Origin of the sequence: Pseudoalteromonas sp. NJ631, assembly GCF_000276645.1 — a bacterium.
GTDB classification, from domain to species: Bacteria; Pseudomonadota; Gammaproteobacteria; order Enterobacterales; family Alteromonadaceae; genus Pseudoalteromonas; species Pseudoalteromonas piscicida.
This window is the reverse complement of sequence record NZ_AKXJ01000013.1, coordinates 1-115,343: the sequence shown is the minus strand read 5'-3', so window position 1 is coordinate 115,343 and position 115,343 is coordinate 1. Positions and strand designations below refer to the sequence as shown.

Annotated in this window: 96 protein-coding genes (1 of these 96 running past the window's edge); 53 read left to right on the top strand and 43 right to left on the bottom strand. The window is 43.0% G+C overall.

The genetic code is table 11. The features are described from left to right. Positions 1-438, top strand: partial view of a GNAT family N-acetyltransferase gene (locus tag A587_RS0118535; protein ID WP_017218800.1) — the 3' portion only. It extends 39 nt beyond the left edge of the window; only the last 438 of its 477 coding nucleotides appear in the window; its start codon lies beyond the left edge, outside the window; its stop codon occupies positions 436-438. 58 nt (positions 439-496) lie between these two features. On the opposite strand, the gene A587_RS0118530 is transcribed toward A587_RS0118535, so the two are convergent. The 4 genes from A587_RS0118530 to A587_RS0118515 all read right to left on the bottom strand — a co-directional run bounded on the left by A587_RS0118530 (position 497) and on the right by A587_RS0118515 (position 7,022). Beyond that, complete coding sequence (locus tag A587_RS0118530) at positions 497-772, bottom strand: SelT/SelW/SelH family protein (protein WP_017218799.1); 276 nt, start codon at positions 770-772, stop codon at positions 497-499. Positions 773-975: 203 nt separating this feature from the next. Next, positions 976-2,136: an aspartyl/asparaginyl beta-hydroxylase domain-containing protein gene (locus A587_RS0118525; RefSeq protein ID WP_017218798.1), complete on the bottom strand. Its 1,161-nt coding sequence runs from the start codon at positions 2,134-2,136 to the stop codon at positions 976-978. A gap of 17 nt (positions 2,137-2,153) precedes the next feature. Further along, positions 2,154-3,953, bottom strand: coding sequence for a 2OG-Fe(II) oxygenase family protein (locus tag A587_RS0118520; protein ID WP_017218797.1), 1,800 nt, complete (start codon positions 3,951-3,953; stop codon positions 2,154-2,156). Between the two features lie 225 nt (positions 3,954-4,178). Then, positions 4,179-7,022, bottom strand: a complete 2,844-nt coding sequence (locus A587_RS0118515) for a TonB-dependent receptor plug domain-containing protein (protein WP_017218796.1) — start codon at positions 7,020-7,022, stop codon at positions 4,179-4,181. Between the two features lie 280 nt (positions 7,023-7,302). Here A587_RS0118515 and A587_RS0118510 point away from each other — a divergent pair, with 280 nt between their 5' ends. Further along, positions 7,303-8,013, top strand: a complete 711-nt coding sequence (locus A587_RS0118510) for a LytR/AlgR family response regulator transcription factor (protein ID WP_017218795.1) — start codon at positions 7,303-7,305, stop codon at positions 8,011-8,013. Positions 8,014-8,026: 13 nt separating this feature from the next. Here A587_RS0118510 and nhaR read toward each other — a convergent pair whose 3' ends face one another. Further along, on the bottom strand, positions 8,027-8,917 hold the full coding sequence (gene nhaR / locus A587_RS0118505) for a transcriptional activator NhaR (RefSeq protein ID WP_017218794.1): 891 nt from the start codon (positions 8,915-8,917) through the stop codon (positions 8,027-8,029). Between the two features lie 238 nt (positions 8,918-9,155). Between nhaR and A587_RS0118500 the strand changes: the two genes are divergently transcribed. Together A587_RS0118500 and A587_RS0118495 are read left to right on the top strand one after the other, a co-directional pair. After that, complete coding sequence (locus tag A587_RS0118500) at positions 9,156-9,407, top strand: hypothetical protein (protein WP_232288093.1); 252 nt, start codon at positions 9,156-9,158, stop codon at positions 9,405-9,407. 125 nt (positions 9,408-9,532) lie between these two features. Further along, the gene (locus A587_RS0118495) at positions 9,533-9,958 is read left to right on the top strand and encodes a hypothetical protein (RefSeq protein ID WP_017218792.1); all 426 of its coding nucleotides are present in this window, start codon (positions 9,533-9,535) and stop codon (positions 9,956-9,958) included. Here A587_RS0118495 and A587_RS0118490 read toward each other — a convergent pair. Next, on the bottom strand, positions 9,950-10,849 hold the full coding sequence (locus tag A587_RS0118490; RefSeq protein ID WP_017218791.1) for a response regulator: 900 nt from the start codon (positions 10,847-10,849) through the stop codon (positions 9,950-9,952). The two genes, A587_RS0118495 and A587_RS0118490, sit on opposite strands and share 9 nt — an antisense overlap. Before the next feature lie 92 nt (positions 10,850-10,941). On the opposite strand from A587_RS0118490, the gene A587_RS0118485 reads away from it, so the two are divergent. The 6 genes from A587_RS0118485 (at position 10,942) to arfB (ending at position 17,019) form a co-directional block, all read left to right on the top strand. Next, positions 10,942-11,745 (top strand): hypothetical protein, encoded by an 804-nt coding sequence (locus A587_RS0118485; RefSeq protein WP_017218790.1) that lies wholly within the window; start codon positions 10,942-10,944, stop codon positions 11,743-11,745. Between the two features lie 246 nt (positions 11,746-11,991). Next, positions 11,992-13,263, top strand: coding sequence for an efflux RND transporter periplasmic adaptor subunit (locus A587_RS0118480; protein WP_017218789.1), 1,272 nt, complete (start codon positions 11,992-11,994; stop codon positions 13,261-13,263). Between the two features lie 12 nt (positions 13,264-13,275). Next, a complete protein-coding gene (locus A587_RS0118475; RefSeq protein WP_017218788.1) occupies positions 13,276-13,965 on the top strand; it encodes an ABC transporter ATP-binding protein in 690 nt (229 codons plus the stop codon). A 9-nt stretch (positions 13,966-13,974) separates the two neighbouring features. Continuing rightward, on the top strand, positions 13,975-15,306 hold the full coding sequence (locus A587_RS0118470; RefSeq protein ID WP_017218787.1) for an ABC transporter permease: 1,332 nt from the start codon (positions 13,975-13,977) through the stop codon (positions 15,304-15,306). Positions 15,307-15,316: 10 nt separating this feature from the next. Further along, positions 15,317-16,525 (top strand): ABC transporter permease, encoded by a 1,209-nt coding sequence (locus A587_RS0118465; RefSeq protein ID WP_017218786.1) that lies wholly within the window; start codon positions 15,317-15,319, stop codon positions 16,523-16,525. Positions 16,526-16,605: 80 nt separating this feature from the next. Then, complete coding sequence (gene arfB / locus A587_RS0118460; protein WP_010375624.1) at positions 16,606-17,019, top strand: alternative ribosome rescue aminoacyl-tRNA hydrolase ArfB; 414 nt, start codon at positions 16,606-16,608, stop codon at positions 17,017-17,019. 117 nt (positions 17,020-17,136) lie between these two features. Here arfB and A587_RS0118455 read toward each other — a convergent pair whose 3' ends face one another. Beyond that, on the bottom strand, positions 17,137-17,955 hold the full coding sequence (locus A587_RS0118455) for a hypothetical protein (protein WP_157234678.1): 819 nt from the start codon (positions 17,953-17,955) through the stop codon (positions 17,137-17,139). Between the two features lie 548 nt (positions 17,956-18,503). Here A587_RS0118455 and A587_RS0118450 point away from each other — a divergent pair. The 9 genes from A587_RS0118450 (at position 18,504) to A587_RS0118410 (ending at position 31,522) form a co-directional block, all read left to right on the top strand. Then, positions 18,504-21,722, top strand: coding sequence for a TonB-dependent receptor (locus A587_RS0118450; protein ID WP_017218784.1), 3,219 nt, complete (start codon positions 18,504-18,506; stop codon positions 21,720-21,722). A 106-nt stretch (positions 21,723-21,828) separates the two neighbouring features. Continuing rightward, positions 21,829-23,055, top strand: coding sequence for an amino acid deaminase (locus A587_RS0118445; RefSeq protein WP_017218783.1), 1,227 nt, complete (start codon positions 21,829-21,831; stop codon positions 23,053-23,055). A 13-nt stretch (positions 23,056-23,068) separates the two neighbouring features. After that, positions 23,069-23,941, top strand: coding sequence for a MurR/RpiR family transcriptional regulator (locus A587_RS0118440; RefSeq protein ID WP_017218782.1), 873 nt, complete (start codon positions 23,069-23,071; stop codon positions 23,939-23,941). Continuing rightward, positions 23,941-25,407 (top strand): N-acyl-D-amino-acid deacylase family protein, encoded by a 1,467-nt coding sequence (locus A587_RS0118435; protein WP_017218781.1) that lies wholly within the window; start codon positions 23,941-23,943, stop codon positions 25,405-25,407. Before A587_RS0118440 ends, A587_RS0118435 begins: the two co-directional genes overlap by 1 nt. 29 nt (positions 25,408-25,436) lie before the next feature. Next, complete coding sequence (locus tag A587_RS0118430) at positions 25,437-25,823, top strand: RidA family protein (RefSeq protein ID WP_010375634.1); 387 nt, start codon at positions 25,437-25,439, stop codon at positions 25,821-25,823. A 37-nt stretch (positions 25,824-25,860) separates the two neighbouring features. Beyond that, positions 25,861-27,291: a sodium:solute symporter family protein gene (locus A587_RS0118425; protein ID WP_017218780.1), complete on the top strand. Its 1,431-nt coding sequence runs from the start codon at positions 25,861-25,863 to the stop codon at positions 27,289-27,291. Then, the gene (locus tag A587_RS0118420) at positions 27,288-28,241 is read left to right on the top strand and encodes a sugar kinase (protein WP_017218779.1); all 954 of its coding nucleotides are present in this window, start codon (positions 27,288-27,290) and stop codon (positions 28,239-28,241) included. Before A587_RS0118425 ends, A587_RS0118420 begins: the two co-directional genes overlap by 4 nt. A 7-nt stretch (positions 28,242-28,248) precedes the next feature. Then, a complete protein-coding gene (locus A587_RS0118415) occupies positions 28,249-30,615 on the top strand; it encodes a family 20 glycosylhydrolase (RefSeq protein ID WP_232288092.1) in 2,367 nt (788 codons plus the stop codon). A gap of 7 nt (positions 30,616-30,622) precedes the next feature. Next, the gene (locus A587_RS0118410) at positions 30,623-31,522 is read left to right on the top strand and encodes an SMP-30/gluconolactonase/LRE family protein (RefSeq protein ID WP_017218777.1); all 900 of its coding nucleotides are present in this window, start codon (positions 30,623-30,625) and stop codon (positions 31,520-31,522) included. 83 nt (positions 31,523-31,605) lie between these two features. Here the strand turns inward: A587_RS0118410 and A587_RS0118405 are convergent, their stop codons facing one another. From A587_RS0118405 to A587_RS0118380, 6 genes are all read right to left on the bottom strand, one after another. Then, positions 31,606-32,547 carry a PD40 domain-containing protein gene (locus tag A587_RS0118405; protein ID WP_017218776.1) on the bottom strand — a complete coding sequence of 314 codons (942 nt, stop codon included), beginning with the start codon at positions 32,545-32,547 and terminating at the stop codon, positions 31,606-31,608. A gap of 237 nt (positions 32,548-32,784) precedes the next feature. Then, positions 32,785-33,744 carry a DUF3137 domain-containing protein gene (locus A587_RS0118400; protein ID WP_017218775.1) on the bottom strand — a complete coding sequence of 320 codons (960 nt, stop codon included), beginning with the start codon at positions 33,742-33,744 and terminating at the stop codon, positions 32,785-32,787. A gap of 120 nt (positions 33,745-33,864) precedes the next feature. Then, complete coding sequence (locus A587_RS0118395; protein ID WP_017218774.1) at positions 33,865-35,100, bottom strand: ATP-binding protein; 1,236 nt, start codon at positions 35,098-35,100, stop codon at positions 33,865-33,867. 7 nt (positions 35,101-35,107) lie between these two features. After that, on the bottom strand, positions 35,108-35,797 hold the full coding sequence (locus A587_RS0118390; RefSeq protein ID WP_010375648.1) for a response regulator: 690 nt from the start codon (positions 35,795-35,797) through the stop codon (positions 35,108-35,110). After that, positions 35,797-36,186, bottom strand: a complete 390-nt coding sequence (locus A587_RS0118385; RefSeq protein WP_010375649.1) for a DUF3019 domain-containing protein — start codon at positions 36,184-36,186, stop codon at positions 35,797-35,799. The genes A587_RS0118390 and A587_RS0118385 overlap by 1 nt, the downstream gene beginning before the upstream one ends. Beyond that, positions 36,176-37,051 (bottom strand): MipA/OmpV family protein, encoded by an 876-nt coding sequence (locus A587_RS0118380; protein WP_232288091.1) that lies wholly within the window; start codon positions 37,049-37,051, stop codon positions 36,176-36,178. The genes A587_RS0118385 and A587_RS0118380 overlap by 11 nt, the downstream gene beginning before the upstream one ends. Positions 37,052-37,261: 210 nt before the next feature. On the opposite strand from A587_RS0118380, the gene A587_RS0118375 reads away from it, so the two are divergent. Beyond that, complete coding sequence (locus A587_RS0118375; protein WP_017218772.1) at positions 37,262-39,265, top strand: beta-propeller domain-containing protein; 2,004 nt, start codon at positions 37,262-37,264, stop codon at positions 39,263-39,265. 91 nt (positions 39,266-39,356) lie between these two features. Here the strand turns inward: A587_RS0118375 and A587_RS0118370 are convergent, their stop codons facing one another. Genes A587_RS0118370 through A587_RS0118355 form a run of 4 tightly spaced genes read right to left on the bottom strand, consistent with a single transcriptional unit; the run spans position 39,357 to position 42,484 of the window. Next, positions 39,357-40,610: a sensor histidine kinase gene (locus tag A587_RS0118370; RefSeq protein ID WP_017218771.1), complete on the bottom strand. Its 1,254-nt coding sequence runs from the start codon at positions 40,608-40,610 to the stop codon at positions 39,357-39,359. Continuing rightward, positions 40,610-41,302 (bottom strand): response regulator transcription factor, encoded by a 693-nt coding sequence (locus tag A587_RS0118365; RefSeq protein WP_017218770.1) that lies wholly within the window; start codon positions 41,300-41,302, stop codon positions 40,610-40,612. Before A587_RS0118365 ends, A587_RS0118370 begins: the two co-directional genes overlap by 1 nt. Positions 41,303-41,310: 8 nt before the next feature. After that, positions 41,311-41,682 carry a DUF3019 domain-containing protein gene (locus A587_RS0118360; RefSeq protein WP_017218769.1) on the bottom strand — a complete coding sequence of 124 codons (372 nt, stop codon included), beginning with the start codon at positions 41,680-41,682 and terminating at the stop codon, positions 41,311-41,313. A gap of 10 nt (positions 41,683-41,692) precedes the next feature. After that, positions 41,693-42,484, bottom strand: coding sequence for a MipA/OmpV family protein (locus tag A587_RS0118355; protein WP_017218768.1), 792 nt, complete (start codon positions 42,482-42,484; stop codon positions 41,693-41,695). A 246-nt stretch (positions 42,485-42,730) separates the two neighbouring features. Between A587_RS0118355 and A587_RS0118350 the strand changes: the two genes are divergently transcribed. Continuing rightward, positions 42,731-43,888, top strand: coding sequence for a serine hydrolase domain-containing protein (locus tag A587_RS0118350; RefSeq protein ID WP_017218767.1), 1,158 nt, complete (start codon positions 42,731-42,733; stop codon positions 43,886-43,888). A gap of 46 nt (positions 43,889-43,934) precedes the next feature. Here A587_RS0118350 and A587_RS0118345 read toward each other — a convergent pair whose 3' ends face one another. Beyond that, positions 43,935-46,970 (bottom strand): TonB-dependent receptor domain-containing protein, encoded by a 3,036-nt coding sequence (locus A587_RS0118345; protein ID WP_017218766.1) that lies wholly within the window; start codon positions 46,968-46,970, stop codon positions 43,935-43,937. A gap of 338 nt (positions 46,971-47,308) precedes the next feature. Between A587_RS0118345 and A587_RS0118340 the strand changes: the two genes are divergently transcribed. The 3 genes from A587_RS0118340 to A587_RS0118325 all read left to right on the top strand — a co-directional run bounded on the left by A587_RS0118340 (position 47,309) and on the right by A587_RS0118325 (position 50,966). Further along, the gene (locus A587_RS0118340) at positions 47,309-49,378 is read left to right on the top strand and encodes a winged helix-turn-helix domain-containing protein (protein ID WP_017218765.1); all 2,070 of its coding nucleotides are present in this window, start codon (positions 47,309-47,311) and stop codon (positions 49,376-49,378) included. A 126-nt stretch (positions 49,379-49,504) separates the two neighbouring features. Next, entirely contained in the window at positions 49,505-49,978 is a 474-nt protein-coding gene (locus A587_RS0118335) for a peroxiredoxin (RefSeq protein ID WP_017218764.1), read from the top strand. A 238-nt stretch (positions 49,979-50,216) separates the two neighbouring features. Continuing rightward, positions 50,217-50,966 carry a phytanoyl-CoA dioxygenase family protein gene (locus A587_RS0118325; protein WP_017218762.1) on the top strand — a complete coding sequence of 250 codons (750 nt, stop codon included), beginning with the start codon at positions 50,217-50,219 and terminating at the stop codon, positions 50,964-50,966. A gap of 63 nt (positions 50,967-51,029) precedes the next feature. On the opposite strand, the gene A587_RS0118320 is transcribed toward A587_RS0118325, so the two are convergent. After that, positions 51,030-51,470: a GNAT family N-acetyltransferase gene (locus tag A587_RS0118320; RefSeq protein WP_017218761.1), complete on the bottom strand. Its 441-nt coding sequence runs from the start codon at positions 51,468-51,470 to the stop codon at positions 51,030-51,032. Positions 51,471-51,631: 161 nt separating this feature from the next. Then, complete coding sequence (locus tag A587_RS0118315) at positions 51,632-54,376, bottom strand: methyl-accepting chemotaxis protein (RefSeq protein WP_017218760.1); 2,745 nt, start codon at positions 54,374-54,376, stop codon at positions 51,632-51,634. A 197-nt stretch (positions 54,377-54,573) separates the two neighbouring features. Between A587_RS0118315 and A587_RS0118310 the strand changes: the two genes are divergently transcribed. Beyond that, a complete protein-coding gene (locus A587_RS0118310; RefSeq protein WP_010375669.1) occupies positions 54,574-55,299 on the top strand; it encodes a YebC/PmpR family DNA-binding transcriptional regulator in 726 nt (241 codons plus the stop codon). A 60-nt stretch (positions 55,300-55,359) separates the two neighbouring features. Here the strand turns inward: A587_RS0118310 and A587_RS0118305 are convergent, their stop codons facing one another. Beyond that, a complete protein-coding gene (locus A587_RS0118305) occupies positions 55,360-56,178 on the bottom strand; it encodes a hypothetical protein (protein WP_232288090.1) in 819 nt (272 codons plus the stop codon). Between the two features lie 172 nt (positions 56,179-56,350). On the opposite strand from A587_RS0118305, the gene A587_RS0118300 reads away from it, so the two are divergent. From A587_RS0118300 to A587_RS0118260, 9 genes are all read left to right on the top strand, one after another. Then, on the top strand, positions 56,351-57,277 hold the full coding sequence (locus A587_RS0118300; protein ID WP_017218758.1) for a hypothetical protein: 927 nt from the start codon (positions 56,351-56,353) through the stop codon (positions 57,275-57,277). Positions 57,278-57,295: 18 nt separating this feature from the next. Next, positions 57,296-57,667 (top strand): SH3 domain-containing protein, encoded by a 372-nt coding sequence (locus tag A587_RS0118295; RefSeq protein WP_017218757.1) that lies wholly within the window; start codon positions 57,296-57,298, stop codon positions 57,665-57,667. Positions 57,668-58,240: 573 nt separating this feature from the next. After that, on the top strand, positions 58,241-58,462 hold the full coding sequence (locus A587_RS0118290) for a calmodulin (RefSeq protein WP_017218756.1): 222 nt from the start codon (positions 58,241-58,243) through the stop codon (positions 58,460-58,462). A gap of 60 nt (positions 58,463-58,522) precedes the next feature. Next, positions 58,523-58,744 (top strand): calmodulin, encoded by a 222-nt coding sequence (locus A587_RS0118285; protein ID WP_017218755.1) that lies wholly within the window; start codon positions 58,523-58,525, stop codon positions 58,742-58,744. Between the two features lie 87 nt (positions 58,745-58,831). Further along, on the top strand, positions 58,832-59,053 hold the full coding sequence (locus tag A587_RS0118280; protein ID WP_017218754.1) for an EF-hand domain-containing protein: 222 nt from the start codon (positions 58,832-58,834) through the stop codon (positions 59,051-59,053). 68 nt (positions 59,054-59,121) lie between these two features. Continuing rightward, entirely contained in the window at positions 59,122-59,343 is a 222-nt protein-coding gene (locus tag A587_RS0118275) for a calmodulin (RefSeq protein ID WP_017218753.1), read from the top strand. Between the two features lie 50 nt (positions 59,344-59,393). Beyond that, positions 59,394-59,615: an EF-hand domain-containing protein gene (locus tag A587_RS0118270; RefSeq protein ID WP_017218752.1), complete on the top strand. Its 222-nt coding sequence runs from the start codon at positions 59,394-59,396 to the stop codon at positions 59,613-59,615. Positions 59,616-59,664: 49 nt separating this feature from the next. Continuing rightward, positions 59,665-59,886: a crotonobetainyl-CoA--carnitine CoA-transferase gene (locus A587_RS0118265; protein WP_010375684.1), complete on the top strand. Its 222-nt coding sequence runs from the start codon at positions 59,665-59,667 to the stop codon at positions 59,884-59,886. Positions 59,887-59,895: 9 nt separating this feature from the next. Further along, a complete protein-coding gene (locus tag A587_RS0118260; RefSeq protein ID WP_010375685.1) occupies positions 59,896-60,102 on the top strand; it encodes an EF-hand domain-containing protein in 207 nt (68 codons plus the stop codon). Between the two features lie 103 nt (positions 60,103-60,205). Here the strand turns inward: A587_RS0118260 and A587_RS0118255 are convergent, their stop codons facing one another. Both A587_RS0118255 and A587_RS0118250 read right to left on the bottom strand, forming a co-directional pair. Then, the gene (locus tag A587_RS0118255; RefSeq protein WP_017218751.1) at positions 60,206-60,721 is read right to left on the bottom strand and encodes a hypothetical protein; all 516 of its coding nucleotides are present in this window, start codon (positions 60,719-60,721) and stop codon (positions 60,206-60,208) included. 87 nt (positions 60,722-60,808) lie between these two features. Further along, positions 60,809-61,252, bottom strand: coding sequence for a GNAT family N-acetyltransferase (locus tag A587_RS0118250; RefSeq protein ID WP_017218750.1), 444 nt, complete (start codon positions 61,250-61,252; stop codon positions 60,809-60,811). Positions 61,253-61,395: 143 nt separating this feature from the next. Between A587_RS0118250 and A587_RS0118245 the strand changes: the two genes are divergently transcribed. The 5 genes from A587_RS0118245 (at position 61,396) to A587_RS0118225 (ending at position 66,323) form a co-directional block, all read left to right on the top strand. Continuing rightward, a complete protein-coding gene (locus A587_RS0118245) occupies positions 61,396-62,451 on the top strand; it encodes an NAD(P)H-dependent flavin oxidoreductase (RefSeq protein WP_269744848.1) in 1,056 nt (351 codons plus the stop codon). Between the two features lie 357 nt (positions 62,452-62,808). Then, positions 62,809-63,771 (top strand): LNS2 domain-containing protein, encoded by a 963-nt coding sequence (locus tag A587_RS0118240; RefSeq protein ID WP_017218748.1) that lies wholly within the window; start codon positions 62,809-62,811, stop codon positions 63,769-63,771. A 219-nt stretch (positions 63,772-63,990) separates the two neighbouring features. Next, a complete protein-coding gene (locus tag A587_RS0118235; protein ID WP_017218747.1) occupies positions 63,991-64,908 on the top strand; it encodes an esterase/lipase family protein in 918 nt (305 codons plus the stop codon). Further along, positions 64,905-65,753 (top strand): lipase secretion chaperone, encoded by an 849-nt coding sequence (locus A587_RS0118230; protein ID WP_017218746.1) that lies wholly within the window; start codon positions 64,905-64,907, stop codon positions 65,751-65,753. Before A587_RS0118235 ends, A587_RS0118230 begins: the two co-directional genes overlap by 4 nt. A gap of 111 nt (positions 65,754-65,864) precedes the next feature. Next, positions 65,865-66,323, top strand: a complete 459-nt coding sequence (locus A587_RS0118225; protein WP_017218745.1) for a hypothetical protein — start codon at positions 65,865-65,867, stop codon at positions 66,321-66,323. Between the two features lie 67 nt (positions 66,324-66,390). On the opposite strand, the gene A587_RS0118220 is transcribed toward A587_RS0118225, so the two are convergent. Then, on the bottom strand, positions 66,391-67,323 hold the full coding sequence (locus A587_RS0118220; RefSeq protein ID WP_017218744.1) for a LysR family transcriptional regulator: 933 nt from the start codon (positions 67,321-67,323) through the stop codon (positions 66,391-66,393). Positions 67,324-67,434: 111 nt separating this feature from the next. Here A587_RS0118220 and A587_RS0118215 point away from each other — a divergent pair, with 111 nt between their 5' ends. Continuing rightward, the gene (locus tag A587_RS0118215) at positions 67,435-68,547 is read left to right on the top strand and encodes a VarG family subclass B1-like metallo-beta-lactamase (RefSeq protein ID WP_017218743.1); all 1,113 of its coding nucleotides are present in this window, start codon (positions 67,435-67,437) and stop codon (positions 68,545-68,547) included. Between the two features lie 232 nt (positions 68,548-68,779). Here the strand turns inward: A587_RS0118215 and A587_RS0118210 are convergent, their stop codons facing one another. The 9 genes from A587_RS0118210 to A587_RS0118170 form a co-directional block, all read right to left on the bottom strand. Further along, positions 68,780-69,193 carry a hypothetical protein gene (locus A587_RS0118210; protein ID WP_017218742.1) on the bottom strand — a complete coding sequence of 138 codons (414 nt, stop codon included), beginning with the start codon at positions 69,191-69,193 and terminating at the stop codon, positions 68,780-68,782. Positions 69,194-69,426: 233 nt separating this feature from the next. Further along, positions 69,427-71,649 carry a catalase/peroxidase HPI gene (gene katG, locus A587_RS0118205; protein WP_026001050.1) on the bottom strand — a complete coding sequence of 741 codons (2,223 nt, stop codon included), beginning with the start codon at positions 71,647-71,649 and terminating at the stop codon, positions 69,427-69,429. A 334-nt stretch (positions 71,650-71,983) separates the two neighbouring features. Beyond that, the gene (locus tag A587_RS0118200; protein ID WP_017218740.1) at positions 71,984-72,757 is read right to left on the bottom strand and encodes a class I SAM-dependent methyltransferase; all 774 of its coding nucleotides are present in this window, start codon (positions 72,755-72,757) and stop codon (positions 71,984-71,986) included. 71 nt (positions 72,758-72,828) lie between these two features. Further along, positions 72,829-74,298 (bottom strand): amidase, encoded by a 1,470-nt coding sequence (locus A587_RS0118195; RefSeq protein WP_017218739.1) that lies wholly within the window; start codon positions 74,296-74,298, stop codon positions 72,829-72,831. Between the two features lie 4 nt (positions 74,299-74,302). Continuing rightward, positions 74,303-76,078, bottom strand: a complete 1,776-nt coding sequence (locus A587_RS0118190) for an NAD(P)/FAD-dependent oxidoreductase (RefSeq protein ID WP_017218738.1) — start codon at positions 76,076-76,078, stop codon at positions 74,303-74,305. 30 nt (positions 76,079-76,108) lie between these two features. Then, positions 76,109-77,737, bottom strand: a complete 1,629-nt coding sequence (locus tag A587_RS24210; RefSeq protein WP_017218737.1) for an FAD-binding oxidoreductase — start codon at positions 77,735-77,737, stop codon at positions 76,109-76,111. A 1-nt stretch (position 77,738) separates the two neighbouring features. Beyond that, the gene (locus A587_RS0118180; RefSeq protein WP_017218736.1) at positions 77,739-78,599 is read right to left on the bottom strand and encodes a class I SAM-dependent methyltransferase; all 861 of its coding nucleotides are present in this window, start codon (positions 78,597-78,599) and stop codon (positions 77,739-77,741) included. A 2-nt stretch (positions 78,600-78,601) separates the two neighbouring features. Further along, the gene (locus tag A587_RS0118175) at positions 78,602-79,495 is read right to left on the bottom strand and encodes an N-acyl amino acid synthase FeeM domain-containing protein (protein WP_017218735.1); all 894 of its coding nucleotides are present in this window, start codon (positions 79,493-79,495) and stop codon (positions 78,602-78,604) included. Positions 79,496-79,521: 26 nt separating this feature from the next. Next, positions 79,522-80,295, bottom strand: coding sequence for a HEAT repeat domain-containing protein (locus tag A587_RS0118170; RefSeq protein WP_017218734.1), 774 nt, complete (start codon positions 80,293-80,295; stop codon positions 79,522-79,524). Between the two features lie 323 nt (positions 80,296-80,618). On the opposite strand from A587_RS0118170, the gene A587_RS0118165 reads away from it, so the two are divergent. Both A587_RS0118165 and A587_RS0118160 read left to right on the top strand, forming a co-directional pair. Next, a complete protein-coding gene (locus A587_RS0118165; RefSeq protein WP_017218733.1) occupies positions 80,619-81,143 on the top strand; it encodes a MarR family winged helix-turn-helix transcriptional regulator in 525 nt (174 codons plus the stop codon). A gap of 3 nt (positions 81,144-81,146) precedes the next feature. Beyond that, on the top strand, positions 81,147-81,770 hold the full coding sequence (locus A587_RS0118160) for an FMN-dependent NADH-azoreductase (protein WP_017218732.1): 624 nt from the start codon (positions 81,147-81,149) through the stop codon (positions 81,768-81,770). A 181-nt stretch (positions 81,771-81,951) separates the two neighbouring features. Here the strand turns inward: A587_RS0118160 and A587_RS0118155 are convergent, their stop codons facing one another. Then, positions 81,952-83,970, bottom strand: a complete 2,019-nt coding sequence (locus A587_RS0118155; RefSeq protein WP_017218731.1) for a S9 family peptidase — start codon at positions 83,968-83,970, stop codon at positions 81,952-81,954. A gap of 166 nt (positions 83,971-84,136) precedes the next feature. Here A587_RS0118155 and A587_RS0118150 point away from each other — a divergent pair, with 166 nt between their 5' ends. Next, positions 84,137-84,550, top strand: coding sequence for a VOC family protein (locus tag A587_RS0118150; RefSeq protein ID WP_017218730.1), 414 nt, complete (start codon positions 84,137-84,139; stop codon positions 84,548-84,550). Between the two features lie 43 nt (positions 84,551-84,593). Here the strand turns inward: A587_RS0118150 and A587_RS0118145 are convergent, their stop codons facing one another. From A587_RS0118145 to A587_RS0118120, 6 genes are all read right to left on the bottom strand, one after another. Then, the gene (locus tag A587_RS0118145) at positions 84,594-87,305 is read right to left on the bottom strand and encodes an Ig-like domain-containing protein (protein ID WP_017218729.1); all 2,712 of its coding nucleotides are present in this window, start codon (positions 87,303-87,305) and stop codon (positions 84,594-84,596) included. Between the two features lie 108 nt (positions 87,306-87,413). Next, complete coding sequence (locus tag A587_RS0118140; RefSeq protein ID WP_017218728.1) at positions 87,414-87,950, bottom strand: GNAT family N-acetyltransferase; 537 nt, start codon at positions 87,948-87,950, stop codon at positions 87,414-87,416. Next, entirely contained in the window at positions 87,947-88,480 is a 534-nt protein-coding gene (locus A587_RS0118135; RefSeq protein ID WP_017218727.1) for a GNAT family N-acetyltransferase, read from the bottom strand. The genes A587_RS0118140 and A587_RS0118135 overlap by 4 nt, the downstream gene beginning before the upstream one ends. 62 nt (positions 88,481-88,542) lie before the next feature. Continuing rightward, the gene (locus A587_RS0118130) at positions 88,543-89,271 is read right to left on the bottom strand and encodes a 5-oxoprolinase subunit PxpA (RefSeq protein ID WP_017218726.1); all 729 of its coding nucleotides are present in this window, start codon (positions 89,269-89,271) and stop codon (positions 88,543-88,545) included. A gap of 9 nt (positions 89,272-89,280) precedes the next feature. After that, complete coding sequence (locus A587_RS0118125) at positions 89,281-90,081, bottom strand: D-glutamate cyclase family protein (RefSeq protein ID WP_017218725.1); 801 nt, start codon at positions 90,079-90,081, stop codon at positions 89,281-89,283. Positions 90,082-90,093: 12 nt separating this feature from the next. Next, positions 90,094-91,890 carry a glycoside hydrolase family 3 protein gene (locus A587_RS0118120; RefSeq protein WP_017218724.1) on the bottom strand — a complete coding sequence of 599 codons (1,797 nt, stop codon included), beginning with the start codon at positions 91,888-91,890 and terminating at the stop codon, positions 90,094-90,096. Between the two features lie 168 nt (positions 91,891-92,058). Here A587_RS0118120 and A587_RS0118115 point away from each other — a divergent pair, with 168 nt between their 5' ends. Further along, the gene (locus A587_RS0118115) at positions 92,059-92,403 is read left to right on the top strand and encodes a VOC family protein (RefSeq protein WP_017218723.1); all 345 of its coding nucleotides are present in this window, start codon (positions 92,059-92,061) and stop codon (positions 92,401-92,403) included. 348 nt (positions 92,404-92,751) lie between these two features. Beyond that, the gene (locus A587_RS0118110) at positions 92,752-94,977 is read left to right on the top strand and encodes an EAL domain-containing protein (RefSeq protein WP_232288089.1); all 2,226 of its coding nucleotides are present in this window, start codon (positions 92,752-92,754) and stop codon (positions 94,975-94,977) included. Between the two features lie 113 nt (positions 94,978-95,090). Here the strand turns inward: A587_RS0118110 and A587_RS0118105 are convergent, their stop codons facing one another. Further along, on the bottom strand, positions 95,091-95,672 hold the full coding sequence (locus A587_RS0118105; RefSeq protein WP_017218721.1) for a hypothetical protein: 582 nt from the start codon (positions 95,670-95,672) through the stop codon (positions 95,091-95,093). Between the two features lie 685 nt (positions 95,673-96,357). On the opposite strand from A587_RS0118105, the gene A587_RS0118095 reads away from it, so the two are divergent. The 8 genes from A587_RS0118095 (at position 96,358) to ltrA (ending at position 111,732) form a co-directional block, all read left to right on the top strand. Next, positions 96,358-98,886 carry a TonB-dependent receptor domain-containing protein gene (locus tag A587_RS0118095; RefSeq protein WP_017218719.1) on the top strand — a complete coding sequence of 843 codons (2,529 nt, stop codon included), beginning with the start codon at positions 96,358-96,360 and terminating at the stop codon, positions 98,884-98,886. Between the two features lie 346 nt (positions 98,887-99,232). After that, positions 99,233-101,518, top strand: coding sequence for a beta-N-acetylhexosaminidase (locus A587_RS0118090; RefSeq protein WP_017218718.1), 2,286 nt, complete (start codon positions 99,233-99,235; stop codon positions 101,516-101,518). A 142-nt stretch (positions 101,519-101,660) separates the two neighbouring features. Further along, complete coding sequence (locus A587_RS0118085) at positions 101,661-104,405, top strand: family 20 glycosylhydrolase (RefSeq protein ID WP_017218717.1); 2,745 nt, start codon at positions 101,661-101,663, stop codon at positions 104,403-104,405. A gap of 97 nt (positions 104,406-104,502) precedes the next feature. Then, positions 104,503-105,078 carry an RNA polymerase sigma factor gene (locus tag A587_RS0118080; protein ID WP_017218716.1) on the top strand — a complete coding sequence of 192 codons (576 nt, stop codon included), beginning with the start codon at positions 104,503-104,505 and terminating at the stop codon, positions 105,076-105,078. 23 nt (positions 105,079-105,101) lie between these two features. Further along, positions 105,102-106,145 carry a FecR family protein gene (locus tag A587_RS0118075; protein WP_017218715.1) on the top strand — a complete coding sequence of 348 codons (1,044 nt, stop codon included), beginning with the start codon at positions 105,102-105,104 and terminating at the stop codon, positions 106,143-106,145. Between the two features lie 74 nt (positions 106,146-106,219). Beyond that, positions 106,220-108,892 (top strand): TonB-dependent receptor, encoded by a 2,673-nt coding sequence (locus A587_RS0118070; protein ID WP_017218714.1) that lies wholly within the window; start codon positions 106,220-106,222, stop codon positions 108,890-108,892. 109 nt (positions 108,893-109,001) lie between these two features. Beyond that, on the top strand, positions 109,002-109,517 hold the full coding sequence (locus A587_RS0118065; protein ID WP_026001049.1) for a hypothetical protein: 516 nt from the start codon (positions 109,002-109,004) through the stop codon (positions 109,515-109,517). 877 nt (positions 109,518-110,394) lie between these two features. Continuing rightward, positions 110,395-111,732 carry a group II intron reverse transcriptase/maturase gene (ltrA, locus tag A587_RS0118060; RefSeq protein WP_017218712.1) on the top strand — a complete coding sequence of 446 codons (1,338 nt, stop codon included), beginning with the start codon at positions 110,395-110,397 and terminating at the stop codon, positions 111,730-111,732. 87 nt (positions 111,733-111,819) lie between these two features. Here the strand turns inward: ltrA and A587_RS0118055 are convergent, their stop codons facing one another. After that, on the bottom strand, positions 111,820-112,194 hold the full coding sequence (locus A587_RS0118055; protein WP_017218711.1) for a hypothetical protein: 375 nt from the start codon (positions 112,192-112,194) through the stop codon (positions 111,820-111,822). Positions 112,195-112,315: 121 nt separating this feature from the next. Continuing rightward, positions 112,316-112,579, bottom strand: a complete 264-nt coding sequence (locus A587_RS25075; protein ID WP_157234676.1) for a hypothetical protein — start codon at positions 112,577-112,579, stop codon at positions 112,316-112,318. Between the last annotated feature and the right edge of the window lie 2,764 nt (positions 112,580-115,343).

Here is a 115,343-nt window from a genome sequence, read left to right as displayed (position 1 = left end):
GCGACAATACTGCATTTTATCAACGAACTTGCAATTTATGAGAAAGAGCCAGATGCCGTGCTAAATACCGTGGAAGAAATAGAACAGAAGTTGTTCGGTAAAGAAGCCAGAGCGCACAGCGTTATTTGTGAATTAGATGGTGAAGCAATTGGGTTCGCAGTATATTTCTTTAATTATTCTACTTGGCTTGGCAAGTACGGGCTGTATCTTGAAGACTTATATGTGTCACAAGACAAACGCGGTGTTGGTGCAGGTAAAGGGATCATGAAATACCTCGCAAGGCTAGCACTACAAAAGGACTGCGGTCGTTTTGAGTGGGTGGTACTGGACTGGAACAAGCCATCAATCGATTTTTATGAAAGTATCGGTGCTAAAGCACAAAACGAGTGGATTATTTATCGCCTAACAGGACAAGAGCTCATCGATTTTGCTGAGTAAGTATAGTGGATTGAGAGGGCTATTTAGCCCGCTCAATCTCATGTTTTTCAAGTTATGGTTACTTATCTACATGGCCTAAATCACGTTCAGGGTCTAATAAATCTCTCACTCTTCTTTTGAGCACCTTGGCTTCAGGAAAGCCACCATCGGCTTTTCGGCACCAAATTAACGTATCGTTGTAGTAGATTTCGAATATGCCTTTACTTGCTGGTGCAAGTGCAACTTGTTTTAAATCGTCAGAGAAAGTTGAAAGCAATTCTTGTGCAAGCCAAGAAGCTCGCAGCATCCATTGGCAAAGCACGCAATAATGAATTGTAATGATCGGTTTTTGCATGAATTTACATTAACTTGAAGATTGTGATTGAATTTTAGCACTGTGATTTATGATGTGGCTAGTATGAAAAAAACGGGGGTTACCCCCCGAAATTATCCAGGGAGACCTCAATCATAAGGTCAAACTTTAAGTTACGGGTTATTCACATAGTAACAACCCCTTTTGTGGTAAGTTGGGGGGGAGGCGTGACGAAAATTAGGATTCTAGTGATCGTTTCTATATTGATCCAAAGCTGCGTTCAAATTATCAATCCAGTGTTGTCTATTTTTAAATTCTGATTGGATTGCTTGGCGTTGAGTCGATGTTAGATCAGGATGCCAAATTGAGAATATAAGTACAATTCGGTCACGGTCGCTGCCATTATGTGCCATATGCAAATAGGAGTCATCGAAGATGGTGAGTTGATGCTGTTGCCATGAAACACGCTCGCCATTGACGTCTAGGTAACAGTCATGGGGAATATCTATGGCTAAATGCACTGTTAAGCTGTGGTTCGAAAGGCCGTAATGTGGAGTGATGGTTTGGCCTTTGGCTAATTTAGAGTAAAACACTTCGTATGGAGATGCTGTTAAGCCATAACAAGGTACTTTCTCTAAGGCTTTTTTAAGTATAGGAAAGTGCTTTGACACTGAAACGTTTTCCACTCCCTCTTTAAAAAGGGACAACGCTTGCCAGTTGTTACTGTTTGCGAGCATTGGAAATGCGCTTTCATACTCTTTACCCGACAAATAAGGCGTAAGGTGTGAAGATGCGGTATTAAACGTAGTGTGAAATTCTTTGATGATGTCGGGGATCGTAGCGTTAAAGCTTTCATACCATGCAAATTGTTCCGCAGGCCAGATAGGGTGAGCACTTAGATTCGCAACGTAAAAAAGGTGTGGTGCTTGGGTTGTTTCGAAGGGTTTACTACTATATTGCACCCAGCGACCGGACTCAATGCTTGGTGCTGTACCAAGGTTCTTTTCCATACACTGCCAAGCTTTTTGGAATCGCTCAAGTGTTTGAGGGGCGGTGCTATTGGCGAGTTGAAGGCGCTTAAAGCTACCTGTGAGTGCTTCACATAGGGTGTAACATACGAGTGCTGTACTGTCTTCTCCCTTCTTCTCTAATAAATGTCCAAGGTAGAGATACACTAAGTAGTTTTTAGGTGCCAGAGTAAGGCAGTGAAAGTAGGCCTTTTCACTTTCAGGTAACGCGCCAATTTGCTCTAAAATTACAGCAACCCGATAGCTTAGTTCAGCACTTTGAGGATAACTATCGATTAGCTTCGATAATAGTAATGGCCAACTATTTTGTGGCTCGCATTCGAGAATTGGCTGTAAAAGTGAGTCTATATTTAGTGGTTGTGTCTCTTCGTTTGTCATTAAAGTGGTTTCTCTTTCTATTTATTTAGAACGCCAATATCGAGTGGCAAAGTCATTCGATAGCTATTACCGGTAGGGTTAAATGGCTGTGTTCCATGCCAAAAATAAGAGGGGAAGATCACGATTTGCCCTCGTTGAGGTTTTACGGTTTTGAATGGTGGAAAATCGTAGGGTGGTGCCAGTGGTGGCCGCCCAAACTCAATGACACCATTGTTGCTATCGTCATTTGGCGTGTTGATATATAGAACTACACTAATCCAACCTGCGGGGTGAATATGGCTTACGTGGAAACCTTGCTCCGTCAGTTTGACAGACCATGAGCCTGTAATACATTTCTCTTTGCGTAAATGAGCTAAAAAGGGATGTTCTGGATCTAAATCTAACTTATTAAGGCATTTATCTATATCTCGCAGCAGTTGAACTCGAGCTTTGGAGATGATTTCGATATCTCTATTAAGCAAGCCTCCTGAAATTTGTGAGCCATTAACTAAGGTCTGTTCACTTGGAGCTTGTTTGCCTTGATGAAGTGTTAGTAAGCATGACTCCAACGCTTTAAGAAAGTCTTCAGTGTCTTGATAGCCGCTCGGAGCACCTAAGGTTGTGGTCAGAATAAAATCAGGGTTGCATAGAGCGTGGTGCTTTTTTTTATCGGTAGCTTGATATACTGCGCTTAGCCAAGCTAAAGCAAGTTGTGAGTTGGGCTGTGCTTGCAACACTTTTTCGAGCAGGGATTGTGCGGTACTGAACTTTCCAAGCTGGATTGCAAATTTTGCTTGCTCACATATCCTGTCGTAATTAACGACTATCTTATTGGCATTATCGAAATGCTCAAAGGCTGCATTTAGCTCATTGTTTGTGGCCGCTAGACGTCCTCTTAACGCGAGTAATGTTGCTGAAGTATCTGCGTAACCCGACGCCTGTATACATTCCTCACATAACCTGTACTGATTGGTATTCCAGTACAGTTCAGCTAGGCACTCTATGAGTTCTAGGCGGTTATTTGCTGACTCCATCACGGTTAGTAAACTGGTAGCAAAAAGCTGATGCTGCCCACTTTGCCAATAAAGCTCGTTAATTGCTTTATGTATGATTGGATTGTATGGGGCTTGCTTCAATGCCAGATTGTAGGCTTGTTGTGCTTGTTCAAATTGACCATTAGCAAAAAAGCAGTCACCGAGGTTGTAAAGCGGTTCATAGTGCTCAGGTGCTTTTTGATGTACAAATTTAAAGCATTGAATTGCTTGGTCAAATTTAGCCTGTAACTTATAGCAAAGGCCTAAATTGTGTATTGCCCGAAAGACAACCGGAGAGTGTTGGGGAACTTGTTGATAGTAACTGATCGCCTCACTAAGGTTTCCTCTTGTTTTTTCAACGTCCCCGAGTATTTTGGTGAGTTGTCCAGAATCATCTAGAGATTGTCCTTTGAGTGCCCATTGACTTGCCATGTCGAGCCGGTTTTGTTCAAGATACAGCAGCGACAAGTTTTTAAGTAAATCTAGATTTTTGGGCTCAGCTTCATACAGCGCAAGGTAATGGGCTTCTGCTTGGTGTAAATCACCCGATAGCCAGTAACATTTGGCTAGATGAGTTAAGATTTCAGTTTTAAGTGGGGCGAGTTTCGCGGCATCACTTAATGAAGTTATTGCGCTTTGCCACTCGGCTAGTGATTTATAGCAAATTCCCAAAAGGTAATGCAGATCGGGGTGAGGCGAGTCAATAAAAGGCTGTAGCTTAGTTAACGCTTGTTGATATTGTTTTTGTTGGATCAATTTAAAAGCATCTTGAACTGCAATAGTAATTTCGGGCGCTTGCTTCATATTATTTTTTCTTAAACGGACAATTTGACTGAGCTGCATACTTTTTATTTTAGCCAAACTCGACTTAGTTGCGAGTAGGGTGTTGTTATTTTTAAGTTTTGTTGGTTTTGATCAATTTTTTAGTAAACGCGATGAAAAACTTAGTAACTTACTGTAGATTAAGGGACTTATACAGCAACAACAGAAAAGGGAGCCGAAGCTCCCTAGTCTTTCAGTATCAACTGATTAGAACGTGTACACAGCACTCACGAAGTAACGTGGGCCAATTACGTCATACAACTCTGGGAATGTATTTGCTTGTTGCTGAGCATCACCTAGAGCTGTTGGTTCGGTGTCTAGCGCATTTTTAACACCGAATGTTGCTTGTACATGGTCTGTGAAGTGATAGCTTGCGCTAAGATCAAGGTACCATACAGCTTTAGATGTAGGCACAATTTCGTTTTCGCCAGTGTCATCATCAACTTCGCTCATATATCGCACTAGTGCTGACACGCTTAAGTCACCTGAAGTCCAAGTGAAGCGGTTATTACTCTGAAACTCTGGTCGAGGGGTAAGACATGTGTTACCGAATTTACCTTCACAGTAATTAGTTTCTGTAAAGCCAACACTTGCTGTTTTAAAGTACTCATCAAGAATGGTGTTCTTTGAATTAATACTCAATGTTGATCCATTCTCGCCGATACCAAAGTCAAGCTCAGTCCTCCAATTGAAGTTAACGTCATAACCCTTAGTACCTAGTTCAGCTATGTTAGCATTGAGTGCCGTCACAAGGTCTACGTTGCCATCAGGACGACGAGTAATCGCTTGACAGAACTCAGAGCTTGGATCTTTAAGCTGGTTGTAACAAATATCTAGAATATTGTTTACGCCACCACCTAGTACATCGATTGCATCATCAATTTGAATATCGAAGTAATCGATAGTCACATCAAAGTTTTCTGTAGGTGTAATAACAAGACCTAGCGTGACCGTTTCCGATGTTTCTTCCTTCAGCTCTGGGTTTCCGCCAAAGCTCCCCTCGATTTGCGCGTTTGCTTGCTCGAATACACCGACTTGAGAAGATGCAACACCGTGAGCTTCACAAAGTGATCTATCTGTTTTTCCTTCTACGAAACCATCAACGCTACATGGATCGGTTGCGCTTGGGAAGCCATTTGCTGCGCCTTGGAATAGTTCTGAGATGTTAGGCGCACGTACAGATTCTTGATAACCTGCGCGGAACGAAACGTATTCATTCACTTTCCAGTTTAGCGTTGTTGCAAATGAAGAGACGTTACCAATGTTTGAATAGTCAGAAAGACGCCCTGCAAACCATAGTGTAATGTCTTCAGCAAATGCCGCATCTGTCACTAATGGAATGTCGATTTCTGTGAAGATTTCATCAACACTATAGCTACCAACGGTTGGCTCACCAGCGTTAAAGCCCAAAACATCACCAGATGCTAAGAATTCATCAGGACGGAAGCTCGAATCATCAAAGCGGCTTTCGTAGCCAATTACGAAACCTACCGGCAAATCAGCAGATGGCACGGTAAATGGTAATTCACCAGCAAAATCGACGTGGAAGATCTCTTGCTTGATATTTGTTACGTTAGATGCACCAACGTTGATAAAATCAATCGCCGCTTGCGAAATATTACCTTCACCGAATATGTTCAATGGTGCACAACCGCCAGATGTATCTTGACATGCGCTACCGTCATCAGTAACTAAGATAGCTTGTCTGAAGCGTGTTTCAGAAACGTCATTATTAAGTAGATTAGAGCGGTCTAGTTCAGAACGACTGTAGTATGCGTTGTAAGCCCAATCACCAATAAAACCATCAACACCTACTAACACTCGCATAGCGTTACGTGTATCAATCGATTGGCGTGGACCATTTTCAACCATACGGCGACCAATAAACGGTAAAACATAATTTCCGTCTGCATTAAGTGCACTGATCATATTGCCTGTAGGCTCACCGTCCGCGTCAAGTTCTGGTACCAGCGCATTCATTGCGGCTTGAACATCAGCACCAAAGAATGGACTATTGGGGTTGACTTCTAGGCTGCCCACAAATGCAGGAGTTGGAGCTAGCTGCGACGGCACTTCGTTGCGGATGAAAGATAACTCACTATATAAGCGAGTATCGTCATTGATATAGTAGTGAGCAAAAGAGTTAAGCGTTAGACGCTCTTGTGGTAGTTGCAGGTAGTTATCAGGGGCATAGTTAAATGCATCGGCTGATGTATACGGTAAGCCTTCACCATTAGGACCAAAGCGGCCTAGAGTTGTACCGTTAGGAAGTGTAGGACCTGAGAATACTCGGGTACCAGGAATACCTGATGAGCCACCAGGCACTAAACCTGTATCGCCTTCCGTGAGTGTTACGTTAGTAAAGTCTCTATCACCCTGAAAGATTGACTCACGTTTGGCGTAACCAATATAAACAGTAGCATTACCTTTACCGTCGGCAAAGTTTCCACCTAAGGTAAGGTCAGTGTTGAACTTTTCGCCATCGCCCTCTTCTGTGATGTCGTATAACGCAGAAATTTCTGCACCTTCAAAGTCATCTTTCAAACGGAAGTTTACAACACCAGCCAGAGCATCAGAACCGTATACCGCACCTGCACCACCAGTAATGATGTCTACGCCTTCAATAAGAGACGCAGGGATAGTGTTTAAGTCGACAACACCTGTTTGTGTTGCTGGGACCCAGCGACGACCATTAACAAGAACAAGAGTACGCTCATCGTTTAAACCGCGTAAGTCAACACGAGCAGTACCATCACCCGGGTTATTTGAGCTTGGGCCAAAAGAAGGAACTGTCAATGGTAGCTCGGCAAGCTTTTGCTCAACGTTTAAGTTACCCGACATGGCAAATTCAGAACCGTCTAGTTCGATAACTGGTGTTTTAGCAGTTAAAGCAACACGTTGAATACGAGAACCTGTAATAGAAATTCTTTCGACTTCTTCATTAGCACCATCAGCTGCTTCTTCGGCTGATGCTTGGATGCTTAAACTTCCGCCGATTAGGCACGCAGAAGTGATAAGCATACTTAACTTAGAACGCTTGAATTGTTTCATGATATCCCCTGATAGGTTTGTTTTAGATACCCTCGGCAAGTTTAATAACTCATCACAAAGGCTTATTAGTATCACGACGAAGTTATGACGGAAGCTTGGAATATGCCAGTTGAGATACGTAAGGCGATGGGAATCAGTGACGACAGGCGAGAAAAAAAAGATCAAATTTAATTTGCAGATTACATAGTGACAATCTATAACAATAATATGTTAACTATTGTGAAATAGGATACAAAGTATTAGTATCCTTGTTAACCTGTTGATGTGTTTAAGGTGATGAATGAAAAGAGTGACGATCTCTATTCCTAGCTATTTGTCTGAGCTTGGCGTCGAAATAAGTACAAAATTAAAAGAAGTCGCAGTTTGTTCCCAGTTTGTATATTATCAAAATATTGTTGATGTTTTAGAAACTATTAAAGTGGGTGAAATCGACTGTTTGTTAATTGATATTTCACATGATATTGACCTGAGACAGCAAGAATTAATCACAAGAAATTTTGACTCTGTGCCAACTATTAAAATAACGACAGATGTTAAATTAAATGCTTCTACAACAATGAGTGTTGATGGTAAAGATACAGAAGGTGCTCTGATCACCAATATTCTTCAGCTGGTATTCTCGCATTCTAAAGAAGCTTCATCAGAGTATGTCCCGAATCAAAGATTGATTGTAAAAGACTCGGGGCACATTCATGTGATAAAAGTGGAAGACTTAGCCTGGGTTGGTGGTGCGGGAAACTATGTCGAACTTCATATGATCAATCGGCAGCGCTCAATCTTGCATAGGGACACGATGTCAGCAATGGAAAAAAGTCTTAAAACCTTTGGCTTTTCTAGGATCCATAAGTCTTCACTCGTTAATTTGAATGCTATCAGTGAACTGAAGACAAGAGATAATGGAGATTACGACGTTATTCTAGAAAACGGAGATTCACTCCACCTATCAAGACGTTATAAACAAAACTTGTCTTCTCTTTTACAGCCAACATAAGCTGACTATAGTGTCAGCTCACTCCTTTGGCAAAATTCACGAACTCGCTGAAGATAGAGTCTTTAATTAGTCTGTCAGGTGTGAAGGCGTAATAGTTTTGATACGTACTTTCGATAGTGCCAATGAGGCAGACATCATAGTGCCGTTGTAATTCTGATTTTATCGAAAGTGGGGCAGGAAAAATGCCAAATCCCTGCTGACCTAATGCTTTCATCAAGGCACTGTCATCCACATGACCTGCGACTTTGATTTCTATATTTTGCTCTTGCAGCCAAAATTGAATCGAGTTTGTTACTGGGCTGTGTTTCGCGGGAAGAATGATTGGTTGTGCTTGTAATGACTTTGGGTAGTTTGCCCTAAGTTCTTCACAACTAGAAATTGAACCATAAAAGCCAATCAGGCTCTTTCCTATTTCGTGACAAAATACTTTAAATGGCAGATTACTATCAAGTGGTTTGTCCGCTAGTACGATATCGAGTTTATGCATCGCCATCTGAGCCAATAATTCAGACTGCTGACCATCAATACAGTGCAAGTTGGCAACTTGCTCATTTTCTATCAAAGGCGCAAGCCATTTTGATACTAACGATTTTGGAATGGCATCTGAGATACCTACTTTTAATGTGCGATGTATGGCTGTTGCACCATCTTGTGTTGTTTCTAACCATTCTTTGGCAATCGAAAACATATCGTCCGCATATTGCTTTGTTAAAATGCCGAAGTCAGTCAACCTGAGTCCTCTGCCTTCTCTTATAAATAAAGGTTTCCCTAGCCGATCTTCTAAGCTTGATAGCTGCGCGCTGATGGTTTGAGGCGTCAAATGAAGGACTTTACTTGCACCTGCGATGCTGCCTTCATTGCTTACTTGCCAAAAATAGTAAAGGTGATTGAAGTTTATGTTCATATTGTTCGTAAAAATCTTGCTTTTAGTTAGATATAATCAGCTTTTATCTTTTCTTGAACATTAGTAGATTTGATCTCATGGCGCAAGTAAAAGTTGAGAGAATGTCCCGGATAGCGTAAGCGTTTTTAATTCGAGTCATTCTAAGTTTTCAGCAAAGTTATATGTGATGCGATTGTCTGAGGTAATGATGAAATTGAACCTTGTTGATGTAAATGAGCCGATAGCGGTGTCAAGTAAAGTGGCTTTTGCTAAAACAATAAATGAAGCGTTGTGCGGCTATGCAAACAATATTCGAAAAATAAATGTACGAATTGAAAAACAGGTGGACAAGCAGATTGGCAAGTTTACCTTATGCCAAGTTGAGCTTTTATTACCCGGATTACCAACATTAAAGGTCAAGGCAAAAGGTAAAACTTTGTTGCAGGCATTAAATCGGGCATTAAGCAACTGCAAGCAAATCTTAAAACAGAATTATTTTAAACTCGGTTAGTTTTCAGTACCGAGTGATTCCATTCCCAAGCACTTGCAGCGGCAAGGAAGCCGCGCAATTTTTCTTAAAGATCCTCGATAAATTACCGATATGTAGGTCAAAGGAAATCATATTGGCCAAAGAAAATGAACGTGAACTTTTTAATTCACTCACCAGCTAAATCAACCACGAGTAAGATGGAGCAGAAAACCAAGGTTGAAGAAGCGACAGAATCTAAACCACTCAGACTATCAGAAAAAGATATGTCTAAGTTATCTGGAGAAGAGGTGAGAGAGGAGCAAGAAGAAGCAGCACTACCACTTCACATTCAAAAAATGGTTGAAAAGCTAGAAGAGCTCAGAGAGAAAATAAAGGAAGAGCAAAAATTACTCGAAGAGCTAAAAGCAAATGACGCTTATTCAGATGAAATGAAAGCGGAGCTAGTTACACAAAAGCTTGAATATATTTTACGTATGCAGAATCAAGTTATTGAATTAACCCAAAATATCCAAAAAGCTTTAAAAGAAGCTGGGATAACTGATCCAGGGATCTTGCTTAAAGCGTTAGCTTAAAAACCCAACCAACAATATTTTACCTTGTGCCATATTTGGACGTTGGCAACATAAATCTATGCGCATGTTTGCGGCGGACTTATACAAGCGTTTTAACTTAGGAAAAGGCTTAGTGACCAACTGTAGGGTTTTTACTCTAAGGCTCCTTCTGGTTATGCCGTCTAGAAATGCATAAGACGTAGAGTTTAGTGCTGAGTGGCAGGCGCTTAACATGTCGTCTGTTATCTGATGTTGATGAATCGCTTCAAACCCAGCTTGATCAGTTAAATTCCCTGTGGATGCGGCAAGCACACAGACAGAGTACACATCAAATATTCCGATTGCGCGAACTTTCTGGCTGCTCGGATCTTCGTATGCGACCATGACGCACGGAAGGTTATCGGGATCATATTCCATTTGATGCACCTGATAGAGTCTCAGCTCTGTATCAATATGTTTGTTCATTAATTTTTCAAGTTGGCCAACTTGAGGCAAGGGCACGCCTTTATGTAGCGTATGAATTTCTCTCGTTTTGCTGCTTTCTTCTGCGGATTTGACCAGCGGCATGATTTTGTTATGAAGGTCGTCGTCAGCAAACGGCTTTGACAGTACAAACGCGGCACCATAGTCAAGGGCGAGCTTAATTTGCTCACGATCGTCGACAGTCGTTACCATCGCCATGGTGACATCAAGCTGTTTTTGTTTGATTGCTTTGACGAGAGCGAGTCCTGAAATATCGGGCATATGCCAGTCGGTCAATACAATATCTGGATGCCAAGAACCAATAATCTTTAGTGCTTCTTTTGCACTTTGTGCCTTCTTTATCAACAGCTTACGATATCTAAAACGTACTAAACCGCGACGAATAATCTCAAGTGTTGCCGCACTGTCATCCACGAGCAATATCTTCACACATTACCACTTTATTGAAAAATATAGATTTATTATAGGCATGATTTTTAACCAATACTAAAATGAAAGTAAGAAAATAATGAGTGCGTAATATGTTTCTAGGCAAACTACCAGTCGATGTATTTATCTATATGGCGGTGAATATCGGGCTACTGATATTAGTTTTTTGGTTTTATATTTTGTTGTTAATCCTTCGAGAATTTAGATTGTTTGCAAAGGCTGCTGGTGGAGCTGGGACATCCAGCGCAGAGCAACAGTATCTGCTTCAGCATTGTCGCGATGCAATTAACAAGTCAATGAAGTTTGTCGAAGATAACCAACACACCATTCAAGAATTGGCTAACTTACAAGTTCACTTAGAACAGCAATTAGCTGAGGTTAAACGCTCAACACAGGATCATATTTCGCCAGAAGAGCAAACTCGCATGGATGATTTAAACAGTAAGTTGCTTAAATCGCATCGGCTAATAAAAAAACTTCGAGGAGATTTGTCGAAAAGTTTAGAGCGACTTAAGCAAACGAGAAGAAAGCTATATGACCAATATGAGTCTACAGAGGAACTACAAAAAGAAAATGACACATTAAAGCAGCAACTAGAAGCCTCTAAGTCTGTGGGAGGTACATCCGAGCAAGAGCTAGAGCAACTGGTCGCAACCTTTGAAAAAGAGCGCCAAGATATGTCTCAAACTATCAATGAATACAAAAGACAAATTGCCGAACAAAGCCAGGCGCTGCAACAGCTAATGGTTCAAGAACAAGAGGTTGAAGATGGTCCAAAGTTGCAAGCTATTCAAAAAGAGTTGGAGCAAACCCGAGATGCACTTGAGCACTTGTCCAAAGAGAAGAAGTTTATAGAAAGCCGATATTTGGAGGTCGTCAAGAATCAAACCAAATAGTTAACAAAGTGTTTTATTTCTCGTGACATTAGTCTTGAGTTTGTGTAAGGTTTAGGCACTTACATTACCTGTTTTGCTTTTTATCTTTTGAGATTTTCTTCACTTGAAAAGTGACGAAAAAGATACATTCACTCGATTTCAAACTCTATCAAGTGACGTAAGCGCTAGTTGAGTGAATGGCTGTGAAAAGCACTTGTAAAGTGCATCTTTCTCAATAACAAAGGCAGTTGTAAAAAGGATTATTTCATGGCCTATATTCCAGATACGAGTGCTCAAGACTCGGTGGTTGAAAGACCTAAAAAAAATAAAGTATTTATAGCGGTAGCAAGTATTCTCATAGTTATTACTATTTTGTTTTTTGCACCAATTGTCGGGCAGTGGATAAGTGGTCAAACAGCTGTTTCAAGCGATAAAATTCATATCTCGGCAGTTAAACAAGGTGACTTTGTTCGCGATATTTCTGTTCAGGGAAAAGTCGTCGCAGCACGGCGTCCGACAATATATAGCCCTGCTCAAGGGACTGTGACCTATTTGGTCGAGTCGGGAGATAGCGTGATTGAAGGTCAAACCCTTGCCGTAATAGATAGTCCTGAATTAAAAAGCGAGTTTGCACAGCATCAAGCTAAGCTAAATCAGTTAGATACTGAACTTCAGCGACAAATCATTCAAGCTAAAAAACAGGACTTAGCACAGGAAAACTATTTAGGTAAGGCTACCGTTGTATTGAATGCTGCTAAGCGTGAAATGCGTCGCTCTGAAGACGGTTTAAAAACTCAAGTTGTCAGCGATATTGATTATCAAAAAGCCAAAGATGACTTGGAAAATGCGCTGCGGGAATATCGCTTAGCAATTAAAGAAGTTGAATTGCAAAAAGAAAGTCAGAAGTTTGAGATTCGGACCAAAGAGCTTGAACTTGAGGCACAAAAAGTCAAAGTAGCAGAGCTTGAAAGGCAAGTCGATGCACTTAAAGTTGTCTCACCAGTAGGGGGACTCGTTGGTAATTTAGTAGTCGAGCAAAAAAACTCAGTGGCTAAAAATCAGCCACTATTAAGCGTGGTCGATCTCTCCAAATACGAGATAGAGGTACAAATACCTGAGAGCTATTCAGATGATTTAGCTTTAGGAATGTTAGCCGAGGTGAACCTCAATGGTGACGTTTATAGTGGCGAAATCGTTGCAATTTCGCCTGAAATTGAAAATGGCCGTGTTGCCGGAAAAATCCGATTTAGAGACGACACAATTCAGGGACTAAGGCAAAACCAAAGGTTAACTAGTCGAATTGTACTCGAACAAAAAGAAAATATTGCCTACCTACCACATGGTCAATACTTGGAAACATACAATGGACAGTTTGCTTATGTAGTAAAGGAAGGCACGGCTGTCAAAACGCCAATAAAGATTGGATTGAGAAGTATTGGACAAGTAGAAGTACTATCAGGGCTTAATATCGGCGATCAGGTTATCACCTCTGACGCGCGGATCTTTAAAGATGCCCCCAGTGTGAAAATAATTCAATAAAGGAGCTGTAACATGCTATCCATGCGTCACCTATCAAAAGCTTATTATACAGACACAATAAAAACTCAAGCTTTGCAGCCATTTGACTTACGTATTGAGCAAGGCGAGTTTGTTTCTGTGGTGGGGCCGTCTGGCTCTGGAAAAACAACGTTTCTAAATATTACAGGCCTGTTGGAAGATTTTTGCGACGGTAGCTACGAATTGGATGGCTTCAATGTTGAAAAGCTAAGTGATAAGGCTAAGTCAAAGCTACGTAACGAAAAAGTGGGATTTATATTTCAAAGCTTTCATTTAATTCCTGAGCTAAACCTATACGATAATGTTGATATGCCACTTCGCTATCGCAAATTATCTTCAAAAGAGCGCCATGAAAGGATCATGGATGCGTTGAATAAAGTTGGCCTTGCATCACGCAAAGATCATTATCCATCACAGCTATCTGGTGGTCAACAACAACGAGTGGCGATTGCTCGTGCAATAGCCGGTAAGCCTTCATTTTTGCTTGCAGACGAGCCGACGGGTAACTTAGATAGCAAAATGGCAGATAGTATTATGGAGTTGCTCATGGATATTAACGCGCAAGGAACGAGTATCGTGATGGTAACGCATGATACGCAACAAGCAGAGAAAGCACATCGCATTATTGAAATTCGTGATGGCGTGATAATTGAGCGAAAACATTGTAACAAAGCGATTGCTTAAGGATAAGTTATGCTTAGCTACTATCTTAAATTAGCGCTTATTTCATTGCGGAAAACGCCATTTTTGTCATTTTTAATGGTTGCCACAATAGCTGTAGGTATTGGTGCTGCTATGACGACTTACACAGTGAGTTATCTGCTACAAAAAGATCCGATCCCAACAAAAAGTGACCGCTTGTTCAATGTTCGATTGAATAGCTATGGTCCAGACAAGCCGTTCAATATTTCCCAAGGGAAAGAAGTTCCACCTTTTATTCTTACCTACCAAGATGCAATAAATCTACAAAATGCGAAACAGGGCGTTAATCAAACGCCTCTTGGTAGTTTTAAAATAATGACTCGCACCACAGAGCAGTCAATTACTGAAGCAAAAATGACCCCAATCCGAAGTGCATACCGTGACATGTTCAACATGTTTGAGGTGCCGTTTAAGTTTGGTGGTGCATGGGATGAAATTGCCGATCAGGATGGGCTACAAGTTGCGGTGATCAGTAGCGAGCTGAATGATAAGTTATTTGGTGGAGAAAACTCCGTCGGTAAGTCATTGCTCTTAGGGGATTTACAGTACCGAGTGGTTGGTGTTACCGACGATTGGTATCCCATCCCCAAGTTTTTTGATTACAGAACTCGTGCTTTCAACAAACCTAGAGATGTTATTGTCCCATTCCAAGCGCAAATCAATAACGGGCTATGGACTGGCTCCGACGTGTCTTATCAGTGCTGGAAAGAACCCGAGGATGACTCATTTTCGGCGATTTTAGCGTCTGAATGCGTATGGGTTTCATATTGGGTTGAACTAAACTCTGCGGCGGAGCGCAATAATTACATGGACTTTTTGATTAGTTACTCAATGGAACAAAGAGAGTATGGTCGCTTTTTACGAGAGCCTTTACATCAATTATTTAATGTAAAGGAGCAATTAATTGAAAGAAAAATTATTAAAGATGATGGCAATGTAGCAGTGTGGCTTGCATTCGCATTTCTTGTGGTTTGTCTGCTTAACTGTATGGCTATGATGGTCGCAAAATTTCATGGTAAAGCTGGTGAAGTTGGGCTTCGTAGAGCGGTTGGAGCTTCTAAACAAGACATTATCACTCAGTTTACTGTTGAGACCTGTATTATTGGGCTCTTGGGAGGGATACTTGGGCTATTACTTGCGCAAATTGGCTTGAGTGTCACAGCGCAATTATACAGCCATCTTTATGCTGAGATGCTTGAGATGACCGCAGGTATAGTCATCATGACGATTGTATTGGCTGTGGTGAGTGCTGTAACTTTTGGTTTGCTACCGACTTTACATGCGGCAAAAGTACAACCATCTAGTCAGCTGAAAAGCCTGTAGGAGCATGACCATGAGAGATTTATTGCCAATTTTAAAAACCTTAAACAAAAATAAGGCTTCTCCGCTACTACTGATATTGCAAATTGCGCTGACATTTACAATTTTGGTTAATGCCATTTATATGATGATACTTAAAGAGCAAGAATTGGTGCAACCGACAGGATTAGCCGAGAGCCAGTTGTTCAGCTTTAGAACTCATTTTGAAGGCAGCGATGAAGAAAAAAATGCAGCTCTTGATACAGACCTTGTCGATATCCGTGCACTAGCCAGTGTTGAGAGTGTAAGTACGATCACTAGTATGCCGCTTACTAACTGGGGTCGCTCACTAGATGTTGGTTTAACCCCTGAGGAAGATGAAAGGATAACTCACGCAGGCTACTATGGTTCGGATGACACCATTGTAGATACGCTTGGACTACGAGTGGTTGCGGGTAGAAACTTACAACATAATGATGTAATACACACCTATTTTGATGGCCATACGGAATCAGCCAGCGTGTTAATTTCGCAGGACTTGGCACATAAAATTCGTCCTAACGATTGGCGCAGTGTGATTGGAGAAACTATTTATGTTGAATCGGTACCGCAAAAGGTTGTGGGTATCGTTGAAACTATGAAATCTCCTTGGCGGTTTTGGTACGCTTATGATATGACCGTAATAAGTTCGGTTAGAGAACATTATGAAGAAAGCATCATAGTAGTAAAAGCAAAGCCTGGTCAAAGAGAAATTGCAATGGATGAAGTTCAAGCCTTAATGCTTAAAAAGCCTGGCCGTCAACTTGATGCCTTTAAATCCTTCGAGCAAATAAAAACGGAAAATTTACAAGCTGATTATGCGGTGAGCCAAACGCTAAAAGCGGTGATCGCAGCTTTAGCGTGTGTAACTATGCTAGGGATCTTTGGTCAGGCAAGATATACAGTCTATAAACGTCGTAAGCAAATTGGTACTCGTCGTGCTCTTGGGGCGACTCAGGCCGACATTCTACGTTACTTTATGATTGAAAATGCGGTGGTGTCTTTATTTGGCATTACACTGGGCATAATCATCGCAATCACTGCGAATATTTATTTAGTTAATTACTTTGGGCTTACCAGTGTACCCGGTGATTATTTGATTGCAGGTGCGATAGTAATGTTGCTTGCAGGTCAGTTGGCGGTTACTTACCCTGCTATAATTGCTGCAAGAGTGCCTCCAGCTATCGCAACTCGAACAGCATAGCTACACGCTCCGCACTGATCGCTGCTATTTCAAGCCTTCCGTTACTTTGTTAAAATAGTAAGTGGAGGCTTGAAATTACTATGCTTAAAATCTCAAATAATGTCACTCTAGCAGAGTGGGAAATCGATATTTCCGCTATTCGTGCCCAAGGTGCGGGTGGACAAAACGTCAATAAAGTCTCCAGTGCCATTCATCTTAGGTTTGATATCAACCGCTCGACACTGCCTGACTTTTACAAAGCGCGCCTGCTTGCACTTAAAGACTCTAGAGTGACCAAAGAGGGTGTCATTGTGCTTAAAGCACAGAGTTTTCGCACCCAAGAGCAAAATAAGGAAGATGCCTTGGAGCGGCTAAAAACACTGATCCTAGAAGCCACTAAAGTTGAAAAAGCACGCAGAGCAACCAAGCCAACAAAAAGCTCGCAAAAGAAACGTCTGAATCAAAAGACCAAACGTGGCCAAACCAAATCACTGAGGGGCTCGGTGAATTGGTAGTGAGCTAAATTATTTACAATCGTTAACCTTGCCTGGTTGGTGGAAAATATTATAAAGCAGACTAAACTTATGACTTGTAATGTATTTATTAGCTCAGTATTCTTCTTTTAATTTATTCTATAAGCTTAATTTATCTTCTATTTTTTTAGTGTTGGATTTAATAGATTTTATATCGTCTTCAAGGTGTTTGGCGGCGATGTGTATTGCTGGTGTTTCTTCATTATATAATTCTGGTTCTTTTTCAAGTTTTTTTATTAACAATCTTAATTTATTTTCTTCCGTTGTCTTTAGTTGATTGTCAAAGAATAACCCTATTGTAGTATAAGATCCTTTTCCTAACGTAGTTTCAGATAACACAAGTTTAAACTCTTTTACATGACCGTGGAATTTTGAATAAAAATCAATTTCTCTTTTTATTTTAGAAAAAAAAGAAGGGGAACTAATCTTGAGCTTTTTTGTTTGAAAGTCAGTTTCTCTAAATGCTTCATTAAAATCAGAAAAGTCATTTTCAAGCTGCATAAGATAACGTTTGGTAACATCTTCCTTTCTTTTATATTCTAGTAGAGCATCTACCTCATCATTATATTTATTTTTTTTCTCATTGTGGTTTAGTGGGCGCAGTTTTATTTCTCTTTTAATGTGTATAAAGCTGAGCAGGCAACGAGAAAGTATAATTATATAAGAGTCATGCAGTCTAGGGGATAGCTCAATTGCGAGTTTGAGCCGTTCTTCTGCAGCTTCAATTTTTCTATTATTATAAAACTCGAACATTATATAGGGTAATACTGCTAAAGCTAAAACGCCACTGACCCAGCTTCCTAAGGCACCCATTCTTTCAAGTATATGGAACGTGTGTGATCTTATGGCAACTTCTATACCTAGATATACAAGAATAAAAATAAATGCGGATATTAGGTGGAATATATATTTTTTCATTTTTATATATTTTATGATTTTTTTGATTCTGAAATCATATTCCATAAAGTACGATAGTGTAAAGTGGTTACGCTCAATAGTTATAATTCAGAGCTGTTATATGAATGGCGAGCGAAAATTTCTTGTCTTAGTAGGTATTAAAACTTGTCACTAAGACATATGCAGCTCCATGTAGCTTAGTTTTTCTTTGGCAATGAATTTTTAGTTTCAAGATTCAGATCAAAATCGGTCATGAGATGGGCCATTGGAGACCATTCGCTGTATTATAATTTGCTATCTTGCTTAAATATGTACAATGCTATTGATTTTAATTCCTTATATTTCAAAAGCATAGTCCAAACATCCAAATTTTCGCAAAAAAGTGTTTGCTTTTTAGTATGTAATGTTAAAAAGTAACATTGTAATCTTGGTTTTTTGTTAGTAAGTAACATGTGATGTGTTGGGGCGTTTAGAGCACATCACTGTGCGGTAGGTTTTTGGGCTGTGGTGCTAGTGATGGCATTGCCGGCTTTTTCACTGGTTTTTAAAAAGAAGAAAGGAACAACAAAATGTCAAAACTAGTCACCGATATTGGTAAACATAACCCTAAACGAAGCAAACTGAGCCTTGCGGTTTCGTCAGTACTTCTTGGGCTTTCTCCACTTTGGGTTGCCGCTGAAACTTTGGGTCAAAATGACAGCGATGTCAAATCTGCTACTGAGAATGAAGCGGTTGAAGTCATTGAAGTTCGTGGGATCCGAGGCAGTATCAATAGCGCCCAAAACATTAAGCGCTTCGCTGATACGGTCAAAGACGTAATTACGGCGTCAGATATCGGGGCATTACCAGACAAATCGGTGACTGAAGCGCTACAGCGTGTACCGGGTGTTACGATTGAGCGATTTGCATCATCCGATGACCCTAAACATTATGCCGATGAAGGTACCGGCGTGCTGGTTCGTGGCCTAGACAGGGTTCGCTCTGAGGTGAATGGCAGAGACGCTTTTAGTGCAAATCCGTCAGGCGGTTTGAGCTATGAAGACTTTCCTGCTGAATTGCTAGGCGCAGTGGAAGTGGTTAAAAACCAGACTGCGGATCTTATTTCAGGCGGTATATCCGGCACGGTAAACCTCATCACCCGCAAACCATTTGACTCTGATGAGCGGCTTATCTCTTTCAATGCAAAGGCCAATTATGGCGACTTTAGAGAAGAAGTGACGCCTTCGTTTTCAGCGCTGTTTTCCGACAGTTGGCAAACCAGTGCAGGTAAGTTCGGATTTTTAATTGCAGTTTCTTCATCAGAATATCAAACTAGAGGAGATGGTGTTGGCCTTGGCAATTTCCACTCTCGAGGCGATTCCTTTATTCCTACCTTGGATCAATGGGGTGGCATAACAGGTGTTGATCCATCATCGCCTGTGGATGGCCCCGCTTTACCAGAGCAACCAGCTGGCAGTGTATGGCATGTGCCTGTCGCTATCCATATGAGCACGGCAACCAATGATCGTGAACGTACCGGCTTAACCTCTTCACTGCAGTGGGCAAATGCCGATGAGACCATAGTTGCGACATTAGAGCACATTCGCTCAGAAGCGTCTCTTGAGTGGAACGAGCGCCAAATAGGGCAAGCAGCTCAAGGCTTTAAAGGTTTTATGGGGTCTTCACAAAATTGGACTGAAAGTACGGAAAGTGGCCATCCACTAACTACAGATGATGGTTTTGTGACTTCCGGTATCGCTCTTGGCGTGAGCCCAGAAACACCGTTCTTTTATCGTAGCCGCTGGAATTACAACGAAAATACCGTGAAGGACACTTCATTTAAGCTAACGTTAAAACCAATAGATAGGTTGACTGTCGATTTTGATTACCAGCGGATCGACTCCGACAAAGAAGTGCAAAACTACAGTATGTCGGGTCAAACACGGGGAAACCATGTCCACGTTGTCTCGCCTTATTTCCTCGATATGCGTGGCTCAAGGCCGACAGTAGAGTTTCTCAGTGACAATATTCTAACGGCAGGTTGGTCACCCAATGAAGATTGGAATGGACCTGTACCTAACCTGTTTTTGGGCAGCGGTATGGAGCAGGTTGAGCGCAATACGGCAGAATCAGACAGCGTTAAACTGGATTTTAAGTATGAGCTAGACGGCCATTTCACGAGTGTTAGTTCCGGTTTTTATATGTCAGATAAAGACCTAACCGTACGAGATACGGCTTACGAGGGTTGGTCTGCAATTGGCACCCCATGGATCCAAGATGACCGAAATGCCGCCGCGGCGGTAAATCGTCCAGAATTATTTGAGCGCGTTGATTTTTCAGATTATTACAATGGTCAAGTGTTACAGGGGCCGGTCAATAACTTTTTGTTCCCAAGTATGGAATTGGTGAAAAACTACGCCGAGTCTTTGCGCCAAGGTTGTCGTGATGGTTGGCACAATGCTACCAACAGTGCGGCAAACAACGGCACATGCTCTGGCACTTATGTACCTTATGAAGACAAACCCAATCGCGTTGAAGGCCCATTCGCTGCGCACAATATAAGTTCGACTAACGAGAAGCGTACTGAATTTTACATTCGCGGTGATTTTGACTTCGAGTTTCAAGACATTCCTGTGGTGGGCAACGTTGGTCTGCGCTACGTAAACTATCAACTTGAGTCTACGGGCGCTTTGGTGCAACCCGCTCTCATCAAACGTGGTGAAGAGGGGACATCACTCAATAATGTGATGCAGCAGGCAGAATATAAGCGATATTACGACATTGCAGGGGGAGAGTCCGAACTCAGTACCGTTGATGGCACAGATTATAGCACTTTGCTTCCGAGCTTAAATTTGAGTTTTGGTGTATCAGAAGACGTAGTGGTGCGATTTGGTGCATCAAAAGCGCTGTATTACCCAAGCTTAGTTGATGCCAGAAATATCAGTATTCTTAACTTGGATTACACTCGCGTGCTACAAACTCCCGGCGCTGATTACGACGAGGCAACTAACCCTGTTGTTGGGCTAGACGATATCAGTCTAACCGCGCTTTCTGGGAACCCATATTTAGAGCCTGAAGAAGCAATCAATACCGATTTAACTACCGAATGGTATTTCGCGTCCGCAGGTTATGTGACGGTAGGGCTATTCCACAAAAAGTTAGATAATATAATCCGTAGCCGCGCCTTTGATCTTGATGTGTCTTATGGCGGCGAAGATTATGATGTCTCTGCTTACGGCCCCGCTAACACGGGCTCTGGCACCATTCGTGGAATGGAGTTTTCCTACTCACAATTCTACGACATGTTACCGGGTGCATGGAGCGGTTTAGGTTTGCAACTTAACTTTACCTATATCGATCAAGATGGACTTGAAGATCCAAATGAAGTCTCTAAAGGCACGCTTGGTTTCGATGAAAATGGTAACCCGCTGAGCGATAATCGTAATACCTTCCGAGTATTTGGAGGTTTGCCGCTACAAGGTTACTCTGACCAAAACTTTAATGTCATTGGTATGTATGAGTACGAGGATATTTCTTTTCGCCTTGCATACACTTGGCGCTCTGAGTATTTGCTCACACTTAGGGAATCTGAAGAGTATGTCCCTGCCTATGCAGAGGCTTCAGGTATGATGGATGCAAGCTTGTATTACACCATCAACGACCATTGGAAAGTGGGTTTTGAAGCCAGCAATTTATTGGATACGGAAACCAAAACCAAGTATCAGATGGACCAAGCTGGGACAAAAACGCAGGCACTCAACTTTACCACGGATAGACGTTTTGCATTGAGCGTCCGTGCGACTTTTTAATGTCAGCAAAGGCCAAGTGCAGCTTGGCCTGATACCAATCGCAGTGAGTCAATGTGCTATTTTGACGTGGGGAACTAATGTTTAAACTCAAGGATTTGAATAAACAATGGCAATATTAGCGAAAGGCACTGGCGACCCAGAGCAACTAGAAGATGGCGGCTGGGATATTCTCGCAGAGCAGGTAAGTTTGCCAGTTGCAGTGATAAAGCAAGACGCCATCAGCCACAACGCGAATTGGATGGCGAATTTTGCAAAGGAAAGCCAAGTGTTATTGGCACCCCACGGCAAGACGACGATGTCACCAGCGCTATTTAAACTACAGCTTGAACATGGCGCATGGGCCGTCACGGTAGCGACTGTGCCACAAGTTTCCGTGGCCATAGTCGCGGGCGCAAAACGAGTGATCTTAGCGAATCAACTTGTTGGCGAATATCATATGAAGCAAGTTGCAAACATGCTTACTGATACTGACGTTGAGCTCTATTGTTTTGTTGACTCTATTGCAAATGCCCATGCCTTAGGCACATTTTTTACTCAGTATTCGCTGCGTATTTCTATTTTACTCGAGGTGGGGGTTGAAGGTGGTCGCGCTGGTTGGCGCAATCTTGCAACGTTAGTGCAGCTAGTCAATGTATGCCAACAGTATGCTAGCTTAGAGGTAGCAGGCATTGGATTTTATGAGGGCGTGATCCACGGTGATAATGCCGAACAAAGGATAGCCACATTTGTTAGCTCAGTAATAAAAACCGCGGCAGACTTACTACAAAAAGACACATTTTCAAAGACCTTACCTATTATCACGGGGGCGGGTTCCGCTTGGTACGATGTTGTGACAAAGACACTAAACAAAAGTGAACAGGCTCAGCAATTTCGTTTTGTGATCCGTCCCGGCTGCTACCTTATTCACGATACCGGGATCTATCAGGATGCGCAGCACGCGGTGTTATCACGGAGCAACCTCGCTTGCGATTTGGGGGAAAGCTTGGTGTCGAGCTTAAGCATATGGGCTTACGTGCTTTCGACTCCAGAGCCGGGCGTCGCGATAGTTGGTATGGGTAAAAGGGATGTCGCATTTGATGCTGGCATGCCCACACCAGAGCTGATCTACTCTCCGACGTCAAAGCAGCTGTGCTCATTAGGCTGCGCGGCAAAGGTCGAAACAATCATGGATCAACATGCTATGGTAAGTATTGCATCTGGGTGCGAGGTACAGGTTGGCGATATGATCTGCTTTTCGACTTCTCATCCTTGCCTGACCTTTGATAAGTGGCGACAAATTGGTGTTGTCGAGCAAGATTGGGTGATCACCCAAACCATTTCTACCTATTTTTAATTGAGGCGAAGCTGTGGACATTATTAGCAAAATTAAGGAAGGTTTGGGGCACTTTAGCCCAGCAGAAGAAAAAGTCGCTCGGCTTATTTTGGCCGAGCTTAACTTTGCTGCAAGCGCATCTATTAGCGAGCTAGCTGAAAAAGCGCAGGTCAGTCACGCCAGCATTACGCGATTAGCGCGTAGCTTAGGCTGCACCAATGTACGTGACCTTAAGTTTCAGCTAACACAATCAGCCGCAATTGGTGAGCGTTTTACAAATCCTGAGCCAATTGAAAAAGAAAAGATTTCTCATGTTTATACCTCTATTAAGGAGATCCTCACGCTCAATGCGGGATTAATCGATGAAGCTGTGGTGGAGCAGGCGAGTGAAGTGATTTGTGCCACACGTCATTGCTTAATTTTTGGGGTTGGTGGTGGTAGCAGCCTGATGGCACAAGAATGCCAAAATCGCTTATTTCGCTTGGACGTACTTAGTAATGCTCACTCCGATCCCATGATGATGCGCATGGTTGCCGCGACGGTGAATAAAGGGGATGTGGTGATTTGTCTCTCGCTTAGTGGTGTTTCTCCTGATGTGAAAGCGGCGGCGCTTATCGCCAAAGAGTATGGTGCAGAGGTTATTGCTATTTGCCCAGTGAGCGACTTGGCGGACATTGCCGATCACCACTTACCTATCAAAACTCAAGAAAGTGATTACATCTTTAAGCCCAGCGCTGCACGCTATGCCATGATGGCGGCGGTGGATATCTTATCGAGCGAAGTTGCCATCCGTAATCAAAAGCGCTCAAGAGAAAAACTCAGACGTCTTAAAACCCAGTTAGATCAGCATCGAGATAAAAACAGCAATATGCCACCTGCCGATAAACGCTTTCCGCTGGGGGATTAATGCTGAGCTCATCTCTTTATGTTGATACCCTCATTCAAGGCGCGACGGTGTATTTTGAACCAGGCTCTGAAGCGCAAGTGGTGGATGTTGCGATTAACAAAGACAAAATTGTTGCGCTTGGTAACTGCAACCACTTGCAAGCACGGCAATGCATCGATGCCACGGGCTTAGTGCTCGCGCCGGGTTTTATCGACGTACATACCCATGATGACCTTGAAGTGCTGCGAGGCCCACATATGCTGAGCAAAGTGAGCCAAGGTGTCACCACCGTCATTGCCGGTAATTGTGGCATTAGCGCAGTGCCTTATTGTACAAATCAAGCGCCGCTCGACCCCATTAACTTACTCGGGGAGCAATCAGAATTCGCCTATCGTGAACTACAGGATTATCAACATGCCTTTAGTAACGCCGCTCCGAGTGTAAATTTAGCCATGTTAGTTGGTCATACAACGCTCAGAGCGCAGGTCATGACGGATTTATCTCGAGCCGCCAATACGCAAGAACTTGAACAGATGAAAACCTTGCTGCATCGAGCGATGGTGCAGGGGGCGATAGGATTTAGTACAGGTCTTGCTTATTACAATGCTAAGGGGGCAAGTCAAGCTGAAGTGAATGCGTTGGCCGAGGTTGTTACACCATTTGATGGTATCTATACCACGCATTTGCGCACGGAATTTCAAGGAGTCATCCGAGCCATGGACGAAGCCTTTGCAACGGCAGAGCATGCCAAACTGCCGCTGGTTATTTCACATATAAAATGTGCAGGTAGAGAGAATTGGGGCAGAGCGCCTGAGGTATTAGCGCATTTTGAACAGCATAGGCAAACACATCCAGTGAGCTGCGATTGCTACCCTTACACCGCGAGTTCAAGCACCTTAGATCTTAATCAGGTAACCGAGGAGACGGATATTTTTATTACTTGGTCGGAGTCTCATCCAGAACTTGCACAGCAAAGCTTGGCAAACATTGCCACGCAATGGCAAGTGCCTCAGCTCGAAGCGGCAAAGCGCTTGCAGCCAGCGGGTGCTGTGTATCACTGTATGCTGGAAGATGATGTGCAGCGGTTTTTAAGTTATGAACACAGCATGGTAGGGTCTGATGGTTTGCCGTGCGATCCGCATCCGCACCCGAGACTGTGGGGGACATTTCCACGGGTGCTTGGGCATTACTGTAGAGAACAACAATCGCTGCCGTTGGCATTGGCTATCCACAAAATGACAGCGCTGCCAGCGGCGCGCTTTAAGCTGCGGCAACGTGGCAATATTCAAATTGGTTATTTCGCCGATCTGGTGTTATTCGACCCCAATCGGGTTCTAGACCAAGCAAGTTACAGCAATCCAAAACAACTTGCCTCAGGCATTGTCAAGGTTTGGGTGAATGGCAAGCTCAGCTACGTTGAGGGCGCGAATGCAGACACCATTGTCGATTTCGGCCGAGCAGGACGATTTCTAACGCGTCAAAACTAATAAAAATCAAAAATCATCAAGAGGTTAACATGACAATAAGAAGAATAGGTGCTGAGGGCGGCACGGGCACTGGTGGACAACACTTACCCTTTGCGCGAGCAGTTGAAGCTGGCGGTTGGTTAAAGGTCTCGGGGCAAACGCCAATGCGAGATGGTGAAGTGGTTGAGGGCGGCATTGTTGAGCAGTCGCGTCTGGCCATCGAAAATTGCATCGCGATTATGACCGAGGCGGGTTATGGCCTTGAGCATGTTATGCATGTCTCTGTGGTATTAACTGACGCAAGATATTTTCAGTCCTTTAATAAGGTTTTTGCAGAGTATTTTTCAGCGCATCCTCCTGCGCGAATTTGTATGGTGGCCGACTTAGTCGTGGACTGTAAAGTTGAGGTTGATGTCACCTGTTACAAAGGCGAATAGACGTTATACGAACAACAATGTTCATAGGAGGAGAAGCATGACGGATAGTCAGCAAATGTATTTGCTTATTTTTCTGTTGTATTTGTCTGCCATGATAATCGTGAGTTGGCTGGCATCTCGGTGGCAGCGGTCTAATTGCGACTATTTATTAGCTGGGCGAAAAGTACCGCTGATGCTGACGTTAGGCACCACCGTTGCCACTATGGTTGGCACCGGCTCGTCGATGGGGGCGGTAGGTTTTGCTTATCAACACGGTTGGGCGGGCACGCTTTATGGTATCGGCGGCGCGCTAGGTATTTTATTGCTGGCTTGGTTGTTTGCGCCGGTTAGGGCTGAGCGCTTTGCGACGATGAGTGAAGAGTTAGCGAGCTATGTTGGCAGTCATCAAGTCGTTAAAAAGCTCTTAGCGATATTGATTTACGCGGCAAGTGTCGGCTGGCTAGGCGCACATTTGATTGGCGGGGGCATGTATTTAGCTTGGCTCACTGGTCTAGATGAGACCAGTGCAAAACTGGTTATTGGATTGGGGCTTGCGGTATACGTGACCTTAGGCGGATATTCGGCGGTAGTCTGGACGGATGCAATTCAGGCCGTTATTTTGTTTTCGGGTTTTTTGTTGATGACCTACTTTGTAGTCGAGGTGATTGGTGGTTGGCAAACGCTAACCAGTGCTTCGGTTGCAGCGGGAGCGGGGCTCTTTTCATATCATAATATTGGTTTGTTGCCTGCTATTTCAATGGCGCTGGCGGTGCTGGTGGGCGTATTGGCAACACCATCCTTTAGGCAGCGGATCTACTCCGCCAAAAGCATAAGCAGTATTCGTACTTCGTTTATTATCTCGGGATTACTTTATTTAGGGTTTTCATGTATTCCTGCGGTGATTGGTATCGGTGCTTATGCAGTTAACTCGAGTTTAGACAACCCTTCATTTGCTTTTCCCTATTTGGCGTTAACGGCGATGCCAGTGTTGATTGGCGGCTTTATTTTATTGGCGGGTATTTCCGCAACGCTTTCTAGTGCCAGCTCCGACGCCATTGCTGGAGTGAGTGTGTTGGTTGCTGATATTTATCTGACTTGGTGTAAGGGAAATATTGCGCCACACAATCCGCTTTTGGTCTCTCGTATTGCCATGTTGACTACCGTATCGCTGGCATTATTTATGGCGGTGTTGTCGAGCGATATTATCAGCTATATCACCAAAATGATTTCCGTTGTATTAGCGGGGCTTTGTGTTATGGGGTTATTGGGGCGCTTTTGGCAAGGTTATACTTGGCAAGGCAGTTTAGTCACCTTGATGGCAGGTTCCTTTGCTGCCCTACTCGTTGGTATGCACGACGATTGGCTGGCTTATTTTGGTAACCCGATTATTCCTGCGCTGCTCAGTGCTTTGGTGTTTGGCGTATTGACGAGTGTGGTGACAAAATCCAATGAAACCGCATCGTCTGAAAAAACGGAAGTGGCATCATGAAAAGCGCAATAAAACAGTTGGTGTGCTTTGGTGAGTGCATGGTGGAGCATAGAGCAGACGGGACTAGCTCGTTTGGCGGTGATACTTTTAACACGGCTTGGTACTTGGCTCAGTTACTCAAGCAAAGCAACGATAACCACATAACACTCAGTTTTGCTAGCGCCATTGGTACGGACAAGGCCAGTACAAACTTGCTTGATATGTTGTCAAACACGAATATCGAACAAGACTATATTGTGCTTGAACCACATAGCGCACTTGGCGAGTACTGGACTACGCTCGATGAGAAAGGAGAGCGACGCTTTACCTTTGCTCGTGAACATAGCCCCGTAAGGCAGTATTTTAACCGTGATGAAACCTTAACTCAGGCACTTCACAACAAGGAGATTGATGCAATTTATCTCTCTGGAATAAGCCTTGCCATCCTAGATGAGTCGCAGAGAAAGCACTTATTTGAGGCGTTAGCTGCGTTTAAAAACCGAGGTGGGCTCATCTTTTTTGATAACAACTATCGCCAAACCCTTTGGCGTAGTGATAACCCAAAATTGAGTTATCAGGCTGTAATGGCGCTAGCAGACATCGCATTTTTAACCGACGAGGACGAATATGCAGTGTATGGCACCGCAAATGTGGACGAAATAATCGCAGAGCATCAAAAGCACTGCTCACAACTTTTAGTTATTCGCCAAGGCGCTCAGCCATGCGTGCTCGTGTCACCTGATAATTATTCACCCATTTATATCGCGGCGCAAAACATAGCGCCGCAGCTTATCTTAGATACCTGTGGTGCAGGAGATGCGTTTGCGGCAGGGTTTTTAGCGCATTGGCTGAAAGGTTGTGATTTGCAAACGGCTGCTTGCTTTGCACACCAAGTTGCCGCCGAGGTGATCCAGCATCACGGCGCGATTATATCCGCCGATTTTCTGCCAAAGCTTGTTACTCAGGAATAGTGCCATTATGAGAATGTACTTTAGTCTTTTTTTATTCATCGTGTTGTTGCCGATTTTAGCTGCAAAGGCCACGCCACTGTCGCTTATGCCTATGCCACAACATGTGAGTATGGCCGAGGGCTCGCTGGTGTTTGATAACGAAATCAAGGTTTCGATGCACGGCTTTAGTGCGCAAAGGCAGGCTTTTCTGCTCGCCAGAACGCAGCAATACATTGAGCGCATTACTGGAAAACCTATCCCTTTACGGGTAGTAAAAGATGGCAAAGCGGACTTAATCATTCGCGTGGAAAATATCGAAACCGAGTTACAGTTTCCTCAGCTGAATATGCCAGAAGACTACCAGCTTCAAATTGAAAAGGGTGGAATAGTGCTTAGCGCAACCTCCGTTTTCGGCGCGCAGCATGGTCTTGCTAGCCTGTTACAACTAGCTCAGAGCAAAGTCTTGGGTCAGTTAACATTCCCTTACACGGCTATCAGCGATAGTCCCCGTTTCCCTTGGCGTGGGCTACTTATTGATAGTGTTCGCCATTTTATGCCAATCGCGACAATAAAGCGCCAACTCGATGGTATGGCTGCGGCAAAGCTAAACGTTTTGCACTGGCACTTAACTGATGACCAAGGCTGGCGAATGGAAAGTAAGGTGTTTCCTAAGCTGACTCAACTGGCCTCAGACGGATTGTATTATCGTCAATCAGAAGTGAAAGAAGTGATTGAGTATGCAAGCTTTTTAGGGATCCGCGTGGTGCCTGAATTTGGTATGCCGGGGCATGCAAGCGCGATTGCCGTCGCTTACCCAGAGCTGATGACTAAAGCGCAACCTTATGAGATGGAGCGCCATTGGGGAGTATTTAAGCCCCTGCTCAATATCGCAAGTCCTGATGTGTACACCTTTATCGACGATTTACTGGCTGAGATGACGAGTTTATTTCCAGATGGCTACCTGCATATTGGTGGTGACGAGGTAGAGCCTGAGCATTGGTTGGCAAACTCTGAAATACAGGAACTAATGGCAAAACATGCGTTGAAAGACGGTCATGACCTGCAAAATTACTTTAATACTCGTGTACAAAAGATTATCGCTAAGCACCAACGTGTGATGATGGGGTGGGATGAAATTTTTCATCCGGCGTTGCCTAAAGATACTGTCGTGCAGTCTTGGCGTGGTCATGATTCGTTAAATGCAATTGCAGAAGCAGGTTATCAAGGCATTTTATCAACCGGGTTTTATATTGATCAGCCGCAGTATTCATCATTTCATTACCGTAACGACCCACATCCGGTGCTACCGACAGTGGATCTCACTCAACCGCGAGTATTAAGTTTAGCCTTTACGATCCCACGCCTAAAAGGTAGCGCAGTCAAAGGGGAGCTTGTGGTGTTGGGTGAACAAGTACTTATAAAGCTTAATAACAACCGCCATCAGCTAGCACAAACAGATAAGCCAATTACTAACAAGACTCAGCAATTTACCGCTACCATGGATAGTTGGAAGGGACCGTTACAGTTTGAGTTTGATACAGCGCAGCAACAAGGCGCGGTAATGATTGGTAATAGCCGTTATCCGCTCACACTTGAGGCGCTTGAAAAACCACAGCCTGTCGAGGTTTCAACACCGTTGATCCAAGTAAACGACGGACGTATTTTAGGTGGCGAGGCGACCATTTGGAGCGAAATGGTCACCGAACATAATCTTGATGTCAGAATATGGCCGCGACTTTTTGTGATTGCTGAGCGTTTATGGTCCGCTAAAACGCTTACGGATAGCAAGCAGATGTACGCGCGGTTGGATCATATTAGCGATTTTGCACATAACGTGATTGGCTTAGGTCATAAAACGCAGCAACAAGTGGGTTTTAATAGGCTTATCAGCACAACCTTAGACGGGCCAAAGCGCAAGGCTACGCTTGCATTACTCACTCATCTTGCTGAGCTTATAGAGCCAAGTCACTATTACACGCGTCACCATATTAAGTTCTTAAACGACGAGTACCACCAGTTTGCAGCGCTTGATAAATTTGTCGACTATGTTGCGGTTGAAAGCCGTCAGGTGAGGCTGCTTGAGGAGCGAGTCGCAAGCTATATCGCTGGTGATAACACTGTCTTAGCGTACATTGGCGCGATATTGCAACGCTGGCAAGCGGGGCTTGAGGCGTTAACACTGTTACAGCAAAGTCCCAAACTTACAGAAGCACACTCAACGGCGTTAAAGGTGACGCAGTTTATTGCATTGAGTCAGCAAGTGCTTGAGGTTTGTAAAGGGGCTTTACAGGCTCCGCACCTCGATAGCCAACTGCTAGCGCTGCAAAATTTAACGGATGAAGTGGTCATAACAGGAATATATCCAGTTCGAGCGCTTTTCCTTCATTGTAAATAGGAAACTCATGAGAAAGGTCATACTCAGTTTATTTTTGCTACAGAGCAGTGGTTATGTAGCTGCCAACACGGTTGTAGATACACAAGATTGGATAACGGATGGTGTTTTCACGCAAGGTATTGAGGGACCTGCGGTGGACGATGCAGGCGTGCTATATGCGGTTAACCATCAGCAGCAAGGCACTATTGGTAAAGTGACTGCACAAGGTAAAACCGAAACCCTGCTGACGTTAAAAAATGGCTCTATTGGTAACGGTATTCGCTTTGATAAGCAAGGAAATATGTATATAGCCGATTACGTCAATCATAACGTGCTTAAAGTCACCAAAGCGGCACTTGCTCAAGGTGGTGATTTGTCACAATCCGTGACGGTGTTTGCTCACGATAATCGCATGGATCAGCCTAATGACCTTGCGATAATGGATAACGGAATTCTTTTCGCCAGCGATCCTAATTGGCAAGCCAGCAGCGGTAACCTTTGGCGTATAAATACAAGTGGAGAGGTAACCCTATTGGAAGCGGATATGGGCACTACCAATGGCATAGAAGTTAGCCCTGACAATAAAACGCTTTATGTGAATGAAAGCGTGCAACGTAAAGTATGGCGCTATGAGCTAGATGAACAAGGCAATATTAGTAACAAACAATTATTTATCTCGTTTACCGATTTTGGCTTAGATGGCATGCGCACGGACAACCAAGGCAATCTTTATATCGCCCGTTATGGCGCTGGTGTTGTCGCTGTGGTTTCACCTCAGGGCAAGTTAATTAAAGAAATTAAGCTTAAAGGCAAGTACCCGACCAACGTGGCTTTTGACGGAGAGGAGGGTAAACGCTTATTTATTACCTTGCAAAAACGCGGCGCTATCGAGATGGCTGAGGTGGAGTTTGCAGGACGAGAAAAATAGTTCGGCTCAGTGTAAATTAGCCATCAGCAATTAAAGATAGGTAGCTGGCAGCTCTAAGCTGAGCTGCCACATCTAACACGTTGCTAAATCTGCTTAGTCGACTTTCCTGCAAAATAAGCTTCTTTTAGCCGGGTAATGACCTCGGTGCTTACCCAATAAATGTTTGATATATCACCGGGTTCATTATATCTGCCAAAAAACAGGTATTTACCATCGGGTGTAACTCTTGGGACGGTTTCTGAATAAGGGGTATTGACCCCTTCACCTAAATTTATAGGGCTCGACCAAGTGCCATCCAGCTCCTTAAAATAGACATATAGATCGTTATCTTTTCGACTTTTATCGCCTCTGTGACGACTATTAACCAATAGGTAATCGTTAGCGGGCGAAATAAAACCATGAAATCCAAACTCAATATCAATGGCTTTGGGAGTCGTAAGCGCGCCGTTTTTATTTTCAGCGGTATACATTTTGCGTTCTGACATATTTGAAAAAACAGTGTCGCCATTTGCGCTTTGGTTGAAGTCTGAAAACTTTCCCGTATTTATTGCTGAATCGAACCTTTTAGCCTCACTCCAGCCACCTTTGCTACGAGTAACGTACCAAATTCCGGACGCTTTGGGATCATCTGAACGCGCGGTAAAGTAAATCCGGTTGTCGTTCAGGCTTACATGGGGGACCAGTTCATAACTCATTCTTCCATCAGTAAAATTTGCTGCTTGAGGTTGAGTCCACTGTGCATTTTCTATTTTTGAATACATGATCCGTGGGCTTGAATCCACATTTTCTTGCTCTTCAAAGGCAGTGAAATACACTTCTGTAAGGTCGGGAGAGAACGACACGCCGAATTCATAACGGCCATCAATCGAGATGATATCGGGGGCAAAAAGCTGCGCGGTTAACCCTGGTGGTGTCTGGCCAAGCCAAGGTCCTTTTAGCCTAGGAAAGGCTTCGTTAGCATGGACATGATTGGTGAGCATGACGGCTGCAAAAAGTAAGGGGGTGGCGGGCTTTATAATATTCATGTTGTTCTCCTTAAGCGCTAGATAAACCTGCTTACAGTAGCAGGGGGTAAGCGATTTACATTATTATTTTGAACAGAGAACACTGTATCATCTTTGAACTAATTCCGTGTCTAACCTTGTGTAAAAAATAGCTAAGTTGGTTTAAGGACCTCAGAGCTTTTTTGCAATGGTTATAACAGTCATTGTGTTTGTCGTTAGATTATTGCATTTTCAACCATAAACTATCTAAGTCCAGCATCAGTGCACCAGACTTTTTGCTAGATTTTCAATCAGTAAAAATTGTTTTGCGATATCTTCAGCCCAGCTGGGATCGTATTCCTTTGCCAATTTTTTTGGGCTGAATAAGTTGGCTCCATAGTCAAGAGAGATCAGTATATCGCTACCCTCTATAAACATTTGGGCTTTTACTTCGGGGATTTTTAACCCTTTTGGTAGGTTATCAGATGAGAAGAACGTTTTTACTTGCGACAATTTCGCCATATATTCTGGCGTGAGTACTTCGCGGCAAGTTTCTTCGTCTTTAGCATAGACTTGATACTCTTTTTCAAAGTCTTCTTTTTCAAATTTAACTCGCTGTAATCCTTTTAGAGATTGACGTCGACTTATCAGCATGTTCCAAAGTCCCGCATCTTGTAATACCACGATTGGAGTATCTACAGGTTCAGGCATACTCAATTTTATAACTGCACCATTAAACAAACGTTTACTGTCATTGTTCTGATGAAGCGTGCGTATATGCACTTCAGTAAAGTAAAAATGAATGCCATTTACTTCGCCGTTAAATCCATCTTCAGCTACTGCTCGTCCTCCTTTGGTTAATATACCTGCACTGATTGCTTCCTCGCAGATAAGTAAATTACCGCCGACTGAATATTCTAAGTTAAGCGCCGAAGCAATTGGCGCCATCATATAAGCTCGAGTTAACACTCCCTTAGTGAAAGACTTAAGAGAGTGTTTTAACAAAAAGTAGATAGGAATTATTGAGATTAGGAGAAAAGGCGCAAGAAATAGTAAGGGGATTGCAATACCAATCGCCCACCATTTATAGCGTTCAAGTGGCTTCAATTTATTGTCAAGATCGCTATCAAAACTGGATGTGGTTTTATCTAAATTGTAATAGGCCTCTTTTAATTGCATCTCAACACCAGCTAGGCGTGGATCAATATGATGGAGAGACCTTTGATCTAATAAAGCCATAAACTTTCCTTGTAAGTCATGTTTAAATACAACTGGTATAAAAATTTTACTCAAATAAAATGGTAAAGGTAAAATCTTTGTTTTATGCGGCATCCACCGCTATACATACTTCTAGATAAACTACTTTGCCAGTGGCAAAGTCAGAGTGAACTTAGCGCCGCCAAGTTCGGAGAACCCAACATGGCAACTGCCGCGATGCCAAGTGGCGATTTTACGCACGATAGCCAACCCAAGGCCATAACCACCGTTATCTTTGCTGCGACTTTCATCTAAGCGTGAGAAGGGAATAAAAACCGACTCCCACTGAGATTTAGGAATTCCATCACCGTCATCCTCAATATGGATATAGGCATTGCTTTTGTCACACTCAATATTAATCGCTATGGTTGAGCGACCATATTTATCAGCGTTTTGTACAATATTTTGCAAAGCCCGAGAAAGATAATGTAGGTTGCCAGAGATGATGACTGTATTACTCATTTTCTTGAACGTTATTTTTTTAACGGTAAGCTTATTGAGTTTGCTTATCTGATCGCTGACAAGTTCACAAAGGTCAATTGGCGTTATCTCAAGTTTCTCTACTTCAAATTCAAGCCGTGCGTAAGCTAGCATTTCATCAATCATTGCCTCCATTTCGACCACATCGTCCGCCATATCACTTGCTTGCTCACGACTTTGCTCCGGCAGCATAGCTAAAGCAAATTTAAGTCGAGCAAGTGGAGTGCGCAGGTCGTGAGAAACCGCATTAACGAGTAGTTTTTGGTTTTCAATGAGCCTTGCAACTTGAGATGCTAAGTCGCGGATCTGCTCGGTTAAATTTGAAATGGCAGAAAATCGGGAATGTCGGGTCGCTTTAGGTAGTTGACCTTGAGTGAGGTTTTCGGTGATATATCTCAGTTGCAATAAATCAAGCCACAAGGGTCTTATCCACAGCATCAGTAAAAACGCGAGCACGGCATAAGAAAGCAACTTGATGATCCATTGTTTGTTGGCGGCAGAAGCCGCCGGTGCTAATGGCCCTAATTGCAGCAGCAACGTTGAATCAGGTACTTTGAAAGTCAGCCAAGCGCGGCCTTCATCGTCAAAACTCGTTAAAATCCCCCCTTGAACTAAAGTGCTGGCTTGCTCAGGCAGCCAAGCGACATCATCCATGTTGAGTATTTTGAGCGTTTCTGACTCTTGGGGTAGCTGGTCTGAGGAAATCGTGGATTTCAGTGTGTTGGCAACTGCTTTTGCATGTCGCAACTCATCGGGCGCGGAGTGCACCCAATGAGACCAAATGGCTTCGCTCACTTGGTTGATGACGACAATACTGGTAAACACAGCCAAATAGAGGCTGAGTAATAGTTTTAGCACAAATACACTAGCCCCAAGCAGACTTAGAGCAGAGGTAGCCCTTACCCCACACGGTAATAAGCCTCGCGGGTTGCTCTAGATTGTCGCCAAGCTTTTTACGCAAACGGCTAATACGTACGTCAACGCTTCTATCTAATCCGTCATATTCGCGGCCAACAACATGTTTATAGATATAGTCTCGACTCAGCGTTTCGCCCGCATGGCCTGCCAATGTCTTTAGCAAATCAAATTCATAGCTTGTGAGCTCAACCTCATCTCCAGCCAAATAGACCTTACGGTCCGATTTATCTATTTGTAATTCGCCTAAGGTAATGGAATCAGACTGAACTTCATCATTTTGTGTACGTCTTAATAGCGCATTCAAACGGGCAAGTAGTACGTATGGCTCAACAGGCTTGATAATGTAATCATCAGCACCGATTTCAAGCCCTTTTACATGGTCGAAGTCGCTGTCTTTGGCGGTAAGAAATAAAACCGGCCCTTTAAACTCACCGCGCGCAGCTTTGCAAATAGAAAAACCATCAAGTCCCGGTAGCATAATATCTAAAATGAGAATGTCAGGTTTTTCTGCTTCAATCGCTTTAATGGCGTTAATACCATTGTGTAATTGAACGACTTCAAAGCCATTATGGATTAAGAACTTTGCGGTTAACTCCGCTAGTTTTACATCATCTTCGACAAGTAATACCTTGGCCATTAAAACACACTCCAATCGCTTCTGAGTTTGCGTCTATATTGTTGGTTGACGCTTGTGTGTACTTCAATATTTTGTTTTGCAACAACGTTATTTTTAGCATCTTTTAGGGTAAAGAGCATGGACTTTGAGAGTTGGATAATTTGTGTTGATTTTGCCTCCTTGGCCTGCTCCCAGCATTGTAATTTTTGTTTTTCCTGAAATAAACATAGGTTCATTTTAGAGGGCGATTGCCAAGCAATTTTTGCCGTCATTTCGCAGCGTTGCCCTGCTTGTTTCACCATACAGGTAATCGGTTTTATTTCTAAATTAATGCCATTGTTGGGTTTGGTTAAAGCTCTACTTGGTGCGCTGAAAATTATAATTATGATTAAGTACAACCTAAAATTCATATTTTCCCCCGACAAAAACCGTCGCGGTATAGCTATCCTCGACTATCGGGCTATCTGTCATTGTGCTATCAAGTTGCTGATATTTGGCGTTAAATTTAAAGGTCCAAGACTCGCTTACGGGATAAGAATAAGCAAAGCTAACATAAGGTTGGAAGCTTGAACTGCCTTTATACCATAGCTCACTATTCGGTGTATCCGCTTTGTCTATGCCGTAGTAATAGTCCACCAGTTGTCGACTTTTCCATTTTAGCCCCGCTTTAATAAACACATAAGTGTTAGGTGAACTATCGAATCTAAAACGATAGCTGACTCCAACATCAGCATTGTAACCTTGATAAGTGTTGGTGATATCGGTGAGCCATGATGCGCTGATTTTTACGCTATCACTCATTATCCAGTGGGCTAAAACGCCGCCATCTATGGCCCATTTTCTCGACTCGATATCATCCAAAGAAATTGCGGTTTGCTCTGCGGCAAATTCACCGCCAGGCAGCTCATTGCTGGCATCAAACCCCATTTTTTGCACGAATATATTACTTGGGTGAAATTTCTCGAAATAGGCCTGCTCGGTATTAAATGTGCCGATCAAGCTAAGATCAAATTTATCAGTGTAGTGAAAGGTATAGCCCAAAGTCCCATTATCGAGAAAGAGGTGTTCACCGTAATAACTAATATAGGGCACAACAACCAAGGGAATATTTTCACCGTCATGGAGTGGGTTGGAGATCACACCGCCGCCAAGGGCAATGCCAAATCGCCATTCATCGACTGGCGTACACTCGCTGTCATTGGCGTCACATGGCACCGCCGTGGCATTTACCTGAGTGGTAATCAGCAAGGTTAAGGCCATTAATAACTTATTCAACTTGGAACTCCAGTTCTGAATTTGGGCTTTGCACTGGCTTTTTAGAGGTGTCAATCAAAGCGCATTATTACTACCAGTGTAATTTACCAGTCGCTGTACAAATTACCAGAAAGGGTAACATTAAATAACAAAACAAGTAGCGAAGATAACAGAAATTTTAGTGTGAAAGTTTAGGCTTACGTTGGCACTTAACTTACAAGGAAACATATCATGAGATGCAAAATTTGGCTCAGTCTTCCGCTTGCCGCTAGCCTTTGCGCATGTGGTGGTAGTAACGACAATGATGAAGATAAATTACCAGAACTTAACGCACTTAATAATAGCTCTGCGCCTTTGAAGTCAGCTTCATCAGCTCAGTTTAGTCAGTTTATCAAAAACGGTATTTTCGTTGCCAGCGGTGGATTGAATAATGGCGATGATTTGGAAAACCCATCAGCAACCACAGATAATGCACCTTACTCAGGCACCAATCAACTGGTTGAAGGGGTATCAGAAAGTGACCGGATTAAATTCGATGGCCGTTACTTATTTATCGGCGGCTCGACCAGCGTTGCATATGCGGATACTGACAGCAAAACCTTCGTTAGGATCTTAGATACAGAAGCTACGGATGTCCCTACACAAGTTAATGAATTAGCGGTATCAGATTCAGAGTTTGCAAGCCAAAATCTTTACCTTAAAAACAATCAACTCATCAGCGTATTAATGGACTATGAGTATGATTTTGCTGATGATATGTCATCGCAAGAGGTGCAATCTGAGATCAATTATCAAGGCGTGATTGAGCTTGCCTTTAGTAACGTATCCCTACCCGCACAGGCTGAGGTCGAAAAACGCTTTCAAATTGATGGTTCACTAGTTGGCAGTAGACTAATCGGTGACAAACTCTATGTTATCGCCGACCACACTTTACGCTACAGTGGTTTTAATAGCGCTGACAAAGTAGCAAGCTACAATCGCTTAATGGACACTAACATTAACGATTTATTACCCCAATTTAGAAATTTAAAGCAAGGAAGTGTAGCGCCACTGGTTACCGCAGATGGCTGTTATTTGCCAGCAGATGCTACCGCGCAAGATGGATATAATGGCTTAACAACAGTGACTGAGATTGACATTCGTAATCCTGATGAGGTGAAAACAACTTGCGTCAGTACGCGCACCTTTGGCTTTTATATGTCTGCAACAGCAGTGTATCTTTACAATTACTCCTTTAATGACAGTGATGGTGATGTCAACACATCAATCTGGGATCCATCAGGCATAGTATTACATAAGTTATTGTTAACGGATGAAGGGGTGACATACCAAGCAACTGGTGAGGTGGAAGGTCAACTTGCTCGTGTCAGCGATACGATGGCTGCGACTCGATTTGATGAAAAAGATGGCGTTCTGCGCGTAGTAACGAGTCAGTATGATACAGATATCGGTAATAGTCATAAGTTGTATATGCTCAAACCACAAGGGAATGAACTCAACACCGTGGCGACGCTACCAAATAGCCAAAATCCAACTCCTATTGGCAAAATTAATCCGGATACGGGGCTTGTGGATGAAGATATTTATGCGGTTAGATATTTTAACGATACTGCCTATATCGTGACCTTTAGACAAATAGACCCTCTCTACGTTCTGGATTTATCTGACACATCACAGCCTAAAATTGCGGGAAGTTTAGAGATCCCCGGTTTCTCTTCTTATCTGCACCCTGTTGGTGACGGTTTGCTTCTTGGGGTAGGTCAGCACCTTGGAGACCCTGATGGAAACGTGCTGCCTGGCACCAAAGTGAGCTTGTTTGATGTGGCAGATCCTGCTGAACCCAAGCTATTAAAAGATCATACGTTTGTAGGGGGATTTACACCGCTGGAATATGATTATCGCGCTTTGGCCATGCTAAAAGACAATGCCTCAGTAACCCGGTTCACTTTGCCGATTGTTTACTGGAATACAGAGCAAGTGAATGAAAGTAGTTATAACTGGTATAGCCAAAACGATCTCGCCGCATTTGAAATTATCCACGGTGTGGACTCAACGCTCACTTATCGCGGGAGTAGCCGTGCCGAGCTAGCAACGCCCATAGCGAGTGATAAAGCACTCGGGTATACCGAAGCAGATAGAGGGCTTATTCAGTCTGATAAACTGCTTTATATCCATGGTAACTACGTGTGGCAGAGCAATTGGCAAACGCCTGCTGACAACAGCGGACCACATTAACCTAACTCCCTTTGAATAGTAGGTTGTTGTACATTGTTTCGTTGCCAAGCGGTGAACTGTAGCACTGCTTACCACAGCTTCAGAGTTAACGTTACTTTTGCTGAGTCTGTATCAGCGAAACAGTGATTTTGGCCCCGCCCAGCGCGGGGCTTTTTTGAATTACAATAGTACCGCCAAAACGAGTGACTATACGCTGCACAAAGGCCAAGCCAATACCATACCCTGATTGCGATTGAGAATCGTCGCGATAAAACGGTAGTAGCACTTTGTCTCGAACCTCGTTACTTATACCTATCCCGTCGTCTTCAATGATAAGCTTAACCTTGTCATTATCGACTCGGGTTTCTAGTGATATTTTACCGTTGGCATATTTTATCGCGTTAGATAATAAGTTATTGATTAGCATGCGTAAGTACTGACCATCACCAATGACCCAGCAAGGTTTTGACGAAAGTTTTAGTGTTAAGTCATGATGGTGGGCGTTATTGGCTAACTGGTGAGCCATCGCATTCAAGTCAACAGGCTGAAGTTCCACGTCTTCAAGGCGGTGCTGCAATCTTGCGTAATCTAAAATAGCATCAATCACTTGCTCCATTTCATCAAGGTTTTGGTTGATCCTATTTTCGTACTGTGCCCGCAGCTCATCATCATGAGTTTCAGCCAGTGTATCTAACCCCATTCTCACCCTTGCAAGAGGCGTACGTAATTCATGAGAAAGTCCGCTGCTTAATAGCTTCATGTCAGTCATTAACCCGGCTATTTGTCGTGCCATTTGATTAAATGCTTGCTCAATATCCTTTAAGTACCATACCGTACCGACTTGCACGCGGGCGTTGAGTTCGCCCTTACCCAGCTGATGTGCGGCATTTTTGAGCTTTAACAGCCTAGCAATAAATGGGGTTAAAAAGGCGACGACAACAACGATAACGATAGCGTAAAATAACAAGGTCATGAGCAGGCCATATTTAGTCTGCAATTGCTTCTGCATTGTCAAAACATAGACATTTTCTTGGCTTGTAAGTATGCAAGCGCTTACTGATGATTCGCTTTCGAGGTAAATAAACCGCTGCTGAGAGAGTTTGCGGCTTAAGCTCACAGGAAGTGGATAGTCGGCTCTTGGTACAAGTTGAGCGGTTAGTGTTTGGTGCAGTGGGATCGCAATAATTTGTGATTCTGGTATGTTGTCTTTAGCCATTGTGGCAATAATTGGTGCGGTTGTGCTCAGTGGATCGTAGTGGGCTTCATTATTCTCTGAGGATGAGGCGATAAGCGAGTCAAATATCAGCCCTGTGATAACGCTTGCGAGCGTTAAGATGGTAAGCAAAGCAAACACGAAGCGCCACATTACCATACTTCCTTCGCCAACTGATATCCTTTACCCCATACTGTCTTTATTCTAAATGGGTTTTGGCCATCATCACCAAGCTTCTTTCTCAGTCGCGAAACACGCAAATCTATAGAGCGGTCAAACCCATCATAATCAAATCCTCTGAGTGCTTTAGTAAGCTCATCTCGGGTAACAATTTTTCCGGCTTTACTGGCAAGTACCCAAAGCGCATCAAACTCATTGCTGGATAAGTTAACGGGCTGCCCTGCAAGAGTAACGCTTCTGTCTTCTTTATTGATATAGAGATCGCCAAACTCAAGTGTTTGTTTGGGAACGGTATCTTGAGGATGATGGCGCCTTAATAGCGCTTTTATGCGAGTTTCTAATAACCTGCCTCTTACTGGCTTTTTGAGATAGTCGTCAGCACCCATCTCTAAGCCGATAATTTCATCAATTTCCTCATCCCTTGCTGTTAGCATTAATATTGGGATGCTTAGCGACTGACGAAGTTGCTTGCAGACTTCAAAGCCATCTAAACTTGGCAGCATGCCATCTAAAATCACCAAATTGGGAGGAGAGGCTAAAACGTGCTCCAGCCCGTCTTGACCATCATGATATAGCCGCACTGAAAATCCCTTGGTAGAGAGGTAATCACTCAGCCACTGGGCTAATTCTTTATCGTCTTCTATTAGGACTAACTCGGCTACCACAACTACTCCTAGAAAAGTCGCCAACGCACGGCGTTACTTTTTTGTTGTTTAAACACCCAAGCATATTGCAGCGCATAGCTTGCGAGAATATCCTTGTGATCTTCTAGGGTAATGAGCAAATCTTTCTCAACTAAAATCTCGCCTTGCCAACTTGCGGTTTTTTGCTGCTGCCAACAAACCAGCTCTTTTTCATCGGCATGGAGACAAAAGTTACCGGCCACAGAGGTTTGCCAGGTCACTGAGAGGTCGATAAAACATTGCTGACCTTGTTCGAGCGCAACACATTGCCCTGGTTTTACGGTCCATACGGGGACGTTAATTTCTTCTTTCGCTTGAGTTTGCATTGCCAGTAGGGCTAAGCCAAATAGTCGTTTTTTCATATTTAGCTCCTCAAAAAACGTAGCTAAGTGACAAGCCAATGCTTTCACCATGCTCAATTCTATCGTTAAAACTGACAATTGCTTTGGTGATAGGACTATCCATAATACCTGATGCATATTTGGTGTAGCTGACGTGGCCATCGACTATCCAATTTTCTGTTAAAGCGCGTGAAAACCCGAGCTTTACCCCAAGATTAGCCCCGCCTTTGGCATCGTAATCTTTAAATGGAGCACCACCGTAGTAATAATCTAACATGGCCGAGTTTCGGTATTGTGCACCGACTGCGCTATAAAAGTGCCAGTTTTTGTATTGCCAAGGTTTAGAGATCCATAATGAAGCGTATCTACCATCTGAATAATCTGAGTTAATCACTTTTGGTGCAACAATAGTTCTAATTTGTAAGCCAAATACATTCCCTGTAGCTCTTACCCCAAGATAAGACGAAGTGTTTAGCTCATAGCGAGTACCGCCAAAACGGTAATTTATTCGCCCATGAGCGGTTGAAAGTAGGGCATCAAATTCCCAATTTTCTGTTTTATAAAACTGATAACCGAGTGCAAGTGCTGGATCAAACTTCTCAGCGCGGCCTGGAAACTCGACAAATAGACCATTACTAAAATAGTAGGCACCATGTACAGTGGGCGAAAGCGAGGTCTCGGCATTATTGTAAATATCGCTGTTGTAATTTATCCCGTAACCAATGGCCAAATAGCCGTGACCTTCTTTTTTTGCGTCAGTGCTTTTGGCCTGCGCTGCACTTGCGGCCATAAGCACGGCTGCAATCAATAAATGTGTTTTCATAGCAATTTCTATTAGTTATTAATTTGCTAGTTACTGTAGTGAGTGTAAGCGAGTATAGCTGTATCGACTTTCTGCAAGTTGTATCGAATTGTATCCAGCTTGTTCTGGCTTTCCATAATGGTCTGACATTATGCATGAAAATAAAGGAAGTCGTTACTGTTTGATACATTTTGAAAAAGTCAGAGACAGCATGGCATGCATACCTTAGTTATTGTTTTATCACTTAAACTAAACGAGGTATTTCTCATGAGAACACTAAAACTGGTCACATTATTGTGTGGTGGACTGTCGTTATTTGGCTGTAATGATAGTCAGCCGACGTCGAATGATAACCCGAACCCTGTCTCTCCTCCCGTAGCCGAAGTTGATTTTCAAGCGATGCTCGAACAAAGTGTTGCAGTCGGTATTCCAGGTATTGTGCTCTATATTGACTCGCCTACGCTTCAATTTTATGGTGCTGCAGGGTTAGCAGATAAAGAAAACACGATACCCATGACCACGGACGCTAGGATCCCAAATGGCAGTGCGGGGAAAAAAGTAACAGCGCTCTTAATGGCGATGTTGCATGAACAACAGTTATTAGATCTAGATGCACCGATAAGTGATTATTTGTCTGACGAACTTTTACAACAGATAGAAAACAGTGACGAAATGTATGTTCGGCAGTTACTGAATCATACGGCTGGATTATATGATTATCTCAATGATGCTAACGGTGAATTTTTTGCTGCAGTATTACAGCAGCCAGACTTAATAAAAACGGACAGCTTTGCACTGCAGTTTGCCCTTAATCAAGACGCCAATTTCAAACCCGGAGCTGCGTGGAAATATTCTAATACCGGGTATTTATTGGCGGGTCTAATTATGGATAAAGTTTTGGGGGAGCATCACTCAAAGGCGATGCGTGAGTATATCTTTGAACCATTTGGCTTAAGTAGTATGAGTTATGGAGGGATCGAAAAGGCGTTTGGTGAAATTGCATCAGGGTACTTTGTTGATGATGAGGGCAATGAAATTAATACGCAGCCTTACTATGCCAATATCGGTGTGGCTGATGCACCGATTGTATCGACGGCTAAGGATCTTGGTGACTTATTTAAAATCATGATAACGAGCCCAGATATTCCCGCGAAGGTGCGTGAGCAATTGCTAGGGGACTCTGTATGGGTGGATACTGATGTCACCGGACAGCAATACAGCATGGGTATCTTTAGTGAGCACGTCGGAAATGAACCTGTTTATCATCATAACGGTGCTGAGATTGGGTACGCGACGTTAAATTGGTATCTGCCGTCAAAAAACATGGTTATGAGTGCAATTATTAATTGCCAAGGCTACAACCAATGCAATACAGAGATTGACAAAATCTCAGATAAATTACGCGATACACTTTTTGGTTTGTAAAGATAAGGGGCTACTTAGTGGTAGCCCCTCAAGTCAATGCAGAAGTCTAAAACTGGTATTTCGCCCCAATAAATGCAAAACGTCCTACACCCGAGCCATAGGCACTATCAAAGTTACCAGTGCCGCCGACGATAAACGGACCTTTTTCATCAAATAGGTTATTCACACCGCCATAAACAGAGAGAGTGCTGTTATCGCCTAGCTCCATACTGTAGTTTACCGTTAAGCTATGAGTCGTTACTGATGGCAGTGCACCTTGCCATAGGGGCTCTGGATTGGCTATACAGGTTGTTTCGCCTGTTGCACAGCGTTCATTATTCTTCTCGATAGCAGCTTGCCAGTCTTCATATCTCGAACGGCTGGCTTCCACTGCACCTTTATATTTTGTGCTAAAGCGTACACGCCAGTCATTCTTATACCAAGTTAGTGAAATAGCGCCTTTGTCTTCAAATATATCGGTGTTGAGGTAGCCTTCATAAAGGTCTTCGTATTGCCCATCAGGACCCGTACTGGTGATTGAGTATTCGATCACGTGTGTCCAATCGGCTTTCACCTTCAAGCTACCATAATCGCTAGCGTCATACACATATTCTAGTGCGATATCGTAACCTTTAGTACGGATCTCATCCGTGTTGATGACACGTTGATTGACTTCATAAATCTGCCCTTCTTCATCGCGTTTAATATCACGACAAAACTCGTTACTGTCACCGAATTCCATAGACGAAGCGTAACAGAACTTAATGATGTCTTCGTTAGCAAGTGAGCTTACCGCATCATCAATTTGAATATCGTAGTAATCTAGCGCAATTCTAAAATCCGGTGCAAAGGAAGGCGCTAAAGATAAACCAAAGGTGATGGTATCTGCGGTTTCCTCAAACAGCTCGCTATTTCCTGAGTTGGGTGAGTAGCCGTTATTTTCGTCTTCAAAAGTACCTTCAGCGGCGATAGCGGCTTGTATTCCCGCATCTTTACGGCAATTGTCGTGGCCTGCATCTGTTGACGTCGCGGTAACACCATCACAGATATCATCAAAGCTATCATAGTCGCCACGAGGTGGTGACATAAGTTCGGTGATTGTCGGTGCTCTCATGGCTCGAGCCCAGTTTGCACGAATGGAATAACCTTCGATTGGCTCATAAATAAAGCCAGCCTTGTAACTTTGGATTAATCCCGTATTTGCCCAGCTGTAATCTGCAATACGAGCAGAGACCTCGGCGCTAAGCGATTTTGCCATTGGTGCGTCTTTTAATAGCGGTAACGATAATTCCCCGAAGATTTCACGAACACTTACATCGCCTTCAAATGTTGGCACATAGTTAAACGTTACGCCACCATTTGGCACGTTGGTCGATACGCTCTGTGTATCTTTTCTGTATTCAAAACCAAAAGCTGAAGCAACGGCGCCTGCCGGGAGTTCAAATAAATCACCAGTAACAAATCCAGATACCGTTACCTGATCAATATCCGTTGTAATGGAAGGATTGGCGCGAATATAGTCTGCCGCTTCAGATGTGATTGAACCTTCACCGAATAAATTAATTGGTACACAGCCTTGGCTACGTGCTTGCTCATCTTTACACTGAATCGTACCATCAGCAAGGCGCTCAGCATTTAGCGCTTGTTTAACTCGAGCAACGTAAATTTCGTTACTGCGGGTTTGTTCTTGCTTAAATTTGCCGTAGCCAACAGAAACATCCCACTCCCAGTCATCCCAAATATAACCGCGTAGACCACCCCATGTTCTGATTGTTGTTCTTTCATTGCTGTTGACGATATTACCAACTTCAGAAAACAGCCTATCCCATTTTACGCCTTTTGAGCTTGCCTCAGCTCGAATTGCTTCTGGCATATATGGATTATCATAAGGGATACGGCCCATGCAGTCGGAGCCAAATTGATTACTGTTTGGGTCATAGGTCACAATCGCATCGCACTCATCCTCACTTTCTGGCGATTTAACATTCCGCGAGGTATTACGGCTATATTGCAGTTGGAAGTATGCTTCTATAGCAGAATCAAATTCGTACTCTGTTTTAACTGCCGCTGAGAGATCTTTGTCAGGCACCTTTAACATTGTAAATTGGTTGAAATCGATACCGTGAAGTTCTTCTTGCCAATCGTCACGTAAGGTGGTGCCGTCGTACCAAAAGCCGGAGTTAGGTTTGGCACTGCTTGATTCATCAAATACACCACCGGGAATTGAGTCGCTTAAACTTGTCCACTGTGATTTATCAATATCTCTCATGCAGTGATAGGCACTTTTTGTATCAGGGTCGTAGTTGGCAGTGAGCATCACGTTGCACATACGGTCGGTATCGTAGTCCCAGCTATCTTGCTGCTGAGCACGCTTTCTATCCCAGTAGCTTAGTCCCTTTTCTTCGTCGTAAGTGGCACTGACAAATAAGTAGCCTCTACCATTATCGTAAGTCGTACCGTAATCAGCATTTACCGTATATTCACGAGCGCCGCCTTCGGTACTTTCACCACCTCGAGCACTAAATGTAGCCCCTTCTTGATCTTGCTGAGTAATGATGTTCACAACACCTGCAACTGCATCGGAGCCATAAGCCGCTGACGCACCACCGGTAATGATTTCAACTCGCTCAACCATACCTTTGGGGATGGTTGATAGGCTTACATAGTTGCCTGAATAACTGTTAGAAACTACTCGTCTACCATCAATCAAAGTTAGCGTCCTACTGACACCGAGTTCGCGTAAGTCGATAGTTGAAAGCCCGGTATTTTGAACACTGCTTTGCGAGTTACCATTGCCTGTGCCTTCACTGACCTGAGGCATTTCTTCAAAAAGAATATCTGAAAGCGAACCGAAGCCTGCATCATTGAGAGACTCAGCCCCCATAGTGGCGATAGGAGTAGGTACCGAAAAGCTATCACGCTTGATACGAGAACCGGTGATTACGATTTTTTCTAGTGCTTTATCTTCACCTTGCGTTTTAACTACCGAACTACTTTGTTCAACTTGTTGGCGGTCGATTTGTTGCTCTTCTGCAGTTGCTGTATTGCTACATGCGAGCGCAATAGACAGGGCGAGTAATTTAATATTATTGTTAGGTGACACGGGAGTCCCTCTTTTAATTTCTGATTGTTGTTTATTTATTAGATAGTTAGGGCTTGTTGAAAGAAGTACATACCTCATTGTTTTGACTAAGCAAAAAAGCACTGCACCTCATTTTAGCCATTGTGACTGTCACTATGATTCATGCAACGAATTGGACATCTATTCTTTGACGTTTTTAACTCTATTTAATATCTATTATAAAATAAGTATACAATTCAATTTGTTAGGTCTTATTTCTTGAGGTGTTGCATTGTTGCCATGATGTTTGTCGCGTTACTTTTGTCTTTTGGTCGCTAATTTAGGTATGATTTACAACGTATTTACTCATGGTTATAAAAATGCAGCACAGTGCGACTTATCAGTTATTAGATGTCAATATTGATCCGGTTGGGCATATTTTGTCCAGTGCCGGGCAGGAGTGTTGTGTCCAGCCTAAATTTATCGAAGTGTTGACAGTATTGGCGCTTGCTTACCCAAGCGTGGTTACTCGAGAAGAAATCATTGAGCAGGTTTGGGGGGGGAACCTATTTGTTGGAGAGAAAGCGCTAACTAATGCAATTTGGCATCTTCGCAAAACTTTTAAAACCCTACTTGCAGGCAACGAAGAAGAAAGCAGCACCGCTGATTTTGAGGTGATCGAAACCATAAGAAAGTCTGGATATAGACTAAAAATACAGCCAACCTTCATCGATATCCAGGCTACTCCCAGTAAGCCTGACGAGCAAAATTTACCTTTCAAGCTCAAAGTGGCAGGGGTGGTAACCACATTATTCATTCTACTGAGTGTTTTTATATACTTCTTAGTTGAACAGTCAAGCCATCAACTCGAAAGTGTGACGGATTACCCTGGACGTGAGCTTTTTCCTAGTGTTTCCCCGAATGAGCAGTACCTAGCGTTTGCTTGGCGAAAGTTTGGCAGTCATGCAGGACTATATTTAAAAAATCTAAAACGTCCTGATGAACCTCTTGAAGTATTAGTCGATGGCCCTGGAAATGTCTCTGTATCTGTGTGGGGGCGAGACAATCGTACGCTCTTTTATATAGAGAAGCGCTCAGAAGCATGTACGATTAAGTCACTGGATATAGTGACCAAAACACAATCAGATATAGCTAGCTGTATTGCAGATACTACCACTACCTTAAGCTATTCAGCTGAAAAAAACCTCCTTGGATTTATCGCAAAGCAAAGCCCTATGGATCCTCCAAAAGTAACCTTGCTAAATTTAAACGATAAAACAGCGACAGAGTTAGGCTGTGAGCTAGATTGTGACGGGAGTGGGCTTGAAAGTATTGCGCTTTCTCCCGATGCCAAGCAAATCGCGATTAGTCGCAACTTGCCGAACGGACTTGAAAATCTCTATTTGAAAAATCTGGATACCGGGAAGGAAGTTAAAATATTAAGTGGACATGATGATCTGCGAGGCGTGAGTTGGCATCCCAATGATGATTATTTGGTTGTATCGATGATTGAACATGGCGCACGTCGCGCGTATAAACTTTCACTTGAAGGTAAAGTATTGGGGACATTGCCGTTTGATGGGTTAAGTTACCCAAGTTTTAGTCAATCAGGGCGTTTATATTTTCATGACTGGAACATTAATACTTCTATTATGAAACTTGACCTAAACGCGCAGGTCACCAGTTCACCCTTTCCATTACTACAATCACAAACTAGCTTTCGTTATCCCAGTTATTCACCTGTGTCGGAGCGTTTACTCTTTGTGTCTAACCAATCAGGGTTTGATGAAGTTTGGGTGTCTAATTTGGAAGGTGATCAACGAATACAACTGACAGAGCTTGGGTTACAAGCAATGCACCCTACATGGTCACCTGATGGCACTAAAGTGATTTTTACCACAAAGTCACATCAAGGAAGCCAACTTCAACTTTTGGATATGGCCACTAAACAAGTAACGCAACTAAAAACTGGGCTAAAGTATCACGGTAAACCCAGTTGGTCCCAAGACGGTAGCTCAATTTATATTTCTGATGACAATAATGTATTTCGCATTTTTCTTGATTCAAAAAGCGCTCCAGTGAAGTTAACTACTGGCACCACCGCACTTGAACATGAAGGGATGTTGTACGTATATAAAAGCGAGACACAAGAAATGTGGCGTATCGATCTGGCAACTGGGGTCAACACGCTGTTATTTGAAAATGCACACTTGGCTTCGAGCGCAAGCTGGTCAGTGTCCGATGCGGGACTTTACTATTTGTATGTTCGTCGTGGAGACTTCCGCATTAGTTATTTTGACTTTGCCAGTAAAGCGCATAAAGATATTATCCGAGTTCCAGAACGTAGCTTTAGCCGAAGTCGCGGGCTTGTATATATAGCAGAAAAACAGTGGCTGCTATTTACCGGTTACGAAATCCCACAAGTAGATATAAAACGAATCGAAATGTAGTCATGAGTCACAATTACTCGACTATCATAACCACAGGTTTGGATAAGAAATTAGCTATTAGCTATCCCAAGCTCAGGTTATATAACAAACTCAAGGCAATTAGCCCTTAGATGAAGGATTTAAACAATGATTGAAGTTGGACAAAAATTACCACAAGCCGAGTTGAGCGAACTTACCGCTGACGGCATGGTTAATCACGAAGTAACGGCGTTGTTCGCTGGTAAGAAAGTAGTGCTTTTTGCGGTTCCTGGTGCCTTTACACCAACTTGCTCAGCATCTCATTTACCCAGTTTTGTCGTGAATGCAGATAAACTTGCTCAAAAAGGTGTTGATATCATCGCATGTGTATCGGTAAACGATGCTTTTGTAATGAAAGCTTGGGGTGATGCACAAAACGCAGAAACAATTATGATGCTTGGAGACGGTGATGCGAGCTTTACCAAAGCGCTAGGACTTGAAATGGATACCGGTTCATTTGGCGGTGTACGTTCGCAGCGTTACGCTATGATTATTAAAGATGGCATCGTGACAACACTCAATGTAGAACAACCTAAGCAATTTGAAGTCAGTAAAGCTGAAGTTATTTTAGATGCTCTATGACTGTAAAACTAAATGATCTGAAGTTCGGGTAAATAATACCAGTTCGCTTTATATGGCCTAAAAGTGCTCTTGTCTGAGCGAATTGGTATGAAAAAGAACGACTATTTATATTAAGTCACTGATAAGAGGTGATAAGTATGCACTCTGGTTGGGCTGAATGCCTATTCGCTTTTATAAGGCTGTATGGGGTTAATTTATTTACTGAAATTTTTACGGCAATGTCAGAGGTCAATATGTGATGGTAAAATCAGCCCATGATTTTGACGAGTGTGGCTACGTTATAAAACACAGTTTTATAACGTCTGGCGAACTTAACAAAATAAAGCAAGTCGTTTTAGCGTTTCATCATGCGTGGCGGGCTGACAATAATGACTTTTATCAAAACAGAGCAGTAAATTCTGCCTACCTTACTGCATCAAAGTACTTAGGCGAACAGCAAAGGCTTGTCCTTTTTCAATTCATTGCCTCTACTTCTCTGGTGTCTCTAGCCGCATCCATATTCTCGGGTGAGTTTAGGTTTATGAATACTCAGCTATTTTTTAACCCAGTGAACATCACTCAACTCAATTACTGGCACCGAGATCCGCAATACCATTTAACCATCGAAGAGCAAAAACAAGCGTTGTTGTTGGGGCCTGAAGTGTTTCATTTTCGGTTAGCACTGGAAGATGAGCCCGGAATAGAATTGATACCGGGTACCCACAAGCGTTGGGACACCGTTCAAGAGTTAAATGTGAGGTTAGAGCAATCAGGGCATCATAATCATGAAAGTCTGTCAGAAGGTAAAACTATTCCACTGAAAGCGGGTGATCTTCTCGCTTTCTCAGCCAATATGATACATCGCGGTATTTATGGCAAAAATAGGTTGGCACTTGATATATTATTTTGTGAGAGTGACCCCAAACTCACTCAGTATATTAATCAAGAGTGTTTACCTGAGAGAGAAATGCTGACGTTACTTGACGCAACACATGTTTTTCACCATTAAGTAGTTTATTTCGAGGTAAGTAAAGCTCAACACGATTAGCTCCTGTTGAGCTTAAAATATGAATTAATTAGATTCTATAAGTCGCATTCGCAGGATTGGAAAAGGCTTTCCCATATCGTCAGTTGGTGAGCGTTCATATACCTTAAAACCTTTTGCTTCATAAAAGCCGACGGCTTCTGGGTTTTGCTCATTGACATCAACAAACTGCACATTTTGTGTTTCAAGTGCAAAGTTAAGCAGCTCAGTTCCGACACCTTGTCCTCTGCTTTTCGCGAGTACAAACAACATCTCGATTTTTTGGTCATTTACACCAATAAAACCGACAATATACGCGTCGCTATTTTTTACGCAGTGCAGCGTAACGTTTGGAAACGCCTGTTCAATAATAATAGGTTTAAAATAAGCGATATCCGCCTCAGTGATAAAATCATGAGTGGCTCGCACAGAGTCTTCCCAAACAGCCAGTAATTCCTGGTAATCGCTTGGTGTAACTGGACTTATCATCATTTTTCCTTTTGCCTAATAAAACAGTCCAAATGGGGTAAAACGATAAACAAAAGGAAGATTAGCCAGCCGGACGAGCATAACATACCCGATGCATTAAAGGTACAACGGGTATTGCGGTAAATTACTTGTATGTGGTTGTATAGATTGTGCGTCCTTAACTATTCATCTAGTTGAAAAAATGCAACTTGATCGGTAAGTAGTTTGGCTTGATTTTCCATATTTCTACCTGAACGAGATGTTGTTTCAACAAGAGTAACGTTCTGCTGAGTAATATTATCCATTTGCGCGATGGTGGTGGAAACCGCAGCTATCCCTTCAGCTTGCTCTTTCCCCGCGTTATCTATGTCTGCCACCATTTTGCTCACCTCGGCAATTGATTGCATTAGCTCATCGAAAGTCGTGCCAGACTCGTATACAAGCTTGCTACCTTGCGCCACTGCATCAACGCTATTTTTGATCAGTGCTTTGATTTCACGTGCCGCTGATGCACTACGTTGAGCAAGGTTTCTCACCTCTCCGGCAACCACGGCAAATCCGCGTCCAGCCTCACCAGCCCGCGCTGCTTCAACAGAAGCATTGAGGGCTAAGAGGTTGGTTTGGAAAGCGATTTCGTCAATGACGCTGATAATGTCAGAGATTTTCGTGCTGTAAGATTCGATTTTACCTACTGCGGTAATGGCATCATCAATCGATGCTTTACCTGAGTGTGCTTTTTCTCTAACAATAGTCGCTTTCTCTGCGGCATTGCTCGCGCTACTCGCATTCTTTTTAACCGTAGCGGTAAGCTCTTCCATAGTGGCGGCGGTTTCTTCTAAGCTCGCCGCTTGATTTTCAATGCGGCTATTGAGTTCTTCGTTGTTATTCGCTATTTGTTTAGCCACATCAAACACTTGCTCTGCACCGCTGTTTATGGTGTTAACTAAGTCGCTTAATTTATCGAATAGTCCGTTCATCGCTTGTTGCAGCACCGAGAACTCGCCACCTATGTGGTGGGTGATCCTATGTCTTAAATCACCTTGTTCCATTGCCAAGATAGCACCTTTAATATGTTCAACCGCTTGTTTTTGTTCTGTGATATCCGTTGCATATTTAACGACTTTAAAGGGACGGCCTTGTTGATCGAGGATAGGGTTATAAGACGCTTGGATCCATACCTCTCGACCTTGTTTTGCCAATCTTAAGTATTGCCCTGAGTCGAACTCACCTCGATTGAGTTTTTGCCAAAATTGCTGGTATTCAGAACTAGTGGCTTGTTCGTGTGTAGCAAAAATACGGTGATGTTTACCTTTGATTTCGTCAAGTGAGTACCCCATCGTATCTAGGAATGACTCATTGGCCCATAAAATAGTACCGTCCATTGCAAACTCAATGACGGCTTGTGATTTACGAATGGCTTGAAGCTGACCATCAGAATCAGCAGCAATGGCCTTTTGCTCGGTAATGTCCGTTGCGAACTTAACAACTTTTATCGGCTTGCCTTGCTCGTCTAAAATTGGGTTGTAGGTGGCACTAATCCAGATTGCTTTGCCACCTTTCCCTAAACGGTGAAACTCTCCGGATTCAAATTGGCCCTGTTTTAAACGCTGCCAGAATGTTTTGTATTCACTGCTTTGCGCGTAAAAGCTGTCGACGAACATGCTGTGATGCTTGCCAATGATTTCTTCTTTCTTGTAGCCCATGACAGACAGAAAGTTTTCATTTGCTTTTAAAATATTACCTTGCAAATCAAACTCGATAACGGCTTGCGAGCGGTTGATGGCTTTGAGTTGTCCGGCAAAGTCGAAAGACGCCAGTTTTGCTTGAGTAATATCCGAGGCATATTTGACGATTTTGCCTAACTGGCCATTTTCGTCATAGATGGGAGTATAGGTTGCTTGGATCCACAGAGTGTTTCCTGATTTGGTTAGGCGTTTAAACTCACCTGATTGATGCTTACCTTGTCGTAAAGCATGCCAAAAGTCTTGATATTCGCTGCTCTCAGCGTCTTCTTGTGCCACAAATAGTCGATGGTGTTGGCCTTGTATTTCACTTAATGTGTAACCAACCGCATTTAAAAATAGCGTGTTTGCAGTCTTTATGTTGCCGTAAGGGTCAAACTCAATAACGGCTTGAGTTTGTTTGATGGCATCAACTTGCCCTTGAAAATCAGCAGCTTTTGATTTTTGTGCGGTGATATCTGAGGCATATTTTACGACTTTAATGGGCCTATTCTGTTCGTCAAAAATAGGATTGTAAGTGGCTTGGATCCATATCGTTTTGCCTGATTTTGTTTGCCTTGCGAATTCACCTTCAAAAAATTCGCCATTGTTTAGGCGTTGCCAAAATGCTTGATACTCCTCACTGGCTGCGTAGTCATCCTTAACAAACAGACTGTGATGCTTGCCTTGTATTTCCTCTAAGCTGTAACCCATAACGGACAAAAAGTTGTCATTCGCGCTCAGCACTTTACCGTGCATGTCGAATTCGATAATCGCAAAGGACGCTGATAAAGCTTGTAAATTTGCACTCATGTTGGCAATGGTTGTGAGGTAATCACTGATGTCAGTCGCAATAACTAAAATTCTGCCTTCTTGAGTACGTGATAGCTCCAGTAACAACTTCTTCGGTTTGTGGTCATTTGCAGTATTGAGAGAGAGCGCTATCTTTACATGTGCTTGGTGCTCAAGTTGAGCGAGCCCACGCTTAAGTGCGGCGGCATCGGTTGAGGTGTGACATATAAAAGCGAGAGATTTCAACTCGTGGGTAACTGGGTATCCGAGTAAGCGGGTAAAGGCCGGACTAACTTGACAAATATCTGTTTGATAATCGACTTCCAAGTAAGGGGTTTTTGCCTTAAAGAGTTGAAATAACGCTGTATCTTGTCCATCTTGCTTTTTTGCTTTTCCCAAGCCAAACGTGATCATATATAAGCCACCTGTAGCGGTAAATTTTAACAATATTAACTATAGTAAAGTTGCTTAGGTCCGCCACAAAATAGCCGCAAAACAAACATATAATTGTGCGACTTAAAGCAAATTACCATCACGGATAATAAGGGTATAGCCGTAACTCAAATGTCTTGGTAAAATCTTCGCCAATTTTTATAAAAACGAGCATTAAGATGGGCAGAGCATTTGAAGTCCGCAAAAACGCCATGGCAAAAACGGCGGCGGCAAAAACAAAAGTAAACTCAAAATACGGAAAAGAGATTTACGTTGTTGCTAAAAATGGCGGCGCAGATCCTGAAACGAACTTGTCACTACGTCGTTTAATCGACAAGGCAAAGAAAGATCAAGTTCCTGCACACGTTATTGATAAAGCAATCGAAAAAGCGGCAGGCGGTGCAGGTGAAGATTACACGCCAGCGCGTTATGAGGGTTACGGTCCAGGTAACAGCATGATCATCGTTGACTGTTTAACAGACAACATGAACCGTACTATCAAAGATGTTCGCTTACCGTTTACCAAAACTGGTTCAAACTTAGGTAACCCAGGTTGTGTGGCGCATATGTTTGACCACTTTGCAATCTTAGGATTTGCAGGTGATGACGACGAGTCAGTTTTGGAAGCGCTAATGATGGCTGATGTTGATGTTACTGACGTAGAAGTTGAAGACGGCCAAGTTTCTGTTTTCGCACCTCACACTGAATACTTCAAGGCGAAAACAGCACTGACAGAAGCGTTTGAGGGGATCACGTTTGAGGTAGACGAAATCACTTGGGTGCCGCAAACTCACGTAGAAATCGAAGATCCAGAAGCAATCGAGACATTCGAAAAGCTAATCAATATGCTTGAAGATGTGGATGACGTACAAAACGTTTACCATAATGCGATTGTCAAAAGATAAGTTGCTTATCGATATAGCGCACAAATAGTTAAGGCCGACATCGTTCGGCCTTTTTATTGTCTATGCCTTGGGTGTAGCAACATTAGTTTTTATCATGGCAATAGGAAACAATAATAGTAGCGTTTGCGAGCCAATATAGATGACCCAATTAACGTGCCTTGCAATAGGAAAGTAGCCATCCCCTTGGTTTGCGAACAGCCAAAATTGACCGATAATAGCATCCGCTAGCATTGCTAGAATAAAGCCGCTGGCAACTGCGTAGTTGGTTTTTTCGTTGAGTTTAAGGTTTTGAATCATAAGCCAAAAACCAAAAACACCGAGCAAGGTCACTAATAAGCTATAACTTGCGCTCAACAGCAGGGAGTATTGGCTTATCGTGGGTAGGTACATCATTTGATAGCTAAGCGACGATAACGCAATAGACACCACAACCAATACGGTCGCGGTTGCTAATGTTAATGCAAATTCTCGCCTTAAAAACCGAATAAGCAGTCCGAGTAAAAGCCCATAACCAAAGGCAAAAAACCAAATAGAGTCGATCAAGTAGTCATGCTTTATGGTTTGATCTTGACGATGATAAAGCTCAAAGAGATTGAAGTTGACGATATCTCCGCCAGTACATAAGAGCAGTGCTATCCAACAGAGTTTTATGTCTTTGTGTAAAGTACTGGGACTAGTAGCCAAGCTGGTTTTACGAACATGCCACCCTAATCGCAACACAAGAAGTAGTGAGACTGATGGTAAAACCCATTGAAATAAGGCTTGGTGACTTTGCCAAAGTAGGCTGCTGCCAAGCAAAGACGTCACGGTCGCAATGCCAAGCAAAAGCAATGTGATAGGTTTATAGTGGACGGTTTGCAGTATATTATTCACAGTCATTCCTTGTTGGCAATTATGGCAAGCTGTTTAGAGGCTCGTTTTTTCACCTTATGCAAAGTGTAATAATTATCTGCGTAATTGCCTCTTGCTGTATCAATTTACAGTACAATCATTTACAGTATTTGTCTTGCAGATCTATTACATTGCTACTTTTTATAAGGGTAACTCGTTCATGTCTAATCTTAAACTCAATATAGCGCTTTCATGCTCAGTTCTTGCATTGGCTTTTTCTGGGTTTAATGTCATTCAAACCAAATTAGCAACCTCTCCTGTGGCAATGCACGTGTATCAGAGTCCTACTCAACAGCCTCACTATAATGCAACTCAGTATACGCAGAGCACTCAGATTTCAACTGACGAGTCTGAACAAGTTGCTAAGTTAATGGCTCGGATCAATAAACTTGAAACGAGGTTACAGGCATTGTCGATGGAAAAGTCTGATTTACTTTCTGAGCAAGCGCCGGATGAGTTTGAGTCTTTAATCTTCTCCTTGATAGAAAAGCGTGAGCAGCAGAAAATTGACGAGATGAAAGCAGAAAACCCCATTTATGGCTTTTATGAAGACTTACCCGAAGACTACGAAATGCGGATTAAAACTGATCCTGAGTACGCAAGTCAAATCAGCAACGATTTAAAACAGAAAATTCTAAATAACAGTTTGCCGGCGGCAGAACGTTTAGCTGCAATGAGTCAGCTGCAAATGAACATGTTTATGCTAAATCGCAATGAATTAGAGCAATATGATTATCAAGCTGTAGAATCTATCCTCAATATGACGCATAACATGAGTGATGAAAAGTTGAGGCTACAGGCGCTTGAGCTTGTGTCGCGTACACCTATCGTTGATGAGCGTTTGTCACAGTCGTTTGTGAAAATGTTAGAGCAAGAGCCTAATGATTACGTGAAAAGTCTCGCAGCAGAAGGATTGATGTCACAGTACTTCCAGTCAGGTGCCGATCCAAAGCAGCAACAAAGGATCGCACAAGATTTGCTGTCTCTCTATGAAAATGCATCGGACCCTAAGGTTAAAGCCATCCTCAAAAACTTGATGGGCGATGAGCGTATGCTGGAAGAGCTAAAACGCCAGTCTAATGGTTGATGTACATGGAGTTAAAACTTGGAAAATAAGCAGTTAGATATCGAATATCGAGTAATCAAGGAACATATCAATGAGTTTCCGACCCCCATCACGTTTAAACAAGGCGCCAGATTGAACGTTGGTGAAGAATATGAAGGCGAAGAGGGGTGGGACAATTGGTTTTTCTGTGAAACTGAGGAGCAAGTGTCTGGTTGGGTACCTGCTCAAGTGTTTCGCTTAGTCAATCCCAAACAAGGTGTTGCATTAATGGACTATACCGCTCAGGAACTATCGGTAGTTCAAGGTGAACACTTATTGGGGCATAACCAACTCAATGGTTGGGTGTGGTGCTCAAGTAAAAAGTTAGAGCTGCAAGGTTGGGTACCGCTTCGTAATCTAACACAAATCTAGCGTGTGTTGCTTTTTAGCAACACTCCTCTCTTTTCTCTACTACTTTTTTAAAATACTTGTGTTTTTTGTCAGTTTTCCGCTCACTCTGTCACTTTTATAGCAATTACTTCAAGATGGATGTGAGCTTTAATTTATTGATTTTTAATTGTTTTTATTTGTTTTCTGGTTTCTTAGAAAATATAAGAAAAAATTTTCGATATTTTTATAAAAATTTTTTCTGGCGGCTCTGCTCAATACCGAATGTGAATGATTGTCGCATGAAACTTAACCGCTTTGGGCTGCACTCAAATCCTAATTTTTTATGGTGTTGCTTTTATGCGACACCTTAACTTATTGAAAATAAATATATTTTTATTTTATCTCGAAGTCACCTGTTGCTAAATGGCAACAATCTCACTGAATCCATCCTTAATGAAAATCCATTGTTGATTTTAACTCGTTGATTCTTAATTACTTTTAAACTTTGGCATCAAAGTTGGAATAGTTATCTCGAAAGCAAAAAACATTCGCTTCAACACAATTCAACGTAGAGAAGCAGAAACGACAAGTTTAGAAATATGAGAGGAACTGATTATGAAAACTTTAGCAATCGCACTATCAGCAGCTGTACTTTCTTTCGCATCAGTAGGTGCTCACGCAGACTCTGAGTTTGATAAATACGATGTTGATGGAGATGGTTACATCTCACTAGGTGAATCAAAAGCGAATCCAAATTTAATGGCGCAGTTTAAAGATCTTGACGCCGACCAAGACGGCCAATTAAGCCAGTCTGAGTTTGATAACTTTGAAGGCTAATCACAAGCCGACGGCATAATAGCAAAGTTTTAAATATATCCCCAATTTAAGGAAAAGATTATGAAAAACGTATTAGCAGCACTATCAATCGCAGGTTTATCAATGGTTTCAGCGTCAGCACTCGCTGGTGATGACTTCGCAAAATTGGATACTGATGGCAATGGTTCAATCAGTGTAACTGAAGCGAGTGTAAGCGCGTCATTGAGCGAGCAGTTCGAGGATTTAGACGCTAATGCCGATGGCGAACTAAGCAAGTCTGAATACGCAAATTACGAAGGCTAATTTGGCACTGGATTTAATAATGAGTTAAAGAGCTGGGCCGCATGCCTAGCTCATCAGAACAAAATGACACAATTGAAGGATTTGATTATGAAAAACGTACTAGCAGCACTATCTATCGCAGGTTTATCAATGGTTTCAGCATCAGCATTTGCTGGTGGCGATTTCGAAAAACTAGATACTGATGGCAACGGTTCAATCAGCGTTACTGAAGCAAGCGTAAGCACTTCGTTAACTGAGCAGTTTGCAGACTTAGACGCGAACGCCGATGGCGAGCTAAGCAAATCTGAGTACGCGAACTACGAAGGTTAATCGCTAGGTGGGCATAGCGCCCACTGCCTTTAACACCATTACGAAAACGACAGAAGGATTGGACTATCATGAAAAACGTATTAGCAGCACTTTCAATTGCAGGTTTAACATTCGCTTCAGCTTCTGCATTAGCTGGTGAAGATTTCACTAAATATGATACTGACGGTAACGGCACCATCAGCATGACTGAGGCAAAAGTAAATCAGTCGCTTGCAGAGCAATTTACGCAACTAGACAGCAATGCCGACGGTGAGTTGAGCGAGTCTGAATTCGCAAATTACCAAGGCTAATCAAGCCGTCCAAAAGCAAATCATATTTAGGAAATTTTAGGAGCAAAATGATGAAAAATGTACTTATCGCACTATCAATCACAGGTCAAACATTGGCTTCAGCAAATACTATTGCTGGTGAAGATTTCGCAAGCTATGACACAGATGGCAACGGTGCTATTAGCATGAGCGAAGCAAAAGTAAATACAGCGCTTATTGAGCAGTTTAAAGACTTAGATGTAAACGCTGACGGAGAACTAAACGAAACTGAGTTCTCTAACTTTAAAGGTTAATTTGCGACTAGAGCCGCAATGAGAGACGGGCATAGTGAGGAGAATGGCTATGAAACTTAGAACGGTATGTGCAACGACCATAGGTGTATTGGTGAGTACGATGGCACTGGCAGCAACCTTGTCATTTCAAGATGTAGACAAGGATAAAGACGGGCAGATCAGCCAGCAAGAAGCATCAGTATCATCAACACTACTTGGTCAGTTCGAGAAGCTAGATGCAGACAAAAATGGTCAGCTAAGCGCTTCTGAATTCTCTAACTTTAAAGGCTAGGAGGTCACAATGAAAAAGTTAGCAACAGCAATTACAGCCGCCACAGTACTTTTTGCCGGCTCAGCAATGGCAGCAGAATTTAACGATTTTGATTTAGACAAAGACGGTTTTATCTCTAAAAGTGAAGCGTCACTGTCAGAATCTCTTGCTTCAATCTTTGATAAGCTAGACAGCGACGGAGATGGCAAACTGTCTGAGAAAGAATTTAATCAGTAAGCAAGTGGCAATCCAAAGCGCCACGCCTCCCCAAGCTCGACTTTGTAGTCGGGCTTTTTTATTTCGAGCTACTAGACAGCTTAAGGTGTAGATAGGGAGTGGATTAACTTAACTCATTAATCCAGCGATGATCCCTGATCCATTTTTGCATTTTAGGAAAACCTTGTTCTGGACAAGTCATGTCCCAGGTAGTGAGTAGTGGATATCCGAGCCCATTTCCTTGTGAAAATGCCGCTATTAAGCTGGAGCTAGAACCCTTATATCCCTGCTGGTGTAATACGACTTCGAGAGGTAAGCCTATATATTGAATGGCAGCAACCGACCAAGCAATGGCGGCCATTTCTTCACCTTGCATGGCTTGTTTCTCTCGGCCATTTTTTAGGCCATTTTTATACACATCTTCATGAAGTTGGCCGCGGAATATTGGCTCGCATACGGCGATATGGCCAGCTTCGTGCAATATATCACCTGGATATCGCAATTTCTCATTATCAATATAGAGCGTGCCCATTACCGTTTTTAGACCCGGTAAAAACGTATTTTCCTCGACTTCATGAAATCGAAAAGGTAGCTGGATTTCGGTGAGAAAATCACAAATGCGTTTAGTATGCTCGTGCATGGTAATTCCTTTAATTGGCCAACTTACATTTTTAAGTGAGTTTAACCTAATGTTTCATTTGCGCAAATTACCATAAATTACAACTTATTATAGAGGTAGCTTGATCACCGCTAGCATCTCACCATCGTCTTCATTGATTCCAATTTCTTCAAAGCCAAAACTTGCGTAAAACGCTTTTGCAACGGGGTTGCTCGGTACATAACAGATTTCTATGGTGGTAAGGTTTGGTGTCTGCTTGATTTCTTCGAGTGCGAGGGTGAGCGCTTTACGCCCAATCCCTTGTTGCTGAAATTGCTGATCAACCATAAAGCGCCAAATGGAGATGCGCTCTATACTCTCTTGTACCCACATTAGCATCCCAACAGCTTCATCATCTTGATAAATTGCGCGCGTGGTATAGCCATCATTAAATTTTGATTCCACGATGGAAAACATGTTGCAGGCTACCAAATCTTGCTGCTCAGGGCTGACATCTAAATCGCAAATGGTTTCGTAGTTGTGTTTATCAATGGCTCTTAGAGAGATATTCATCACGGCGTCCTTGTATTGTTATAGAAACACTATTTCAAACATGGTTGTTTTGGCAAGAGAAAGTTTGCTTTATTAGCCGCACAATCATTGACCGTTAAGCGCTTCTTCCTCACACTGGAAAGCACCTTCGGCTTTATGTCGTTTTGCCCAAAAACAAGGACCTTGTGATGCAGCTTACCACATTACTTAATATCTCTATTCCTATGATCCAAGCGCCAATGGCGGGTGTGCAAAATTGGCGCTTAGCGGCTGCAGCAACAAATGCCGGAATACTCGGTTCAATTCCTTGTGGGATGCTGAGTAAAGAGCAGGTCGTTGCTGAAATTGAGCATTTTAAAGCACATGCTTCAGGCCCATATAATCTTAACTTTTTTTGCCATGAAATGCCGGAACTTGACCCTTATCAACAAGACAAGTGGAAGAAAAAGCTGGCTTCATATTACGATGAGCTGGAGTTAACACCTAGCGATGACATGGGGATCTTAAGACGCCCATTTGATAGGGAAATGGCTGAGGCCATCGCGCCTTATAAACCTCCCGTGATCAGTTTTCATTTTGGTCTTCCAGATGCCGAATTGGTTGAGTTGGTAAAATCGTGGGGGACGACTATTTTATCTTCAGCAACAACCTTGGAAGAGGGGATATGGTTAGCTGAAAATGGTGCAGACATCGTGATAGCACAAGGGATTGAAGCGGGTGGACATAGAGCAACCTTCACCGAGACAAAGCTTGAGTCTCAGCTACATACTCGTCAATTGGTCACTATCCTCGCTGATGCGCTATCGGTTCCTGTAGTAGCTGCAGGTGGTATTGCTTCTCATCATGATGTCACTATGATGCATGAACTGGGGGCATGTGGAACACAAATCGGCACTTGCTTCTTACTATGTGATGAAGCTAGCACCTCTTTGGTACATCGTGATGCACTTAAGTCACTGGCTGAGCCATCCGCCGTGACCAATGTATTTTCTGGTCGCCCTGCGCGTGGGATTGAAAATCGACTAATGATAGATCTCAGCTTTATTAATGATGATGTACCCACTTTTCCATATGCATCAGCTGCATTGACACCATTACGCGCCGCTGCTGAAAAGCAAGGAAGTGGTGATTTTAGCCCACTTTGGGCAGGGGTTAACCGCCAAGGCTGTATGGAAGTCAGTACACAAGAGATGGTAGAACATCTATGGAATGTTAAATAACCTGAGCTGCGGATAATTAATGCCTTTCTAGCAGCCAGTTTTAGCGCTAACTGCGTTGAATTCACTTCCAATAGCCAGCTATTGGTGCGTAAATTCGCCTTGTTTTCCCTAAAACTCTCTGGCTAGACAAGGAGAAAACTAAGTTGTGCTTTAGCAACAATGAGTTGGAACATTCCTTATCCAAACCTCAGGTTAAATAAGAAACTTTAGTTAACAAATTTGACACATTTCGAGTTTATGCTCTAGCGTTTTATGACAAGGCCAACCCAGTTGTGCCTTGCTCTTTGTTACCTACGTAAATCAATTATTTGCTTGGGTGACGTATTCGTTATGACAATAATAAACACGGAGTCGTGCATGAGACATTCTATTTTAACAGCCGCGTTATTCGCTTCATTTTCTTCGCTGGCAACCCCTACTTGCCCAAGTATTACCGCACTAGAAACCCATTATGCAGCACCTAATATGCTCAAGCGTAGCTTTTCTAGCTCATTTAACAAATACTTATCTTGGCTGCCGAGTTACCATATGGTGCACGATCAAGTAACCGCTGCTGGTGCTACAACTCAGATCACTGCTAAATTTGACTACGGTAGCATCACTCATAAAGACTTGGAATTCGAGTCGGTGGAGTTTTACTACCGTGCTGAGTCGGACACAAATTGGCAATATCTTGGTGAGCAAACCACCAATGGCGATGGCAAGGCGTTTATCACCTTGCCTGAGTTATCGGCGGGTCAGTATCGTATATACGCAGGCGTACCAGCTGATGGCACTGGTGCACAAGGTTATGTCACGGTTGTTGAGCCAGACACTCAAGCGGTCCTGTTTGACATCGATGGCACATTGACCGAATCCGATGCCGAGCAAATTGGCGACTATACCGGAATAGATCATGCCGACCCCAAAGATGGCGCTTATGATTTAGTTCGCCACTATCTTGATTTGGGCTATCAGCCCGTATTCTTAACAGCCAGAGTGTATTGGTATGCTAAAGGGACACGCGGTTGGTTAAATTGGATGGGCTTACCGCAAGGCTTTCTACGCACATCACTTAGCAATGAAACCAGCCTGTTTAAAACGGCAGAGTATAAAACTGCGGAAATTAATCGCTTAAAAGCGCAAGGTATTGATGTCGTCCGAGCTTATGGTAATGCGAAAACAGATGCTGAAGCCTTTATCAAAGCGGGGATCCCAGCTTCAGAGGCGTTTACTATTGGTTCTGATGCTGGGCATTACGGTACCACAGCAATTACCGGCAATAGTTACCAAGTTCATTTAGGTGAGCTCACAACTTATCCTCACGCTGATTGCTTGTAGACCTTACCCTCGATTGATCCTAATTTTTAGAAATTCGCAAAAGGAGCCGTATTTTGGCTTCTTTTGGGGAATCCTGTGTACTAACTTACGCTGCCATTATTTACTTTTGTTTACGTAACATTCATTAAAATTTCATTTTTTACACTATTCTGGCTTGACCTCTGACCATTGTAATCTAAAGTTTATTTGTTACTAAATTGTAATAATTGGAGCAAGTACATGAAAAGGTTAATTCTCAGCGCCCTGCTTGGGTTGCTATCGGTCGTTACCTCTCCCGCCCACAGCGGTGAGGAATTAGAGTATCCCGTGGTATTAGTTCACGGTCTGTTTGGTTTTGATAATCTGCTCGGAGTAGATTATTTTTATCGCGTACCACAAGTGATCCATGATGAAGGTGGGCAGGTTTATGTTGCAGAAGTATCATCAGCCCATAATTCAGAATTGCGTGGTGAGCAACTACTAGAGCAAGTTGCGTTGGTTCGAGCATTAACGGGTAAAGATAAAGTTAATTTGATTGGCCACAGCCAAGGCGCGCAAACAATTCGCTATGTCGCCTCAGTTAAACCTGAGTGGGTGGCCTCAGCGACTAGTATTGGTGGCGTAAACTGGGGGAGTCGTTTTGCTGATGTTGTTCGCGGTGGAGTAGACAGTGGCTCATTTTCGGAGCAGTTTTTAGCGTCGCTTGCTAACGGCCTTGCGGGGTTGATTGATTTGTTATCTGGTAAAGCAACCGCACCAAAAGACGCACTCGAAGCACTAGGTGCTTTGACCACGGCTGGCACATTAGCATTTAACCAAAAATACCCAGAGGGTGTGCCAAGTCATTATTGTGGCGAAACGCAAAGTCTAGCGAGCAATGGCGTGCATTATTTTTCATGGAGTGGCAGCAAAGCATGGACCAATGTATTTGACCCCGCTGACAACGCACTTGCACTGTTCTCTCAAGTCTTTGATGAAGCCAACGACGGCCTAGTATCAGCTTGTTCTAGTAATTTAGGTCAGGTGATCAACAACCAATTCAAAATGAACCATTTAGATCAGGTAAACCACACCATTGGTATTCATCACTTGTTCGAAACAGACCCATTAACCGTTTATCGCCAGCATATTCGCCGCTTAAAAGGTCTGGCGCTATGAAAAAGTGGGGCCTGTTGCTAATCATTTTGACTATGCTGTCGCTGGTTTATATCGAGAGTGAACAGCAAGAGACGCCGCGTCATGTTCCCCGGTTCGCGGAGTTATCTGAGCTGCAAAGTGATGCGCATAAGGTCCCACAACCCACAAGGAGTGCATCTGCAAGCGTACATTGTGAGACCATTAATAAACAGCATAAGCACCAAATCGACGATTGGCTTTTTGAGCTACAAAACCATAACCAAGTCGAGCGGTGGCAGGCTTATCTGGAATTATTACCACAATGCCTTCACGAAGTTGCTGGTCTCTACGTGCAATTTAAGCAGGCCTTAATTGATGTGGATACGCATCTTAATCTACTAGAACGTGTTGAGCTGCTACACGCACTGCAGCGGCAATTTTTTACGGATGAAGTGATAGCAGTTTGGTTTGAAGATGCTAATGCGTGGGATACGCAAGCTTTGAGTCGCTGGCAAATTTTGTCAGACGCATCTATATCTGAATCGCAAAAGCAGCAATTAATTGAGACGCATATCAGTGGGCTTCCAAAGCGTGAACAAGTGTTATTTCAAACCTCAGCCCAGTTACACACCCTAAACGCAAATTGGCAGCAAAAACACTATAACGAACTAAGTGCTGACTATGGCGATAAAGCCGCAACGCGTATACTTGAAGTCCAGAAGCAACAGAAGTATTGGCAGCAAAAACTACAAAGCTTTATGCTGCAAAAGCAAAATATTCTAGCCGAGCTTGGTGATAGCCAAATCGCAACAGAAAAAGTCGAGTTACTACTCAAACAAACCTTCACGGAAAACGAGCAAAAGCGAGTTGCTGTATTGGTTAAGTGATAATTTTTTAGTTATTGATAAGATGTATAGGCCGGTTACATGGAGCAGCCAAACCTTCAGCCATGAGCCCATCTTGATAACTGGTAAATACAATCAAACAAGCAGTAAAACATGAAAATTGAACCAAACCTGTGGCAGCTTTATTTACAAGTATATTTTCAACCAATACAGCCAATCCGCTTTGATACACGGGGCGCTATCTTGAGCCTTTGGAATCCACATGGAAAGGTACTTTGTAAAGATGAAAATCAGCGCTTATCACGATTTTGGCAAGGGGCTTTACAGCGCGCAAATGTGCCTTATCAGTTGCTGTGGGGCGGTGATCAGCAAATGCAATATCGAGAGTTAAGTGCTTATATAAAATGTGATTTAGCATCGGGATACCGATGGGCGGCACGATTAAACCAATTGGGGTTTTATTTCGTCGAAGATAATCAATTGCATCTCTATAACAGTAGCGATAAAGCGCAAAGCGATGTGGTGACGGATAAGTTCGTATCTCGGATTATCTTTGCTGCACTGCCTAAAAAGAACTCTGGGTGTCTAACTGTGCGAAGCGCTGTGCAATAACAGAACTGTCGAAAGAGCTAATGCTCAGTTAGGAGACCGAGTGAAAAGGCGATTTAATTGAGTGGACTTACACCGCTTCACCGATTTCTTCATCCACCAAGCTTTTTATTTCCTGCCTCACCCACTGGTGGATTGGACTATTGTGATGAATGAGATGCCAAAATTGTTCAACTTGAAAATCGGCAGTGTGAAACGGTAAATCGGCCACCGTGATGTCATAACGTCTACTTAAATGAGTGACCAGACGTTTTGGTAATGTGGCAATCAGATCCGTGTTAATCAATAACTCCGGCACCATCGAAAAATGTGGTAAAGATGCCACTACTTCCCGCTGAGCATCCAACCTTTTCAGCTCATGATCCATATCCGTTTTGCACAAGCCATTACCAGAAATGATGAGATGTCGGCTCTGGCAATAACGGGTTAACGTCATAGGCTGATGAGCCCATTTATGCTGACAACACATTACTATGGCATAATTATCATTAAATAAGCGCTGTTTAAATACGTTGGTGGGTGTCTCATCCGTGGAGTACAGTAGTAAATCCGCCACCTTTTCCAAGTAGTCATGAAGCGGTATAAACGAGTTGTAAGACACAATTTGTAATTTCAAATTTGGAGCACGCTGTTGAAAACGCGCTAACAATTTCGGCACAATCATCATCATTTCGAAATCCAGCGCCCCTATAGTGAATACGCCTGAGTATTGCAGGGGATCAAACTCGTCATCCACCAACATATGACGAATAGTAGTAAGTGATAGCTCGAGTTCGCTACGAAGGCGCTCACCTTTTGCAGTTAAACGGTACTCATTTTTCACCTTTACCAATAATGGATCAGCAAATTGCTTACGCAAGCGCATCAGGGCTCGGCTCACTGCTGGCTGGCTCATGTTTAATGCTTGAGCGGCTTGACTAATATGCTTGTGGATCAACACCTTCTCTAAGATCGTTAACAGATTTAAGTCAATACTACGTAGATTTAACTCAGGTACACCCATGCCATCACCGTATAAAATTATGCGTAAATGATCTACATACTATAACAAACATGCATTTTTGATATGTTTGTTTTTGTTTTATCTTTTTTTCATCTTATTGAGGAGAGAAAAATGAAACTATCCACCTTAGCTTTAACCCCTATTGCTGCTGCAGTGTTTGCTTTTAATGTCAGTGCGAAAGGCCATGACCATAATAACCAGCACGCGATTTTATTCCCTGGTGAAACGGTTCAAACCGAAGTCGAACTATCAACAAAGCACTCGCTGAAAATCGGCCAAAAAATCAATAACCTTTATGAACGCCAGTTTGATGACAGTAAATTCACGGTGCAAAAATTGGGTAAAAATACCTACTGGATCGGAGTAAATTACTACAATGCTACCGTTGTGGTGTCCAAAGACTCGGTGTTGCTGATTGACCCTCTTGGTGATGGCCGTATTGATGCGCTTTTTCGAGGTATTCAATCCATCACCAATAAGCCGATCACTGCTATTATGTATTCTCATTATCACCTAGATCATGTCGGAGGAGGTAATCAACTAATTGACTTAATTAAGAAAAATTATCCAAGGGTGGGGCATGTCCGTGTTATCGCTAGTCAAACCCTTGCTGACAAGATCAACCTCCACGCAGAATTGGACGAAAACGGTGTAAGAACCCCTAAAGTTCCAGCACCAAATGAAGTGTACGATTTGAAAAGAGCTAGAACGGTCAAATTTGGCTCAATAAGGCTGAAGATGATGGCACCAGAAGGTTCTGGTCATACACCGGATAACACGATGATTCTAATTCCAAGCGATCGCGTGCTGCATTTCGCCGACATGATTAACCCTGATCAGCTGCCGTTTTACAATTTCGCGGGAGCGGAAGATTTCCATGGTTACGAAGTGGATCTACAAAATCTTCTGAGGAAACCCCTCAGTAAGCACTGGAACTTTATTAACGGCGGTCATGGCAATATAGGTTCAAAAAAGGACGTAAAAGATCTGCTGGAATACATTGCTGATGTTAGAACTGAAGTCGGTAAACAATTAGAAGTTGCACCCTACACCCCAATTTTTAGTGACGGCAACCACTTCATTTGGTTCAAACGCTGGCAAGAAGAGATCGTCAACAATGTGCATTCCGAACTAGCGAACAAATATGGGCATATGTATGGTTTCGATTCAGGTGTGGTGGAAACCCACGCAGCCATAATTTTAGCAGATATGATCGATCATTAAGTTCACTCCGGTCACACGGCGCGCTAAGCGCCGATTTTTTCTGCACCAACTAAATTGAAGAACCTAGCTGAATTGACATCCACGTTTGTAACAAACTAAAAACTGAATAAAATAAGCGCACATAAAATCTATTTACCACCAGCCATTGGAGAATTGGCTCTTTAACTATTGTATAAAGCCAACTATTTCAAGGTCGGTCAGATAAACTATCATCCATATTTGCTGTACCAGTTCAGATTAGCACTGACAGTAAAACTCCCAGGTCGCTGATATCAGCCTCTTTCATTGCTTCCCCGATCTCTTTACTTAGAGTCATCATTTGCATTTGTAACTGAGCTACCATTTGATGTTGCAATTCTATTTGTGCTTTGAGAGTTTCGTCATCTTGGTTTGTTTGAGCTTTTAACTTTTCAAGTTGCTTCTTTGCCTGTTCTAAAAGCTCTTTGAGCTTTTCTAACTGCTCAACCATTTTTTGAATATGACTTGGTAACTCACTTCTTTTATCTTGTTCAGCTTTTTGTGTTGCTTCACGGCCAGAAAGCCTATTTAGCTCAGTTGAAGTTAATTTGTATCCTACTTTATTTGCTTCAATTTTATATTCACTGTTTTGCGTTGATAAAGTACTAACTTTAGGAGAGGTGTTCATACAAAATTAATTGGTTTACTGCAGGTGAACTGTTATCGGCAGAGACCTTGAAAACTAGAGTTTGATAGAAGGAATTGTTTACTAACCACTTACTAACTTTGCCTAGCGCATAGCCGTGGCAGCAGTACAAATCAAACCTTTATAATTTGAGAGCTGACTTTGACCTTGAAAGGTGTGCAGCACGAATAAAAAACAGGGCCTAAATTAGGCCCTGTTTGCTCTACTTAATTGGTTTATTTTAAGTCAAAGCGGTCTAGTTGCATTACCTTCACCCAAGCGGCGATAAAATCGTCTACAAACTTCTGTTTGGCATCGTCCGATGCATAGACTTCGGTAATTGCGCGAAGTTCAGAGTTAGAACCAAAGATTAAATCAACCGGTGTTGCCGTCCATTTTATCTCTCCAGTTTTACGGTCACGACCTTCGTATAAGCCTTCTTGCCCCTCTACCTTTGACCATTTAGTCGACATATCTAGCAGGTTAACAAAGAAGTCGTTGCTCAATTGACCTGGTTTGTCAGTAAATACACCGTGCTCTGCGCCTTTGTAGTTTGCGTCTAAGCTACGTAGGCCGCCTAATAGTACTGTCATCTCAGGTACAGATAAGTCCAGCATATTGGCTTTGTCTACTAACATTTCAGTTGGTGACATAAATGCCTCATCACTGTAATAGTTACGGAACGCGTCTGCTTTTGGCTCAAGGTAGCTAAATGATAAGACGTCCGTTTGTGCTTGTGAGGCATCGGTACGGCCTGGTTTAAACGCTACATTTACTTTGTAGCCTGCGTCGTTTGCAGCTTTTTCAACTGCTGCAGAACCACCTAACACAATCAAGTCGGCAATAGAGACTGCTTTTTTGCCAGCGCGCTTATTAAAGCGGGTTTGAATGTCCGTCAATGTAGCTAGCACTTTGTTTACCTCGTCAGGGTTGTTTATCTCCCAACTTATCTGAGGCTCAAGGCGTAAACGGCCACCGTTAGCACCACCACGCATATCAGTAACACGATGGCTAGATGCTGCCGACCATGCCGTTCTGATCAGTTCTTGCTTTGTTAGACCTGAGTTCAAGATTGATTTTTTCAGGGCGTTTATGTCCTTGTTATCAATCATCTTATAATCCGCTTTTGGAATTGGATCTTGCCAAGTCAGTACTTCGCTCGGTACTTCTGAACCTACATAACGGGCTCTTGGACCCATATCACGGTGGGTCAATTTGAACCAAGCTTTCGCGAACGCCAACTCATATTGCTTTGGATCTTTGCGGAAGCGTTCAATGACCTTACGATATTCAGGGTCAAATTTTAATGCCAAATCCGTGGTGAACATTATCGGTGCGTGGCGTTTACCTTCAATGTGGGCGTCTGGCACTAGGTTTGCCGCAGCTTTGTTGTCAGGGATCCATTGGGTCGCGCCTGCTGGGCTTTTTGTCATTACCCAGTTGAAGTTCATTAGGTTGTCGAGATAATTGGTTGACCATTGAGTTGGTGTGACCGTCCAAGCCCCTTCTAAACCGCTTGTTGTGGTGTCTGCACCTTTACCCGTGCCGCATTTATTTTTCCAGCCTAGACCTTGTGCTTCAATCTCTGCAGCGGCTGGTTCTTTACCCACACAATCTGATGGCTTTTTCGCGCCATGTGCTTTACCAAAGGTGTGACCACCCGCGATAAGTGCGACCACTTCTTCGTCGTTCATGGCCATGCGACCAAATGACATGCGAATATCTTTTGCGGCAAGTAATGGATCTGGTTTACCGTGTGGACCTTCAGGGTTGACATAAATAAGTCCCATTTCAACTGCTGCCAATGGGCCCTTTAGTTTGCCTTTTTTGTCACGACGCTCGTCTTTTAAGAAAGCATCTTCTGGCCCCCAATAAACTAAATCTGGCTCCCAATCGTCTTGACGGCCACCGGCGAAACCAAAGGTCTTAAAGCCCATTGACTCAAGCGCAACGTTGCCCGCTAAGACCATTAGGTCTGCCCACGATAGGCTACGACCGTACTTTTGTTTAATCGGCCATAATAATCGTCTTGCTTTGTCTAAATTTGCATTATCAGGCCAGCTGTTTAACGGATCGAAACGTTGTTGGCCACCTGCCGAGCCACCACGGCCATCGTGTACACGATAGACCCCAGCGCTATGCCATGCCATACGGATCATAAACGGACCATAATGTCCCCAGTCGGCAGGCCACCAGTCTTGTGAATCGGTGAGTGTTTGCTCAATGTCTTTTTTGACTTGCTTAAGATCTAGTTTGCTAAATTCAGCAGCATAATCAAAATTTGCGCCGTAAGGATTGGATTCTGGGCTGTGTTGTCTTAATGGGCTTAGGTTTAGTTGTTCTGGCCACCAAAATTGGTTGGTTTTTGCTTCACTCATTGCTGCAAAGCTCGGAGCTGATAGCGTTGTTGTTACTGCGAGCGCGACGGCAGACAACATCGTTCTAGATTTTCTATTCATGGGAGGTTCCCTCGTAATTAAAGTGTGTCTCAAACTGCGTGTTAAACTTTAGTTCACAAATTGGAAAGAGAAAATCCAGAAAAACAAATTGGTATATTCGGAAAAATAAATCGATAAAAAACGATATTTATCAATACATTAAAATTTCCTCCTACAGCAAGAATATTTTTGAAGTGAAACTTTAATTTAGTCTTTTGCAATAATTGGCTTGGAACAGAAAGCTTGTAAGACCATATTGAATTTTGGTAGCTAGCTAGCTAGGTGCGTAAGGGTTGTGCAAAAAAGTCTCGTGATTGTATTGGAGATGAAAAAATATATGGCGGAGTAGTGAGTTCTACTCCGCTTTATTCGCCAATATTGAAAATAGCAATGGCACTTGATGCCCTTTATTCAATAACTGAAAGCCGTGTCCAGACACCGCCTCTAAACCTTCAAAGCAGTTATATGGACTAAAAGGGTGCTCATCAAAGTGGGTAATTGTAAGACCTGTTTGCATTAATGACTGCATCACTTCGGCGATTGAGTGCGGCCAAGTCGCAATGGTTTGTTTGCTATCTTGGTGGTTCTCGGTATAGGTTGATTCTTCGCTAATATCCGGCTGAGTTTGTGGGAAGTAAGGGTAACCTAAATGAAGGTCAATACTTGGGTGAAACTCCACGAAACAAAACTGACCGCCGGGCTTTAATGCACGGGCAATAGTGGCAGCCCACTGAGATAAATCTTGCAACCAGCAGATGGTGCCATAGGATGCAAAGACAATGTCGAATTGTGTGGTATTCTCAAGCCCAAATTGCGCGATATCCTGACAGATAAAACAGGCATCAAGCCCTGTTTGCTGTGCCAATGTATTTGCTCGGGTTATGGCCTCTGTCGAAAAGTCGACACCAGTTACCTTAGCCCCCAACCTTGCGAATGATAGGCTATCTAGGCCGAAGTGACATTGTAGGTGAAGCAGACTCTTGCCTGATACATTACCAAGTAGCTCACATTCAATGGGATTGAGCGAAGAGGTACCTTGTAAAAAGCGATTGACGTCATAAAACTCAGAGTCAAAATGTGCCTTGGCTCGTTCTTCCCATGCCGCACGATTGAGAGAGACATAATCCATATTGAATTCCCTATTTTTGTGGATTTTCTTTAACAATAAAAAAGTTGGCTCTGTTAGTCTAGCAAAGCAGTCTAATCAGCCGATTTGGTTAGACTGCTTTTGTACTTTTCTTCAATCAAACAGGCGGCAGCGATACATAGATGGTCCATGTTTTTTGCTGCAATTATTTGTGCTGACTTTGGCAATCCGTTCTCATCAAAACCTAAAGGTACAGATGTAGCTGGTAATTCTAGTGCATTGAATAAGCCTGCGTAAGCGAAATCGGCGGGATGGAAGAGCATTTTGCCATGTTTTGGCGCCGCGCTTGGAAATACAGGCATAATCAATATACCATTGTCTCCAAGCTGATTTTCGATGTCTTTTTGTAACCCTAGTCGTGTTTTTGGATCAAGGCTGACGCACTTTTTGAGGATTGGGAGTGAGTACTGATAAGTTAGTGTTGCTAAAATAGCAGGAAGTGAATACTGGCTTTTATGAAGCATGTATTTAACTAACTCCTGAATTGGACGGATTCCTTGACCATCTGATATAAGTTCGGCAATGGAAAGGTGCTGTACTGCTTCAATCCATATCATCAATGCATCTTTAATGGCATGGTGGTTCCATGATTGTACATTGGCCCCCATTGAAGCAAACATTTGACCCAATACATCAATAGGCTCACTCACGTTTGCGGCAACAGCTCTTGCAAAGGTAACCTTAGGTGATGAGCACATAAATACAGAAATTTCTGTTATATTAATGTCGCAGCTAGAAAAAGCGGGTAAATGTTTGACGTTCTTATCCAGGCCATCAGGGCCTGCCATGATCTTTAATAGCGGCATTAAGTCTTTAGCTGTTTTAGCTATTGGGCCTGCGCAAAAAAATGCTGCGACTTTTTGAGCATCCTGATTTTCTAGTCCAGTATCATGAAGAGGAGGGTGGCCTGTTAATGGAACTAGGCCTCCCGACGGTTTATGGCCATAGACTCCGCAAAAAGCCGCAGGGATCCTTATTGAGCCACCACCATCGGTTCCTACGCCAAAAGGTACGATACCAGCCCCAACTGCGGCAGCATCACCTCCACTGCTGCCTCCAGAGGTGTAGTTCAAATTCCAAGGGTTAGAGGTTTTTCCGTAGACTGGATTACTACATTCAGGCCACAACGCCATTTCTGAGCAGTTTGAAAGGCCAATAACAATAGCACCAGCCTTTTTTAAACGGGCGACAACAGTGGCATCATTCGATGCGTATTTTTCTATGCGTTTCATTGATCCAACTGTATGAGGAAGTCCTTCAAAGCCAAGACTCTCCTTTACTGTAAACGGCACACCATGTAAAGGTCCAACAACCTTACCTGATTGGATCATCAAGTCCGCTGCCTTCGCTTCTTTCAAAGCTAAAGCAAAACGCTCAATGACAACTGCATTGAGTTTACTGTTGCGTAGACATGTTTGAATGGCGGCCTGTACGACTTGGAATGAAGTCACCTTACCATTCAAAATGTCTTCGGCAATAACAAATGCACCTCGTTTCCAGCATATGTAAGGTGTATCAGACATATGTTTACATTTCCATTTCTGATATTTCTCTTGAGTCAACCTGAGCCGGTTGGTCGTCATTTTTCATCATCGACTGCAGAGGGGGGGTGTGCTTTTTATCGTGCGTTAAGCAACGTAAATGATCACCCATATTTGTGTACGGAGAAGAAAGTGAAGAGTTTACCTTCGCTTTCTTCACATAAAACGAGGGAATACAGAAAATTACAGTAGACTTTATGAGGTCTGAGGCAATTGCAATAAGACTCTTGGTCATGACCACTCCATGCTTTATGTTGAATTGCCATTTTACTTTTTTCATCACATATAGGCGAAGTCGAGCTAGTTTAAAGAAATATCGAGAAACGAATCGAGCGCGATCTTTATCGTTAGTCGCCCTGTATAATCTAAAATTTATTGTTTTTTCATAGAGGTTAGGTATTAATTCAGGATCTAATGGTTGAGACGGATCTATTTGTTCAGTTATAAGCTCTAGTAACTCTGGAAAAGGGTAGCATTTAGGAGCATTTTCTTTACTAAAGCGGGGAAGCAATTTTGCAAAATGGTTAGCAGAGCGGCCATCTAGGTAACTACCGTTGATGAAATTAGGTAGTACGACATGGAAATAGCCCATATTGGCGACTTTAAGTGTCCAAGCCATTTTGAGAGGGTCGTTCATAATGAGATACCAATTACTCCAACTATCTTGGAGTGCTAATTGAGCTTTTACATGACGCTCCATTGCGTCAACATAATCCTGTGTAAGTTCATGATTTCGATCCTTGCTAATCATAGATGCTATTTGAGTGATTTCATGTGCAACATAAGCAAGACCTGCACTGTTTGCAGGGTCAAAAGTGAAAGCGGCATCTCCAAGTAAATACCAGCCGCTTTTTGAGTAATATTGCTCAGCTTCGTACATGTAGTTGTTGTAGCTACATGTATCATCTATGCTACCCGAACGTATCATGGCTGAAATGGAGGGATGGTCATTGTCTAGAATAGTTAGTAAGGATTCTAACTGAACATTTTTTTGTCCTAATAGCTCTGGCCGATAGGTTATGCCTATACTTACGTGATCTTTGCCTGTACTCGCTTTGAGAGGAATAATCCAAATCCAATATCCTTGGCCATAAAAATGATGGGTAACATAGTATGGATCATAGCAGTGGTGGTTAACTCGAGTATCCGTCATTTCAAACAGTTTTGTACGGTCAAACGAATTCATCCTAAACCAAAAAGAGCTGCGTTGATAAGCAGGAGCTTTATGCAGTTGCAATTGTTTGGCTAGTAGTCTTCGTCTTCCACTCGCATCAATAACCCAGTCAGCGTCAATGTGGGTGGTCTCTCCGTTTTGCCCTTTGAGAACAACTTGATGTTTATGGTCATTATTATCAGATAAAATAACCTCCTGTACATCTTGATCTATTCTACGTATTCCTAATGTCGCATTGATATCTCTAATATCTTGATCGAATACGTTGCGATTTAGATTAAAAGACGGGAGTCGGTTTATTCCGGGGGCTTCATGTACAACATATTTGTTACACTTTTTGTCGTAAGATTGTTTAAAGTAATAAGACAAACCATATTTATGATAATGTTTTTCTTCTAGCAGAGTACTTAATCCAATCGCATTTAAAAATTGGACGGTCACTTCTACAGTGGATTCCCCAACCAAAGGAGAACGTGACTTTTGCTTACCTACTAATGTTACATTTATATCAGGGAATTTCTTTCTGAAGTACATAGCAGCTAGGTTACCTGCAATACCGGAACCCATTATGATTAAGTCGCTTTTCATTGTTTTTCCTTAATTACGATCTAACGAAAGCTAAACGTATCTACCTGGAGAGATAATGTGATTTGGGTCGATACTAGATTTTATGTTTCTAGTTAGCTTATGTGCACTTAGCTGTCGTTCATTAAATAGTTGTACTTGCCCAGAGCCAATTCGATACGGTACAAATCCATTGCGTAAACCGGCCTCATACAAAGCTTTATAGCAAGCTATCGCTTGCTCACTTTCGGTTGTGCTGCTCGCTGAAAAGAGTATTGGAAGCGTGCTATCAAAAGCAAAAGGTGAGATGCTCGTTAAAGTGATTGGAGCATCAAAGCCATAAACGTTACATATATCTGTAACCATCTTGACGTAACGATCACAATCCTTCCCTGACATAGATACTATTGGTGCATACCAAAGCAGTCCACACTTATCTCTCGCAGGGTTGAGGTTTTCATCGGGTGGAGGATTTCTTGCTCTCCAATATGCTAAGGGGAGGGCTACTTCGTCTGGCTTTCCAGCCATCATTGATAGGCCTTTACCCATTTTTTCAAGGAGTGTAGTTACGTTTTCTGAGCAAACCTTAGGCAAGTAGCTTACGGCTGACTGCAGAAAACTGAGTTTTGCTTTATTGATAAAGAGAATTTTTACAGTATTAGGGGACAGCTGTTTTTTAATGAATTTTTTTGCTGACTTTACACTGTCTTTAGTTCCGTATATGGCACCAAACCCAAACCAAGATTTGATATTGTGTACCGATGCATATTTTTCTATCTCATTTGGATCTAGTGGGTTGGTATTTCTATTATTTCTTAAAGATGCTAGTGTAGAATTCATCGTGATTGTGCGAGTTGAATTAATAATGTTAATCCCACCAACTCCTAGGCTGGGAATTGACAAAATATTTCTAACTGAATTTACAATGCTTTCGAGGCTTTCTGACTCAGGCAGCCAAAAGTAAAATGACATTACCTCAGGTGTTCTGCGGGCTAGAGTGATAGTGGCACTAGTGACTATTCCATAATTACTTTGGCAAAATAGGCCATCTGAATATGGACCAATTCCCCATTTATATGTGGCGCGATATCCCTTTTCCTCCAAAATTTCCGACATGGGAGATTTATATTCTTCCCCATTCGGCAACACTGCATTTATTGAGATTATGGACTGAAAATGGTCTGAAATCGGTGTTATTCCATAACCTTTTTCAAGTGCGTTACCAAGTATACTGCAATCAGGTCCAGCCCCTGTAACAGGAACTAAAAAGTCAGCGTTTCTATCTTGGAGAAATTTATACAATTGACCTTGAGTAACTCCTGGCTGAAGTTCTATAAGTCCTAGTTCGGCGTCGAAATAAACAATTTCGTTTAACTTGGATAAATTAACTATAATACTGATTCGGCCATCGCATTCCGTTGGAGGAACGGCGCAACCATATCCCCAGTTTTTTCCTGTACTCACAGGATGTAGTACGAGATTATAAGTGTTAGCGATCTTGACTATATCTTTAATTACCTCAACGTTAAGTGGGTAAACAACTCCTTGTATCGAGCTCGCTCTCTTAATTGTGTCTGCTATAGAGAGCTGATCGATGTTGTTACCAAAGTGAGCTTCGACAGAGTCTGACAGCTCATCGAATAACGTCTCGAGCAGATCTGTTGAGTTTGTAAAGTCGTTCATTTTAAAAATTTAACCCTGAAATACGTAGGAATAATTTAAGTTGATTAAAATCCGACTTTCGGTCCTTTGGCAAACGCTGATACATTTTAGATATTGAATTATCTAAGCTATTATTTTTCTTTTTTTTCCCGTTTGTAATAACTACAGATACTGGACTGATTGGTGTGGAAAAGACTTTAAAATCATTGCTTAGGTTATCACTTACAACTTTTTTGAACTCTTCTATTGAAAATGCTGCTTTAAGTGAGTAATAGTAATCTTTTGCCAGTATAGAATTTTGTTCCAAGCCAGAGCGGGATACAAAATAATCTATAGATTTTTCTTTTTTTAATTTTCCGAAATCATTTATGTATAGGGATCCACCAGGCTTTAATACTCTAGATATTTGTTTAAAGGTTTCATTTAAATGATGTAAATCGGGAAGGTGGTGTAATGCCATCGAAGAACATAAAACATCAATACTATTATCTTTAATAGTGCTCAATTGACAAATATCCTCCTCACGAAAACTAATGTTAAAAAGCCCTTTATCATTAGATATCTTCTTTGCTTTTTCAAGCATCGGGAGTGATAAATCAACACCTAAAAATTGACATTGCGGATTTAGTTGCGCAATCATGCTTAGCAAAATACCTGAACCACACCCTAAATCTAGCACTCTATCATTAGGGGATAGTAAAGAGCATGTTTTGGATAAGTGATATAAATAAGTGCCAGACAGAGTTCCTGAATCTTTACCACCTTCAGTGTAAGCCTCCACAGCCGGTATATTATCCATAATTAATTCAGGTTCAGCCTCTCTAACAAAGTCCGAGTGTCCAAGTAGCTCTCTATATGCTGTTTTAATAAGCCCAATGTCCATTGTTATCCATTCCTATTCAATGATTTAAAACTTTCAAAATAAAAATCTTTTATTTTTGACATGTTTTCAAAATTAATTTGAAACTCACTTAGTGCGAGTTCAGTATCCTCTTTACTCCATTGTGGTATTTTTTGAAACTCAGGATCAAATGGAGAGCTTTCAGGAATGAAAACGTTGTCAAACTTTTTCTCACAAAAAAATTCATAAAGATTTGTACTGCTATTTATCATAAAACCTGAGCGATTATATATTTCTTTAAACCTCTGGATTGCATTAGGAACATCGAGAGTTAGAGCTACCGCTAAAGCATTATTATATTTAGGATGATTTTTTATTTTTCCTAGCTGACTGAATAGCAATACATCTCTGAAAAATCTTAGACTGCTTGGGTGAACAGATATCGCGAGGTTATCAATATATCGAGAGCGCTTAGCCCAGCGAAACATAATGTTATACAGCATCAATGAAACGCCAAATCCTTTTTTAACTGCCAGTGCACCTACTTCTGCAACTCTCCTTTCAGCTTGACGAATCGACAGTATCTCTTGTTGGTGAATGCTCTCCATTGGTAATCCAATGTATGAGTCCTCTATTAGAGATAAAGTACCAACAACTTCATCACCTTTCTTTGCGATAAATACAGTCGAACTTGAACTAAGATTGAAGGCTGTAAGCTCAGGCATAGGCTGGTTTTTAGGTATAATGCCTCTCTCTTTATACATGTAATCAATTAAGTTTATCGCTTGCTTTCTTTCGTCATAACTATTTGCAAGCTTATATATGACACCATTGTTTTCTTTTATTGATTTACATATCTTTTTAAATGCTAAAGAACGATAAACTGAAGTTGGTATTAAGTTTTCTAAAGACAGCTTTTTATATTTCAACGTGTCCATGTGATACTTCCTTTGGTATAAAATATTTAGATTTTGATAGAGCGCGTAGCTTTTTCTAGTAATCTATGAGAGATAGGTGTCTCACTTTCCTGCCACTTATTACATATATTTAAAACCCAAGTTGGATTATCTTTTGCACAGTCATTTAACCAGTTAGCAACAGAGTCTATGACATATTTGTCTTGATCAGATTTAAGGTTATTTAGAATTACTTCGGCTAATTCAGGAGCTTTCTTTAATTCAGGTATGTGTTTACACCATACACCGCGGGGCCTAATACTCTCTGATGCAAATCGTCTAATTCTAGGTGAGTCGGAATATGTTAATGGTTCCAGTACGCTAATTGCTGCTGTAATATCGGAAGCTATGTCCGCCCTAACAGCAAGCCAAGACCATTCACGAACACCAAAGTGATGGTCATCAATCAATGGTATAAGTGAGTCTATTTTTTGTTCTAGATTAAGGTTGTTATCACAGCCAATAGCATAGGCAACCCACCCTCGAACTGAGTCGGAAGGATGTTTCTGTAGCGCTGATTTATCTCGCAGAGACAGTTTTGAATTTATCAACACTCCCATGGCTGACATTCTTTTCGTGATCCCTAAGTTTTTAGATTCAGATATAGAAATAAGGTCATCGGAAGTGAACAGACGCAAAGATGTAGCTAACTCTGCAAAATCAACCTCTAAACATTCGACTAATGTCTTAGATTCCATAATCCCATGATTTAATTTATCTAATTCTAATTGGGTTAGTTGTCCTTTTCGGCTAGCCCCTTTTTCCCTTATTGCCGTATTCATTTTTCATATAACCTATAACTGTTTAGCCATCTAATAACTTGACATCTAACTATTTGGTGCTACAGTAAACCAAATTATCAACTCAATGTAAATAAAAAACAAAAAATGTTTCTTTGTGTGAATTTTTGTTTTATTTGATGTTGAGTTTTCGGAGGCCCTTCATCTCTTAAGTTGATTTATGCTTTAGTGCTGGTTATCCGCCGATATTTTAGCTGTTTCAAGGCTTGAATCGACTCGACTCATGGTAGAATGGGTGGTTTGTTAAAAATTTATTCTATTTGTGATGCTTCGCGTTGTGTAAAGTTAAAAAATTGAGGTGATTTATGTCTGAAAATAAAGAGTTCAGCTTTTCTGAAAAATATAAGCTACTCCTCTCATTAGAAGGTCGAAAGCCTGAAATTATAAATATGCATTCCGTTTTTATTATTTTATCGATGGCAAACTTAATTAATTTAAGTTGCCAGAAGGAATTAGGTAAATACGATATGCAGGAGAATAGACTTGTAATACTTTTAAAATTATACAAAGAAAAAAAATCTTTACAGGTCAGTGATTTTTCAAAGTTACTAGATATTTCCTCTGCTACGGCGACAAGCTTATGTAAACGTTTGGAGAGAGATGGGTTAATAACAAAAGTTCGCTCTGAAAGTGATAATAGGCAGGTTTATACCACGCTAACAAAAGAGGGAATTAGTTTTGTTGAATCAATAGCTTTTTCTCATAGAGACTGGATCGTAAATTTACTTGATGGAGTAAATAAAGACGAGCTTAGTCAGTTTTTTACCTTGGCAAAAAAAATTAGTGTTGAACTCAACAGTAATATTGAAAATATATCAAAAAAGGAATGATAGATGAAGATTCTTTATATTTCTTCAAGTGTTCGAAGCGAACAGTCACTTACTAATAAGCTTGCAAATGAGTTTATTGCGAAGTTGCAAACTCGATTCCCTGAAAGTGTGGTCGTTTCTAGGGACTTGGGAGACCATCCGGTTAAAGGGCCTGACCTGCAATGGACTCAATCAAATACAATTCCAGATTTGGATAAAAGTTCACATGATTGGGATGTATTGGCTCAATCAGATGCACTTATTGAAGAAATTGTAAGTGCGGACAGAGTTGTTATTTCAGCACCTATGTATAATTTTTCCGTCCCATGGACTTTAAAGTGCTACATTGACAATATCGTAAGAAACGAGCGTACTTTCACAATTGACCCTGTAGAGGGCTTTAAACCAAAACTATCAGCGGATAAAAAACTGGTATTAATTACCTCAAGTGCTGGTAGCTATGAGTCAGGTACGCCAATGGAAGCCTATGATTTCTGTACACCTTATATTCGTTCTGTATTTGGGTTCATGGGACTCACGGATTTTCATGCGGTATCAGCAGTTAATCAATGGGCAAGTGAAGAAATGAGAAATGAGGCGATAAACGAAGCACATGATGCTTTGGAGGCGTTGTCGGCCTCTTGGTAATATGCATGAGTTTTGACTAGAGAAAAATTATTTAAATCTATTCACTGCTTACTCTCTAATAACTAGGCTATGAAACTGTTCTAAATTAATATTGGAAGTTATCGATATAGGCCAGTTTATTCTGACAATATCGATAACTTTGTCATCCTCAGAATTGTTATGTGCCTGAGGAATAATTGTTTTATTTCTTCGGATCGTACTTGTCGAACCACCACTGAATATAAGCCACTTTGTTTAGCAGGTTGGATGGCCTTTTGGTGATTCCGTGTGAGGCATCTGGAATTCTGACCATAGCTGTTTCTACACCTTGTAGCTTAAGCGCTTGATAATACTGCTCAGTTTCTGAGATTGGCGTACGATAATCTGCTTCACCTGTCAGTAGCATCGTTGGAGTTTTTACATTACCGACATAGCTAATAGGTGAGCGTTTCATATAATGTTCCATGTGCTCCCATGGTTTTCCTGGGAACCAGTAGTCCGCAAAAAATGGATAGAAATCTGCTGTTAATACAAAGCTATACCAGTTGATCACCGGCTTTGCTACGACTGCTGCTGCGAATCTATCCGTGTGACCGACCGTCCACGCGGTGAGTACGCCACCACCTGAACCGCCCGTAACAAACAAGCGGTCTTTGTCTATATAGCCTTCGCCGATCAGATGATCCACACCTGTCATTAGGTCATCAAAGTCATGACTTGGGTAGTTGTGGTGGATAGTTTGGGCAAACTCTTTGCCGTAGGAATCGCTGCCCCGTGGATTCATGTAAAGCACCACGCTGCCTTGGGCGGCAAAAAGTTGTACTTCGGCGCTAAAATGTGGGCCGTAGTTTGCAACTGGGCCACCGTGGATCTCAAGTACGAGCGGATACTTTTTAGATTTATCGAACCCAGGAGGGTAGGCGACCCAAGCTTGAATTGGCAGTTGATCATGTTTCGACTTTAGCCAAACTTCTTCAACTTTTGCCAGTGTTTTATCGCCAAGTGCATCTTCGTTAAGCTTTGTAATTGGTCTTGGCTCGCCGCGTTTTACGATTGCAACATCGGCGGGGCGCTGGGTATCTGCGAGTGTAAAAGCCACTAGTCCACGGTCACTGATGGCATAGTCACCACCTGAATAGGGGCGACCAAAACTAACACTACCAATGGCATCCGTTATCTGCTCAAAACGCCCTTTTAACGGCTGGTAGCCAAGTGTGGTTTTCCCTTCACTGTCGTAACTTACATAGACGCCACGGCTGTTGGCGGCCCAAGTGATAGAGGCAAGGCTTCTATCTAAATCGGCTGCATAGGTTTTGGTTTCGCCTGATTTGAGATCTTTGACATAGAGTAGGCTGTTCTCGTAATTGGTTTTTTTATCATCATAACCAAGGTAAGCCAGATAGCGGCCATTAGGTGACACCTTTGGGTGATTATCTGGGCCAACTCGGTCAGTTACCGCTGTGATTTCAAGCGAGTTTAGGTCTAGCTTATAAACTTCGCTGTTGGTTGGGTTTAGCTGGTTATCCTTGTGGCGATTCGCCGAAAAATACAGTGCCTTTGCGTCATCAGCAAAACTCAGTTCGCCGCCATGATCAAAGTTGCCCGAGGTTAACTGTTTTGCGTTGCCACCGTTGGCGTCTATTTTGAAAATATGATTAAAGCCCGGTTCGGTATAACCAGCACCGTCGGCGCGATAATATACCTCATCGATAAATACGGGTGGCTTTGCCCATTCTGCTCCTTTGGGTTTCCCAGCAACAGATACCGGTGGTGCCTTTTGGCTGGGAACAAACTGGCTAAAGTATAGGCTTTTACCATCTGGGGACCAATGCAGTCCCGATGGTCCGTGGGCTAAATTGCTGATCTTGGCAATGGCACCGGTTGCTAACCATTTCACATAAATTTGGCTACTACCGTCGCGAGTAGAAACAAAAGCGATGCGATCATTACTAGGCGACAGCACTGGAGAATAATCCATGTGCAATCCAGAGGTAACTGGCTGCATTGCGTTGGTAGCAAGGTCTACGGACCAAATATTACCGACTTTTCTATCACTTTTGATATCCATGCGGTTGCGCACGAAGAAGACTTTGTCACCGTCATTGGTGATGTTAATTTGATTAGCATATTCAAGATTAAATATATCGGTTGGCTCAAGCGGTGCGGCTTGCACGGCGTAAGCTGAGCTTGCAATAGCGACGCCTGCTAGAAAGTATTTCATGACTCATCCTGTTTCTAATTATCATTTCCACTATGCGCCATATTGCAGCTTAATCAACTCTTTGCGGTGAACAAATTAAAAATCCATAAAAAAGTGCTTTACCTCAACTTAGCTTGCGGTTTTATCGTTGCCAGCAGTCAGCGGAACTTATAAATAAGAGGATGATATGTACTTAGAACACGTAAATTTGGTAGTTAGCGACCTAGAAGAAGTTCTTCACTTTTATCGCGCCGTATTTCCTCACTGGGAAGTTAGAAGCAAAGGGCAGGGCGAGTGGTACGGCAAAGCACGAACATGGCTGCATTTTGGCGATGACTATCATTATATAGCGTTTAGCGATCACGGTGAGGGTCGAAATAGAGCACTCGAAGGTCACCAAGTCGGCTTGGCACATTTTGCCTATGTGGTTCAAGGTATCGAGTCTGTCGTTAATAGGCTAACCGAAGCGGGTTATGCGGTCGATAAAGTCGGAGCGCAGCATCCACACCGAAAAAACGTTTACTTTATTGATCCAGCCGGATACGAAATTGAGTTTGTGGAATATATGAGTGATCTGCCTTCTGAGCGTAATAGTGATTAATGTAAAAAATAGGCCCAAACTAGGGCCTATTCGTGCGTTATATCTATTGTTGATAGTTTGACCAATGTTTAATTTGTTCAAATACCGCTTTCGGTGGTGCCGTTTCCTCATGTACTAATTGAATGTCGGTATGCATGATGGACCGTTTAGGACGCATTTCAGTCGTTTGATTCGAATGACCGCTGTTCGCACCGCTCCAGAAGCGTGTAAAATTCAGTATTAAACTTGACCATTCATCGTAGTCAGTCAAAATGGATGTGTTTTCACTGTCATCATTGAGGTTAAAGTCCACTAAAACATCAGAAGTGCTGCCATTACAGTTGAAATCAATGGCTTCTGAGTTGGGATTATTAAGGCCTTTTGATTCGTCCAATTTGGCTTCGTCTAATGGCAGGTTTTTACCATGAGAGTAGTCAATAACAAAGTTCGTAATATCATCTGTCGGGCCGTTTAAAATTGCAGAGCCTTCCGGAAAGCAGTTTTCGTTTTTACGGAACCAGCGACGTAAGTATCGATCGCCTTCGTTATTGCCAATGGTTGATAAGCCACTGAGTTGATATAAATAATTCATCACGCTAAAGTGATTTGGCTTAAAGTTAGTATTTTCATTGCCGCCGTGATACAAACCGAGATTATGCCCTAATTCGTGCATAATCGTTCCTGCTTGGTAGTTGTAGGTCACATTGGTCATAAGTTCTGATTCTAAGTTCAGTCCCCAATTCCCCAGCGAGATAATAAGGTCGTTGCCAAATAATTCAGCTAAGCCAGAAGATCCGCCACTGCCGTCTGCTTCTTGGCTGTTGGCCATCAGCATATAATGAAAAATCGGTCGGCGTTTAAGATCAAAATGCTTGGCTTTGTGATCAAGAATACTCGGCGCTTGCTCTGAACTTACAAAGGTTGTGGTTTGTACAAAGGGGATCTGCTCGCCGCCTCCTAAATCATGTTGTTCAGGTGATAAGCCTTCTGCTTGGTGATACAAATTACCCACGTCAAAATGCACTGCGATATCTTGAGCAGCAAACGCCGCTTTTACTTTGTCGAGTGCGGGTTTGTGAGGCGTAATACCTGCATCATTACTTTCCATATAGTCAACTTCTATGAAAATATCTCTGACGCCGGCTCTTGCCCCCCATTCGTACAAAGGTAGGCCTGCGAATGTGCCACCAGGTTGCTCTGAACAATCAGGGATTCCATCTAAGTCCTCATCTTTATCACAGAGCACATCATTATTGCCGCCAGGTGTAAAAAAGGCGGCAGATTGCCAATCGCTAATCGAATTGGTATCTGTTAATAGGCTTGTTCTAACAAGGCTTTGACCTAGTTGATTTGAAACTGGTAATAACTCGGCACTCTCTTGCCATTCTGAAGGCGTTGCCGGTGCTTTATCACTTTCGCCGAAACGGACAAAATCAACCGTTTCACCTTGCTTGTTTTGTAATTCGACATACCCAGATATATACCATGCTGGTGCAAACTTCCCATCGCCGACTAGCATCAACTGATTAGAGCTTGTAACGCTGCGCTGCCATGTTTGAGGTCCATGTTCATTTTGCACTACGATATATTCGCCCGGTTCAAGTAGCTGTGATTTCAACGGAAAGACTTTAGTGCCGCCATCATTGTAGTTTTCCAACTCGATGCTTTCGGCAACGAGTTGATAATTACTCAAATCGATAGTTTCGTCTGTACCGTTGTAGATTTCTACCCAGCGATTATCATCGATATACCTAGACGATGAAATCTCGGTGATAAGCAAATCTTTCTGTCCAGTAACAAAAGTAAGCTTTTCAGCTTGGGCGATGGCAGTCCCATAAAAGTTGGTCACCGTTTCTGAGATGGTTAATTCATATTCAGTGCCAGCTTTAAGTGATTCAATTGGTGTTAAAGAAACAGCGTATCCATCTTCTTGCTGTGTTTGTCCTACTGAAAATTCTACGCAAGTTTGATTACCAGATTCTCTTAGATGAATTGCGCCATTACACTCTGAAGTACCAATTTCACTTGACCAAGACGCGGACATATTGTCGTCAAAGTGTAACTGTATCTCACCTGTTAAGCTAACCCGAGTCGCTGAGGACTCTGGCAAACTTGTCATTAGTCGTGGTGCTGTTGTATCGATAATTTCTATCTGAACTTCTGCAGAGTTTGTGAGGTCGCCATCGCTCACGCCGAAGTGCAAAATCTCTTTAGTTATGTTGTTATGAGTTGGGGTATAGCTGTATGTCTGCGTTGTTGCATTAATTAATTCAACAACACCCGAAAGTGCTGGCTCGAAAGTGACCTCCAGTGCATCGCCATCTTCATCTTTTACATCTAAAGTAAATTCTAAGGTGTTGTTATATTCAAGACTGTGTTCTGAACCGGTAATTAGAGGGGCTCTATTTATTTGTTTGATGGTGACAGAAACTTCTTTTTCTGTGTTATCACCGTCATCATCTGTAGCAGTTATCAAGAAGGCTACTTTGGTATCTTCAGTGACTTCTGGTGCAGTAAAAGAAAGACTAGAATCGCCCAAGGTAAGATCGATGACGTCTGGCCCTGAAGTTTGTTTTATAGTGCGAGACGAAATTGATCCATCACTGTCTGAAATTGTCACCCCACCACTTAGGAAGCTCCGCTCCCCAATACTTGCTTCGATTGCGGTTACGATTTCTGGTGGAGTATTCTTATCATCACCGCCAAAAAGGTCACAAGCACTCAGATGTACTAACCCTAAGCTGATTAAAGAGAGTTGAAATATTTTTTTATTCATTATTATTTTCTCTGATTGTTACAATATACTTACTAAAAACTTACCCTTTTTAGGGTCTTTAAGTACAGAGGTTGGTGTTAATGAATGTAAAAATAGTCAACGCGGGGTTTATTCTGCTCTTAGCTTGGCTGTTAAAACATGATCTTCCCATTTTCCAGCAATGCGCAGATATTGCTTAGCATAGCCTTCTTGTTCAAAGCCTAGTTTTTGCAACACTCGCGCGCTTGCCACGTTGCTGGGCATATAATTTGCCATGATCCTATGCATGTTTCGCTGATCGAACATATGTGAGATTGCAGCTTCTAAGATCTCGGTCATATAGCCTTGACCCGCAAATTGTGATGCTATGGAATAGCCTAAATAACAAGCTTGAAACGGACCTCGTGCAACTTGGGTGAAGCTGCATAGCCCCGCTATCTGAGGCCGTTCTGGCAATAACGCAATAAAGTGATAAGCGGTATCGGATCGTGCGGCATGTTCGGCTTGCTCTGCATGACCCAAACAATAGTCCATTGAGTAGTAGCTTTCTGGTCGAGACGGCTCCCACGGTGCAAAGTAATCGCGATTCTCTAAGTGATAAGTAACAAGCTTCTCAGCATACTCTGAAGTGAGTGCAACAAGTTTTGTTCTTGCTGTACGGATCATATCCTCAATAATCCAAACTTCTCGTCATTTACCCACTCGCCGTTAATTTGGAAGTTATGTTTTAGCGTGCCTTCAAGCTCAAATCCTAGTTTTTTGAGTAGATGGTGAGAGGCATGATTTCCTTGGGTAACGGTGGCGATGAGCTTGTGGTAATTACATTCGTGCAAGGCAAAATCAATGACGGCTCTAGACGCTTCAAAGGCGTAACCCTTTCCTTGAAATTCGGGAGAGAGCATAAAACCTAACTCGGCCTGTTGAAACGGTGTCCACATACTTAAAAATCCGTGTAGCCCGATTGGGGTCGCTGTGGCCGTTTCTTCAATCACTAAGGTGAGCCAAGTGTTATCTTCTTTGTTCCACTGCCCAAGTCCGGCGCTTAAACCATGGTTAAATTTATCACGCAGCGTAGCTTCATCGGTAATTTCACCGACGAAACGCATGACATCTGGTTGTTGATGAAGTTCTAACCAAAGCGGCCAATCTGTATTAAGTATGGGTCTTAAGGTAAGTCTTTCTGTTGTGAGCTGCATGTAAAGTCCTTTCGCTTTGTTAACTTTCACTTATTAAACATGTACGGCCAGACTATCACAAATTATTGATTTATCACGTTTCTTATTTCTTCAATTAAGGCAATGCTCGCCTCATTGTCACCGTGAACACATAAGGTATCGGCGCGTAAGGAAAGTGACTTCCCACTTGCAGTCGTGACACTGCCTTGCTGGTGTAATTGCTTAACTTGTGCAAGTAGCGCTGATTTGTTATGCACTGCGCCCGCTTCAGAACGGGGAGTAAGTAAGCCTTCATCAGTGTAAAGCCTATCGGCAAAGGCCTCAAAAATCAGTGATACTTTATAGTCGTCGGCGAGTTGTTGGTGGTTTGCTTGTTGCGCAGTGGCTAGCACCATCAGCTTAAGCTCACTTGGGTAGTGTGAAATGGCCTTGATAACACAGCTTAATAACCTTTGTGACTTCATCATATCGTTATAAAGCGCACCGTGTGGTTTTACATAACTTAGCGTCAAGCCTTGCACCTTTGCCATCCCTTCAATTGCGGCAATTTGGTAATGTAAGGCGTTGATGATCTCTTGCTCTGAGAGTTGCATTGAGCGGCGGCCAAACCCTTGGCGGTCTGGATAGCTTGGATGTGCGCCAAGCGCCACTTGATGCGTGTTGACCAGCTTGAGTGTTTGCGCGAGTACATCAGGATCTCCTGCGTGAAAACCGCAAGCGACATTGGCCATGTCGATATGTGGCATTACGTGTTCGTCCAACCCCATTTTCCAAGCGCCAAAGCTTTCACCTAAGTCGCAATTTAATAACATGCTTATTTCCTACTTCGTTACTGCAAGCTCTAAATCTTGTCTATCTGTCACCAATAAATGGTGTGGACTATTCATAATACAAAACTCAGGTGCCGCTTTTGCTATGGCTAACTGAGCTGTTAGGCTGGAACCCCAAAAAACCGGAATCTGCCCCTCTTTACAAGTCAATGGCTCGCCAAAATTGGGCTTGCTAAGATCTTTGATCCCGACCTCATTAGGTTCACCAAAATGAAGTGGTAACGCATAGGGAAGTCGGCTCAGTGTTGCCGCTTGAATGGCACTAATAAGATTTTGCTTGGTTAATGGGCGCATCGCCAGTATTTGATTCGCCTCGTACTTATCTACTGAGTTGCAAGATAAATTACTGATGTAGAGTGGTAAAGGCGTGGTTGGATTCGCCGATGGCGGGTTGATTCCATACTGCGCGAGTAAGTTGTCAAAAGAAAGATAACTGGCAAAAGCAAAGGTAACTAAGTCGTCGCGCCAGTGCTCTTCTATATTGTGACATTCTTGAACGAGCTGGCCATGTTTTAAAATCTGATACTTGGGGAGGTGGTAGCGAATGTCTATATCTTTCCCTAAAGTGTCAAAGTTAAAATTGCCCGGCTCGCTGGGCGGAATAATCAGCTTGCAAACAGATTGATTACTCTCACAAAAGCGAAAGAATGAATATGCTTCGCTTTGTGGCAAAATAATCACATTACATTGTGTGAACCCAGGCACGAACCCTTTAGTAGGGCCCGTATAATCACCATCCTTGATCATTTTTCTTATTGCATGAGGTGCACTTAAAGAAGCACTGGGATCCATAGATTCCTCCAATTAGTGGTTTACTGTAACAGGCAGTGAACCTTCCGCTTTCGCTATTCCCAAAATCACTTTGGCCAGCGCCGTGTAGGCAGGCCCAGCTACTTTTTTATCATGATTTACGTCTACATTATAAGCATAACTTGCTAATACTGCGTTACTAAGAGGACCAAAGGTACTAATTTCGTATGGTGCTCTTAGGCTGATAAATAGCTGCTTTTTACCCTGTTGCTGACCGTATTGCAGTAATGCTTTCAGCGCTGCGGGTTGTACATTACGCGCCACCCCATGCTCTCGTAACTTTTTCACATCGTCCATGCCGCCAATTTCTACTGCACTTTGTGGTGGTGATGCATGTGCGGCGATTATCACGTCGGCCTGTTTAATTGCATCATGTGCAATGTCCGGGTCGTAGGCTTGTTGGCTTGTACAAGAAAGTGTCAGCGAGTTTTTGCTGTATGTTTGTAATGCTTGTTCAAGCGCAAAGCATTTTTGCCTATCAGGCATGATAAGGTGAACAACTTGTGCGTTATCTCTAAGCGGTAATACACCATCGTTTTTTACTTCGGTGATAGCTGCTAGTGCAAGCTCTGCTTCTAAACGACGATGGCTTGGATTGCCCAGCGTTGAATTGGCAATGGCCAAAGAAGCGCTTGATTGTGGCAGCTTTGTTTTGAGCTTAGCGATACGTGCCATAGAACTGCTAAGTTGCTCTTGGTTTAGTTTATTGGTCTCAAGCGCCTCAGCTAGCTGAGCCATATATTGCTCAAAGCGTTTGATGTCTGCTCGATTGCGAATAGCAATAGGCATTAGCGCGATATCCACGCCAGCATTAAACGTTTCAATTGTTGCATCGACTGGATTAAAAAAGTCGCTGATCCCAGCCATATCTAGCGCATCGGTGACGGTCACGCCTTGGTATCCCAACTCGTGTCTTAGTAGTTGTGTCATGATCTGATAAGACATAGTAGCAGGCCTTATCATGCTCTCACCTTGAGAATTAACGACTTTACTGTTGTCGAGCGCCGGATATTGAATATGGGCAGTCATTATCATGCCAGGAGGCGATGCTTTGATTATCTCGGCAAAGGGCAATAAATCTTGCTGGTTAATTTTGTCGCGGTCGTGATCAACACGAGGTAGTCCCGTGTGGCTATCAACATGTGTATCACCGTGGCCAGGAAAATGCTTTAGCGCAGAAAGTACACCTGCGGCCTCAAAAGCTTTTACCTGAGCAAGACCTAATTTGGCGACCACTTCCGGATTTTCCGAGAATGACCGCACATTGATCACCGGGTTGTTCGGGTTGCTGTTCACATCTACTGTTGGGGCGAAGTTTACGTTGATCCCTAAGCTATTTAGCTCCTTTCCAATTGCGCTTGCCACTTTGGTTGCGTATGTATCACCCTGTTTTGGATAGGTTGCTCCAATACTCATATTGCCGGTAAACGACGTTGCTTGTTCACGATTTATTCGTGCAACTCGGCCACCTTCTTGATCGATGGCAATAAATAAAGGAAGTTGACTTTTACTTTGTTGTGCCGCACTTTGCAAAGCATTGGTTAGACTGACGATTTGCGCGGTGTTTTGCACATTTTCGGCAAACAAAATAGCGCCGCCGATGTCGTATCTACTAATCAATTCGGACAGCTCAGGCGGTAAAGTTGTCATCGCTGCTCTACAATCTCCACTTGGCTTTTTGCTTTCAACGCAGTAATAGCGGAAATCGAGCATAAGCTTTTGTCCAAGCATTTGCGAAGTGGTCAGTGGCACTTGTGCTGCTGTTGCGTGAGCTGAAGTGATGAAACTCATGAATGTGATAGTTCCTAAAGTAGTGAGCAGAGATAATAATCGCACAATCAATAATAAACGCTGAATAAAATTGTCTACACTTTAACATTGATTTAGAAGCGACTACAAAATGCTTTCTATTAGGCGATAACAGCATAAATGAAGCACAGATTTTAAAAGGAATAAAAAATGAACAACCATATAAACTATGTAGAATTAGCAGCAAAAGACTTAGTAGCAACACAAGCTTTCTTCGAGCAGGTGTTTAACTGGCAATTTGAATCTTACGGGCCAGATTATATTGCGTTTGCAAACTCAGGCCTTGATGGCGGCTTTTTCCGAGCCGATGTGTCTTCTAAACAAGCGCAAAGTGGAGCGCTCGTAGTGTTATACAGCGATGAGTTGGAAGCCGTGCAAAGCAAAGTAGAGCAAGCAGGCGGAGAGATAAGCAAAGCTATATTTGAATTTCCTGGCGGTCGTCGCTTTCACTTTATTGAGCCGAGCGGCAATGAATTTGCAGTGTGGTCTAAATAACCTGAGCTTAAAAATAATTGGTTAACACATTCCTTATTCAAACCTCAGCTTAAATAACCAAACGGTGTGTTGTAAAGCCCCTTTACAGTACACGTAAATACTGAGGTTTTGCTGCAATAATCTTTCGTTTTCAGAACAGATAAAAACTTGAATTCGTTGCTATTGTGAACAATAGTTATTAAACACTGATGCAAACATCTCTTTGTATTTGATACCTACTTACTGCGTGATCAGCCAATAGACTTATCTAATGGGTTTAGGTTTAGCGTAGAAGTGCAGGTGGCAAGGGCAATCATTGTACAAAACACCGCTAAATGCATCTTCACCATACTTAGGTTTGATTAGGCAATGAGACGGATATTCTTAGTTGTTGGTATTTTACTCTCCTTAACCATGCTTATGGCCGATAAATTGGGCCTATTCTTATTGTTGCCTATTACTTTTATTGCCATCAGCGCTTTAGTTTTTTTGTTTGTAGCACTGCTTTGGTGGCAAGTACAAGATACTAAAAAAATTATGGTTGATGATGGTTCTAGCGTGCCACAAATGATGTTAGACAGCGACGGCGTTATCCTACAAGCCAATGAGCAAATGCAATCCTTATTGGGTGTTGGCAGCTCAGTAATAGGGTTAAAACTTGAAAATTTAATTGCGGTGAGCGGTAATATCCATAGCGAGGCCAAGAGTGGTGCAACAAGCATGTTCGAAGCGCTCGTAACGCAAAGCTATGGTAATTGCACGACCAAACACAGTGGCAAAGTTATTAGTCCTGTTACTTTACCAATTAAAGTCGCGGATACCGTTACAGGATATCTCTGTTATTTTAATTCTAGCAACAGAGAAAATCGCCTCGCTCAGGCACTAGAAGAAGAAAAAGAATTGCTCGAAGTGACGCTGAGCTCTATTGGTGATGGCGTGATCTGTACAGACGTAAATGGCGTGATCACTTATATTAACCCTGTCACAGAAGCCATTCTCGCGATGTTAAATGAAGAAGTGGTCGGGCGGCGATTTGATGATGTTATGTCTATGTATCACGAAGAAACCAAAGCTTCGGTCAATAAATTTCCTGAGCTTTGCCTAAAGCAAGGCCATACCATTTGTTTACCTGAACTCACTTCCATCACCAATCATCTTGGTCTTACCTTTGCTATCCAAGATTCCTTCTCTCCTATTATAGCTAAAGATGGCAGCTACCTTGGCACGGTAATGGTCTTTCAAGATGTGACAGAGTCGAGATTAATGGCGAAAAAAATGAATCACCTTGCCCATCACGATGCATTAACTGGACTACCCAATCGCTTATTGCTTCATGACCGTTTAGTGCAGGCTTGTAAACGAGCCAAGCGTATGAGTCACCAATTTGCTTTGGTATTTATTGACGTCAACAAATTCAAAAAAATCAACGATTCACTGGGGCACGATTATGGTGACTTATTACTCAAAGAAATTGCGAGTCGATTAACTCAGCAAATTCGAGGATGCGATACCGTTGCCAGAATGGGAGGCGATGAATTTGTGTTACTCATTGACGGGATCCAAGATAAAAAATATGTACGTAAGGTGGTGAGTAAAGTATTGAGTAGCGTTAATGGACAATATTGTTTGCGCCAAGTTAGCCTAAAAGCCACGGTGAGTGCTGGCGTTGCAATTTACCCTGATGATGGTGACAACACGGAAGCTTTGTTAAAGCATGCTGATACCGCAATGTATCGAGCTAAAAAAGCCACACAAACGGAGTTTCAATTTTATAACGCACGCCTAGATCACGAGTCTGAGCAGCGTTTAGTGCAAGAAAGTCGGATCATTCAGGGGTTAGATAATCGAGAGTTTATTCCTTATTACCAGCCTATTGTCGATGCGCATACCCGCAAGATTAAAAAACTTGAAGTGCTCGCAAGGTGGCAGCAAGATGAACAATTGTTGGTACCTGAAGACTTTTTTGAAGCGGCATGTGATGGCGATCTGATGGTAGAAATTGGGCAACAGCTCAGAACACAGGCCTTTCAGGCGATGAAAACATGGTTTTACAAGTACGATAATCTCGTGGTTAGCTTTAATTTTTCGCTTGCTGAACTCACCAATAAAACAGTAATAAAAAACTTTATGGAGCAGGCTGCGCAACATCAGTTGCCATCTCGACAAATTGAAATAGAAATCAAAGAAGTTGACCTGATAGAGCTACTTGATAAAGCACCGGAAGTGATGGCGGAATTAGAGCAAACTGGTATGCGGATCTCAATTGATCATTTTGGTGTCGGGCATACCAGCATGCTGTACTTGCAAAAGCTCACGTTTGAAACCATTAAAATTCCACCGGCTTTCCTTGCTACCCCTCAGTCGGTTGCCTCACAAAATGATATTGCAAAACTGATTGTACAGATGGCAAAGAGCTTGGATGTAGAATGTGTAGCGGTAGGTGTTGAGACCGCGTTGCAAGCTAAGTCTCTTAATCTCAATAGCTGTCACCTTATCCAAGGCAACCACCTTTTTGCTCCCGCCCCAGAGTCAGAGATCACCCCGATTCTCATTACCCACATGAGCGTAGAGCGGCGCAGATTAGGTCAAAATTAGTTTTGAAGGTTCTTGTTGGTGCATAAATCCAAGTGCACCACCTGCTAACTGCCTAACACTTCGTTAATTTCTGGATGAGAAATTATTAATTCTGAAAGCTAAGCCCAGAGCGATTAATTGTCTTTCTCACTAGCAGGGCCTCTTGCTGCGGCTTTTTTCGGTGTTGTTAAATTATCCGGAAGCATGGTGTGAAATGGATTTGATTGGTTATATATAGCGGTATTTTCAAGTGAATAACAGTCATTTCGACTTTCTTGTTCTTGAGCAATGACTTTTTCCAGTCTTACTTTTTCAATTAGCCTAATGTCATACAATTCTGATATTTGATTCGTGCTATATCCAAGCGCCGAGAGTTTCTCAGCGGTTATTATCCAGTCGAGCGCTTCATACGTATTAGAAGGTGCTTGCTTTCCTTCCCACGGAACTATTTTTTGCTTTAGTGGTATTTCATAGTTTCGATATTTTTCCCCAATGATTGCGCCAATGAGTAATGATACTGAAAATATTGCAATTAATGCACCGAGTAAGTTAAGTTTCTGCTTAGTCGGTGAATTAACCTCAATCTTAATAACGCCAAAAATAGTACCTAATAAAGCTGCGACAACAGCAAAGAAGGAAGCAACGACTGGGGTATTTGACGCGCCAATAAAGCACCCCAGTACTAAGGCAAATATACTATATCCTATATATATCACTTTCTAATGCCTGCTTCTATTTACAGCGCTTGTTACAGCGTTTTTTACAACGCTCATAAATAGGGCCGCACTTAGAAGAGTTGCTACCTTTGAGGCAATCTTTTCGAGATTCATCACAATTGTCAACACACTCACTCCAGTCACACGAAGGAGGAGTTCTACTGGTTGACGACACCAAGTTTAAATGAATTGGTTGCTGATTGTTGATAAGTAAATTATCTAGTTCAACTTGAGTTTGAATGGAAGGCTCATTTGTAGTTTGGGTTGCCAATGCACAAGCACTGAATACTAGTATAATTAAAGTGGATAATACTTTCATAACAGAATTCCTTATCGTTAATTGTACAAAAATTCAGGTTAAATACCCACTGAAACCCGCAAGCTAACGAAGCTTTCACCTTGTTTATATGCGCAAGTGGGGCGGCTCATGAAGGCGTTTTTTATTTCCTTATGAGTCTATGGTATGTAGTTCTAAAAATTGCAATTGTCAAGTAACAGAATACAGCAATTTACTACATTGAAATTATAACCTTTGGCGATATTATCTTTTGCCTCTTAGTATCAAAAAGTTACTTCTCTTTGTTTATTTGCTTAAAAATATTCCTAAAACTTTCCCTTCGTTCGTTTATAGATTTACAGAGCTTCACTCACTTGCTCTGCCAACAACAAGAATGAAGGGAATACCATGAGCAACAATACATCTCGTTATAACAAACACCTTATTGCGCTTGCTATCAGTGGCGCGTTATTGGGTTCGCAAGCCGCGCTTGCACAAACAAAAGCACAAGACGCTCAAGTAAATACAGAAAAAAAGAAACTACTCGACCTTGAGCGAATTGTCGTCACTGGCAGCGGTGGGCGTGGCCAAACTAAGTTGGAATCATCTGTCTCAATTACCACCTTAAATGCCGAACAGTTGGCGCGAGAAGCACCTCTAGGTACGGCGGATCTGCTGGAAAGTGTGCCAGGCTTTTGGGTTGAAGATTCAGGTGGTGAAACCAACAATAATGTTGCACCTAGAGGACTACGTGGCGGTGAAGGCTTCCGTTATATCGGCGTTGAAGAAGATGGGCTACCTGTGGTGTACGACGGCGTTTGGGTTGATTTTTATCAGCGTCAAGATATCACGATTGAGCATATGGAAGCGGTTCGTGGGGGCACCTCAGGCCTACTAACCACCAACGGCCCCGCGGCATTAGTAAACTTTATTACCCGTAAACCAGATGACATTGAAGAAGCGACGATCCGCCTAACTGCTGCCGATTACGGCATGTATCGCGGCGAGTTCTTTTATGGCACACCCATTAGTGACAACTGGAAAATGTCGATAGGTGGCTCATATCGTCGTTCTGATGGCGTGAGAGACACAGAGTTTACCGCAGATCACGGCGGCCAACTTCGACTCAATTTAGTGCGTGAGTTTGATAAAGGCCAACTCACGCTGTCTGCCAAACACCTCAATGACCATACCACTTTCTTTGTGCCTATTCCGCTTAGAGATCAAAGTGACCCTAAAGGCATTGCTGGTGTCGACCCACAACATGGCACCTTAATTGGTAATGGTCAGCGCTTTTTACACTATTTACAGCCTGATGGCAGCTATAAAACACGAGACCTTAAAGATGGGCAGCATACCAAGTTTAGTACGCTAGGCTATCACTTAGACTGGGAGTTAAGCGACCGTTGGCTGCTAAATACAGCTGGCCGTTACTCACAGTTTGAAAACGACATGTATATTTTGCTTAACTTCGATAACTCGACGCTCGTCAATGCCAATACCCGACTTGGGCAGCAAGATGTGCAAAATATGCTGGACCGGTTTGCCAGTGATGGCGCCGTTGCCGCACGGTATCGATATGTCGATAGTGGTGAAATACTGACAGATGTCAGCAATTTAAACGGAAACGGCTTAGTCACCACAAGCTACCCGCTTTATTCGCGCTATGATGCTGAGCAGTTTGTTAATAAGCTCAATTTTACCTATGAAGGTGATCAGCACACGCTGAGCATAGGGTGGTTATTTGCCTATGTAGATGCGGACTCCTTGCCAGTTGATAAATGGGAATCGCAGTTTTTAACGGAAGTAAAAGACAATGCTCGATTACTCGATATTGTTGCAGTTAACAGCAATCAGCAAGTGGTTGGTCAACTAACTGACCACGGCTCAACGGGTTATGCTCCTGGTTGGGGTCAGGCAACCGCTTTTGGTACCAGTACTTCCAACTCTTTATTTATCAATGAACAATATCAAGCAACCGATAACCTTCGTATTGATGGCGGGGTTCGGATTGAGTGGTTGGAGCTAGATAGCACCGCCTCCGCAACCACATTTGCACAGCCTGTTGCGGGCGCTTTTGACAGCGCTGGTAATGACATAGATAACAATCTTGCCAACAATTACGTCGACATGCCGTCAAACAAATTCCTGTCAAAAACTCGTAGTGAAACTGAAACCGCATGGACGGTGGGATTCAACTATACCTTCTCGGATGATGTGTCAGTATTTGGTCGTTATGCCGACGCATTTGAAATGCCAAGGTTAATGAGCTTTGGTCAGAACATTCACTCAGGGGTTGATGCCGACTTTAATGACAGCGTTAATCTAACCTTTAGCGAATTGGGTACTCGCTATGCTGGCGATTCAATTGGTGCATCACTGACCCTGTTTAGAACTAAATTTAATGACTTAGTGGAACGTAATTTTACCGGCAGCGATGGTGAGGTGGCGAATCAAACGATAGACACTGTCACCGATGGTCTTGAGTTTGAAACAGTGTGGCAGGCGCATGACAATTTACAGCTTGAGCTGACAGGCGTGTTACAAGACCCAAAAATGGAAGGATTTACCGGGGCATTTGCACATTGGGAAGGCAAGCAAGTGAAGCGCACACCTAAAGTGCAGCTTCGGTTAACGCCAACCTACTACTTTGACGACGGTGATATCTATTTAACTATTCACCATTTAGGAGAGCGTTACTCAGACGGTGAGAACAAGTTTGAGCTTCCTGCCTACACCACAATCGACATGGGCGTGAATTATCGCTTTACCGACGCAGTTGCACTGCACGTGAAAGCGACCAATATCAGTGATGAGCTCGGGTTAACCGAAGGAAACCCGCGTGCCATCAACGATGTTCAAGCAGGATACGACTATTACTATGCTCGGCCGATCTTAGGACGCACCATCAGCGCCTCACTGACGCTGAATTTTTAGGGCCTAATGTTCTTTCAAGTTTGTTTTTGCAGCAGTTTGATTGGTATTTATACAAGGTGGAGCCGGCGTAGCATAGTTATTCTATGTGAGTCTGGCGACAACATAGTAGAAATGCCAATCAAGCGCTGCCCTTCGGGTTCACCTGAGTGCGCTTAGTTCATTGTTGCTTTTTGCTCAGTCCACTATGTAGCAAGTCGAGCGTCGTGACTAAAACTCACTCAGGGGAACAAAAATTAAATAGCAAAGGTCATTAGGCCCTGTATTTCCCTTGCTAATTTGCACACTGCCCAGTGCTCATTAGTTCACTCAAGCCCGCTATAAGCGGGCTTTTCTCAGGAAGTTATTTATGAACCAGAGTGTCTTTTATACATTTTTGCAAAGCAGTTTATTGCTGTTTTCTTTGTTGTTCACACCACTTTGTACAGCGCTACAGATCACCCCAAAACCACTGAGTGCTAGTGTTGGTAACGGTCACTTTAACCTTACCCATGACAGTAAAATTACCTTTAACCAGCATCAAGCTCAAAGCGTTGCGCAGCAATTAGCGACCTTCTTGCGCTCGCCGACGGGTTATCAGTTACCTGTGTCTCAGGCTGATAGCACAACTAAAAATAGTATTGCCTTTAAGATTGTCGATGCACCGCTATCTCAAGAGGGATATGCGCTGAGCGTGACAACTGAAGGGGTTGAAATACAAGCTAATACTGCGACCGGATTATTTTGGGGGATGCAGTCGCTGCGACAATTACTCCCTGCTGAGATAGAGTCGCGTATGCCCATCAATCAGGCGAGTTGGGCAATACCTGCGGTAGAAATAAAAGATCAGCCCAGATTTTCTTACCGTGGCATGCATTTAGATGTGAGTCGGCACTTTTTCGATGTGGCTTTTGTGAAGCGTTATATCGACTGGCTGGCGATGCATAAATTCAATGTCTTCCAGTGGCACCTAACCGATGATCAAGGCTGGCGAATTGCCATTGATGCGTACCCTAAACTAACCGAGATTGGGGCAACCCGGCCTCATACTGTGGTTGGCCATACCTATGATTATCAACCATTGTTTGATAATAAAACGGTGTCGGGCTTTTATACCAAGGCGCAAATTAAGGAAGTGATTGAGTATGCGCAGGCGCGACATATTGAAGTGATCCCTGAAATCGATATTCCGGGGCATAGCAGTGCGATGCTTGCCGCATATCCCGAGTTATCTTGCCACCAGCGCGCGGTAAAGGTGCAGCCGCAGTTTGGGATTTTTGAAGATGTGTTATGTCCCCGTGAAGACGTGTTTGCGTTTCTTGGTGTTGTATACAAAGAGGTTGCTGAGCTATTTCCGAGCCAATATATTCACATTGGTGGCGATGAGGTGATAAAAAAGCAGTGGCTAGAGAGTGCCGAGGTGAAAAAGTTGATGCAACAGCATCAGTTAACCACACCTGAGCAGGTGCAAAGCTATTTTATTAAACGGGTCGCCAAAATCGTCCAAAATCTTGGCAAAACGGTGATTGGTTGGGATGAAATATTAGAAGGAGGGGTAGCGGATGACGCCGTGATCATGTCTTGGCGGGGCACGGAAGGAGGCATTCAAGCTGCAAAAATGGGTCATCAGGTGATCATGAGTCCTTATCAATATATTTATTTTGATGCCTATCAATCGCGCAATCTTGATGAGCCTAAAGCTATCCACGGGCTTTCAAGCCTAAAAAACGTTTATCAATATGAGCCGCAGCCCAGCCACTTAACCGCTGAGCAGCAAGCCTTTATTGTTGGTGCGCAAGGTGCACTTTGGACTGAATATATAAAAACACCTCGTCATGCTGAGTATATGCTGTTTCCGCGCTTGAGTGCGCTGGCCGAAACATTGTGGTCGGATAAAACACAAAAGTCGTGGTCTGATTACAGCCAATATCGTTTACCCGCGCTTTTAAAACGCTACCAGAAGATGCACCTGAATACCGCTTATAGTAGCCATAAGCCTATTATTTCAAGTGAGATTAATGGGCAGCAGCTCATCGCTACCATTACCTCTGAAATTGCCGACACGGTTATTTACTATACCTTAGACGGCAGCGAGCCAACGCTACAATCGCAGCAATATCAAAAGCCGCTAGTGATAACTGACGAAACGCAGCTTCGCGCCCGCAGTTATGTAAGCGATTTAGGGCAACTGGTAGGCGACGCGCGTTTAACCCTTTCACCTCATTTAGCGCTTGGAAAAGAAATAACGCTTGCCTCGATAGCTGCCGAAGGCTCTGCGACTAAGCTGCAGGATGGTCAATTTGCTTATGATCAATTTTACAGCGTTGATGATTATGCGATTTTTTACGATACCGATCTTGAGGCGGTTATTGACTTAGATGCGTCAACGCAAGTGCAGCAGGTTAAGCTGGGCTTTGACAGCGGGCGACATAGACAACTGCACCCGCCAACACATATTCAAGTGCTGGGTTCAAGTGATAAACAACAGTGGCAAACGTTAGCTGAGGTTAATAATCCGCGTGGGCCCATGTCAGTGTTGTCGTTTGCTCCTGTAAGTGTGCGCTTTTTAAAGGTGGTGGCCATTAATAGTAAGCAATCTGACGATATTCAAATCCCCAAACTTCCCCTGTATATCGATGAAATAGCGGTATATTAATCACACCAGCCCTAATACTAAATACGTAATTAGGGCATTATTTATGATTCCATTCCCAACTTCCTCGGCTCAAACGTTTACATAGATAGAGTGGCAGCAGTACGCGCTCTATCCGAACAATAACAATATTTTAGGAGCCAACATGTTTGCAAAAAAACAGATAATTACTGCCTCACTGTCAGGCTTAGCCTTGTTGACTGCGAGTCACTACAGCTTCGCACATCCTCATCCAGATAACTTAGCATTACGCTGGCAAGTCGTGGATCATGGCATTGGAGAGAATATCTTTCTTGGCAGTCTGACGATTACTAATAACGGTCTTGAGCCGTTGGGTGAGTCTGGCTGGGCGCTTTATTTTAGCTCGGTAAGGCCGCCTGCAAGCGTACTACCAGACTCAGATCCAAATGGTCAGTATGCGCGCCAGCATATCGCCGCACAGAATCTAAGTTTAGAAAATGCTGATGACGCAAAAAGTGGTGATTACTTTATACTTAAGCCCACAGCGGGTTTTGCCCCCATTCAACCCGGTGAGTCTCGTACTATTGAAATCGTTGCACAGTATTGGCAAATGCTGAAAAACGACTCACCGTCGGGTTTTCACATTAGCTACAATAGTCAAGCGCCTCAAGCTGTGCTGGTGGACGTGATGATGAACCCAAGCGATCCAAAACAAACAAAGCAAGCGGTTAACGATAATATGCCGGTGCAAACGTCCGCCATCCGATTCGCCGAAAACAGCGCGACGCACATGGCATTGCCGCTGAAAAATCGCTTGGTTCCGCAGCCCCATTCAGTGGTCACACCGAATGATGAATTCTTAACTTTGATGAGCCAATTAACCAGTATTTCAGCGCCAGCTTCACTGGCTAAAGAAGCCACCTTCTTACAAACTGCACTGCGCGATATTCTGAGTGGCACATTTGCGATTAATAGCACCGTGCAAAATGGCCCGAACCTTATCAAGTTGCAGCTAGACCCAAATCTCGATACCAATCAAGACAATCAGCCGGACGCAAGTGGTTATAAGCTTGAGGTCGATGCATTCTCGGGGATCACCATTACCGGAAGTGACGCCCAAGGGGTGTTTTATGGCATTCAAACACTTCGTCAAATGATCCCAACCACTGTGTATAAAACGGCTAAAAACTCAGCCACTTTGTCCGACAATGCCGTACTACCCGCTAGCACTATTTTGGATGCACCACGGTTTGAATATCGAGGCATGATGCTGGATGTGTCGCGTAATTTCCAAAGCAAAGAAACGGTATTTAAGTTGTTAGACTTAATGGCTTTTTACAAGTTAAACAAATTTGAAATTAACCTTGCCAACGATGAAGGTTGGCGACTAGAAATTCCCGGTATTCCTGAACTCACGGAGTTTGGAGCAAAGCGGGGATATGACCTGAGCGAAAGTACGATGCTGCATACGTTTATGGGAGCTGCCAATGGCTTTGCGCCAGGAGATGGGATTGAAAATAAACCCACGGATGAAACAGCTGCAAACTTAGGTACCGCGCCTAGTTATCAAGGCTTTGAAATTGCTCAGCAAAACTTTCTCGGTAAAGGCTGGGGCTACTACACGGTGAATGATTTTAAAGAAATTCTTCAGTATGCCGCCGACCGTCATATTGATGTGATCATCGAATATGATTTTCCAGCCCATGCGCGCGCAGCAATCAAAGCGATGGAATATCGCTACAACAAATACAAAGATAGCGACCCAGTTGAAGCAAATCGTTTTAGATTGATTGATCCGCTCGACCAGTCGCAGTATTACACCCCACAATTTTATACCGATAACTTTGTGAACCCAGCACTTGAGAGCACCTTTACTTTCCTCAACCATGTAGTGAGAGAAACACGCGCCATTTATGATGCCGTGCCCGATGCGACATTGACTCGGTTGCATGGCGGTGGTGACGAGCTGCCACATTTAGGTCCGAATGAATGGTGGGCGCAATCTCCAGCGGTAGATCAAAACCCAGCTACGGCGGGCAAAACCGATGCAGAGCTGTTTGACTACTTCTTTTTACGCTGGAAGCAGATAGTCAATCAGCATGGCTTTGATATGGCAACTTGGGGCGATGTGTTATCGCACAATGGTACGGGTAATGTAAGTTACGGTGAGATATTCCCCGTGTTTTGGAATAACGTGTGGGGTTGGGGCAATGAGCATCAGGCCTACAAATTTGCGAACCAAGGTCACAAAGTGGTGCTGGCTCATGCGACAAACTTGTATCTTGACCTTGCATATAACAAACATCCTGATGAAATAGGCTATCACTGGGCAGGTTACACAGATACCAAAAAGGCGTTTGAATATCGTCCGTTTAATATTTACGCCAATGCCGAGCGTGACAAGCTAGGCAATCCAGTGCCGTGGGACCCAAAATGGGTGTTACTGAGCGAAGCGGGTAAACAAAATGTTCAAGGTATTCAGGCGCAACTATTTGGCGAAAACCAAAAGTCACCAGAAATTCTTGATTATATGACTTTCCCGAAATTACTGGGTGCCGCTGAGCGTGCATGGGTGCAGGATATGCCTGCGCAAGGTGCAGCGACTACCGAGGCTTGGTACACCTTTACTAATACCTTAGGACAATACGCTCTACCACTATTGGATTATTACCAAGTGGTCGATATTAATGCTCAAATACCACAGCAAGTAGGGGTAAATTATCGTATTCCATTACCTGGAGGCGCGATTGAAGGTGGTAAGTTAATCGTCAATACCCGGTTTGTTGGCATGGCTACGGAGTATTCGGTTGACCAAGGCGTAACATGGCATCGCTATGAAGGGCCTGTGACATTGACCGCGTCATCTAAAGTACAACTCAGAACGGTGAGTGATTCGGGCAAAGTAAGCCGAGTCGCAACGGTTAATTAAGCAAATTAGTTTAAGCAACGCCAGCGAACCTATTAATTTTTGGCTATTTATGGGTTCGCTGCACGCTAACACAAATGGAAGAGTAGGATGCGTATTCATGCCACCGTTATTATCTTTTAAGCGTAAAGCAGTCGATACCACTAAGGTCGCTGCAAACGATGACCTTGCACGTCGTCAGCAAGTAGAGCAGCTGTTTTTAAAACAACAGCAAAAGCTGATCCGCCATATTATGGGCAAAGGGTTAGACAAACGTGAGGCGGAAGACGTTGCCCAAGAGGCGTTTGTAAAGTTGCTTGGACTTGAGCAGGATAATGTCAGCAACTACATCGCCGCGTACCTGTATAAAATTGCAACCAATTTGGCCATTGATAAGCTGCGGCGCAAAGCGCGTAGCCCGTTTGATGATCGTGAGCACGATAGCGATCAAATGCCACAGCCTTGTGCAAGTGCTAACCCTGAACAAAACCACCACAACCAAGAGCTACTTAAAGAAATGGAAAAGTCTCTCGCAAGCTTACCCGACAAATGTAGGCTGGCTTTTTTATTGTATAAAATACGTGGTCAAAGCTATGAGGAGATAGCTTTGACCTTACAGATATCCCCAAGTATGGTAAGAAAATATGTATTACGTGCAGTTCGTCATTGCTACCAGCAGTTACAGCATGAGCTTTGATCATGAGTGTTAAGGATATAAACATGACTCCATTATCTGACGATTTAGCAATAATTGAAGAACAAGCCGCTGATTGGTTATTAGTCTTAGACGAGCAGCAGATCTCACCTCACGATAGCACTCAATACCCACAGCCGCTAAACGCTTGGTTAGCTGAAAATTCACTACACAGTGATGTGTTCAACAAAATGTTGGAGCTTTGGACGCTTTCAGCCCAACTTGACGATGACTATGTTACTCAGCAGCTTGCACAGCTGGATGCACAAAACACCACGGCTGTAACTGACATTAAACCACCATCCAAACGCCGCGCTCAGCCTTGGTATCTTGCGATTGCCGCGACTTTGCTGCTGTTTGGTTTGGTGACTTTTATGGCACCGGAGCAGCCACTACAGCAAGCACCCGTTGCCAGTGTTAAGCCAGCACCAGTCGATACAGTGTACAGCGAGTTCTTCCAAACTAAGATCAATGAGCATCGCACCATTACCCTTGATGATAATAGTCAGGTTGATTTAGGGGCCAATAGCCAATTAGCTGTTCGCTACAGCAACACTTCAAGAGAGCTACTGTTATACCAAGGTGAGGCGCTGTTTAGCGTGAGTAAAGACAAGCAGCGACCGTTTATCGTGCGCTACCAAAACAGCCAAGTAGAGGCGCTAGGCACGGTGTTTAATGTTCGCGCCAATCCGGCTTCAATTAGAGTCGATGTGCTTGAGGGCCGTGTGGCTGTGACTCAGCAACAAGCAATTAAATTGACCCAAGGGCAAGCGGTAGAAGTTACACAGCAAGGGGACGTTACCCGTAGTAAAGCCCAAGGTGAAGCGTTGACCATGGCGTGGCAAAAAGGCTACTTAGTGTATCAAAACGCAGAGTTAGGCAATGTGCTCAATGATGTGTCGCGATATAGTGAAATCAAAGTGAAGTTAAGCGATCAGCGCCTAGCAAAACTGACCTACAACGGCACCTTTTTAACCACTGAAATAAGCGATTGGCTCAATAGTTTAGAAAAGATTTATCCGATCACCGTGATGCAAAAAGGCGAGGAATTCACCCTAATTGCAAATTAGCTAAAAGTGTCATAGCAAAGTCACAATATAAGTGGTACAAAGTTTATACAATAATAAATACATTGATTTAAACTATGTTATTCAAGCTATTAATCCCGCTGTTAGCGTGGTTAATATGGTTTGGTGGCGTTGCATTTGCTACCACGGATCATCAATTTAACTTGCCTAAAGCGACTTTGCAGCAGCGTTTACTCGATATTGCTGCGCAAAGTGGCTGGCAGTTAAGTGCAGCCGAAATTCCAGATAACATTAGCGTTGAGCAGGCAACTGGTCGCTACACCCTCGAACAAATCTTGCTCACCAGCTTTCAGCAAGCGGCCTACAACTTTTCCCTAGACCCAGAGCAGCAGCGTATTTTTGTGACTCCTAAAAAACTTGAGTCTGCACAACACTTTGAGCGCATTATCGTAACGGGTGTAAGCGGCAAAAACCGTAGCATTTTAAACTCGTCTATTTCAATCACTCAGCTTGCAAGCCTACAACTTGAAAAACAAACACCGTATTCCAGCGCAGAGGCGCTTAAAAATATCACCGGTTTTTGGGTTGAAGACTCGGGAGGTGAAACCAACAATAATGTAGCACCAAGAGGACTTAGAGGCGGCGAGGGGTTTAGATTTATCAGCCTCATGGAAGATGGTTTGCCCGTGACCTATGACGGTATTTGGGGGGACTTTTTTTTACGTCCAGACCTAACCCATCAAGCCATTGAAGCGGTGCGTGGCGGCAGTAGCGGTATTTTTACGGTGAACGGGCCTGCGGCAATGGTGAACTATATCGGCAGGCGAGGTTCAGAAAATCCTTTTAATTTAGTGAAAGTGAGTCAGGGATTGAGCTATGACTACACTCGTTTTGATGGCGTGTTTAGCGGAGCGTTGAATGATGAATGGTTTTATACGGTAGGCGGGTTTTATCGTACTTCTGATGGTATTCGGGAGCCAGGCTATCAAAGCGACTTAGGCGGCCAAGTGAGTGCGCGCATGAGCTGGTTAACCGACGCATTTGAGCTTGATTTTAGCTATAAACATTTGAACGATAAAACCAGCTTTTACGCGCCCTTAGTGATGCAAAACAGCGGTGAAATTCGAGAGCTGGCGAGCCTGCCTTATGACGATGGAACACTACTGAGCGACGACTTAAGGTCGCTCACCTTCTTCACTCCAGAAGGACGCGTGCAGCGTGACTTAGAAGACGCCCAGCAAACACGCCTAAACAGCTACACTTTACTGTTTAATATGCCGCTTTTTGAACACTTCAACCTGAGCAATCGTGCGCGATTTTCAAGCCTAAACAATGACTTGTATACCTTAATGAATTTGGGCAACCAAACCATAGTCGACGCCACAAGCCGATTGCAACACGCTGATATCACCGAATTTAAACGCCATTTTGCAAATAGCGCATTGCGCCCTCGATACTTAAGGTATTCAGATAACACCTTAGTTGCCAACCCTACGACGCTTAATGGTAATGGTCTTGTGACCGCTAGTTACCCTTTATATTCACGTTATAAGCAACAGCAGCTGGTAAATCATTTTAGTGTGGATTATCTCCACGCGCAGTGGTCACTGACCCTCGGCCATATTTACGCACGAAGTGATTTCGATGAGTTACCACTAGATAAATGGCTCGGCGCGTTACTAACGGATGTAAAGCATCAACCCGAGAGGCTGGACATCGTACTGGTCGATGGGCAAGAAAAGGTGATTGCCAATTTTACCGAACAAGGCTTTTTATCTTACGCCGGTCCCGTTTATTTAAGCGGTAGCGGCTTGTCTCAATCACATTCGCTGTATGCCAATATTGACTGGCAGCTCACTGAAAACCTTAGAGTTGATTTAGCACTTCGTAACGAACATCTGAATCTCACCAGCACGCTACTTGAAGGGGGAAAGTCGTACACAGACTCATCAAAGGCCACTTATTCTCACTACCTCCCGGCTACCACTTTACGTGATTCCTTTACGCAAAATGCGCTCAGTATTGGCACAAATTACCAAATCGGCGACGCTATGGCGATATTTGCACGTTATTCCGACGCCTTTGAAATGCCACGGCTCATTAATTACGGCAATGGCCGCGGGTGGGCCAAAAGTGAAGAGGAGCGCGTACAACAAGACTTTGGCCAACCTATTCGCTTGGCGTTAGGTGAAGTTGGACTGCGTTATCAAACCGCTGATTGGCAGTTTAGTGGCGCGTTATTTGAAACCAAGTTTGATCCGCTCCCGCTTACGGTGTATCGCGGCGCGGCTACGACTCAACAAGCCGTTTCAATCAATACCCAAACACGAGGGCTGGAGTTCGAATTTGACTATCAATATAGTCCGGCTTTGCAATTTAGAGCGATAGGTGTGTGGCAAGACGCTGGGTTCTATGGCATTCCCAAGCAATTGCCACAAAGCGAATTTAATGGCAATCAAATAACGCGAACGCCGGAGTTACAACTACGACTGACACCGGAATACAAAGCAGGACCTATTACTGCGGCTATCACCTGGTCGTATGTTGGTAAACGCTATTCCGATATCGCTAATCGTTTTGCCTTACCTGCCTATCAAACATGGGATTTATTTACCGAGTTGGCAATTAATGAACAGCTCAGCGCACAGCTAGAGGCTAAAAACCTCACCAATGCTTTGGGATTGACTGAGGGCAATCCTAGGGATGATTTAAGCCACCAAGAAGCCATCTTTTACGCTAGACCCATTTTTGGTCGCACCATCAAACTTTCGTTAAGTTATCAGTTTTAAGCGACACCGCTATTATTCGAGCAATTCTATTCCTTGACTTAAAGTGAACTTGAAGTTGTATGCTCCTCTTAACCGAATGACAGTGAACAAACGACAAGAGGCAGAGGCAATGCAAAATAGCTTAGATAAAATCGTCAATGATATAAAAGCCAACTGGAGCGGGCTAAATTCAAACACCACAGTAACAGTACGTGAATTGTTAAGAGAACTTACTCAGTCTCCACCGCACGAGCCTTGGCTTGCGAGCATTATGCGTGAAAGGCTGGCATCAAAAACACTCTACCAAGACCCTGAATATGGTTTTATGCTGCTAGTCCATGCCGAAGAAAAGGGTACGTACCGCCCGCCTCATGATCACGGCGCAGGTTGGGTATTTTATGCCGTGCAATCTGGCGAAATGGAAATGACAACTTACAAACCCATCACCACAGCAAGCGGCGAACCCCTCCTTGTATCCCGAGGAACAGACACGCTCAAAGCCGGCGATTGCCGAGTGTTTCTACCCGGCGATATCCACGACACCCGCTGCTTAACAGATAACTTCGTTCAATATCGTTTAACCAGTTGTGACTTCAAAGAAGAAAAACGCTCAGGACGGATGATCCAGTATTTGAGTGAGGTGTAGTGGTTTGCAAAACCTCAAGGCGATAATTGGTTTAATTGTCGTTGCTGACATTTAATCATGCCGTTTTGAAGGGAGTTTGTGCAAATCTCGGCCGTTCAACAGCTACCATGATAGTTTGCAGTCAATCATGGTAGCTGACGTTCAGACAGCTCGTTTTTAGACAAAAACGTTTTAGGTCGTCGGCTGTATTAGACGAATTTCGCTTAAAAATTCCTATGGGCTAACGCCCGCATAACGGGCAAATATACGTAGGCTAAAATACCGAGCAACGCGAGGGGAGCCTACGTGTATTTGTCCCTAGCGAGCGAAGCGAGTGTTAATGCGCTTGTGTACGCCCGACATGGGCATTAACTAATGAGGTGAAAGTCCTCTGTAGGAAGATCACCGTTTAAATAACTGATTGTTATTAAACGATAACTACTAGCGAATGGCAAGTGCAAATCCGCGAGGGTTTGTATGGAGGAAGCCGCTAGCAAAATTGCGAGCTGATGAACAAAAACATCATACCAGGCGTAGGCTGAAGACGAGTTAGCACAAGATAACGAAGTCACGTGATCTAACGGCCACCGTAAATGATGCAGTTGTGCAATGAAAGTTAATGTTCTTATTCGGGGAGAGCTGGATGACATGCGGCCTGCGCTATCGCTGCGGAAAATACCAGTAAGTGGCTGGTCAATCAACCCCTTGGCGTTGCTATTTGGTTGCGAAATAGTCTACGAGCGAAACCACTCCAACACCCACCGATACGCACGCAGCGCAATTTAGAGCAATTTATTTTGTGATTATCCAGCAGTCAGCAGAAGGCATAGTAGCCAAACACCCATCGTAATGGATGGGACACGGTGAAGGCCTGAACATTTAACCGAAGGAATACTTCATGTCTTACTTACATAACTATACGCCACAGCCTTGTGGTTCTGATATGCAGCGTAATGCAGTGCAATCAACCTTCAACTTTGATTTATTCGGACACGTTTTATCAAACGATAACCTTCAACGCGCATGGAAGCAGGTTAAAGCCAACAAAGGCGCAGCGGATGTGGATGGTATGAAAATAGCCCAATTTATCGACTGGGCTAAACAACACTGGCAACAGTGCAAAGCTCAACTCGAAAATGGGACTTATCGTCCTCAGCCGGTCAAACGCGTTGAAATTGATAAACCCGATGGTGGAAAACGGCAACTCGGAATACCCACCGTGGTCGACCGAGTTATCCAGCAAGCCATTACTCAGGTTTTATCGCCCATCATTGATAACACATTTTCAGATAACAGCTTTGGTTTTCGTCCTAACCGTAACGGCCAACAAGCTGTAAAGCAAGTTCAACAAATCATTAAATCTAAACGCAATATTGCGGTAGATGTCGATTTGTCAAAGTTCTTTGACCGAGTCAATCACGACTTATTGATGCGAAATTTATCACGTCATGTCAAAGATAAACGCTTGCTCAAACTCATTGGCCGTTATTTGAGAGCTGGAATTGATGACAATGGCACGCTAATTCCGAGTTTAGAAGGAGTACCGCAAGGCGGCCCTCTTTCTCCTTTATTATCCAACATTATGTTGGATGATTTAGACAAAGAATTGGAGCAACGAGGTCACCAATTTGCCCGTTACGCTGATGATTTTATAATCTTAGTAAAATCAAAACGTGCGGGCGAACGTGTACTTGCCAGCGTTACTCGGTTCCTTGAAACTAAACTCAAATTGCTTGTTAACACGGATAAAAGTCAGGTGGTTAAAACCACACAAAGTAAATTCTTAGGGTTTACCTTTAAACGTGGTGCAATCAAATGGCATGACAAAACCCTGCATAAATTTAAGCGACAGGTGCGCATTCTAACTAACCGTAATTGGGGCGTGAGCATGCAATATCAGTTGTTTAAATTAAGCCAATATCTAAGCGGATGGATCAATTATTTTGGTATTGCAAACGCATACCAGCAATGTGTTGACCTAGACCACTGGATAAGGCGCAGGATCAGGATGTGTTACTGGCGACAATGGCGAAAACCGAGAACTAAAGTGAGAAACCTGATGAAGCGTGGAGTTCATGTGCAAGCAGCCGTTGCCTGTGGCATCACAAGTAAAGGGCCTTGGCGCAGCTCCAAAACACCCGGTATTCAACAGGCTTTAAGCTTAAATTATCTGAAAAACGAGGGACTATATTCACTCAGAGACGGATGGATAAAAGTACATTACCCAAACGGGTAATCTGTTAGATGAAACGCCCTGTGCGGACCCGCATGCAGGGTGTTGTGGGGGCTGAGGGCTAGATACCCTCGGCTACCCGATTATAACTCAATTGCTGACGATGTATGAATATTCTTTTCCACGGTCATCGTGTGCTATAGCTTTGACACAAATTGTCCGAGGAAGTGTGATATATACTTCAGTTCGATAATCTGTGAGCTTTTCCAATTCTACACCCAGACTTGAGGCCATCTTAGGTAGCCAATCCAAGTAAAAACCTATTGAACTTCTAACTCGCATTGAAAGTTCAGGATCTTGCTGTTTAGTAAAAGGAAGCCACTGTATAACAACCTTTGAGCCTTTTCTTTGTTTAGCCAACTCAAAAAGGTCTTCAAATATAAATTTGCCATCAAGATAGTTACAACCACCAACAAACGAGTGGGTAAAATTATGAACTAGTGGCTTGAAGTTCTTATATTTCACCGATCTATCCTTGAGTTATAACGCCCCATTCAGGGGCTTTTAATAGTTGGCTAAAATAACGAACGTAGTGAGGAAAGCAAACTGTTAAAAGTCCCGCACTGCAATGGCTTGTTATATGCCATTACCACCAAACTCTAGCGTGAATAGCTAGAGAGAACAATACGTAAAATAAAACACTTAAATACCAATAAGTTTTTGGAAAGTTAAGATATTTAACTGTTAAAAATGCTGCAACAATAATTAACACCAGACCTATAAACAAAGTTGGATTTGGAAAAGAGTCATAGCCGTGACCTATTTCCACCGAAGGAATTGGCGGTATTGATAAAAATAATGCGGTGAATACTAAAACCACCGATACGATCTGAATGGCTATGGATTTCACGAACCTTCCTCTGGCATATAACAATTTAATAGTGCGCAAATCGCGCATATTTCTGATTTGTAATCGCGCACTTTTATGATTGGTTTAGTTTTAACAAAATTGATAACTCATGGCCAACATTATTAAAAGTTCAAGTTACGATTTTTTGAGAAAGATAAAAATGCGCAACTTGCGCATTTTCTTGAATATGGGGGAAATAGCTCTACTTGTTAATTCTAGTTTTCCTCTCTCATCACACCCGAAAGTAAATTGCCAATGAGCCATTTCAACGCATGGATGCGCGAAAAGCTGTGACAGGGCCAAGGATGGCCCTTACACCGCGGTGACGTTCATATTGGCGATTTACTTGAGGAGTCGGTGTGATGTTGGGAGTGCCCTTTCTTTTGCTAACTTTTCTTTGGGCATCAAAGAAAAGTAAGTCGTAGCCCATGGATGGGCGTCGAAACCTGTCAGGAGGACGGGCTGACTTTACGATAAATTTCGAGCTATCAGCCGTTATCAAAATAAACCTCCATGTTTAATATCAAAGCGCATCCATGCGCTTCTCGTTCATTCTTTTTAAACGACGAAAAAGAACGAACCAAGAAAACGTCGCCCCAGCATCACACTTAATCCTCAAATCCTAAGCCGATATAGTGCAACCGTCTTGTAAGGCACGTCCTTGTGCCTGACAAGACTTAGCCGACATCCTGTCGGCACATTGCATATCGGCTTATGCTTTTCGGGTGTGATGGATGGGAAATCGCGCTGTCTGTTAGTTCTGGTTTTATCTCCTGAAGCAGCTAAGTCGCTTACAAGCACCACAAGAATTTATCAGCGCCTTGTGTCTCCCTCATCACACCCGAAAGTAAATTGCCAATGAGTCATTTCAACGCATGGATGCGTGAAAAGCTGTGACAGGGCCAAGGATGGCCCTTACACAGCGGTGACGTTCATATTGGCGATTTACTTGAGGAGTCAGTGTGATGTTGGGAGTGCCCTTTCTTTTGCTTACTTTTCTTTGGGCATCAAAGAAAAGTAAGTCGTAGCCCATGGATGGGCGTCGAAACCTGTCAGGAGGACGGGCTGACTTTACGATAAATTTTGAGCTATCAGCCGTTATCAAAATAAACCTCCGTGTTTAATATCAAAACGCATCCATGCGCTTCTCGTTCATTCATTTTAAACGACGCGATCGAGCGAACTAAGAAAACGTCGCCCCAGCATCACACTCAATCCTCAAATCCTAAGCCGATATAGTGCAACCGTCTTGTAAGGCACGTCCTTGTGCCTGACAAGACTTAGCCGACATCCTGTCGGCACATTGCATATCGGCTTATGCTTTTCGGGTGTGATGGATGGGAAATCGCGCTGTCTGTTAGTTCTGGTTTTATCTCCTGAAGCAGCTAAGTCGCTTACAAGCACCACAAGAATTTATCAGCGCCTTGTGTCTCCCTCATCACACCCGAAAGTAAATTGCCAATGAGTCATTTCAACGCATGGATGCGTGAAAAGCTGTGACAGGGCCAAGGATGGCCCTTACACAGCGGTGACGTTCATATTGGCGATTTACTTGAGGAGTCAGTGTGATGTTGGGAGTGCCCTTTCTTTTGCTTACTTTTCTTTGGGCATCAAAGAAAAGTAAGTCGTAGCCCATGGATGGGCGTCGAAACCTGTCAGGAGGACGGGCTGACTTTACGATAAATTTTGAGCTATCAGCCGTTATCAAAATAAACCTCCGTGTTTAATATCAAAACGCATCCATGCGCTTCTCGTTCATTCATTTTAAACGACGCGATCGAGCGAACTAAGAAAACGTCGCCCCAGCATCACACTCAATCCTCAAATCCTAAGCCGATATAGTGCAACCGTCTTGTAAGGCACGTCCATGATGCCAGACAAGACTTGGCCGACATCCTGTCGGCACATTGCATATCGGCTTATGCTTTTCGGGTGTAATGGAGGGGGGAATAAGTTGCTTGTGAGATCGCCTACGATTTTTACGGTGAAGCTGTTTGCAAGGGTTACAAAAACTATCAGCGTAGCCTCCTAACTCACCGTCTGAATCGTTTTGTGGGAGGTGGTTCACCCGCCGAGAAGTTATGTTTTTCTGGTGTGGTTAAGGGGGGATTAGTTTTGGTTGCGAGTTCTAGTTTTTCTCTCAAAAGCAGCAAATTTGCCTGCAAGCACCAAACAACACTATCAGCACTGTTTTCCTCCCTCATCACACCCGAAAGTAAATTGCCAATGAGTCATTTCAACGCATGGATGCGTGAAAAGCTGTGACAGGGACAGGGATGTCCCTTACACAGCGGTGACGTTCATATTGGCGATCGCTCAGCGCTTATTATGTCTTCATTACACCTAAATTTGCCTTAATAAGCAATTATACTTTTTACGCGCACAGAGGCCGCTAGCCTGAGCAATTAAGCAGGTTAACTACTTGATTTCACACATCAGTCCTAATCAAGCATACCCTCCTTGGCTAATATCAAAGCGCATCCATGCGCTTCTCGTTCATTCTTTTAAAACGACGCGATCGAGCGAACCAAGAAAACGTCGCCCCAGCATCACACTTAATCCTCAAATCCTAAGCCGATATAGTGCAACCGTCTTGTAAGGCACGTCCATGATGCCAGGCAAGACTTGGCCGACATCCTGTCGGCACATTGCATATCGGCTTATGCTTTTCGGGTGTGATGGAGGGGGAATAAGTTGCTTGTGAGATCGTCTACGATTTTTACGATGAAGCTGTTTGCAAGGGTTACAAAAACTATCAGCATAG

Coding starts and splice junctions, on each gene's coding strand:
- A587_RS0118225 (WP_017218745.1), top strand. CDS start 65,865: ATGAAAATTGAACCAAACCTGTGGCAGCTTTATTTACAAGTATATTTT.
- A587_RS0118525 (WP_017218798.1), bottom strand. CDS start 2,136: ATGACAAACGAAGAGACACAACCACTAAATATAGACTCACTTTTACAG.
- A587_RS0118220 (WP_017218744.1), bottom strand. CDS start 67,323: ATGGGTGTACCTGAGTTAAATCTACGTAGTATTGACTTAAATCTGTTA.
- A587_RS0118075 (WP_017218715.1), top strand. CDS start 105,102: ATGACTCCATTATCTGACGATTTAGCAATAATTGAAGAACAAGCCGCT.
- nhaR (WP_017218794.1), bottom strand. CDS start 8,917: ATGAACATAAACTTCAATCACCTTTACTATTTTTGGCAAGTAAGCAAT.
- A587_RS0118290 (WP_017218756.1), top strand. CDS start 58,241: ATGAAAACTTTAGCAATCGCACTATCAGCAGCTGTACTTTCTTTCGCA.
- A587_RS0118280 (WP_017218754.1), top strand. CDS start 58,832: ATGAAAAACGTACTAGCAGCACTATCTATCGCAGGTTTATCAATGGTT.
- A587_RS0118310 (WP_010375669.1), top strand. CDS start 54,574: ATGGGCAGAGCATTTGAAGTCCGCAAAAACGCCATGGCAAAAACGGCG.
- A587_RS0118370 (WP_017218771.1), bottom strand. CDS start 40,610: ATGTGGCGCTTCGTGTTTGCTTTGCTTACCATCTTAACGCTCGCAAGC.
- A587_RS0118180 (WP_017218736.1), bottom strand. CDS start 78,599: ATGGACATTGGGCTTATTAAAACAGCATATAGAGAGCTACTTGGACAC.
- A587_RS0118155 (WP_017218731.1), bottom strand. CDS start 83,970: ATGAAATACTTTCTAGCAGGCGTCGCTATTGCAAGCTCAGCTTACGCC.
- A587_RS0118190 (WP_017218738.1), bottom strand. CDS start 76,078: ATGAAAAGCGACTTAATCATAATGGGTTCCGGTATTGCAGGTAACCTA.
- A587_RS0118335 (WP_017218764.1), top strand. CDS start 49,505: ATGATTGAAGTTGGACAAAAATTACCACAAGCCGAGTTGAGCGAACTT.
- A587_RS0118165 (WP_017218733.1), top strand. CDS start 80,619: ATGTCTGAAAATAAAGAGTTCAGCTTTTCTGAAAAATATAAGCTACTC.
- A587_RS0118085 (WP_017218717.1), top strand. CDS start 101,661: ATGTTTGCAAAAAAACAGATAATTACTGCCTCACTGTCAGGCTTAGCC.
- A587_RS0118110 (WP_232288089.1), top strand. CDS start 92,752: ATGAGACGGATATTCTTAGTTGTTGGTATTTTACTCTCCTTAACCATG.
- A587_RS0118340 (WP_017218765.1), top strand. CDS start 47,309: ATGCAGCACAGTGCGACTTATCAGTTATTAGATGTCAATATTGATCCG.
- A587_RS0118160 (WP_017218732.1), top strand. CDS start 81,147: ATGAAGATTCTTTATATTTCTTCAAGTGTTCGAAGCGAACAGTCACTT.
- A587_RS0118235 (WP_017218747.1), top strand. CDS start 63,991: ATGAAAAGGTTAATTCTCAGCGCCCTGCTTGGGTTGCTATCGGTCGTT.
- A587_RS0118275 (WP_017218753.1), top strand. CDS start 59,122: ATGAAAAACGTATTAGCAGCACTTTCAATTGCAGGTTTAACATTCGCT.
- A587_RS0118470 (WP_017218787.1), top strand. CDS start 13,975: ATGCTTAGCTACTATCTTAAATTAGCGCTTATTTCATTGCGGAAAACG.
- A587_RS0118450 (WP_017218784.1), top strand. CDS start 18,504: ATGTCAAAACTAGTCACCGATATTGGTAAACATAACCCTAAACGAAGC.
- A587_RS0118510 (WP_017218795.1), top strand. CDS start 7,303: ATGAAAAGAGTGACGATCTCTATTCCTAGCTATTTGTCTGAGCTTGGC.
- A587_RS0118350 (WP_017218767.1), top strand. CDS start 42,731: ATGAGAACACTAAAACTGGTCACATTATTGTGTGGTGGACTGTCGTTA.
- A587_RS0118210 (WP_017218742.1), bottom strand. CDS start 69,193: ATGAACACCTCTCCTAAAGTTAGTACTTTATCAACGCAAAACAGTGAA.
- A587_RS0118515 (WP_017218796.1), bottom strand. CDS start 7,022: ATGAAACAATTCAAGCGTTCTAAGTTAAGTATGCTTATCACTTCTGCG.
- A587_RS0118285 (WP_017218755.1), top strand. CDS start 58,523: ATGAAAAACGTATTAGCAGCACTATCAATCGCAGGTTTATCAATGGTT.
- A587_RS0118125 (WP_017218725.1), bottom strand. CDS start 90,081: ATGGATCCCAGTGCTTCTTTAAGTGCACCTCATGCAATAAGAAAAATG.
- A587_RS0118170 (WP_017218734.1), bottom strand. CDS start 80,295: ATGAATACGGCAATAAGGGAAAAAGGGGCTAGCCGAAAAGGACAACTA.
- A587_RS0118420 (WP_017218779.1), top strand. CDS start 27,288: ATGAAAAGCGCAATAAAACAGTTGGTGTGCTTTGGTGAGTGCATGGTG.
- A587_RS0118250 (WP_017218750.1), bottom strand. CDS start 61,252: ATGAATATCTCTCTAAGAGCCATTGATAAACACAACTACGAAACCATT.
- A587_RS0118485 (WP_017218790.1), top strand. CDS start 10,942: ATGTTTCTAGGCAAACTACCAGTCGATGTATTTATCTATATGGCGGTG.
- A587_RS0118355 (WP_017218768.1), bottom strand. CDS start 42,484: ATGAAAACACATTTATTGATTGCAGCCGTGCTTATGGCCGCAAGTGCA.
- katG (WP_026001050.1), bottom strand. CDS start 71,649: ATGAATAGAAAATCTAGAACGATGTTGTCTGCCGTCGCGCTCGCAGTA.
- A587_RS0118300 (WP_017218758.1), top strand. CDS start 56,351: ATGTCTAATCTTAAACTCAATATAGCGCTTTCATGCTCAGTTCTTGCA.
- A587_RS0118130 (WP_017218726.1), bottom strand. CDS start 89,271: ATGTTATTAAATTGCGACTTAGGTGAAAGCTTTGGCGCTTGGAAAATG.
- A587_RS0118480 (WP_017218789.1), top strand. CDS start 11,992: ATGGCCTATATTCCAGATACGAGTGCTCAAGACTCGGTGGTTGAAAGA.
- A587_RS0118425 (WP_017218780.1), top strand. CDS start 25,861: ATGACGGATAGTCAGCAAATGTATTTGCTTATTTTTCTGTTGTATTTG.
- A587_RS0118260 (WP_010375685.1), top strand. CDS start 59,896: ATGAAAAAGTTAGCAACAGCAATTACAGCCGCCACAGTACTTTTTGCC.
- A587_RS0118305 (WP_232288090.1), bottom strand. CDS start 56,178: ATGACTGTGAATAATATACTGCAAACCGTCCACTATAAACCTATCACA.
- A587_RS0118410 (WP_017218777.1), top strand. CDS start 30,623: ATGAGAAAGGTCATACTCAGTTTATTTTTGCTACAGAGCAGTGGTTAT.
- A587_RS0118465 (WP_017218786.1), top strand. CDS start 15,317: ATGAGAGATTTATTGCCAATTTTAAAAACCTTAAACAAAAATAAGGCT.
- A587_RS0118195 (WP_017218739.1), bottom strand. CDS start 74,298: ATGTCTGATACACCTTACATATGCTGGAAACGAGGTGCATTTGTTATT.
- A587_RS0118115 (WP_017218723.1), top strand. CDS start 92,059: ATGAACAACCATATAAACTATGTAGAATTAGCAGCAAAAGACTTAGTA.
- A587_RS0118400 (WP_017218775.1), bottom strand. CDS start 33,744: ATGGCTTTATTAGATCAAAGGTCTCTCCATCATATTGATCCACGCCTA.
- A587_RS24210 (WP_017218737.1), bottom strand. CDS start 77,737: ATGAACGACTTTACAAACTCAACAGATCTGCTCGAGACGTTATTCGAT.
- A587_RS0118415 (WP_232288092.1), top strand. CDS start 28,249: ATGAGAATGTACTTTAGTCTTTTTTTATTCATCGTGTTGTTGCCGATT.
- A587_RS0118320 (WP_017218761.1), bottom strand. CDS start 51,470: ATGATAAGTCCAGTTACACCAAGCGATTACCAGGAATTACTGGCTGTT.
- arfB (WP_010375624.1), top strand. CDS start 16,606: ATGCTTAAAATCTCAAATAATGTCACTCTAGCAGAGTGGGAAATCGAT.
- A587_RS0118475 (WP_017218788.1), top strand. CDS start 13,276: ATGCTATCCATGCGTCACCTATCAAAAGCTTATTATACAGACACAATA.
- A587_RS0118200 (WP_017218740.1), bottom strand. CDS start 72,757: ATGGATTATGTCTCTCTCAATCGTGCGGCATGGGAAGAACGAGCCAAG.
- A587_RS0118375 (WP_017218772.1), top strand. CDS start 37,262: ATGAGATGCAAAATTTGGCTCAGTCTTCCGCTTGCCGCTAGCCTTTGC.
- A587_RS0118390 (WP_010375648.1), bottom strand. CDS start 35,797: ATGGCCAAGGTATTACTTGTCGAAGATGATGTAAAACTAGCGGAGTTA.
- A587_RS0118435 (WP_017218781.1), top strand. CDS start 23,941: ATGCTGAGCTCATCTCTTTATGTTGATACCCTCATTCAAGGCGCGACG.
- A587_RS0118215 (WP_017218743.1), top strand. CDS start 67,435: ATGAAACTATCCACCTTAGCTTTAACCCCTATTGCTGCTGCAGTGTTT.
- A587_RS0118530 (WP_017218799.1), bottom strand. CDS start 772: ATGCAAAAACCGATCATTACAATTCATTATTGCGTGCTTTGCCAATGG.
- A587_RS0118430 (WP_010375634.1), top strand. CDS start 25,437: ATGACAATAAGAAGAATAGGTGCTGAGGGCGGCACGGGCACTGGTGGA.
- A587_RS0118070 (WP_017218714.1), top strand. CDS start 106,220: ATGTTATTCAAGCTATTAATCCCGCTGTTAGCGTGGTTAATATGGTTT.
- A587_RS0118230 (WP_017218746.1), top strand. CDS start 64,905: ATGAAAAAGTGGGGCCTGTTGCTAATCATTTTGACTATGCTGTCGCTG.
- A587_RS0118325 (WP_017218762.1), top strand. CDS start 50,217: ATGGTAAAATCAGCCCATGATTTTGACGAGTGTGGCTACGTTATAAAA.
- A587_RS0118140 (WP_017218728.1), bottom strand. CDS start 87,950: ATGATCCGTACAGCAAGAACAAAACTTGTTGCACTCACTTCAGAGTAT.
- A587_RS0118495 (WP_017218792.1), top strand. CDS start 9,533: ATGAACGTGAACTTTTTAATTCACTCACCAGCTAAATCAACCACGAGT.
- A587_RS0118445 (WP_017218783.1), top strand. CDS start 21,829: ATGGCAATATTAGCGAAAGGCACTGGCGACCCAGAGCAACTAGAAGAT.
- A587_RS0118360 (WP_017218769.1), bottom strand. CDS start 41,682: ATGAAAAAACGACTATTTGGCTTAGCCCTACTGGCAATGCAAACTCAA.
- A587_RS0118175 (WP_017218735.1), bottom strand. CDS start 79,495: ATGGACACGTTGAAATATAAAAAGCTGTCTTTAGAAAACTTAATACCA.
- A587_RS0118135 (WP_017218727.1), bottom strand. CDS start 88,480: ATGCAGCTCACAACAGAAAGACTTACCTTAAGACCCATACTTAATACA.
- A587_RS0118150 (WP_017218730.1), top strand. CDS start 84,137: ATGTACTTAGAACACGTAAATTTGGTAGTTAGCGACCTAGAAGAAGTT.
- A587_RS0118405 (WP_017218776.1), bottom strand. CDS start 32,547: ATGAATATTATAAAGCCCGCCACCCCCTTACTTTTTGCAGCCGTCATG.
- A587_RS0118455 (WP_157234678.1), bottom strand. CDS start 17,955: ATGAAAAAATATATATTCCACCTAATATCCGCATTTATTTTTATTCTT.
- A587_RS0118065 (WP_026001049.1), top strand. CDS start 109,002: ATGCAAAATAGCTTAGATAAAATCGTCAATGATATAAAAGCCAACTGG.
- A587_RS0118265 (WP_010375684.1), top strand. CDS start 59,665: ATGAAACTTAGAACGGTATGTGCAACGACCATAGGTGTATTGGTGAGT.
- A587_RS0118145 (WP_017218729.1), bottom strand. CDS start 87,305: ATGAATAAAAAAATATTTCAACTCTCTTTAATCAGCTTAGGGTTAGTA.
- A587_RS0118255 (WP_017218751.1), bottom strand. CDS start 60,721: ATGCACGAGCATACTAAACGCATTTGTGATTTTCTCACCGAAATCCAG.
- ltrA (WP_017218712.1), top strand. CDS start 110,395: ATGTCTTACTTACATAACTATACGCCACAGCCTTGTGGTTCTGATATG.
- A587_RS0118240 (WP_017218748.1), top strand. CDS start 62,809: ATGAGACATTCTATTTTAACAGCCGCGTTATTCGCTTCATTTTCTTCG.
- A587_RS0118315 (WP_017218760.1), bottom strand. CDS start 54,376: ATGATCACGTTTGGCTTGGGAAAAGCAAAAAAGCAAGATGGACAAGAT.
- A587_RS0118270 (WP_017218752.1), top strand. CDS start 59,394: ATGAAAAATGTACTTATCGCACTATCAATCACAGGTCAAACATTGGCT.
- A587_RS0118095 (WP_017218719.1), top strand. CDS start 96,358: ATGAGCAACAATACATCTCGTTATAACAAACACCTTATTGCGCTTGCT.
- A587_RS0118090 (WP_017218718.1), top strand. CDS start 99,233: ATGAACCAGAGTGTCTTTTATACATTTTTGCAAAGCAGTTTATTGCTG.
- A587_RS0118120 (WP_017218724.1), bottom strand. CDS start 91,890: ATGAGTTTCATCACTTCAGCTCACGCAACAGCAGCACAAGTGCCACTG.
- A587_RS0118385 (WP_010375649.1), bottom strand. CDS start 36,186: ATGAATTTTAGGTTGTACTTAATCATAATTATAATTTTCAGCGCACCA.
- A587_RS0118520 (WP_017218797.1), bottom strand. CDS start 3,953: ATGAAGCAAGCGCCCGAAATTACTATTGCAGTTCAAGATGCTTTTAAA.
- A587_RS0118080 (WP_017218716.1), top strand. CDS start 104,503: ATGCCACCGTTATTATCTTTTAAGCGTAAAGCAGTCGATACCACTAAG.